This is a genomic window from Duganella caerulea (genome assembly GCF_040362985.1).
Lineage (GTDB): Bacteria > Pseudomonadota > Gammaproteobacteria > Burkholderiales > Burkholderiaceae_D > Rugamonas > Rugamonas vulcania.
Genome location: NZ_BPWJ01000007.1, coordinates 110,104 through 221,647 on the forward strand (window position 1 = coordinate 110,104; position 111,544 = coordinate 221,647).

The 111,544-nt window shown below is 65.9% G+C and carries 106 protein-coding genes, 1 tRNA gene and 1 pseudogene (1 of these 108 cut by a window edge); 51 read left to right on the plus strand and 57 right to left on the minus strand.

Annotated elements, in window-relative coordinates:
• Positions 1-23 precede the first annotated feature (23 nt).
• The 6 genes from ACUJB0_RS21165 (at position 24) to ACUJB0_RS21190 (ending at position 5,318) form a co-directional block, all read left to right on the plus strand.
• Complete coding sequence (locus ACUJB0_RS21165; RefSeq protein ID WP_444846944.1) at positions 24-1,253, plus strand: extracellular solute-binding protein; 1,230 nt, start codon at positions 24-26, stop codon at positions 1,251-1,253.
• The gene (locus ACUJB0_RS21170) at positions 1,250-2,182 is read left to right on the plus strand and encodes a carbohydrate ABC transporter permease (protein ID WP_444846945.1); all 933 of its coding nucleotides are present in this window, start codon (positions 1,250-1,252) and stop codon (positions 2,180-2,182) included. Before ACUJB0_RS21165 ends, ACUJB0_RS21170 begins: the two co-directional genes overlap by 4 nt.
• Entirely contained in the window at positions 2,179-3,003 is an 825-nt protein-coding gene (locus ACUJB0_RS21175; RefSeq protein WP_444846946.1) for a carbohydrate ABC transporter permease, read from the plus strand. Before ACUJB0_RS21170 ends, ACUJB0_RS21175 begins: the two co-directional genes overlap by 4 nt.
• A gap of 12 nt (positions 3,004-3,015) precedes the next feature.
• Positions 3,016-4,125 carry an ABC transporter ATP-binding protein gene (locus ACUJB0_RS21180; RefSeq protein ID WP_444846947.1) on the plus strand — a complete coding sequence of 370 codons (1,110 nt, stop codon included), beginning with the start codon at positions 3,016-3,018 and terminating at the stop codon, positions 4,123-4,125.
• Between the two features lie 86 nt (positions 4,126-4,211).
• On the plus strand, positions 4,212-4,601 hold the full coding sequence (locus ACUJB0_RS21185; RefSeq protein ID WP_444846948.1) for a nuclear transport factor 2 family protein: 390 nt from the start codon (positions 4,212-4,214) through the stop codon (positions 4,599-4,601).
• 63 nt (positions 4,602-4,664) lie between these two features.
• A complete protein-coding gene (locus ACUJB0_RS21190) occupies positions 4,665-5,318 on the plus strand; it encodes a TMEM175 family protein (RefSeq protein ID WP_444846949.1) in 654 nt (217 codons plus the stop codon).
• Here ACUJB0_RS21190 and ACUJB0_RS21195 read toward each other — a convergent pair.
• From ACUJB0_RS21195 to ACUJB0_RS21210, 4 genes are all read right to left on the minus strand, one after another.
• On the minus strand, positions 5,315-5,995 hold the full coding sequence (locus ACUJB0_RS21195; RefSeq protein ID WP_444846950.1) for a Fe2+-dependent dioxygenase: 681 nt from the start codon (positions 5,993-5,995) through the stop codon (positions 5,315-5,317). The two genes, ACUJB0_RS21190 and ACUJB0_RS21195, sit on opposite strands and share 4 nt — an antisense overlap.
• Before the next feature lie 70 nt (positions 5,996-6,065).
• A complete protein-coding gene (locus ACUJB0_RS21200; protein ID WP_444846951.1) occupies positions 6,066-8,438 on the minus strand; it encodes a catecholate siderophore receptor Fiu in 2,373 nt (790 codons plus the stop codon).
• Positions 8,439-8,590: 152 nt separating this feature from the next.
• A complete protein-coding gene (locus ACUJB0_RS21205; RefSeq protein WP_444846952.1) occupies positions 8,591-12,196 on the minus strand; it encodes a response regulator in 3,606 nt (1,201 codons plus the stop codon).
• Between the two features lie 91 nt (positions 12,197-12,287).
• Positions 12,288-13,034, minus strand: a complete 747-nt coding sequence (locus tag ACUJB0_RS21210) for an alpha/beta fold hydrolase (RefSeq protein WP_444846953.1) — start codon at positions 13,032-13,034, stop codon at positions 12,288-12,290.
• Between the two features lie 201 nt (positions 13,035-13,235).
• On the opposite strand from ACUJB0_RS21210, the gene ACUJB0_RS21215 reads away from it, so the two are divergent.
• The 3 genes from ACUJB0_RS21215 to fnr are packed head-to-tail and all read left to right on the plus strand — an operon-like array spanning position 13,236 to position 14,762.
• Positions 13,236-13,442, plus strand: coding sequence for a YgaP family membrane protein (locus tag ACUJB0_RS21215; RefSeq protein WP_444846954.1), 207 nt, complete (start codon positions 13,236-13,238; stop codon positions 13,440-13,442).
• On the plus strand, positions 13,439-13,957 hold the full coding sequence (locus tag ACUJB0_RS21220; protein WP_444846955.1) for an RNA polymerase sigma factor: 519 nt from the start codon (positions 13,439-13,441) through the stop codon (positions 13,955-13,957). Before ACUJB0_RS21215 ends, ACUJB0_RS21220 begins: the two co-directional genes overlap by 4 nt.
• A 46-nt stretch (positions 13,958-14,003) precedes the next feature.
• Positions 14,004-14,762, plus strand: coding sequence for a fumarate/nitrate reduction transcriptional regulator Fnr (gene fnr, locus ACUJB0_RS21225; RefSeq protein WP_444846956.1), 759 nt, complete (start codon positions 14,004-14,006; stop codon positions 14,760-14,762).
• A gap of 16 nt (positions 14,763-14,778) precedes the next feature.
• On the opposite strand, the gene ACUJB0_RS21230 is transcribed toward fnr, so the two are convergent.
• The 11 genes from ACUJB0_RS21230 to ACUJB0_RS21280 form a co-directional block, all read right to left on the minus strand.
• On the minus strand, positions 14,779-15,318 hold the full coding sequence (locus ACUJB0_RS21230; protein WP_444846957.1) for a FixH family protein: 540 nt from the start codon (positions 15,316-15,318) through the stop codon (positions 14,779-14,781).
• A gap of 10 nt (positions 15,319-15,328) precedes the next feature.
• Positions 15,329-16,714, minus strand: a complete 1,386-nt coding sequence (gene ccoG / locus ACUJB0_RS21235; protein WP_444846958.1) for a cytochrome c oxidase accessory protein CcoG — start codon at positions 16,712-16,714, stop codon at positions 15,329-15,331.
• The gene (ccoP, locus tag ACUJB0_RS21240; RefSeq protein WP_444846959.1) at positions 16,711-17,664 is read right to left on the minus strand and encodes a cytochrome-c oxidase, cbb3-type subunit III; all 954 of its coding nucleotides are present in this window, start codon (positions 17,662-17,664) and stop codon (positions 16,711-16,713) included. The genes ccoG and ccoP overlap by 4 nt, the downstream gene beginning before the upstream one ends.
• Positions 17,657-17,827: a cbb3-type cytochrome oxidase subunit 3 gene (locus ACUJB0_RS21245; RefSeq protein ID WP_117012295.1), complete on the minus strand. Its 171-nt coding sequence runs from the start codon at positions 17,825-17,827 to the stop codon at positions 17,657-17,659. The genes ccoP and ACUJB0_RS21245 overlap by 8 nt, the downstream gene beginning before the upstream one ends.
• Before the next feature lies 1 nt (position 17,828).
• Positions 17,829-18,443 (minus strand): cytochrome-c oxidase, cbb3-type subunit II, encoded by a 615-nt coding sequence (gene ccoO / locus ACUJB0_RS21250; RefSeq protein ID WP_444846960.1) that lies wholly within the window; start codon positions 18,441-18,443, stop codon positions 17,829-17,831.
• Between the two features lie 14 nt (positions 18,444-18,457).
• Positions 18,458-19,885 carry a cytochrome-c oxidase, cbb3-type subunit I gene (gene ccoN / locus ACUJB0_RS21255; RefSeq protein WP_161087440.1) on the minus strand — a complete coding sequence of 476 codons (1,428 nt, stop codon included), beginning with the start codon at positions 19,883-19,885 and terminating at the stop codon, positions 18,458-18,460.
• 97 nt (positions 19,886-19,982) lie between these two features.
• Entirely contained in the window at positions 19,983-20,138 is a 156-nt protein-coding gene (gene ccoS, locus ACUJB0_RS21260; RefSeq protein WP_117012292.1) for a cbb3-type cytochrome oxidase assembly protein CcoS, read from the minus strand.
• Entirely contained in the window at positions 20,138-22,621 is a 2,484-nt protein-coding gene (locus ACUJB0_RS21265) for a heavy metal translocating P-type ATPase (protein WP_444846961.1), read from the minus strand. The genes ccoS and ACUJB0_RS21265 overlap by 1 nt, the downstream gene beginning before the upstream one ends.
• Positions 22,600-23,361 carry a sulfite exporter TauE/SafE family protein gene (locus tag ACUJB0_RS21270; RefSeq protein WP_176362017.1) on the minus strand — a complete coding sequence of 254 codons (762 nt, stop codon included), beginning with the start codon at positions 23,359-23,361 and terminating at the stop codon, positions 22,600-22,602. The genes ACUJB0_RS21265 and ACUJB0_RS21270 overlap by 22 nt, the downstream gene beginning before the upstream one ends.
• Before the next feature lie 7 nt (positions 23,362-23,368).
• Positions 23,369-24,802, minus strand: a complete 1,434-nt coding sequence (gene hemN / locus ACUJB0_RS21275) for an oxygen-independent coproporphyrinogen III oxidase (protein WP_444846962.1) — start codon at positions 24,800-24,802, stop codon at positions 23,369-23,371.
• Between the two features lie 2 nt (positions 24,803-24,804).
• Positions 24,805-26,433: a methyl-accepting chemotaxis protein gene (locus ACUJB0_RS21280; protein ID WP_444846963.1), complete on the minus strand. Its 1,629-nt coding sequence runs from the start codon at positions 26,431-26,433 to the stop codon at positions 24,805-24,807.
• A 120-nt stretch (positions 26,434-26,553) separates the two neighbouring features.
• Here ACUJB0_RS21280 and ACUJB0_RS21285 point away from each other — a divergent pair, with 120 nt between their 5' ends.
• A complete protein-coding gene (locus tag ACUJB0_RS21285; RefSeq protein WP_444846964.1) occupies positions 26,554-27,345 on the plus strand; it encodes a glutamate racemase in 792 nt (263 codons plus the stop codon).
• 21 nt (positions 27,346-27,366) lie between these two features.
• Here ACUJB0_RS21285 and ACUJB0_RS21290 read toward each other — a convergent pair whose 3' ends face one another.
• The 3 genes from ACUJB0_RS21290 to ACUJB0_RS21300 form a co-directional block, all read right to left on the minus strand.
• A complete protein-coding gene (locus tag ACUJB0_RS21290) occupies positions 27,367-29,472 on the minus strand; it encodes an EAL domain-containing protein (RefSeq protein ID WP_444846965.1) in 2,106 nt (701 codons plus the stop codon).
• A gap of 74 nt (positions 29,473-29,546) precedes the next feature.
• A complete protein-coding gene (gene yiaA, locus ACUJB0_RS21295) occupies positions 29,547-29,972 on the minus strand; it encodes an inner membrane protein YiaA (RefSeq protein ID WP_444846966.1) in 426 nt (141 codons plus the stop codon).
• A 72-nt stretch (positions 29,973-30,044) separates the two neighbouring features.
• The gene (locus tag ACUJB0_RS21300) at positions 30,045-30,977 is read right to left on the minus strand and encodes a DUF808 domain-containing protein (protein ID WP_444846967.1); all 933 of its coding nucleotides are present in this window, start codon (positions 30,975-30,977) and stop codon (positions 30,045-30,047) included.
• Positions 30,978-31,126: 149 nt separating this feature from the next.
• Between ACUJB0_RS21300 and ACUJB0_RS21305 the strand changes: the two genes are divergently transcribed.
• Positions 31,127-31,768: a LysE family transporter gene (locus ACUJB0_RS21305; protein ID WP_444846968.1), complete on the plus strand. Its 642-nt coding sequence runs from the start codon at positions 31,127-31,129 to the stop codon at positions 31,766-31,768.
• Positions 31,769-31,856: 88 nt separating this feature from the next.
• Positions 31,857-33,758 (plus strand): DUF6600 domain-containing protein, encoded by a 1,902-nt coding sequence (locus ACUJB0_RS21310; RefSeq protein WP_444846969.1) that lies wholly within the window; start codon positions 31,857-31,859, stop codon positions 33,756-33,758.
• A 262-nt stretch (positions 33,759-34,020) separates the two neighbouring features.
• On the opposite strand, the gene ACUJB0_RS21315 is transcribed toward ACUJB0_RS21310, so the two are convergent.
• Positions 34,021-34,506, minus strand: coding sequence for a phage regulatory CII family protein (locus ACUJB0_RS21315; RefSeq protein WP_161092722.1), 486 nt, complete (start codon positions 34,504-34,506; stop codon positions 34,021-34,023).
• A gap of 86 nt (positions 34,507-34,592) precedes the next feature.
• Between ACUJB0_RS21315 and ACUJB0_RS21320 the strand changes: the two genes are divergently transcribed.
• From ACUJB0_RS21320 to ACUJB0_RS21335, 4 genes are all read left to right on the plus strand, one after another.
• The gene (locus ACUJB0_RS21320) at positions 34,593-35,384 is read left to right on the plus strand and encodes a hypothetical protein (protein ID WP_444846970.1); all 792 of its coding nucleotides are present in this window, start codon (positions 34,593-34,595) and stop codon (positions 35,382-35,384) included.
• 1 nt (position 35,385) lies between these two features.
• Positions 35,386-36,171 carry a DUF2491 family protein gene (locus ACUJB0_RS21325; RefSeq protein WP_444846971.1) on the plus strand — a complete coding sequence of 262 codons (786 nt, stop codon included), beginning with the start codon at positions 35,386-35,388 and terminating at the stop codon, positions 36,169-36,171.
• A 26-nt stretch (positions 36,172-36,197) separates the two neighbouring features.
• Entirely contained in the window at positions 36,198-37,010 is an 813-nt protein-coding gene (locus ACUJB0_RS21330) for a hypothetical protein (RefSeq protein WP_161099034.1), read from the plus strand.
• Positions 37,011-37,089: 79 nt separating this feature from the next.
• Positions 37,090-37,365: a DUF493 family protein gene (locus ACUJB0_RS21335; RefSeq protein ID WP_117012278.1), complete on the plus strand. Its 276-nt coding sequence runs from the start codon at positions 37,090-37,092 to the stop codon at positions 37,363-37,365.
• Between the two features lies 1 nt (position 37,366).
• Here the strand turns inward: ACUJB0_RS21335 and gcvA are convergent, their stop codons facing one another.
• Entirely contained in the window at positions 37,367-38,266 is a 900-nt protein-coding gene (gcvA, locus tag ACUJB0_RS21340; RefSeq protein WP_444846972.1) for a transcriptional regulator GcvA, read from the minus strand.
• Between the two features lie 122 nt (positions 38,267-38,388).
• On the opposite strand from gcvA, the gene yfcF reads away from it, so the two are divergent.
• The 6 genes from yfcF (at position 38,389) to ACUJB0_RS21370 (ending at position 46,983) form a co-directional block, all read left to right on the plus strand.
• Positions 38,389-39,018: a glutathione transferase gene (gene yfcF, locus ACUJB0_RS21345; protein ID WP_444846973.1), complete on the plus strand. Its 630-nt coding sequence runs from the start codon at positions 38,389-38,391 to the stop codon at positions 39,016-39,018.
• 14 nt (positions 39,019-39,032) lie between these two features.
• On the plus strand, positions 39,033-39,719 hold the full coding sequence (lipB, locus tag ACUJB0_RS21350; RefSeq protein WP_444846974.1) for a lipoyl(octanoyl) transferase LipB: 687 nt from the start codon (positions 39,033-39,035) through the stop codon (positions 39,717-39,719).
• Between the two features lie 31 nt (positions 39,720-39,750).
• Positions 39,751-40,737 carry a lipoyl synthase gene (gene lipA / locus ACUJB0_RS21355; protein ID WP_161092729.1) on the plus strand — a complete coding sequence of 329 codons (987 nt, stop codon included), beginning with the start codon at positions 39,751-39,753 and terminating at the stop codon, positions 40,735-40,737.
• A gap of 178 nt (positions 40,738-40,915) precedes the next feature.
• Positions 40,916-42,397 carry a tryptophan halogenase family protein gene (locus ACUJB0_RS21360; protein ID WP_444846975.1) on the plus strand — a complete coding sequence of 494 codons (1,482 nt, stop codon included), beginning with the start codon at positions 40,916-40,918 and terminating at the stop codon, positions 42,395-42,397.
• A gap of 46 nt (positions 42,398-42,443) precedes the next feature.
• Entirely contained in the window at positions 42,444-43,724 is a 1,281-nt protein-coding gene (locus ACUJB0_RS21365; protein ID WP_444846976.1) for a hypothetical protein, read from the plus strand.
• 43 nt (positions 43,725-43,767) lie between these two features.
• The gene (locus tag ACUJB0_RS21370; protein WP_444846977.1) at positions 43,768-46,983 is read left to right on the plus strand and encodes a TonB-dependent receptor; all 3,216 of its coding nucleotides are present in this window, start codon (positions 43,768-43,770) and stop codon (positions 46,981-46,983) included.
• A 58-nt stretch (positions 46,984-47,041) separates the two neighbouring features.
• Here ACUJB0_RS21370 and ACUJB0_RS21375 read toward each other — a convergent pair whose 3' ends face one another.
• From ACUJB0_RS21375 to ACUJB0_RS21390, 4 genes are read right to left on the minus strand one after another with little or no spacing between them, the layout of a single operon-like run.
• The gene (locus ACUJB0_RS21375) at positions 47,042-48,163 is read right to left on the minus strand and encodes a HupE/UreJ family protein (protein ID WP_444846978.1); all 1,122 of its coding nucleotides are present in this window, start codon (positions 48,161-48,163) and stop codon (positions 47,042-47,044) included.
• Complete coding sequence (locus ACUJB0_RS21380) at positions 48,160-49,332, minus strand: tetratricopeptide repeat protein (RefSeq protein ID WP_444846979.1); 1,173 nt, start codon at positions 49,330-49,332, stop codon at positions 48,160-48,162. The genes ACUJB0_RS21375 and ACUJB0_RS21380 overlap by 4 nt, the downstream gene beginning before the upstream one ends.
• 58 nt (positions 49,333-49,390) lie before the next feature.
• A complete protein-coding gene (locus tag ACUJB0_RS21385; RefSeq protein WP_444846980.1) occupies positions 49,391-49,630 on the minus strand; it encodes a hypothetical protein in 240 nt (79 codons plus the stop codon).
• Positions 49,627-51,153 (minus strand): DUF4331 domain-containing protein, encoded by a 1,527-nt coding sequence (locus tag ACUJB0_RS21390; protein ID WP_444846981.1) that lies wholly within the window; start codon positions 51,151-51,153, stop codon positions 49,627-49,629. The genes ACUJB0_RS21385 and ACUJB0_RS21390 overlap by 4 nt, the downstream gene beginning before the upstream one ends.
• A gap of 160 nt (positions 51,154-51,313) precedes the next feature.
• Between ACUJB0_RS21390 and ACUJB0_RS21395 the strand changes: the two genes are divergently transcribed.
• The 4 genes from ACUJB0_RS21395 (at position 51,314) to ACUJB0_RS21410 (ending at position 54,434) form a co-directional block, all read left to right on the plus strand.
• Entirely contained in the window at positions 51,314-51,901 is a 588-nt protein-coding gene (locus ACUJB0_RS21395; protein WP_444846982.1) for a sigma-70 family RNA polymerase sigma factor, read from the plus strand.
• Entirely contained in the window at positions 51,898-52,602 is a 705-nt protein-coding gene (locus ACUJB0_RS21400; RefSeq protein WP_444846983.1) for an anti-sigma factor, read from the plus strand. Before ACUJB0_RS21395 ends, ACUJB0_RS21400 begins: the two co-directional genes overlap by 4 nt.
• A gap of 58 nt (positions 52,603-52,660) precedes the next feature.
• Positions 52,661-53,083 carry a PaaI family thioesterase gene (locus ACUJB0_RS21405; protein ID WP_444846984.1) on the plus strand — a complete coding sequence of 141 codons (423 nt, stop codon included), beginning with the start codon at positions 52,661-52,663 and terminating at the stop codon, positions 53,081-53,083.
• Positions 53,084-53,165: 82 nt separating this feature from the next.
• Positions 53,166-54,434, plus strand: a complete 1,269-nt coding sequence (locus ACUJB0_RS21410; RefSeq protein ID WP_444847143.1) for a DUF3034 family protein — start codon at positions 53,166-53,168, stop codon at positions 54,432-54,434.
• Positions 54,435-54,530: 96 nt separating this feature from the next.
• On the opposite strand, the gene cynS is transcribed toward ACUJB0_RS21410, so the two are convergent.
• From cynS to ACUJB0_RS21440, 6 genes are all read right to left on the minus strand, one after another.
• The gene (cynS, locus tag ACUJB0_RS21415) at positions 54,531-54,974 is read right to left on the minus strand and encodes a cyanase (RefSeq protein ID WP_444846985.1); all 444 of its coding nucleotides are present in this window, start codon (positions 54,972-54,974) and stop codon (positions 54,531-54,533) included.
• A gap of 75 nt (positions 54,975-55,049) precedes the next feature.
• Positions 55,050-55,568 (minus strand): peroxiredoxin family protein, encoded by a 519-nt coding sequence (locus ACUJB0_RS21420; protein ID WP_444846986.1) that lies wholly within the window; start codon positions 55,566-55,568, stop codon positions 55,050-55,052.
• 50 nt (positions 55,569-55,618) lie between these two features.
• The gene (locus ACUJB0_RS21425) at positions 55,619-56,269 is read right to left on the minus strand and encodes a BON domain-containing protein (protein WP_444846987.1); all 651 of its coding nucleotides are present in this window, start codon (positions 56,267-56,269) and stop codon (positions 55,619-55,621) included.
• On the minus strand, positions 56,262-56,858 hold the full coding sequence (locus ACUJB0_RS21430) for a phosphoheptose isomerase (RefSeq protein WP_117012266.1): 597 nt from the start codon (positions 56,856-56,858) through the stop codon (positions 56,262-56,264). The genes ACUJB0_RS21425 and ACUJB0_RS21430 overlap by 8 nt, the downstream gene beginning before the upstream one ends.
• A 57-nt stretch (positions 56,859-56,915) precedes the next feature.
• Positions 56,916-57,266: a YraN family protein gene (locus tag ACUJB0_RS21435; RefSeq protein WP_444846988.1), complete on the minus strand. Its 351-nt coding sequence runs from the start codon at positions 57,264-57,266 to the stop codon at positions 56,916-56,918.
• Positions 57,267-57,273: 7 nt separating this feature from the next.
• Complete coding sequence (locus ACUJB0_RS21440) at positions 57,274-58,689, minus strand: penicillin-binding protein activator (protein ID WP_444846989.1); 1,416 nt, start codon at positions 58,687-58,689, stop codon at positions 57,274-57,276.
• Between the two features lie 12 nt (positions 58,690-58,701).
• Between ACUJB0_RS21440 and rsmI the strand changes: the two genes are divergently transcribed.
• On the plus strand, positions 58,702-59,610 hold the full coding sequence (gene rsmI / locus ACUJB0_RS21445) for a 16S rRNA (cytidine(1402)-2'-O)-methyltransferase (RefSeq protein WP_161082987.1): 909 nt from the start codon (positions 58,702-58,704) through the stop codon (positions 59,608-59,610).
• Here the strand turns inward: rsmI and ACUJB0_RS21450 are convergent, their stop codons facing one another.
• Complete coding sequence (locus ACUJB0_RS21450; RefSeq protein WP_444846990.1) at positions 59,611-60,249, minus strand: hypothetical protein; 639 nt, start codon at positions 60,247-60,249, stop codon at positions 59,611-59,613.
• A 124-nt stretch (positions 60,250-60,373) separates the two neighbouring features.
• Here ACUJB0_RS21450 and ACUJB0_RS21455 point away from each other — a divergent pair.
• The 3 genes from ACUJB0_RS21455 to ACUJB0_RS21465 all read left to right on the plus strand — a co-directional run bounded on the left by ACUJB0_RS21455 (position 60,374) and on the right by ACUJB0_RS21465 (position 65,895).
• Positions 60,374-60,450 (plus strand) — tRNA-Pro (locus ACUJB0_RS21455).
• 324 nt (positions 60,451-60,774) lie between these two features.
• The gene (locus ACUJB0_RS21460) at positions 60,775-63,540 is read left to right on the plus strand and encodes a TonB-dependent receptor (RefSeq protein WP_444846991.1); all 2,766 of its coding nucleotides are present in this window, start codon (positions 60,775-60,777) and stop codon (positions 63,538-63,540) included.
• Positions 63,541-65,895 (plus strand): beta-galactosidase, encoded by a 2,355-nt coding sequence (locus tag ACUJB0_RS21465; RefSeq protein WP_444846992.1) that lies wholly within the window; start codon positions 63,541-63,543, stop codon positions 65,893-65,895.
• A gap of 7 nt (positions 65,896-65,902) precedes the next feature.
• On the opposite strand, the gene ACUJB0_RS21470 is transcribed toward ACUJB0_RS21465, so the two are convergent.
• From ACUJB0_RS21470 to ACUJB0_RS21520, 11 genes are all read right to left on the minus strand, one after another.
• Positions 65,903-66,814, minus strand: a complete 912-nt coding sequence (locus ACUJB0_RS21470; protein WP_161082991.1) for a hydroxymethylglutaryl-CoA lyase — start codon at positions 66,812-66,814, stop codon at positions 65,903-65,905.
• Position 66,815: 1 nt separating this feature from the next.
• Positions 66,816-67,748, minus strand: a complete 933-nt coding sequence (locus ACUJB0_RS21475) for a 2-hydroxyacid dehydrogenase (RefSeq protein WP_444846993.1) — start codon at positions 67,746-67,748, stop codon at positions 66,816-66,818.
• Positions 67,749-67,759: 11 nt separating this feature from the next.
• Entirely contained in the window at positions 67,760-69,799 is a 2,040-nt protein-coding gene (locus ACUJB0_RS21480) for an acetyl/propionyl/methylcrotonyl-CoA carboxylase subunit alpha (RefSeq protein ID WP_444846994.1), read from the minus strand.
• Between the two features lie 64 nt (positions 69,800-69,863).
• Entirely contained in the window at positions 69,864-70,913 is a 1,050-nt protein-coding gene (bioB, locus tag ACUJB0_RS21485; RefSeq protein WP_444846995.1) for a biotin synthase BioB, read from the minus strand.
• A gap of 17 nt (positions 70,914-70,930) precedes the next feature.
• Positions 70,931-71,713 carry a dethiobiotin synthase gene (bioD, locus tag ACUJB0_RS21490; protein ID WP_444846996.1) on the minus strand — a complete coding sequence of 261 codons (783 nt, stop codon included), beginning with the start codon at positions 71,711-71,713 and terminating at the stop codon, positions 70,931-70,933.
• Between the two features lies 1 nt (position 71,714).
• The gene (gene bioF / locus ACUJB0_RS21495; RefSeq protein ID WP_444846997.1) at positions 71,715-72,899 is read right to left on the minus strand and encodes an 8-amino-7-oxononanoate synthase; all 1,185 of its coding nucleotides are present in this window, start codon (positions 72,897-72,899) and stop codon (positions 71,715-71,717) included.
• Positions 72,900-72,901: 2 nt separating this feature from the next.
• Positions 72,902-74,230, minus strand: coding sequence for an adenosylmethionine--8-amino-7-oxononanoate transaminase (bioA, locus tag ACUJB0_RS21500; RefSeq protein ID WP_444846998.1), 1,329 nt, complete (start codon positions 74,228-74,230; stop codon positions 72,902-72,904).
• A 51-nt stretch (positions 74,231-74,281) separates the two neighbouring features.
• Positions 74,282-75,067, minus strand: coding sequence for an enoyl-CoA hydratase/isomerase family protein (locus ACUJB0_RS21505; protein WP_444846999.1), 786 nt, complete (start codon positions 75,065-75,067; stop codon positions 74,282-74,284).
• Positions 75,068-75,069: 2 nt separating this feature from the next.
• Positions 75,070-75,945 (minus strand): dienelactone hydrolase family protein, encoded by an 876-nt coding sequence (locus ACUJB0_RS21510; protein ID WP_444847000.1) that lies wholly within the window; start codon positions 75,943-75,945, stop codon positions 75,070-75,072.
• A gap of 7 nt (positions 75,946-75,952) precedes the next feature.
• A complete protein-coding gene (locus ACUJB0_RS21515) occupies positions 75,953-77,575 on the minus strand; it encodes a carboxyl transferase domain-containing protein (RefSeq protein WP_444847001.1) in 1,623 nt (540 codons plus the stop codon).
• A 46-nt stretch (positions 77,576-77,621) separates the two neighbouring features.
• Positions 77,622-78,068 (minus strand): YchJ family protein, encoded by a 447-nt coding sequence (locus tag ACUJB0_RS21520; protein ID WP_444847002.1) that lies wholly within the window; start codon positions 78,066-78,068, stop codon positions 77,622-77,624.
• 157 nt (positions 78,069-78,225) lie between these two features.
• On the opposite strand from ACUJB0_RS21520, the gene ACUJB0_RS21525 reads away from it, so the two are divergent.
• The 7 genes from ACUJB0_RS21525 (at position 78,226) to ACUJB0_RS21555 (ending at position 85,380) form a co-directional block, all read left to right on the plus strand.
• Positions 78,226-78,966, plus strand: a complete 741-nt coding sequence (locus tag ACUJB0_RS21525; protein WP_117012246.1) for a GntR family transcriptional regulator — start codon at positions 78,226-78,228, stop codon at positions 78,964-78,966.
• 11 nt (positions 78,967-78,977) lie between these two features.
• A complete protein-coding gene (gene murQ, locus ACUJB0_RS21530; protein WP_444847003.1) occupies positions 78,978-79,856 on the plus strand; it encodes an N-acetylmuramic acid 6-phosphate etherase in 879 nt (292 codons plus the stop codon).
• A 136-nt stretch (positions 79,857-79,992) separates the two neighbouring features.
• The gene (locus ACUJB0_RS21535; protein ID WP_444847004.1) at positions 79,993-81,255 is read left to right on the plus strand and encodes an MFS transporter; all 1,263 of its coding nucleotides are present in this window, start codon (positions 79,993-79,995) and stop codon (positions 81,253-81,255) included.
• Between the two features lie 43 nt (positions 81,256-81,298).
• Positions 81,299-82,939 carry a glycoside hydrolase family 10-like protein gene (locus ACUJB0_RS21540; RefSeq protein ID WP_444847005.1) on the plus strand — a complete coding sequence of 547 codons (1,641 nt, stop codon included), beginning with the start codon at positions 81,299-81,301 and terminating at the stop codon, positions 82,937-82,939.
• 17 nt (positions 82,940-82,956) lie between these two features.
• Positions 82,957-83,856 (plus strand): N-acetylglucosamine kinase, encoded by a 900-nt coding sequence (locus tag ACUJB0_RS21545; RefSeq protein WP_444847006.1) that lies wholly within the window; start codon positions 82,957-82,959, stop codon positions 83,854-83,856.
• A 22-nt stretch (positions 83,857-83,878) separates the two neighbouring features.
• Complete coding sequence (locus ACUJB0_RS21550) at positions 83,879-84,751, plus strand: N-acetylmuramoyl-L-alanine amidase (protein WP_444847144.1); 873 nt, start codon at positions 83,879-83,881, stop codon at positions 84,749-84,751.
• Between the two features lie 17 nt (positions 84,752-84,768).
• Complete coding sequence (locus ACUJB0_RS21555; protein ID WP_444847007.1) at positions 84,769-85,380, plus strand: M15 family metallopeptidase; 612 nt, start codon at positions 84,769-84,771, stop codon at positions 85,378-85,380.
• On the opposite strand, the gene ACUJB0_RS21560 is transcribed toward ACUJB0_RS21555, so the two are convergent.
• On the minus strand, positions 85,377-86,354 hold the full coding sequence (locus ACUJB0_RS21560) for an aldo/keto reductase (RefSeq protein ID WP_444847008.1): 978 nt from the start codon (positions 86,352-86,354) through the stop codon (positions 85,377-85,379). The genes ACUJB0_RS21555 and ACUJB0_RS21560 overlap by 4 nt on opposite strands.
• 83 nt (positions 86,355-86,437) lie before the next feature.
• On the opposite strand from ACUJB0_RS21560, the gene ACUJB0_RS21565 reads away from it, so the two are divergent.
• The gene (locus ACUJB0_RS21565; RefSeq protein ID WP_444847009.1) at positions 86,438-87,364 is read left to right on the plus strand and encodes a LysR family transcriptional regulator; all 927 of its coding nucleotides are present in this window, start codon (positions 86,438-86,440) and stop codon (positions 87,362-87,364) included.
• On the opposite strand, the gene ACUJB0_RS21570 is transcribed toward ACUJB0_RS21565, so the two are convergent.
• The 5 genes and pseudogenes from ACUJB0_RS21570 to ACUJB0_RS21590 all read right to left on the minus strand — a co-directional run bounded on the left by ACUJB0_RS21570 (position 87,365) and on the right by ACUJB0_RS21590 (position 91,698).
• Entirely contained in the window at positions 87,365-88,189 is an 825-nt protein-coding gene (locus ACUJB0_RS21570; protein ID WP_444847010.1) for a DUF3037 domain-containing protein, read from the minus strand.
• Entirely contained in the window at positions 88,186-88,371 is a 186-nt protein-coding gene (locus tag ACUJB0_RS21575; protein WP_444847011.1) for a HipA family kinase, read from the minus strand. The genes ACUJB0_RS21570 and ACUJB0_RS21575 overlap by 4 nt, the downstream gene beginning before the upstream one ends.
• A pseudogene (locus ACUJB0_RS21580) lies at positions 88,302-88,646 on the minus strand (HipA family kinase); the annotation flags it as partial. The gene ACUJB0_RS21575 and the pseudogene ACUJB0_RS21580, both read right to left, overlap by 70 nt.
• 152 nt (positions 88,647-88,798) lie before the next feature.
• Positions 88,799-90,448, minus strand: coding sequence for a D-alanyl-D-alanine carboxypeptidase/D-alanyl-D-alanine endopeptidase (dacB, locus tag ACUJB0_RS21585; RefSeq protein ID WP_444847012.1), 1,650 nt, complete (start codon positions 90,446-90,448; stop codon positions 88,799-88,801).
• Positions 90,449-90,459: 11 nt separating this feature from the next.
• Entirely contained in the window at positions 90,460-91,698 is a 1,239-nt protein-coding gene (locus ACUJB0_RS21590; protein ID WP_444847013.1) for a spore maturation protein, read from the minus strand.
• Positions 91,699-91,806: 108 nt separating this feature from the next.
• On the opposite strand from ACUJB0_RS21590, the gene ACUJB0_RS21595 reads away from it, so the two are divergent.
• The 8 genes from ACUJB0_RS21595 (at position 91,807) to lepB (ending at position 99,188) form a co-directional block, all read left to right on the plus strand.
• Entirely contained in the window at positions 91,807-93,516 is a 1,710-nt protein-coding gene (locus tag ACUJB0_RS21595; RefSeq protein ID WP_444847014.1) for an ABC transporter substrate-binding protein, read from the plus strand.
• Between the two features lie 20 nt (positions 93,517-93,536).
• Entirely contained in the window at positions 93,537-94,454 is a 918-nt protein-coding gene (locus tag ACUJB0_RS21600) for a YihY/virulence factor BrkB family protein (RefSeq protein ID WP_444847015.1), read from the plus strand.
• Positions 94,455-94,826: 372 nt separating this feature from the next.
• On the plus strand, positions 94,827-95,141 hold the full coding sequence (locus ACUJB0_RS21605; RefSeq protein ID WP_444847016.1) for an ArsR/SmtB family transcription factor: 315 nt from the start codon (positions 94,827-94,829) through the stop codon (positions 95,139-95,141).
• Positions 95,138-95,611 (plus strand): arsenate reductase ArsC, encoded by a 474-nt coding sequence (locus tag ACUJB0_RS21610; RefSeq protein ID WP_161083021.1) that lies wholly within the window; start codon positions 95,138-95,140, stop codon positions 95,609-95,611. The genes ACUJB0_RS21605 and ACUJB0_RS21610 overlap by 4 nt, the downstream gene beginning before the upstream one ends.
• The gene (locus tag ACUJB0_RS21615) at positions 95,611-96,891 is read left to right on the plus strand and encodes an arsenic transporter (RefSeq protein ID WP_117012230.1); all 1,281 of its coding nucleotides are present in this window, start codon (positions 95,611-95,613) and stop codon (positions 96,889-96,891) included. Before ACUJB0_RS21610 ends, ACUJB0_RS21615 begins: the two co-directional genes overlap by 1 nt.
• Before the next feature lie 9 nt (positions 96,892-96,900).
• Positions 96,901-97,605, plus strand: a complete 705-nt coding sequence (gene arsH / locus ACUJB0_RS21620) for an arsenical resistance protein ArsH (RefSeq protein WP_444847017.1) — start codon at positions 96,901-96,903, stop codon at positions 97,603-97,605.
• Positions 97,605-98,186, plus strand: coding sequence for a flavin reductase family protein (locus ACUJB0_RS21625; RefSeq protein ID WP_444847018.1), 582 nt, complete (start codon positions 97,605-97,607; stop codon positions 98,184-98,186). The genes arsH and ACUJB0_RS21625 overlap by 1 nt, the downstream gene beginning before the upstream one ends.
• Positions 98,187-98,264: 78 nt before the next feature.
• Positions 98,265-99,188, plus strand: coding sequence for a signal peptidase I (gene lepB / locus ACUJB0_RS21630; protein ID WP_444847019.1), 924 nt, complete (start codon positions 98,265-98,267; stop codon positions 99,186-99,188).
• Positions 99,189-99,199: 11 nt separating this feature from the next.
• Here the strand turns inward: lepB and ACUJB0_RS21635 are convergent, their stop codons facing one another.
• From ACUJB0_RS21635 to ACUJB0_RS21660, 6 genes are all read right to left on the minus strand, one after another.
• Positions 99,200-100,327, minus strand: coding sequence for an acyl-CoA dehydrogenase family protein (locus tag ACUJB0_RS21635; protein WP_444847020.1), 1,128 nt, complete (start codon positions 100,325-100,327; stop codon positions 99,200-99,202).
• Between the two features lie 24 nt (positions 100,328-100,351).
• On the minus strand, positions 100,352-101,020 hold the full coding sequence (locus ACUJB0_RS21640; protein ID WP_444847021.1) for an SDR family oxidoreductase: 669 nt from the start codon (positions 101,018-101,020) through the stop codon (positions 100,352-100,354).
• A gap of 4 nt (positions 101,021-101,024) precedes the next feature.
• Positions 101,025-102,224: an acetyl-CoA C-acyltransferase gene (locus tag ACUJB0_RS21645; protein ID WP_444847022.1), complete on the minus strand. Its 1,200-nt coding sequence runs from the start codon at positions 102,222-102,224 to the stop codon at positions 101,025-101,027.
• Positions 102,217-104,040, minus strand: a complete 1,824-nt coding sequence (gene aceK / locus ACUJB0_RS21650) for a bifunctional isocitrate dehydrogenase kinase/phosphatase (RefSeq protein ID WP_444847023.1) — start codon at positions 104,038-104,040, stop codon at positions 102,217-102,219. Before aceK ends, ACUJB0_RS21645 begins: the two co-directional genes overlap by 8 nt.
• Before the next feature lie 67 nt (positions 104,041-104,107).
• Positions 104,108-105,292, minus strand: a complete 1,185-nt coding sequence (locus tag ACUJB0_RS21655) for an isovaleryl-CoA dehydrogenase (RefSeq protein ID WP_161083029.1) — start codon at positions 105,290-105,292, stop codon at positions 104,108-104,110.
• A 112-nt stretch (positions 105,293-105,404) separates the two neighbouring features.
• Entirely contained in the window at positions 105,405-105,809 is a 405-nt protein-coding gene (locus ACUJB0_RS21660; RefSeq protein WP_117012222.1) for a MerR family transcriptional regulator, read from the minus strand.
• 88 nt (positions 105,810-105,897) lie between these two features.
• Here ACUJB0_RS21660 and ACUJB0_RS21665 point away from each other — a divergent pair, with 88 nt between their 5' ends.
• The 3 genes from ACUJB0_RS21665 to ACUJB0_RS21675 all read left to right on the plus strand — a co-directional run bounded on the left by ACUJB0_RS21665 (position 105,898) and on the right by ACUJB0_RS21675 (position 108,007).
• A complete protein-coding gene (locus tag ACUJB0_RS21665) occupies positions 105,898-106,938 on the plus strand; it encodes an MBL fold metallo-hydrolase (RefSeq protein WP_444847024.1) in 1,041 nt (346 codons plus the stop codon).
• Between the two features lie 243 nt (positions 106,939-107,181).
• Positions 107,182-107,589, plus strand: a complete 408-nt coding sequence (locus tag ACUJB0_RS21670) for a hypothetical protein (protein WP_444847025.1) — start codon at positions 107,182-107,184, stop codon at positions 107,587-107,589.
• Between the two features lie 289 nt (positions 107,590-107,878).
• Positions 107,879-108,007 carry a hypothetical protein gene (locus ACUJB0_RS21675; protein WP_444847147.1) on the plus strand — a complete coding sequence of 43 codons (129 nt, stop codon included), beginning with the start codon at positions 107,879-107,881 and terminating at the stop codon, positions 108,005-108,007.
• A gap of 15 nt (positions 108,008-108,022) precedes the next feature.
• Here ACUJB0_RS21675 and ACUJB0_RS21680 read toward each other — a convergent pair whose 3' ends face one another.
• A complete protein-coding gene (locus tag ACUJB0_RS21680) occupies positions 108,023-108,619 on the minus strand; it encodes a UbiX family flavin prenyltransferase (RefSeq protein ID WP_444847026.1) in 597 nt (198 codons plus the stop codon).
• The gene (grxD, locus tag ACUJB0_RS21685) at positions 108,612-108,923 is read right to left on the minus strand and encodes a Grx4 family monothiol glutaredoxin (protein WP_028819582.1); all 312 of its coding nucleotides are present in this window, start codon (positions 108,921-108,923) and stop codon (positions 108,612-108,614) included. Before grxD ends, ACUJB0_RS21680 begins: the two co-directional genes overlap by 8 nt.
• Positions 108,924-109,072: 149 nt before the next feature.
• Here grxD and ACUJB0_RS21690 point away from each other — a divergent pair, with 149 nt between their 5' ends.
• Positions 109,073-109,396 carry a PadR family transcriptional regulator gene (locus ACUJB0_RS21690; RefSeq protein ID WP_444847027.1) on the plus strand — a complete coding sequence of 108 codons (324 nt, stop codon included), beginning with the start codon at positions 109,073-109,075 and terminating at the stop codon, positions 109,394-109,396.
• A gap of 9 nt (positions 109,397-109,405) precedes the next feature.
• Entirely contained in the window at positions 109,406-109,960 is a 555-nt protein-coding gene (locus ACUJB0_RS21695) for a DUF2812 domain-containing protein (protein WP_444847028.1), read from the plus strand.
• Here the strand turns inward: ACUJB0_RS21695 and ACUJB0_RS21700 are convergent.
• Positions 109,957-111,544, minus strand: the 3' portion of a protein-coding gene (locus ACUJB0_RS21700) for a Tex family protein (RefSeq protein ID WP_444847029.1). The gene runs 761 nt beyond the window's last position; the window shows 1,588 of its 2,349 coding nt (coding positions 762-2,349); its start codon lies beyond the right edge, outside the window — the gene reads right to left on this strand; its stop codon occupies positions 109,957-109,959. The genes ACUJB0_RS21695 and ACUJB0_RS21700 overlap by 4 nt on opposite strands.

A 111,544-nucleotide genomic window follows, 5' to 3' on the forward strand; every position in this document is an offset into this window, starting at 1 on the left:
CCGCAGTATCAGGAGACCAAGCAATGAACGATTTACCAGGCCGCCTGCGCGCGGCCGCGCTGTGCGCCGCGCTGGCGCTGGCGGCGCCGGGACGGGCCGCGGAGGCGGTCACGGTGGCCGTCTGGGGCTCGTCGCCCGCCGAGGTGGCGGCCTTCGACTTGGCCGCCGCCGCCTTCACCGGCAGCACCGGCATCGCCGTGCACAAGCAAGTCATCGAGGACAAGTACCAGGACGTGCTGAAGTCGCGCTTCGCCGCCAACAACCCGCCCGACGTGTTTTACCTGGACGCCTCCGACGCGCCGGTGCTGATCGAGAGCGGCGTGCTGGAGCCGCTGGCGCTGGACGCGGCCGACCAGGCCGATTTCTATCCGCATTTTCTGCAGGCCTTCCGCGGCCGCGACGGCAAGCTGTACGGCCTGCCCAAGGATTACTCGACGCTGGCGCTGTACCTGAACCCGCAGTTGCTCAAGCAGGCCGGCTACCGCCCGGACGACGTGCCGCGCGACTTCAACGGCCTGATGCGCTTTGCCCAGGCCTTGCAGGCGCGCCTGCCGCGCGGCGTGGCGGCCATGATCATCGAGAAGGACCTGGCCCGCCACTTGGCGGCGCTGGAAACCTCGGGCCAGCCCCTGATCGGCGCCGACGGCCGTGCCCATTTCACCGGCAACGCGGTGGCCTACGCCTACCTGAACCAGCTGGTCACGGGCCATGTGCTGAAGTACCTGTACTCGCCCAAGGACGACCTCGGTGCCGACTGGCCGGGCGCCGCCTTCGGCACGCGCCGGGCCGCGATGATGATGGAGGGGAACTGGGTGCAGCCCGCGCTCCAGCGCGACTACGACGACGTGCCCTTCATCACCCGCGAGATGCCGACCGTGAACCAGCGCAAGCAGACCATGGCCTTCGTGGTCGGCTACGCGGTGCCGCGCGGCGCCAAAAACAAGGCGGCCGGGCTGCGCTTCGCTCGCTACATGACTGGACCCGGCATGCGCGTGTGGGCCGGCGCCTCGGGCACGCTGCCGACCCGGCGCAGTGTCGAGGCGGCCATGCAGGTGCGCGCCGTGCCGGCGCTGGCGGCCCATGTGGCCGGCGCGGCCTACGCCACGGTCTGGTCGCGCGGCATTGAACTGCCGGTGCTCAACACCAACTTCGGCAATCAGTTCCTGGCCGCGTTCAACGGCAACAAGTCGCTGCAGCAGGCGCTGGAAAAAGCCGAGACCGTCTCCAACCGCGAAATCGAGCGCCAGCGATGATGACCCCCCTGCCCGATGGCGCGGCCGCACGGCGGCCGTGGCGCGCGCGCCTGCCGCGCGGCGCCGGCATCAGCGCCTATGCCTTCCTGCTGCCGGCGCTGCTGGTGGTCGGCCTGTTCACGCTGGCGCCGATCGCCTACGCGCTGTGGGTCTCGGTGCAGAAAATGGACCTGGTGTCGGGGCGCCACAGCTTTGTCGGCCTGCGCAACCTGGCCTACCTGGTCGAGGATGACAAGTTCTGGGCCGCCTGCCACAACACCATGGTGTACGTGGCGGTGGTGGTGCCGCTGCAGACCGCGCTGGCGATGGCGCTGGCGTGCGCGGTCAACAGCCGCATACGCTTCAAGCGCAGCTTCGTCACGCTGCTGTTCCTGCCGACGCTGACCTCGTCGGCGGCGATGACCATGATCTTCATGTGGCTGTTCAATAACAACGGCCTGGTGGTGCAGTTCCTGCAGCAGCACTTCGGCGTCGGCATCAATTTCCTGGGCGACCCCAAGTGGGCGCTGGGCATCATCATGCTGATGAACGTGTTCTCCACCACGCCCGGCTACATGGTGGTGTTCCTGGCCGGCCTGCAGGAGATCCCGGCGGCGCTGTACGAGGCCGCGCTGCTGGATGGCGCCGGTCCGTTCAGCCGCCACTGGGAGATCAGCGTGCCGCAGCTGACGCCGGTCACCTGCTATGTGCTGACGATGGGGCTGATCGGCTGCTTCCAGGTGTTCGACCAGGCCTTCATCCTGTCCGGCGGCGAGGGCGGGCCGGAGAACGCCACGCTGACCTTCACGCTGCTGATCTACCACTTCGCCTTCAAGAACTACAACACCATGGGCCTGGCGTGCGCGCTGGCGGTGGTGCTGACCGCGATCATCTTCTGCGCCACGCTGATCCTGAACCGCTTTGTGCGACTGAACGGAGCGAACCGATGAAGCGCCCCTCCTATTCCGCCGGCGCGTTGTACGCGGTGCTGGCCGGCTACAGCCTGCTGACGCTGGCGCCGTTCGCCTGGGCCGTGCTGACCTCGCTCAAGACCACCCGCGAGATCGCCGGCGCCGAGCACATCTGGCCGCAGGCGCCGACGCTGGCGGCCTACGAGACCATCCTGCACGGCCCGTTCTACCAGTGGCTGTGGAATTCGTTCACGGTGGCGCTGGCCGTCACGCTGCTCAACGTGCTGTTCAACACCATGGCCGGCTACGCGCTGGCGCGGCTGCGTTTCCGCGGCCGCGGCCTGCTGTTCCAGACCCTGATGCTGCTGGTGATGGTGCCCAGCCAGGTGACCATGATCCCGGCCTACATGATCGTGGCGCGCATGGGCCTGGTCGACACGCATCTGTCGGTGATCCTGACCTCGGCCGTGTCGATCGCCTACATCTTCATGATGCGCCAGTTCTTCATCAGCTTCCCGGTCGAGATCGAAGAGGCTGCCACGCTGGACGGCTCGGGGCCGTTCCACCGCTTCTTCCGCATCGTGCTGCCGATGGCCAAGCCGGCGCTGGCGACCCAGGCCATCTTTGTCTTCATGGGCATCTGGAACGAGTTCATGAAACCGCTGCTGTTCATCTCCAGCGTCGACCAGTACCTGCTGACGCAGGGCCTGAACGCGGTGGCCAAGCAGTACGCCAAGGCCTCGTCGTGGAACCTGATCATGGCCGGCTCGGTGATCTCCATCCTGCCCATCCTGATCATGTACATCGTGCTCAACCGGCACTTCCTGAACATCAACGACCAGTCCAGCGGCATCAAGTAAAACGAGAAATCCATGACGCAAGTTAGCCTCCAACATATCGCGCTGGCCTATAACGGCCAGCACGTCCTCAACGACATCAACCTGGACATCGCGGCGGGCGAGTTCTGCGTGTTCATCGGTCCCTCGGGCTGCGGCAAATCGAGCCTGCTGCGGCTGATCGCGGGGCTGGAGCCGGTCAGCGCCGGCACCGTGACCATCGACGGCCAGACCATCAACGACGTGCCGCCGGCGCAGCGCCAGATCGCCATGGTGTTCCAGAGCTACGCGCTGTACCCGCACATGACGGTGTACGACAACATGGCGTTCGGCCTGACCCGCCAGCGGCTGGACAAGGCGGAGATCGGGCGCCGCGTGGCGGAGGCGTCGCGCATCCTGCAGCTGGACGCGCTGCTGGCGCGCAAGCCGGGCGCGTTGTCCGGCGGCCAGCGCCAGCGGGTGGCGATCGGCCGCGCCATCGTCAAGAAGCCCAAGGTGTTCCTGTTCGACGAGCCGCTGTCCAACCTGGACGCCGCGCTGCGGGCCCAGACCCGGCTGGAGATCGCGCGCCTGCATCGCGACCTGAATTCAGCCAGCATGATCTACGTCACCCACGACCAGGTGGAGGCGATGACGCTGGCCGACAAGATCGTGCTGCTGAGGCCGGCCGCCGAGGCGCCGGGCCAGTCCAATGTGGCGCAGATCGGCACGCCACTGGAGTTGTATCACCATCCGGCCAACCTGTTCGCGGCCCGCTTCATCGGCACGCCGGCCATGAACTTCCTGGACGCCAGCCTGTCTGCCGCAACACCGCAGGGCATCGTCGCCACACTGCGGGGCCGCGCCTGCGACGCCGCGGTCGATGGTGTAGGTCTGGCGCCGGGCGCCGCGCTGACGCTGGGCATCCGTCCCGAGCACGTGGTGCTGGGACAGGGCGCGTGGCAGGCGCAGATCGTCCACATCGAGGCGCTGGGCGAGCACAGCTATGTGCATCTGCGCTGGGCGGACGACCAGCCGCTGCTGGTCGCCAAGACGCAGGACGAGAGCCTGCGGGCCGGTGCGACGGTGGCGTTCGCGCTGCCGGCGACCGCGCTGCACGCCTTCCGCGACGACGGCCTGGCGCTGCGCAGGCTGGTGGCCCGGTAAGCGGGCCGGCGCACCGCTCGCGCGCGCCGCGTGCTAAGCTTTTCGGCATCGGGGCCAGGCAGTGCCCTATTCCGAGAGGAGCGTCCATGCAAGCCACGCAGTCCGATACCCTCGCCGCCGAGGCGGCCCTGAGCGACTGGCACCGCGCGCTGGAGCGGCACGACTGGGGCGCGCTCGAGGCCGGCCTCACGGCGGAGTTCGTCATGATCGAGCAGGACCGCATCCTGGAGCGGGCCGCCTTGTTGGCGCTGCTGACGGGCAGCGCCGCGCTGGGCCGGCAGCGGGCCAGCCTGCACGATTTCCGCACCCGGGTGCTGGGCGATGTGGCCTGGACCACGGCGCGCAACGACGCGGTGTGGATCGCCAACAACGGTGAGCAAACCCCCTACGGTTTCCTGGAGACGGCCATTCTCAAGCGCGAGGGCGGCGCCTGGCGCATCGACCGCTACCACGCGACCCGCCTGGCCGCGCGCTGAATGTTGCAATTTTCACAGTCCGCGGCAAGAATGGCGGCTGTCTCATTCACAACAGGATCACCGATGACCGACCTGAGCCCGGATGGCCAGCCGCAGCTGAGCAAGCACCGTATCGAAGCCCTGGTGGACGGCATCTTCGCCGTCGCCATGACCTTGCTGGTGATCGAGCTGCGCCTGCCCGAGCACGCGCACCTGGCCACCGAGGCCGCGCTGCGCGAGGCGCTGGTGGAGCTGCTGCCCAAGCTGATGTCGTGGCTGGTCAGCTTTTTCGTGCTGGCCATCTTCTGGATCGCCAACCATCGCTTGTACAGCTACGTGCGGCACGCCGATCCGGGCCTGCTGTGGCTAACCATCCTCAGCCTGTCCGGCGCCTCCCTGCTGCCGTTCGCCTCGGCGGTCAACGGCCAGTTCGTTTCGACCACGGGGCAGATGGTGTATACCGGCGTGATGATCTGGCTGAGCGTGGCCACCTTGCTGGTGGCGCGCCATATCCACCGCCATCCCGGCCTGTGCGCCCATCCGATGAGCCTGGGCGCCTACCGCGCGACGATGGTGCGCAGCTTCGGCGTGATGTCGGTCGCGGCGCTGGCGCTGCTGATCGGCTACGTCGCGCCGGGCAAGGCCAACATCGTGTTTGCGCTGATGTTCACGCTGCGGCCGCTGGGCGCGCGCGTCGAGCGCCGCTACGCCCAAGCCGCCGCCCTGAGCCAGGCCTAGACCTCGCTCCACTGCCGCAGCAGGTTGTGGTAGTGGCCGGTCAGGCCGACCAGTTCCTCGCAGTCGCCCAGGCGCGCGCGCAGGCTCTGGATGTTCTGGTCCAGCTCGAGCAGCATGCAGCGGCGCATGTCGTCGCGCACCATGCTCTGGGTCCAGAAGAAGGAGCAGACCCGCGCCCCGCGCGTGACCGGCTGCACGCGGTGGATGCTGGTCGACGGGTAGACGATCAGGTCGCCGGCCGGCAGCTTGACCTCGTGCTCGCCGTAGGCGTCGGTGACGATCAGCTCGCCGCCGTCGTAGTCCTCGGGATCGCTGAGGAACAGCGTCGACGACACGTCGGTGCGCAGCCATTGCCCGCTGGCCGCCACGCGCCGCAGCGCGCCGTCGACGTGCGAGCCGTAGTGCTCGCCGCCGGCGTAGCTGTTGAACAGCGGCGGACAGGTGCGCAGCGGCAGCGCGGCGGCAAAGAACAGCGGGCTGGCCGCCAGCGCCGCCAGCACTTCCGCGCCCAGCTCCTGCGCCAGCGGCGAGCCCTCGGCCAGTTGCCGGTTCTGCTTGACCTGCGCGCCCTGGGCGCCGACCGTGGTGCGGCCGTCGACCCAGTCGCTCTGGTCCAGACGGCGCCGCATGGCGGCCACTTGTTCGCGGCTCAGTACGCCGGGGATGTGCAGCATCATCGAAACTCTCCTTGAATAAAAAAGCCCCGCCGGTGAGGGCGGGGCCAGTGCGTCACAGCATGGCTGGCGCTTAGAACTTGAAGTTGGCGGTCAGGCTGGCCGAGCGTGGCGCGCCTGGCGTGTAGCGGTAGCCCGACTTGTTGATCGCCTGCACGTACTGCTTGTCGGCCAGGTTGTAGACGTTCAGGCGCAGGTCGACGTGCTTGTTGATCGGGTACGAGGCCATGGCGTCGTACACCCAGTACGAGTCGGCGTAGGCCGGGGTGCCGACCGCGCCGTCGGTGCCGCGCGCCAGCTTGTCGCTGAAGCGGGCACCGCCGCCGAGCTGCAGGCCCATCGGCAGCGTGTACGAGGTCCACAGCGTGAACGCCTGCTTGGGCGTGTAGCTCAGCAGGTTGTCGCCGGCGGCGGTCACCACCTTGCCCGACACCACCTGGGTCGACATGCGGGTGTAGCCGGCGCTGACCAGCCAGTTGCGCAGGATCTCGCCGGTCACCCCCAGCTCGATGCCCTGCACGCGCTTCTTGCCGGTCTGGTAGAAGTTGGCGGCGTTGTTCGGGTCGGCTTCGATCTCGTTGCGCACGTCGGTGCGGTAGGCCGTGGCCGACAGCGACAGCTTCTGCTTGAGCAGATCCCACTTGGTGCCCAGCTCGTAGTTGGTGGTGATTTGCGGATCGTAGTTCGGGTTGGCCGAGCTGTTGGCTGCCGAGCTCAGCGTGAAGTTGGTGCCGCCGGGCGGCGCCTTCGAGGTCGCCACCAGGGCGTAGACGCTGCTGTCGACGGTCGGCTTGTACAGCGCCGACAGTTTGCCGTTGAGCAGGTTGTCCGAGGCCGTCAGCGAGTTCGCCAGCAGCGTGCCGACCGGGATGGTCTGCGGCGTGGCGGTGCCCTGCACGGTCACGCCGTTGTAGGTGGTGTTGTAGTGGTCCAGACGCACGCCGGCGTTGAAGATCCACTTGTCGCCCAGCTTGGCGGTGTCGAACACGTACACGCTCTCGGTGGCGGTGGTGCCGTCGCCGCGCGCGCCGTTGCGCACCAGGCTGACCTGGGCCGGCGTCACCGGCTGGCTGCTGTCCGGATGGTAGATGCTGACCAGCGGCAGGCCGGTCGCGCCCGGCGCGTTGACGTTGGTGTAGTTGGTCTGCTTCTCGTTGACCAGTTCCACGCCGGCCACCACGGTGTGCTTGAGCGCGCCGCCGTCGAAGTCGGCGGTGACGGTGGTCTGGTTGGTGACGATCTCGTTGAGCTGGTCTTTGTAGTTCAGGTTGGTGCGCGCGATCATCCAGTTGTCCGGATTGGAACCGGCCACGACGTTGCGCAGGTTGGCGCCGGTCGACATGAAGGAGGTCAGCAGGTAGTCCTGCTTGGTGCGGCCGTAGCGGGTGGTGCTTTGCAGGCGGGCGCCGCCGGCGAAGTCGTGCTCGATGCGCACGGTCAGCATGTCGGCCTTGACGCGGTCGAAGTCCAGCACCGAGCCGTAGAAGTTCTTCGGATCGACCGCCCTGGCGCCGGCCATGAAGGCGAAGCTCGGGCCCAGCACGGCAGGGGTGGTGGGCGTGGCCGCCTTCAGCACGACCGGCGCCGGCGGGGTCCAGCCCGGCAGGCCGATGGTCAGCACGCCGCCGTCGGGGATGTTGTCCTGGTCGACGTGCAGGTAGTTCAGGTAGACGCGGGTCGGGCCGTTCAGGCCGAAGGCGACCGACGGCGCGATGGCCCAGCGCTTGTTCTTGACCACGTCGCGCGCCGGGGTGCCGCTGTCCTGGTCGAGCACGTTCAGGCGGAAGGCGGTGCCGGTGTCGGCGTTGATGATCTTGTTCAGGTCGGCGGTGACGCGCTTTTGCTGGCCGCTGCCGACGGTGACGGCGCCCAGGTAGGCGTCTTCCATCAGCGGCTTCTTGCTGACCAGGTTGATCGAGCCGGTCGGCGAGCTGCGGCCGTTGTCGGTGCCGGCAGGGCCCTTGAGCACGTCGATCTGTTCGATGTTGAAGGTGTCGCGCGAGATCGAGCCGACGTCGCGCACGCCGTCCACGTAGATGCTGCCGGAGGCGTCGAAGCCGCGCATGTAGACGGCGTCGCCGGTGTTGGTGCTGCCGTTCTCGCCCAGGAAGAAGGCGCCCACGCCGGGGGTGTTGCGCAGCGCCTCGGTCAGCGTGACGGCGCCCTGCTGCTCGATCAGTTCCTTCTTGATCACCGTCAGCGTCTGGGCGGTGTCGACCAGCTTCTCGGTGTACTTGGCGGACGAGGCCTTCTCGGCCTTGAAGTCGTTGATGGCTTCGCCACGGACCTTGACTTCCTGCAGCGTCTGGTTGTTGCCGGCCACGATGACCGGGTCGGCGCCCGTGTCGGCCGCCGCGTGGGCGGCCACCGGCAGCAGCATCACGGCCAGTGCCGCGCTCATCTGTTGGTTGAAGCGCGACTGCGCGTGTTTGCGACTCTTAATCATTTGCTACTTTCTCCGAGAATGTAAGCGGCGGGCTGCGCTGCACGCGTCTGGCTGCCGGATCGTGACGGAGGATTGTAACAATGAAGTTAACTTATGTAAATGCGAATTATTATCAATAGCGTTCCGATATGTGAAAATGGCGGGCGGAGCGGTCAGGAGGATTGGCTGGCCAGCCAGTCGCGGGCCAGCGCCAGCGTCTGCTCCAGCTCGGCGCGCACGGCCTGGTAGCGCGCTTCCAGCAGCTCGTCGCGCTGGTCGTTGATGGCGGTTTCGGCTTCGACGGTGGCCTGGATCAGGCGCTTGGCGCCCAGCACGCCGACCGCGCCGCGCAGGCTGTGGAACTGGCGGGCGGCGTCGCGCAGCCGGCCTTCCTGCAGCGCCTGGCCGGCCTGGTCGGCCGGCTGCATGCCGGTGTCGACCACGTCGCGCACCATCTTGACCATCACCGCGCGGCCCTTGGCGTCCTTGCCCATCACGCGCATCAGGCTGTCCATGCTGAAGGCGGTGGCGTCGGCGGGCGATGGCTCCGCCGCCGGAGTTGGCAGGGGCGCTGGCGTTGCCGGGGGCGTCGAGGTTGCGGGGGCCACCGATGTCGCGGGGACTGCCGATGCCGCCGGGGCCGGTGCGGCTGGCGTAGCCGCAGCCGGCGCAGAAGCTGGCGCAGCTGCGGCGGCCATGGCGGCCAGCAGCTCGTCCTGCGCGGGCGCCCTGGACGGCAGGTGGCGTTGCAGCACCGCCAGCATCTCGTCCACCTCGATCGGCTTGGGAATGAAATCGGTGATGCCGGCCTCCTGGCTGCGCAGGCGCTCGGAGCCGAGCACGCCGGCCGTCATGGCGATGATGGGCAGCGTCAGGCCCAGCTGCTGGCGCAGCACGCGGGTGGCGGTGAAGCCGTCCATCACCGGCATCTGCATGTCCATCAGCACCAGGTCGTAGCGGCTGGCGCTGGTGCGCAGCAGGTCGACCGCCTGGCGGCCGTCGCCCACCACGTCCAGCGTGGCGCCGGCGTGTTCCAGGATGCCGCGCGCCACCATCTGGTTGAGCGCGTTGTCCTCCACCAGCAGGAAGTGATGCCCGCTCAGGCTGCCGGCGATGCCGGGATCGGCCACCGGCTGCGGCTGGCCGTCGCTCTTGGCCACCAGCGCCTGGTGCAGCGCGTCGAACAGGTTGGAGCTGGTGATCGGCTTGACCAGCACCACGTCGGCCTCCGGCGCGTTGGAGATTTCCTCGGCGTGGTCGCGGGCGAAGGCGTTGACCATCACCACGATCGGCTGGCTGGCGCCGGCCGCCGCCTCGCGGATGCCCTTGGCCGTGGCCAGCCCGTCCATGCCGGGCATGTGCCAGTCGGCCAGCACCACGTCGTACACCTGCTGCGCCTGCTGGCTCTGGCGGTAGCGCTGCAGCGCGGCCGCGCCGGAGTCGACCTCGTCGGCCTGCCAGCCCCACGCGCGGATCAGCTTGGCGATCACCTCGCGGCTGGTGCGGTTGTCGTCCGCCACCAGCAGCCGCAGGTTGCCCAGCGCCGGCTTGCGGCGCTCGTCCGGCAGTTCGGGCAGCACGTCAAACGGCAGGCTGAACCAGAAGCGGCTGCCCTGGCCCGGCTCGCTCTGGACGGCGATCTGCCCGCCCATCAGCTCGATCAGCCGCTTGGTGATGGCCAGCCCCAGGCCGGTGCCGCCGAAGCGCCGCGTGATGCTCTGGTCGCCTTGCGAGAAGGCCTGGAACAGCTGCGCCAGCTGGTCGGCGGTCATGCCCATGCCGGTGTCGCGCACCTCGAAGCGCAGCAGCGCGTGGCCGGCGTCGCGCGCGCTCAGCTCGACCGCCACCACCACCTCGCCGTGCTCGGTGAACTTGATGGCGTTGCCGGCCAGGTTGACCAGGATCTGCTGCAGGCGCATGGCGTCGCCGCGCAGGTGGCGCGGCACCGCCGGGTCGACGCTGATGGCCAGCTCCAGTTCCTTGTCGCCGGCGTTCATGGTCATCAGCGTGGCCAGCGAGTTCATGGTGTCGTCCAGCGTGAACTCCACCGGCGACAGCGCCATGTGGCGCGCCTCGATCTTGGAGAAATCCAGCACGTCGTTGAGGATGCCCAGCAGCGACTGGCCCGACACCCGCACCATGCTCAGGTATTTGCGCTGCTGCGGCGTCAGCGGCGTGTTGCCGAGCAGGTAGACCATGCCCAGCACCGCGTTCATCGGCGTGCGAATCTCGTGGCTCATGTTGGCCACGAACTCGCTCTTGGCGCGGTTGGCGGCCTCGGCGCGGTCGCGCTCGCGCTCCAGCTCGGCGGCGCGCGCCTCCACCTCCAGCTGCAGCCGGTGGCGCTCGGTGATGTCGGAGATCACCGCCAGCACCTTGGTGCCCTGGTCGGTGCGCACCGCGCTCAGGTTGATCTCGAGCGGGAACTCGCTGCCGTCGCGGCGCAGGCCGAACAGCACCGTGCCGCGCCCCATGCGCACCGGCTCGGCGCTCAGGCGGTCGGCGAAGAAGCGCGCGCGGTGGCCCGCGTGCTGGCTGCGCTGGCGCTCCGGCACCAGCATTTCCAATGGCTGGCCCAGCACCGCGTCGCGCGGGTAGCCGAAGCAGCGTTCGCTCTCGCGGTTGAAGGTCTCGATGCGGCCGTCGACGCCGACCACCACGATGGCGTTGGGCGCGAATTCCAGCAGGCTCTGCAGGCGGGCGTCGGCCGCCAGCCGTTCGTGCATCAGCTCGTTGAACGAGGTGGTCAGCTGGCCCACCTCGTCCTGCGCGTGGGCCGGCAGCGGCGTGTAGCGGCTGGGGTGATCGCGCAGGGCGACGATGGCGTCGCGCAGCCGCACCAGCGGCGCCAGCAGGCGCGAGGTCAGCCAGCCGATCAGCGCGGCCGCCAGCAGCGAGGCCAGGCCGCCCCACAGCATCAGCCGGTACAGCACGCCGGTGAAGGGCTCGTACGCCTCCTCGGCCGGCAGCGAGGTGGCCAGCACCCAGTTGACCGCCTTGAGCGATTTATAGCTGTTGAGGGTGCGCTCGCCGACGCCGTTGATGCTGTCGACCGTGCCCTCGAAGCCCTGCTCCAGCGCGCGCGTGGTGGCGGCGTTGGCGTTGGGCTGGCGCGGCTGCAGCAGGCGGCTCTGTTCGGGATGCAGCACGTACACCGGCGCCGGCCCGCGGGTCAGCGCGAAGTAGTAGCCGGTGCGGCCGACCTTGGCCTTGCGCAGGTGGCCCAGCAGGTTGTCCTTGTACAGCCTCAGCACGCCGACCAGCACGCAGGCCACCTCGCCCTTGGCGTCCAGCACCGGCGCCACGATCTGCACGATGGGCTGGCCGCTGCCGCGGCCGATCAGCGGTTCGGTGATCATCGGCTTGCGGGTGCGCATCACGGTCTTGAAGTATTCGCGGTCGGCGGCCTCGATGCCGACCCGGCCCGCCTGCTGCGGCAGGTCGGCGATGATGGTGCCGTGCGGGTTGAGCACCAGCAGGTCGTCGAACAGGGACAGCACCGCGCGGTCCTGGTAGTAGGCCCGCAATTGCGCGGCGGAGCCGGCCAGCGCGGGCGGCTGGTTGCGCGCCGACATGGCGATGATGTCGAGCAGCATGGTCAGCTTGTCGTCCAGCTCCTCCGCCGCGCGGTTGATCAGGGCGGTCTGCTGGGTGAACAGGACCTTGGTGTAGTCCTCCTGCATGCGGTGGGTTTGCAGCACGGTCACCAGCGCGATCATCAGGACCGAGGTGATGCTGGTGGCCAGCGCTACTTTGGCCTTGATGCCGGGTGACTTCATTTCATCCTTGTGGGCGGAGTCGGGGCTGGGATAGGAAGAATGCAAAACTGACAGCAAATTCTCCTATCAAAGCCCCGCCTTGGCAACAGGATTAACGCTGGGCGGCGGCGATGATCACTTCAGCCACCTTGGCCGGCTGCGACACCATCGGCACGTGGCTGGTTTTCAGCGTGACGGTGGTGGCGTTGATCTTCTTGGCGAAGGCTTGCTGCAGCGCCGGCGCGATCATGCGGTCGTCGGCGGAGGCGATGTAGTAGTTCGGCTTGGTTTTCCACGCGGCCACGGTGGTGGTGTCGGCGAAGGCCTTGGCGCTGATCGGGCCCTGGGTGGCGGCGATCAGGGCGGCGGTGGCCGGCGGCACGTCCGGTGCGAAGTTCCTGGCGACGGAGTCGGCGGGCAGCCACAGGTAGCCGCCGGCGTCGGCCTGCAGCGTGGCGATGCCGGGCGGCACGGCGTAGTCCTTGCCCAGGTCGGCGGTGGCCTCACACTCGGACGGCGCGAACGCGGCCACGTAGACCAGGGCTTTGACCTTGTCGCTGGTGCCGGCCTGGGTGATCACGGTGCCGCCCCACGAGTGGCCCACCAGCACCACTTTACCGCTTTGCGCATCGATCACGCGCTGGGTGGCGGCAACGTCGTCGGCCAGCGAGCTCAGCGGGTTTTGCACGGCCACGACCTTGTAACCCTTGGCGCGCAGCAGCGGAATCACCTGGTTCCAGCTGGAACCGTCGGCGAAGGCGCCGTGGACCAGCACGACGGTGGTGTCGGCGGCAGGAGTGGCGGCTTGGGCGCCCAGTGCGGAGGCCAGCAGTGCGGTAGCGATCAGAGTGCGTTTCATGATGAGGTCCTTTAGGTTGAGTGGTTGGTTATCGGTAGTTGGCGATTAAGTAGTGCGCTACCTGATGGAATGAACTATAGCGTGCAATTCAATAGCGCGCAACGTATTTTTAAAAATATTTTTCTGCAGCGCGAATCCAAACCGCCCCGCCGCGCCTCTTAGCTGCCGAGGGACTTCCTCTGCGACAATTAGGAGTGCATGATGTTTTATGTGAAAAACGTACCAAACTGGGAACGCGCGCTGCGCGTGGTGGCCGGCGTGATCGCGGCCTGGGCCGGCATCGCCGTGCTGGGCGGCGTGTGGGGCCTGGTGCTGGCGGCCTCGGCGGCCGGGATCGTGGCGTCCGGGCTGTTCGGCTTTTGCCCGATGTGCGCGCTGGTCGGCCGCCGCCTCGACAGGAAATCATGAGTCTTGCAACACAACACTTGCCGGTGCTGGACGCCGCCCACCGTGGCGATCCGGCCGCGCTGGCGCAGCTGCTGCGGCTGTGCCAGCCCGACATCCGCCGCTACGCCCAGCGCAACTGCCTGGTGGCCGACGTCGACGACGCGGTGCAGGAAGCCTTGCTGGTGCTGTCGCGGCGGCTGTCGTCGGTGCGCGCGCTGGCGGCGTTTTCCGGCTGGATGTTCCAGGTGGTCAAGCGCGCCTGCCACCGGCTGGGCCGCGCCGCGCTGGGCCACGATCCGTGGGACGACGAGCGCGCCGAGCAGTGGCTGGCCAGCCAGGACACGGCCGGCCTGCGGCTGGAACTGGTCAACGCGCTGGAGTCGTTGCCGGCCGATTATCTGCAGGTGGTGTTGTTGCGCGATTTCGCCGAAATGTCCATCGCCGAGATCGCCGCCGAGGTGGGCGACAGCACGGCCGCCGTCAAGAGCCGGCTGCACCGGGCGCGCTCGATGGCGCGCGAATACCTGATCGGCTAACTGCGGCATCAGCCCCAATTAGCGACAAATGGTCTACACTGGGGCCATGATACGAGAACTTCCCGAGTTGGTGCTGCCCGGCGCCACCCTTGACAACCTCAAGGCCAGTTGCGCGTCGTGCAGCATGCACCAGCTGTGTTTGCCGATGGGCTTGGACAACAACGATATGGACCGGCTGGACCAGATCATCGGCCGCCGCCGCAAGGTGGCGCGCGGCGCCCCGCTGTTCCGCATCGGCGATTCCTTCCAGAGCCTGTATGCGATCCGGCTCGGCCATTTCAAGACCTACCAGGTCAACCGCGAGGGCGTGGAACAGATCACCGGCTTCCAGATGGCCGGCGAGCTGCTGGGCATGGACGCCATCAGCGCCGACCAGCACCATTGCACCGGCGTGGCGCTGGAGGACAGCGAGGTGTGCGAGATTCCGTTCGGCAGCCTGCAGCAACTGCTGGCCGACATGCCGACACTGTTGCGTCATTTCCACCGCATGATGAGCCAGGAAATCACCCGCGAGCAAAGCGTGATGCTGTTGTTGGGGAATATGCAGGCGACCCAGCGGTTTGCCGCTTTCCTGGTCAACCTGTCGTCGCGCTACGAGGCGCGCGGCTATTCGCCGCACGTGTTCCAGCTGCGCATGTCGCGCGAGGAGATCGGCAACTACCTGGGGCTGACCATCGAGAGCATCAGCCGCCTGCTGTCCAAGTTCAAGAAGGAAGGTCTGCTGCGCGTGAGCAACCGCGAGATCGAGTTGCTCGAACCGATACGGCTCAAGGCCATCACGGCCGGCACGCAGACCTGCAGTTAAGGCTTGTAGTTAAGCCTTAATTGTCCGCCGGTTGCGGCAGGTCGGCATGCAGCGTCACCGAGCGTTGCGCCGGCCAGCTCCAGGTGCCGGCCAAGCGCCAGTCGCGCCGCTCGCCCTCCACCAGCACCACCCAGCGGCTGCGTTCCAGCATCGGCAGGTTGATCTGGAAGGCGCCGAATTCGTTCGGCTGCACCACCAGTTGGATATCCTTTTCCGGCTGCGTCGCGTGCGACAGGTGCACGAACAGGCGCTCGGTCTTGCCGTTGTCGCTGGCGGTGCGGCGCAGCTGCCCGGTCAGCGCGCCCTGGGTGGCGTCGTAGCCCACGTCCACCGACAAGCCCAGCGTCGCGGCCAGGCGGTCGCGCCGCAAGTCCTGGTTGATGGCCTTGCCCTGCTTGTAGTAATCGCCCACCACCAGCGCGTCCTGGCGCGAGTAGGCCAGCCAGCCGGTGTAGGTGCCGGCCACCACCACCACGGCCGGGCCCAGCATCAGCAGCCACGGCCAGCGTTGCTTCCACCACGGCGTGGCGGGCGGCGTCATCATCGATACGGTCATATGCTTCCCCTTAGCGCGGCACGAAGAATACCGCGTGTTCTTCCACATGCAGCGACGGCTGGTCGACTGCGGTCAGTTCGATCTCGATCTTGTTCGAGCCCGGCTTGCCGGCGCCGTGCGCGCTGCGCAGGCGGATCGGATAGGCCTTGGTCTCGGTGCCTTCCACCCGCACCTGGTCCGGCGTGACCTGCGTCAGCGTGTCGATGCCGCTGACGCGGATGCGGTAGGTGTGGGCCTGCTCCGAGGTGTTCATGATCTGCAGGCGGTAGACGTTCTCGATCATGCCTTCCTCGACCTCGCGTCCCATGGCGCCACGGTCGCGGATCACGTCCAGCTTGAGCGGCGTGCGCAGCGACAGCGCGGTGACCACCGCGATCACGATCAGGCCCAGGATGCCGGAGTAGATCTTGACCCGCGGGCGCAGCGTGCGTTTGCGGATCTCGGTCGGCGTGTAGTGCATCAGCATCGCGCGCTCGGTGCTGTAGCGGATCAGGCCGCGCGGCTCGCCGATCTTGTCCATCACGCCGTTGCAGGCGTCGACGCAGGCGGCGCAGCCGATGCATTCGTATTGCAGGCCCTTGCGGATGTCGATGCCGGTCGGGCAGACCTGCACGCACAGGCTGCAGTCGATGCACGAGCCGCCCTTGAGTTCCTCGCGCTTGGACAACGGCGCGCGCGGTTCGCCGCGTTCGCTGTCGTAGGTGATGATCAGGGTGTCGCGGTCGAACATCGAGCTCTGGAAGCGGGCGTACGGGCACATGTATTTGCACACCTGCTCGCGCAGCCAGCCGGCGTTGCCGTAGGTGGCGAAGCTGTAGAACAGCACCCAGAACCATTCCCACGGGCCGAAGCTCAAGGTCAGCACCTCGTTACCCAGCAGCTTGATCGGCGTGAAGTAGCCCACGAAGGTGAAGCCGGTCCACAGCGCGACCGCGCCCCAGGCCAGGTGCTTGGCGGTTTTCTTGCCAAACTTGGCGGCCGACGGCGGTTGCCGGTCGAGCGCCATGCGCGCGCTGCGCGGGCCTTCGATCTTCAGTTCTATCCACAGGAAGATTTTGGTATACACCGTTTGCGGACAGGCGAAGCCGCACCATACCCGCCCCGCCACCGCGGTGGCGAGGAACAGCAGGTAGGCGCAGATGATCAGCAGCGCGGCCAGATAGATGAAGTCCTGCGGCCACAAGACCAGGCCGAAGATGTAGAACTTGCGCGCCACCAGGTCGAACAGCAGGGCCTGGCGGCCGTTCCACTGCATCCACGGGCTGCAGTAGAAGGCCAGCTGCGTCAGCCAGACAAACAGCCAGCGCAGGCGGGCGTAGCGGCCCGTGGTTTCGCGCGGGTAGATTTGCTCGCGCTTCGCATACATCTTGATGACTTGTGGTGCAGGATCGTTCATTTTGTTGCCGGGGCGGGTTCTGTCGCCGCCGCGACCGGTGAGGTTTCAACGCGGTTGGCGTCGTTGGACAGGCTCCATACGTAGGCAGCCAGCACGTGCACCTTGGCGTCGCCGAGGAAGTCCTCGAACGCCGGCATGGTGGTGGTGCGGCCCTTGCGGATGGTTTCCATGATAGTCTCGGCGCTGCCGCCGAACAACCAGATCTTGTCGGTCAGGTTAGGCGCGCCGATGGCCTGGTTGCCGGTGCCGCCAGCGCTGTGGCAAGCCATGCAGGCGCCGAACTTGTCCTTGCCGAACGAGGCCTTGATCGGATCCGAGGTCGAACCGGACAGGCTCAGCACGTAGTGCGCGACGTTTTCCACGTCCTTGTCCGAGCCCAGCGCGGCGCCCATCGGCGGCATCATGCCGGTGCGGCCGTGCAGGATGGTTTCCTTGATGGTCTCGGGAGCGCCGCCGAACAGCCAGTCCTTGTCGGTCAGGTTGGGGAAGCCCTTGTTGCCGCGCGCATCGGAGCCGTGGCACTGCGCGCAGTAGGTCAGGAACAGGCGTTCGCCGATGGCGTGGGCCTTGGGATCGGCCGCCACCGCTTTCAGGTCCTGCTTCTGGTATTGCGCGAACAGCGGGCCGTATTCGGTCTCGGCCTGCTTGAGCTCGGCCTGGTACTGGCCCGACGATTTCCAGCCCAGCTTGCCGGCGTAGCTGCCCAGCCCTGGATACAGGAACAGATAGGCCAGGCCGAACACGATGGTGATGTAGAACAGCCACATCCACCAGCGCGGCATTGGCGTGTTCAGTTCGCTCAAGTCCTCGTCCCAGACGTGGCCGGTGGTTTCGCCGGCCTTGCCCTTGATCTGGGATTGCGAGAACAGCAGGATGCCGCAGCCGGCGATGCCGAGCAGGGTCAGCACCACGATGTACAGGTCCCAGAAGCCGTTGGTGAAATCAGCCATGGCTAGTCTCCTTGTCGTCGTCGTCGAACGGCAGCTGCGCCGCCGTGGCGAAATCGGCTTCCTTGTTGTGGATGAAAGCCCACCACAGGATGCCGGCAAAGGTGATGAAGGAAATCACCGTCATCACGCTGCTGGCGCGGTCAAACAGGTTATCGATAGCCATGCTAGTTCCTCGTCTTGATTAATGTGCCCAGGCCTTGCAGGTAGGCGATCAGGGCGTCTTCTTCGGTCTTGTCCTTGAGCTCGGCCGGCGCGGCGGCGATCTCGGCGTCGGTGTACGGATCGCCCAGGCGCTGGAGCGCCTTCATGTGCGGCACGATAGCTTCCGGCACCAGCGCGGTCTTGGCCAGCCACGGGTAGTTCGGCATGTTCGATTCCGGCACCACGTCGCGTGGATTGTTCAGGTGGGTGCGGTGCCATTCATCGCTGTAGCGGCCGCCCACGCGCGCCAGGTCGGGCCCGGTGCGCTTGGAACCCCACTGGAACGGACGGTCGTAGACGAACTCGCCGGCGACCGAGTAGTGGCCGTAGCGTTCGGTCTCGGCGCGGAACGGACGCACCATCTGCGAGTGGCAGTTGTAGCAGCCTTCACGCACATAGATGTCGCGGCCGGCCAGGCGCAGCGGCGAGTAGGGCTTGAGCCCGGCCACCGGCTCGGTGGTGGACTTCTGGAAGAACAGCGGCACGATCTCGACGGCGCCGCCGACGCTGACCACCAGCGTCACCAGCACGATCAGCAGCCAGGGGTTTCTCTCGATCCAGTCATGTGAAAATTTCATGCTTTGCTCCGATATCAGGCGTGGCCGGCGTTGAGCGCGGGAATGCGCGCCACGGCGGTCTCGCGGTTACGCAAGGTCATCCAGGTGTTGTAGCCCATCACGCACATGCCGGTCAGGTACAGCAGGCCGCCGGTGAAGCGCACCACGTAGTACGGATAGGTGGCTTTGACGCCTTCGACGAAGGTGTAGGTCAGCGTGCCGTCCGGATTGACCGCGCGCCACATCAGGCCCTGCATCACACCGGCGATCCACATCGCGGCGATGTACAGCACGATGCCGATGGTGGCGACCCAGAAGTGCAGGTCGATCAGCTTGGTGCTATACATTTTTTGCTGGCCGGCCAGGCGCGGCAGCAGATAGTAGATCGAACCCATGGTGATGAAGCCAACCCAGCCCAGTGCGCCGCCGTGGACGTGGGCGATGCCCCAGTCGGTGTAGTGCGACAGTGCGTTGACGGTCTTGATCGACATCATCGGGCCCTCGAAGGTGGCCATGCCGTAGAACGACAGCGAGACGATCATGAATTTCAGGATAGGGTCGGTGCGCAGCTTGTGCCAGGCGCCCGACAGGGTCATGATGCCGTTGATCATGCCGCCCCAGCTTGGTGCCAGCAGGATCAGCGAGAACACCATGCCGATCGATTGGGTCCAGTCCGGCAGCGCGGTGTAGTGCAGATGGTGCGGGCCGGCCCACATGTAGGTGAAGATCAGCGCCCAGAAGTGCACGATCGACAGGCGATACGAGTACACCGGACGCTCGGCCTGCTTCGGAATGAAGTAGTAGACCATGCCCAGGTAGCCGGCGGTCAGGATGAAGCCCACCGCGTTGTGGCCGTACCACCACTGGATCATCGCGTCCTGCACGCCCGAGTAGGCGGAGTAGGATTTGAACAAGGTTGCCGGCATGCTGGCGCCGTTGACCACGTGCAGGATCGTCACGGCCAGGATGTAGCCGGCGAAGAACCAGTTGGCCACATAAATGTGCTTGACCTTGCGCTTGATCAGCGTGCCGAAGAACACGATGGCGTAGGACACCCACACCACGGCGATCAGCAAGGTGATCGGCCATTCCAGCTCGGCGTATTCCTTGCCGCGGGTCAGGCCCATCGGCAGGGTGACGACGGCGCTGAGGATGACCGCTTGCCAGCCCCAGAAGGTGAAGGCGGCCAGTTTGTCCGAGAACAGGCGCACCTGGCAGGTACGCTGTACCACGTAGTAGGAAGTCGCGAAAAGTCCGCAGATGCCGAACGCAAAGATGACGGCATTGGTGTGTAAAGGCCGCAGGCGGCCGTAGGTCAACCATGGAATGTCCAGGTTCAGCGCCGGCCATGCCAGCTGGGCGGCGATAATGACGCCTACCAGCATGCCGACGATACCCCAGACCACGGTGGCGATTGCGAATTGCTTCACAATCTTGTAGTTGTAGTTCTGTGCAAGGTCCACTTGAAGTTCTCCCAAGAACGCTTTGATGATGTGAGTCAAAGGTTACTTAGGTGAGACTTAAAAAACCTTGATGTGAATCAAAATTTTCCCGATCTGGTCAATCGTCTTGCGGCTTGTCGTCATCCTGCAGGATGCGCAGGCCGGGGCCGACCAGGTCGTCGAACTGGCCGTTGTCGGAGGCGCTGAAGAAGATCCACAGCGCGACAAACACCAGCAGCACGCTGAGCGGGATGAGCAGGTACAAGGCTTCCATCATGCACTCCTTCTGAGGCGCAGCGCGTTGGCCACCACCACGGCCGAGCTGAGCGCCATGCCGACCCCGGACAGCCAGGGGTTGAGCAGGCCCATCGCCGCCGCCGGGATCGCCACCGCGTTGTAGACACTGGCCCAGCCCAGGTTCTGCCGGATCACGCGCATGGTCTTATCGGCCACGCGGGCGCTGTCGGCCACGGCGTCGAGGCGGCCGCACAGCAGCACCGCGTCGGCGTGGGCCTGCGCCAGCGCGGCGCCGGCGCCCATCGCGAAGGAGACGTCGGCCGCGCTCAGCACGGCGGCGTCGTTGATGCCGTCGCCCACCATCGCCACCACCGCCCCGGTTTCCTGCAGGCGCTTGACGAAGGCCAGCTTCTCATCGGGCAGGTAGCCGCCGATGGTGGTCCGGATGCCGAGCTGGTCGCCGACCTGGCGCGCCAGCAAGTCGTGGTCGCCGCTGAGCAGCACCACGGTCTTGCCGGCCTGGCGGAAGTAGTCCACCGTGGCCTGGGCCTCGGGCCGCAGGCCGTCGTGCAGATGGAAGCAGGCCAGCCACCGGCCGGCCACGCCCAGGTAGACCGGCGTGACGCCGCTGCCCGGATCGTGCGGCGGCGCCACACCGCTCAGCTCGGCCACGAAACTTGCGCTGCCCAGCCGGTACAGGCGGTTGTGCAGCACGCCTTCGATGCCGCGTCCGGGGATTTCCTTGGACGCCACCGGCTGCCAGTCGGCGCGCGCGCCGCCCTGCGCCTCGGCCGCCGCGCCAACCAGCGCGCGCGCCAGCGGATGGCCGCTGCCGGCGTCCAGCGCGGCCGCCACCTGCAGGCAGAAGTCGGACTGCATCAGGCCCAGCTGTTGAATTTCCTGCAGCACCGGACGGCCGTAGGTCAGCGTGCCGGTCTTGTCGAACACCACGTGGGTGGCGCGGTGCAGCGTTTCCAGCGTCTGCGGGCCGGTCACCAGCACGCCCTGGCGCAGCAGGGCATCGGTGGCGGCGGCCAGCGCGGTCGGCGTGGCCAGCGACAGCGCGCACGGGCACGACACCACCAGCACCGCGATGGCGATCGGCCAGGCGCGGCGGGCGCTGTCGCCGTCCAGCCAGAACCAGAAGGCGAAGGTGGCCAGCGCGAACAGCAGCAGCGCCAGCACGAACCAGCCGGCCACGTCGTCGGCCCACTGGGCGATGCGCGGCTTGTCGCGGCCGGCGCGGTCGATCAGCTGCACCAGGCGCGACATGGTGCTGTCCTGGGCGATGCGGGTCACGCGCGCCAGGATCACCGAGCCGGCGTTGATGGCGCCGCCCGGCAGCGTGTCGCCCACGTCCTTGGCCACCGGCGCGCTCTCGCCGCTCAGCAGCGACAGGTCCAGCACGGTGCGGCCGTCGACGATGACGCAATCGGCCGCCACCGCCTCGCCCGGCTTGATCATGATGACGTCGTCCACCGCCAGCGCGGCGGCCTTGACCAGGCTGGCCGCGTGGCTGTCCGGATAGTGTTCCAGCAGCGTGGCCGAGGCCGGCAGCGCGTGCTGCAGGCGCTCCAGCGCGGCGCCGGCCTTGCGGCGCGCGCGCAGCTCCAGGTGGCGGCTGCACAGCAGCAGGAAGATGAACATCGTGACCGAATCGAAATACACGTCGCCCTGGCCGCGCACGGTGGCCACCACGCTGGCGCCAAACGCCGCCGCGATGCCCAGCGCCACCGGCACGTCCATGCCCAGCGTGTGCGCGCGCAGGCTGGACCAGGCGCCGCGCCAGAACGGCAGCGCCGAGTAGCAGATGGCCGGCACCGTCAGCAGCAGGCTGGCCCAGCGCATCAGCGTGGCCATGCTGTCGTCCAGCGTGCCGGCGTCGGCCAGGTAGGCCGGCGCCACGTACATCATCACCTGCATCATCGACAGGCCGGCCACGAACAGCTGGCGGCCCAGCGTCCTGGCGGCCTTGCGCTGCTGCTCGCTGTGGCGCTCGACGTCGTACGGATAGGCTGCGTAGCCGATCGCGTGCAGCGCGGCCAGGATGTCGCCGGGCTGGCAGGCCTCGCTGCGCCAGCGCACGTACAGGCGCTCGGTGGCGACGTTGAGCTGGGCGCTTTCCACGCCCGGCAGCTTGGCCAGGCGCTGCTCGATCAGCCACACGCAGGCGGCGCAGCGGATGCCCTCGACGGTCAGCGTGGTTTCGCGGCTGTCCTCGTCCAGCGCGAAGCGCGGGTCGGCGTTGTCGTACAGGCGCAGCTCGGGCGGCAGCATCTGCGCGCCCTCGGCGCTGGCGGCGAAGGCCGAGCGTTCGCGGTAGTAGGATTCCTGGCCGAGGTCGACGATGGTCTGCGCCACCGCCGCGCAGCCGGGGCAGCACATGGCGTGCTCGGCGCCGGCGATGCGCACGGTCCAGGCGGGATTGACCGCGGCCGGCAGGGCCAGGCCGCAGTGGTAGCAGACGCCGGCGGCGGCGGCCGGCGGCGCGAAGGTGCTCATTGATGTGGTGTCAGGCATAGGGTATCCATCCAGTCGGGCGCGATGCCGCCGGCCGCGCGGGCCAGGCCCAGCACGCCGAAGGCCAGCACCAGCAGGCCGCAGGCGATGCGCACGCGGCGCTGTTGCAGGGCGCGTTGCAGGCGGGCGCCGGCCAGGCCGAGGCCGGTCAGCATGGGCAGCGTGCCCAGGCCGAAGGCCAGCATGACGGCGGCGCCGTCGCCGGCCGAGCCGCTCAGCATGGCGGTCAGCAGCACGCTGTAGACCATGCCGCACGGCAGCCAGCCCCACAGCGCGCCGAGCGCGAAGGCCTGGTGCGGGCGGGTGGCCGGCATCAGCGATTTCATCATTGGCGCGATCACCGGCTGGGCGCGGGTCCACAGCACGCGGCCGCCCTGCTCCAGCACGGCCAGGCCGCGCCAGGCGTCCATCAGGTACAGGCCCAGCGCCACCAGCATCAGGTTGGCCAGCCAGTAAAAGCCCAGCTGCAAGCCGGCCAGCGAGGCGATGCTGTGGGCGCCGCCGGCCAGTCCGCCGGCCAGCGCGCCGGCCGTCATGTAGCTGGCGATGCGGCCGGCGTTGTAGGACAGCACCCGCGTCAGCGCGCTGGTCTGGGGGACCGCCACGATGGGGATCACCGTGCGCGGCGGCGGCGCGGTGCCGACCGACAGCGCGCCGACGATGCCGCCGCACATGCCGACACAGTGGACGCTGCCCGCGAGGCCCACCACCATCACCGGCAAGAGCTGGAGTGCGTTCATGGCGCGCTCAGATCGTCTTCGAATAGCGCAGCGGTTGCGGGCCTTCGCTGCGCGGCAGGCTCAGGTAGCGGTCGAACACCATGCAGATGTTGCGGATCAGCAGGCGGCCCTTGGCCGTCACCGTGATCCACTGCTCGTCCACCTGCACCAGGCCGTCGTCCTCGAAGGCGCGCAGCTTGTCCAGCTCGGCGGCGAAGTACTGCCGGAAGCGGATCGGATAGGCTTGCTCGATGGACGAGATCGACAGTTCGAAATTGCACATCAGCTTTTGGATGACGATGCGGCGCAGCAGGTCGTCGGTGTCGAGCTTGATGCCGCGCGTGACCGGCAGCTTGCCGTCGTCGAGCTTTTCGTAGTACGCCTCCAGCGTTTTCTCGTTCTGGCTGTAGGTGGCGCCGACCGCGCTGATGGCCGACACGCCGCACGAGATCAGCTCGGCCTCGGCGCGCGTGGAGTAGCCCTGGAAGTTGCGCTGCAGCCGGCCCTGGCGCTGCGCCACGGCCAGCTCGTCGTCCGGTTTGGCGAAGTGGTCCATGCCGATGTAGACGTAGCCGGCCGCGCACAGGCGGCGGATGCACAGCGCCAGCAGGTCCAGCTTGACGGCCGGCGTCGGCAGGTCGGCCTCGGCGATGCGGCGCTGCGGCTTGAACAGGTGCGGCAGGTGGGCGTAGTTGTACAAGGCGATGCGGTCGGGGTTGGCGGCGATCACCTTGTCCAGCGTCTGCTCCATGCTGGCCATGGTCTGCTTGGGCAGGCCGTAGATCAGGTCGATGCTGATGGAGCGGAAGCCGGCCGCGCGCGCCGCGTCCATCACGGCGCGGGTCTCGGCTTCCGGCTGGATGCGGTTGACGGCCTTCTGCACCTCGGGGTCGAAGTCCTGCACGCCCAGGCTGATGCGGTTGAAGCCCTGCGCCCGCAGAGAATGCACGCGCTCGACGCTGACGGTGCGCGGATCGATCTCGATCGAGTACTCGCCCTGCGCGTCGGAGGCGAACTGGAAGTTCTCGTGCAGATGGGTCATCAGGTCGCCCATCTGGCGGTCGCTCAGGTAGGTCGGCGTGCCGCCGCCGAAGTGCAGCTGCTCGATCTGGCCCATGCCGGCGAACAGGCGGCCCTGCATGTCGATCTCCTGCTTCAGGTAGCCGAGGTAGGTGGCGGCCTTGCTGTGGTCCTTGGTGACGATCTTGTTGCAGCCGCAGTAGTAGCAGATGGTGTCGCAGAACGGGATGTGGATGTACAGCGACAGAGGCCGCTGGCTGCGGCGCATGCGCAGGCTGGCCACCGCCTCCAGGAACTGGCCGTAGCCGAATTCCGGTTGGAAGCGGTCGGCGGTTGGGTACGAGGTGTAGCGTGGGCCGGACTGGCTCAGCTTGCCGATGATGGCGGCGTCGAATTCGACGTCGGGGAATGCGCCGCCGGTGTGGCTTACAGTGGTGTTCATGGTCATGCCGCGAGGCGTTTCATCGGTTGAGGTTGAGAGGTGGCGCGCAGCGGACGCACCTTGCGCGTGGTGCCGAACTTGAACAGGCTGACCGCCTGCGTCAGGCCGCCCGCTTCCATCGCCAGGCTGGCGGTGGCGGCGGCCGCCTCCTCGACCAGCGCGGCGTTCTGCTGCGTGACCTTGTCCATGTGGGCGATGGCGGCGTTGACCTGGTCGACGCCGATGCTCTGCTCGTGCGAGGCCACTGAGATTTCATGCATGATGGCGGTCACCTGCTGCACCGAGGCCACCACTTCCTTCATGGTGGCGCCGGCGCGGTCGACCTGCACCATGCCGGCGCTGACCTTGCCGACCGAGACGTCGATCAGGTTCTTGATGTCCTTGGCGGCGGTGGCGCTGCGCTGGGCCAGGTTGCGCACCTCGCCGGCCACCACGGCGAAGCCGCGTCCCTGTTCGCCGGCGCGGGCCGCCTCGACGGCGGCGTTCAGCGCCAGGATGTTGGTCTGGAAGGCGATGCCCTCGATCAGGCCGATGATGTCGACGATCTTGCGCGAGGAGGTGTTGATCTCGTCCATGGTGGCGATGACGTCGGCGACGATCTCGCCGCCCTGCACCGCGACGTTGGAGGCGTTCTGCGCCAGCTCGTTGGCCTGGGCCGAGTTGTCGGCGTTCTGCTTGACGGTGGACGAGAACTGCTCGACGCTGGAGGCGGTCTCCTCCAGGCTGGCGGCCTGCGCCTCGGTGCGGCCGGACAGGTCGGCGTTGCCGGCGGCGATCTGGCGGGTGGCCACGGCCATGGTCTCGACGTTGTTGCGCACGTCGCGGATGGTGGCGATCAGGTTGCAGTTCATCTGCTGCAGCGCGCGCACCAGCTGGCCGACCTCGTCGGTGGCGTCGGTCTCGAACGAGCACGACAGGTCGCCGGCCGCGATCGAGCGCGCGCCCTGCAGCGCGCGGCCCAGCGGCTGCAGCACCGACACGCGCAGCGTGTACCACAGGAAGACGTTGATCAGCAGGCCGACAAAGGTGGCGGCGAAGATGCCGTAGCTGTTGCCGCCGCCGCCCATCAGCGCGGCCGCGCAGACGATCACCTGCAGCACGTTGACCACGCTGGTGGCCAGCCAGATGCGCATGGCCAGCGACACATGGCGCAGGCGCGACAGCAGCGAGCCGGCGCCGGTGCGGATCAGCTGGCCGTTCTTGATGCGCAGGCCGTGCTTGCCGCCGGCGCGGATGGCGCGGTAGGCCTGCTCGGCCTTTTCGATCTGGTGGCGCTCGGCCTTGACCCGCACCGACATGTAGCCGGTGGTCTTGCCGTTGTCGCGGATGGGGGTGATGTTGGCGCGCACCCAGTAGAAGTCGCCGTTCTTGCAGCGGTTCTTGACGATGCCGGTCCACGGCATGCCGCCCTGGATCGAGCTCCACAGGTCGGCGAAGGCCTCGGCCGGCATGTCCGGATGGCGCACGATGTTTTGCGGCGAACCCAGCAGCTCCGCCTCGCTGAAACCGCTGACTTGCGTGAAGTAAGGATTTACATAGACAATATTGCCATTTAGGTCAGTCTTTGACACGATGGCCTGGTCATCCAGGACTTCCACTTCGCGGTTGCTGACGGGCTGATTGTTGCGCATACGAGGCTCCGAGGGATATATATTGCTTTATCGCAATTGATATGATCAGTTTACGGAGTCCGGTCGCCAATTTTATTGATGTGGATCAAAAATCCCCAGATTGGGGTTGACAAGGAAATCATGAAACTTCAACTCCCCATCGGTATTTTCGACGCCGGCATCGGCAGCTACGCCATCGTCGAGCGCGTGCGCGCGGCCTTCCCGGCGCAGGACGTGCTGTATTTCGCCGACCGCGTTAGTTTTCCCTACGGCGCCAAATCGCCGCGGCAGTTGCTGGAAGTGGTGCAACGTGCTACCGCGTTCCTGCGGGACCAGGGCTGCGTGGCGGTGGTGCTGGCGTCCAACGCGCCCAGCGTGGTGGTGCTGGAGCCGCTGAGGGCGGCGGCCGGCGTGCCGGTGATCGGCATCTTCCCGCCGGTGGCGGAGGCGGTGCGGCGCTCGGCCAGCGGCCGGGTGGCGGTGCTGGGCGTGCGCTCGATGGTGGACAGCGCCGCCATGCAGGCCTACGCGGCGGCCCATCGCGGCGCCGGCGAGGTGCTGCTGGTGAACGCGTCGTCGCTGGTGGAGCTTGTGGAGAACTTTGATTTTGTCCACAGGCCGCAGGCGACCCAGGCCACCGTCAACGGCTTCATCGGCGAACTGCGCGCGGCCCATCCGCTGCTGGACGTGATGACGATGTCGTCCACCCACCTGCCGTGGCTCAAGCCCTTCTTCGAGGCGGCCGCGCCGGACGTGCAGTTCCTCGACCCGGCCGACAGCGTGCTGGCGGAGCTGGCGCCCCACACCAGCGCCGGCGGCGGCCTGACGCGCTGCGTGGCCACCGCCAGCGCCGAGCTGAGCTTGGAGGATTTCAACACCGCGTTGCGCGCGCTGGGCACGCCGCTGCAGGCCGAGCTGGTGGCCGTGGCCTAGCCGTCCACCTGGTCGTCCATCCTAGTCGCTCACGCTGAGCGGGCGCAGCGTGCCGACCGCGTAGCCCTGCGCGTAGTCCAGGCCCAGCTCGCGCACCACGGCCAGGGTGGGCTCGTCCTCGACGTACTCGGCCACGGTGCTGATGCCCATCACGTGGCCGACCTCGTTGATGGCCTTGACCATGGCGCGGTTGATGGCGTTGTTGGCGATGTCGCGGATGAACACGCCGTCGATCTTCAGGTAGTCCACCGGCAGCGCCTTCAGGTAGGCGAACGAGGACAGGCCGCTGCCGAAGTCGTCCAGCGAGAAGCGGCAGCCCAGCGCCTTCAGCCCGGCCATGAAATCCTGCGCCTTGATCAGGTTGGCGATCACCGCGGTCTCGGTGATCTCGAAGCAGATCTGCTCGGGCGCGACGTCGTGCTCGACGAATTGCTCGATGATGTAGTCGCGCAGGCCCTCGTCGCTCAGCGAGCTGCCCGACAGGTTGACCGAGTACTGGGCCGGCGCCGGTTGGCGCTGCGCGATGTACGCCTGCTGCGGGCCCAGGCTGTCGCGCACGCTTTGCACGTGGCGGCACACGGCCCGTATCACCCAGCGGTCGATGGCGGTCATCATGTCGTAGCGTTCGGCGGCGGGGATGAAGGCGCCGGGCAGGATCAGCTCGCCCTTGGCGGGCTGGATGCGGATCAGCACCTCGTCGTGCCCGCCGCCGTGGCCGCACAGGCCGACGATGGGCTGGGCGTACAGCCGGAAATACTGGTGCTCGAACGCCTCGTTCAGGCGCGACACCCACAGCATCTCGCCCTGGCGGCGCGCCAGCCGCAGGTCCGAATCCTGGTACAGGTGCACGCGGTTGCGGCCGCGCTCCTTGGCCAGGTAGCAGGCCTGGTCGGCGGCGATCAGCAGCTCGGTCATCGACTTGCTCAGGTGGTTGATCTCGACCAGGCCGATGCTCACGCCCAGCTCGAAGGTGTGGTCGTCCCACACGAAGCGGAAGTTCTTGATCGATTGCCGCAGCTGGTCGGCGATCAGCAGCGCCTGGTCGGGCGGGCAGTGCGGCAGCAGCACGCCCAGCTCGTCGCCGCCCAGGCGGGCCAGGATGTCGCTGTCGCGCATCTGCGTCTGCAGCATCTTGGCCAGCAGCTGCAGCAGCAGGTCGCCGGCGCTGTGGCCGCAGGTGTCGTTGACGATCTTGAACTGGTCCAGGTCCATGTACAGCAGCGCGTGCACGTGGTTGTCCTGCTTGGCGCTGTGCAGCGCGTCGGCGATCTGCACCTCGAACTCGCGCCGGTTGATCAGGCCGGTGAGCGTGTCGTGGCTGGCGTTCCACGACAGCTGCTTGCTGAGCTTGCGCTCGTGGCTGACGTCGCGGAACACCACCACCGCGCCCAGCAGCTCGCCGCGGTCGGACCAGATCGGCGCGGCCGATTCCTCCACCGCCACGTGGCGGCCGTCGCGCGTGACCAGCTGGTTGTGCGACGAGGCGCCGATGGCCTGCTTGAGCCGCAGGCATTGCAGCGCCGCGTGTTCCGGGATGGGCGCGCCGGTGTCGTCGATCAGCTTGAGCGTGGTGGAGATGTGCAGGCCGCGCGCCTGCTCCAGCGTCCAGCCGGTCAGCTGCTCGGCCACGTGGTTCAGGTAGTCGGTCTCGCCGTCCGCGTTGGTGGTGATGACGCCCTCGCCGATCGAGCGCAGCGTGACGGCGGCCAGCTCGCGCTGGCGCGCGGTGGCCTGTTCGTTTTCCTTGCGCTCGGTGATGTCCCAGACGATGCCCAGCGTGCCGACCGGCACGCCGTGCTCGTCGCAGAACACGTGGGCCTTGGCGGCCAGCCAGTGGCGGCTGCGGTCTGGCCACTGCACGCGGTACTCGACCTCGTAGCCGGTGCGCTTGTCGACCGCCTCCTGCATGGTGTCGAGCAGGTGGTCGCGGTCCTCGGGGCAGACGATTTGCAGGAAGGTCGAGAATGGCTGGGTGAGGTCCCCCGGCGGCAGGCCCAGCAGGCTGGTGCCGGCGGCGAACCATTTGACGGTGCTGTCGATGACCTTGCCGTTCGACAGGTCCGAATCCCAGATCATCATGCGCGCGGCGTCCAGGGCCATGCGCAGATGTCGCTGCGTCGATTCCATACCGGCCTCCTTTCGCTGTTTGAGCGACAGGACGGAAAAAAGTTCCGTGGCCGGCTGAAATTTTTTAAGCTGGATCAGCCCAGCTCGCCGGCGCCGCCGGTCTTGATGGCCGCGACGTCGCGCACGTTCTTCTGCACCGCCACCGCCGCGAACAGGCTGAGCGCGAAGCCCATGGCGTAGAAGCCTTTTTCGCTGGGCGCCAGCGTGGCGTTGAACAGGCCCACGCCCAGCAGGCCGATGACCAGCAGGATCGAGGTCCAGCACAGGCTGAAGTACAGGCCGCTGACCGGGATGCCCTCGCTGCGGTCGCGCACCGATTTCTGCAGCGAGACCGCGGCGAACAGGCCGTACATCAGCAGCGTGAAGTAATAGCCTTTTTCGTTCAGCGCCATGGTGGCGTTCCACAGGCCGATCAGGTAGGTCAGGGCGCCGGCGATCAGGGCGACCCAGGAGGCGGCGATAAAGGCGGTGGTCGGGCCTTGGTGGGTGGTATGGGCCATGTGTGCTCCTTGCAGTGGGGTATGGCGGCGCCGGACGGCGCCCGCTGCCGGATCATATCAAAAAGGCCAATGTTATTTTCTGATAATTCGCAACAGTTTTCCGCCCAGCATCACCACCGCCAGCGTCAGCGCGCCGGCGACCACCCCGGCCAGGGCGTCCAGCGCGACCGGCGTGGCCCAGGCCAGCAGCGGGCCGGCCGCCGGCACCGTGGCCGCCGCCTCGGTGGCGTGGTGGATCACATCGTGGGCGCCGGGCAGGCCGTGGGTCAGGATGCCGCCGCCGACCATGAACATGGCCGCCGTGCCCACCACCGACAGCAGCTTCATCAGCTTGGGCGCGGCCGCCAGCAGCACCCGGCCCAGCGCGCGCACCGCGCCGCCGCCGCGCCGGCTCAGGTAGAGGCCGGCGTCGTCCATCTTGACGATGCCGGCCACGATGCCGTACACGCCCACCGTCATCACCACGGCGATGCCGGCCACCACCGTCACCTGCTGCAGGAAGCCGGCGCCGGCCACCGTGCCCAGCGCGATCACGATGATCTCGGCAGAGAGGATGAAGTCGGTGCGGATGGCGCCCTGGATCTTGTCCTTTTCCAGCGCCACCAGGTCGACGTCGGGATCGCTGACGGCGTCGGCCAGCTCGCCCAGGTGCTGGTCCTCCTCGTCCTGGTGCAGCAGGCCGTGGGCGATCTTCTCGAAGCCCTCGAAGCACAGGTAGAGGCCGCCGGCCATCAGCAGCGGCGTGATGGCCCACGGCGCGAACGCGCTGATGGCCAGCGCGGCCGGTACCAGGATGGCCTTGTTCTTCAGCGAGCCGAGCGCCACCGCCCACACCACCGGCAGCTCGCGGTCGGCGCGCACACCGGCCACCTGCTGGGCGTTGAGGGCCAGGTCGTCGCCCAGCACGCCGGCGGTTTTCTTGGCCGCCATCTTGCTCATGAGGGCGACGTCGTCGAGGATGGAGGCGATGTCGTCGATCAGCGCCAGCAGGCTGGTGCCGGCCATTAACGTTGCTCCTGCGGGGAATGGGTCATGGGATTTCCTTGGTTGATAAGCAATATTAACCGATGACGGGGCGGGCGGTGGCACGCTAAGCCCGCTACAATGTGCTTTGCCTCGCAGCACGGTGCTGCGGCCCACCGCACGGGACCATCATGAGCTTCGCCACCTGGATCACCTTTTTCATCGCCGCCTGCATCATCGCCGTCTCGCCGGGCTCGGGCGCGGTGCTGTCGATGTCGCACGGCCTGTCGTTCGGCGTGCGCCGCACCACCGCCACCATCCTCGGCCTGCAGAGCGGCCTGATGCTGCTGTTCTTCATCGCCGGCGCTGGCGTCGGCTCGCTGCTGCTGGCGTCGGAGGTGGCGTTCAACATCGTCAAGACGGTGGGCGCGCTGTACCTGATCTACCTGGGCCTGAGCCAGTGGCGCTCCAGGGTCAGCGTCAGCGCGCAGCAGGATCGCGCCGAGGTGGTGGTGCCGACCGCGCGCAAGCGCTTCCTGACCGGCTTCCTGACCAACGCCACCAATCCCAAGGGCATCATCTTCATGGTGGCGGTGCTGCCGCAGTTCATCACCCAGGGCTCGCCGCTGCTGCCGCAATTGCTGATCATGGCGGCCACGATGTGCTGCATCGACCTGGTGGTGATGCACAGCTATGCTTTCCTGGCCTCGTCGATGCAACGCTTTTTCCGCGACGCCAGCGCCGTCAAGAAGCAGAACCGGGTGTTCGGCGGCCTGCTGATGGCGGTCGGCGCGGCCTTGTTCTTCGTCAAGCGTGGCGGCGCAAGTGCCTGATTTGCCTATGATTTGTAACCCGGTGTAATCCCGGTAGTCGAATTGCCCGGCGCGGCGTTACATTAAAAACAAACTAGGAGACGCCGCCATGAGCCGCAAAATCATCCGTTCCGCCGTGCTGGCCGCCTTGGCCGGCTTTTGTTCGTTCGCGCTGGCGGATCCGCCCGCCATGGTCGGGCGCATCTCGGCGGTGCAGGGCCAGGTCACGCTGGTTGGCGACGACGAGCCGGTCGCCGCCGGGCTGAACTGGCCGGTCACCGGTGCCAGCCATCTCACCACCGCCAGCGGCGGCCGCACCGAGTTCCGGGTCGGCTCGACGGCGGTGCGGCTCGATGGCGACTCCGACCTGGAAATCACCGAACTGGACGACGAGCTGCTGCGGCTGCGCCTGAATTACGGCAGCATCAGCATCCGCGTGCGCAGCCCGGAGCTGCTGCGCGATTTCGAACTGAACACGCCGCAGGCGCGCATCACGCTGCTGGAGCCGGGCCTGTTGCGGGTCGATGTCGAGCGCGTGGCCGACACCAGCCAGGTCAGCGTGCTGGCCGGCAGCGCGCGGGTGGACGGCGCCGGCTCGTCGGTGACGGTCAGTCCCGGCCGCCATGTCGACGTCAGCAGCGTCGACGTCAGCACGAGCGTGGCGCGGCGCGACGGCTTCGATGTCTGGTCCGACGAGCGCGACCGCGCCGCCGAGGTGGTGGTGGCCTCGCGCTTCGTCTCCACCGGCATGACCGGCTACGAGGAACTGGACCGCAACGGCAGCTGGAGCGACAGCGTCGAGTACGGCGCGCTGTGGACGCCGCGCAATGTCGCGGTCGACTGGGCGCCCTACCGCGATGGCCGCTGGGTCTGGCTGGCGCCGTGGGGCTGGACCTGGGTCGACAACGCGCCCTGGGCCTACGCGCCGTCGCATTACGGCCGCTGGGTGGTGGTCAACCGCCGCTGGTGCTGGGCGCCGGGGCGGCCCGCCGGACGGCCGGTGTGGGCGCCGGCGCTGGTGGGCTGGGTCGGCGGCAACGGCTTCGTGCGCGACCACCGGCCCGGCCTGGGCTGGTTCCCGCTGTCGCCGCGCGAGCGCTATGTGCCGCCTTACCAGGTGTCGTCCGATCATGAGCGGCGCCTGGTGTGGACCCACACCGGCCGGCAGTTCGAGCCGCGCGCGGTGGATCCCGGGCGGCACGAGGGCCTGACCGTGCTGCCGCGCGACCAGTTCGAGGGCCGCCACCGCAGCGTGCAGGTGCCGCGCGGACCGCAGGTGATCCCGACTTCCGCGCTGGCGGCGACCGCCGCGCCGGTGGTGGCGCCGCCGCAGCCGGCGGTCGCGCGCACGCTCGACACCAACCGCCGCGACTGGCAAGACCGCGACCGTGATGGCCGTCCGGATCGTCCGGGCCGGGTGCTGACCGCGCCGCCGGTGCCGCAGCCGGTGGCGCCAACGCAGCCGGGCCGTCCGCAGATCAGCACGCTGGCGCCGGGGCAGTTCGGCCGTCCCGACGCGCCGCCGCAAACCATCCAGCCCAGCGACGTGCGTATCGATATGCGTCCGTACGGCCGGCCGGGGCAGACGCCGCACATCCAGCAGGCCAACCCGCCGATCGCGGTGACGCCGAACATCCAGCAGGCCAATCCGCCCATCGTGGTGAACCCGAATATCCAGCGGGGCAATCCGCCGATCACCGCCGCGCCGGTGCCGGCGCCGGCCGTGCCGACGCCGTTCCCGGCCAACCGCGACCGTTACGACCGCGAGCGCGACGACAACCGCCGCCAGTTCCGCCAGCCGGAGGAGCGGCGCCAGGTGTCGCCGCAGCAGCCGATGCAGCAACAGTCGATGCAGCCGCAGCCGATGCCGCAGCCGGCGCAGCAGCGGCCGCAGCCGCAAATCCAGCCGCAGCCGCGCGAGAACCGCGACAGCGGCCACGACAAGCAGCAGGAGCGCCGCAAGGAAGAAGGCCGCGAGCGCGGCGACAACCGCAACCAGAACCGCCAATGACCGTTTGTTCCGGAAAATGCGGGGTCCAGGGTGCCAAATCGACAGTTCGTCACATGCGGATGGCTTTTGCTTTTTGCAAAGTGTAACGTTGCAAAATCGACAAAGCCGGCGGGAAGCGTGAGAACAAGGATGGCGACATCCGCCACGCAGGACCGTCGAGACAGTGCCTCTTTGCCCCAACTATTTTCCGGATTTTCCCAATTTCCGATCAGAGAATAGTTTTTGCCAGCCCTAGCGGCTGGCTTTTTTTTGGCGCGGCGGCCTAGCCCTGCCCGGCCTTCAGGCGCAGCCGCGCCCGCCATTCGCCCAGCGCCGACAAGGCGCCCTGGAATTCTCGCTCGATCAGGTCGGCCTCGGCCGGCGTGACCTTGCCATCCAGCAGCGCGGTCGAGACCGCCTCGGCCACCGCGCCCACCTGGCTCATCACCTTGCACACCGTCTGCGACAGGTCGTCGTCGCCGATGTTGTCCGGGGTCGGCACCACGAAGGCCGCCATGCCGTGGCGCACCAGCAGCGCGTGCAGCGGCAGGTGGGCGTCCGCCACGCCGGCCTGGTGGCACAGGTGCACCACCGTCGAAACCTCCTCGAACGACGGGTAGTGCGAGGCGATGGTCGGCGCCAGCTTGTTGCGCAGGACGTTGACCGAGATGCCCATCGCCTGCGCCAGCGCGTCGATGCCGCCGGGGTAGCTGCGCGCCACTTTGTACAGCGCGTCGTGTTGATTCATGTCCAGGTATTTGCGTGTCATGGTGAAGCTAGCCTTTTATTACCGATGCAGTCGCCGGCGCGCGGCGCTATGCTGATTTTCATTCAACTTCTTTGCGAAAAGACATCATGAAGTCCTTTTCTTCTGCGCTGCTATTGACGTTATGCCTTGCGCTCGGCACCGATGGGATGGCGGAGGCGCGAACGTCTTCACATTCTGGCACATCGTCGTCGTATAAAAGTGGATTTTCTTCACAAAAGAGCAACTCCCCGCGGAGCACGCCAGCCGCGCCGCCGGCCAGCCGCCAGAGCGGTCCCGGCGCGTTCGGCAAGGCTGCCGGTTCGCCGGCCTCGGCGACGCCGCGCAACACCTCGGCCGCCTCGCGCGACCTCGACCAGAGCGCGGCCCAGGCCAACGCCCTGAAAACGCTGGACGCCCGCCGCGCCGCGGCCGCCGCGCCGACCGCGCCGCCGCTGAACGATACGGTTTCGCGGCCGCAGCCGTCGCCGGTGTATCAGACGCCCCCGGTGTATCAGCAGGCGCCGGTCATCGTGCAGCAGCCAAGTAGCGGCCTGATGCACGGCGTGCTGGGCTTCATGCTGGGACGGGCGATGAGCCAGAGCCATCAGCCGGTGTCGTACCCGGCCACTAATGCGCCCGCCCCCGCCGGCGCCCCGGTCGACTACGGCGCCAGCCAGGCCGGCAGCGGCGCCGCCCAGGCGGGCATGGTTAACGGTATGCCGGGACTGGGTGAGCCGGTCCCGGCCGCCCCGCCGCCGTCCTTCCTGGCCCGCGTGGCGCGCTGGCTGGTGTGGCTGGGCGTGCTGGGGGTGATGGCGTGGGCGGCGGTGTACACGGTGCGCAAGCTGCGCCGCCTGCGGGCAGGTAACGCGACGAATTATTCATTTGAAAGGAATTGAGATGGGCTGGTCGGATGCATACAACTACCTGCGCAATGGCGCGGCCAGGCTGGGCGGGGCCGACGCGCCGCGCACGGACCGGGACTTGCCGCTGGGCGCGCGCATCGGCAGCGTGATCCAGCTGCAGCAGTCGCCGCTGCTGCGCGCCGCCGGCGACGGTTCGCTGATCACCCTGCCGGACGCGGGCGACACCCGCATCGTCGCGGTGTCGCAGCTCCGGCTCCAGCAGAGCGGCGGCCTGTACCGCTACTACCTGGACACCGGCGACCTGGACGCGAAGGAGAAGTTCCTGCAGGTGTACCAGGACGCCCAGGGGCAAGTGTCCGAGGTGATGTATTGCACCCAGCTGGCGCGGGTGATCCCGGAAACGGCGGAGGACCAGGAAGCCTACCTGGGCCAGGGCGGCGCCGGCCTGGGCGACCGCAGCTACACGCTATGGCGCGAACAGCTGGGCGATGTGGGCCTGGACGAGTCCGACCTGGACCTGGTGTTCGGCCAGGGCGACGGCGTCGACTACTGGCGCGACGCCGGCGATCCCAACGCCGAGTTCGTCACGCCGTTCTCCGGCACCGAGACCCGGCTGGACGACGCCAGCGGCCGCACCGGCCTGCGCCAGGAAATGGTGTTCATGCCGTACGTGCGGGAACTGCGCGGCGGCGGCAAGGAATATTTGCTGATCACGACTGAAATCATCAACAGCGTGAACGGCGATGCATCGAAACGCGGGATCCATGTCGACTTCGTCATTGGCATCCCGGTTGAGCAGCAACGCGTCGTTATCCAATGACGCGCAATTTTTTAAGGACGACTGACATGAGCAACTTGAATGGCTGGGGTTTGACCGCGCGCTTGATTTCCAAACATTTTGGCGCGCTGGGCGACCGTGTTTCCGAAGCGATCGCCAATTTTGATCCGGAAACGGCCACCGAGGCCGACCGCGACCGGCTGGCCGACAGCCTGCGCCTGACCGCGCAAAAACTGGCCGCCGCCCGCAGCTCTTTCGACAAGGAAGCGGCCGACGTGGTCCAGCTGCGCCAGCTGATCGCCACCGACGAGCAGGCGGCCGGCACGCTGGCCGAGCGCCTGGCCGCCGGCAAGATCTCGGAGGCGACCATCACCCTGTTCTGCGACGAGCTGGAGGCGAACAAGGCGCGCATGCCGCAGGAACTGCAGGAGGAAGCCGACGCCCGCCAGTACATGCAGGAGCTGCAGACCATCGTCGACGCGCTGTCCAAGCAGCTGGCGGATTTCGATTCGGCGGCCAAGAAGGCGATGCAGGCGCTGGCCTCGGCCCGCGCGCAGCAGGACCTGCAGAACCTGCGCGCCGAGCGCCAGAGCCAGCTGGCCGGGCTGTCCGGCATGAAGGGCAACTCCAGCGCGCTGAACGCGCTGACCCGCCGCGCCCAGGCCATCAGCAACGAGGCGGCCGGCATGAAGATCGTCACCGACATCGGCCAGCGTCCGTACGAGCAGGCGGCCGAGCTGGAGGCGATCCGCAAGTCGGTCAGCCAGCCGGGCATCGCTAACGAATCGGCGCTGGCGCGGCTGCAGCGGCTGTCCGGCCAGCAGCAGGCGCAGCTGGCCGCGCCGCAGGAACCGGCCACCTTGGCGCTGGGCAAAGCATAAGCCTGCGCTGAATTGGCTACAATAGAGGCCGGGGGCGCCGTGTTGGCGCCGCCGGTTTTCTTTTTTGATTGGAATGAATATGCAAGCGATCCCGCCGTCAGAGTCCCTCATCGAGTACCCGAGCGACTTCCCGATCAAGGTGATGGGCCCGACTCATATCGATTTCGCCCCGACCATCGTGCTGGTGGTGCAAAAGCATGACAAGGATTTCCATGAAGGCAAAATGGAAGTGCGTCCTTCGGCCAAGGGCAATTACACCGGCCTGACCGTGGTGGTGCGCGCCATCAGCCGCGAGCAGCTGGACGCGCTGTATTCCGAGCTGTCGGCACATCCGATGGTGAAAATCGTCATGTAATTCAGGCTTGCTGGCGCTGGAAGGCGGCAATCTCTTCCAGCAGCCAGTCGCGGAACGCCTGCACCTGCGGCCGTCCGGCCGCGCCGGGCGGCGAGACGAAGAAATACTCATCCGGACACGGCGTGGCGGTATCGAACAGCCGTTGCAACTGCCCGGAGGCGATCTCCTGCATCGCCACCACATGGCGCACCAGCGCCACCCCGTTGCCATCGGCGGCGGAGCGTATCAGCATCGACAAATCCTCGAACATCAGCCCGCCGGACGGCTCGGCCATGTCGACCCCGGCCGCGCGCAGCCACGGCGACCATGGCTCCACCGAGCGCAGCAGCGTGTGCCGGCTCAGCTCCTGCGGCGCGGCGGGCAGCTGTCCGCCGCGATAGTGGGGACTCACTACGGGATAATAGACATCGCCCATCAGCCGCTGCACCACCAGCCCCGGATAGTTGCCGCGCCCGAAGCGGATGCCGACATCGATGCCGTCGCGCGCCAAGTCCTGCAGCTGGCCGCTCGATTGCAGCACCACCTCGATATCCGGATACAGGTCGATGAAGCGGCCCAGCCGGGGCGCCAGCCAGCGCGCGGCGAACGACGGAATCGATGAAATCGTCAGCCGCTGGTTGACGGCCGAGGCCCGCATGGCGTCCGCCGCAGCGGCGATATCCCCGAAAGACTTGCCCAGAAACTGGGCAAATTTCAGCGCATCGCTAGTTATTTTCACCTGCCGCCCGTGCCGCACGAACAGCGGCCGGCCCAATTCCTCCTCCAACGCGCGCACCTGATGGCTGATCGCGCCATGCGTCAGATGCAACTCTTCCGCCGCCCGCGAGAAGTTCTCGTGGCGTGCCGCCGCCTCGAAGGCGCGCAGTGCGGAAAAATTGGGCAGGCGGCGGCTGGCGCTCATCAGGTCGGCATGCTGTGGATAACTATGTGAATAAAATTAGCTAGAATCACGAAAATATAACGTTATACAGGCGCTACGGCAAGGCTTACCATGTGAATAAATCTACTCTAGCCGGAGCCGCCATGCCTTTTGAACTGTACGTCGACAGCCTGTTCACCAGCCCTTACGCCATGTCGGCCTTTGTGGCGCTGACCGAAAAGCGCTTGCCGTTCAGCGTCAAGACGGTGGACCTGGAGGCCGGCCAGCAGAAGCTCAGCGCCTACGCGACGCGCGCGCTGACCGCCCGGGTGCCGGCGCTGGTCGAGGGGGATTTTGTGTTGACCGAGTCGACCGCCATCACCGAATACCTCGACGAGAGCTTTCCGGCGCCGGAATACATTTCGCTGTATCCGAAGGACCGCCGCCAGCGCGCCCAGGCGCGGCAGATCCAGGCCTGGCTGCGCAGCGACCTGCTGCCGGTGCGCGCCGAGCGCGACACGGAAACCGTATTTTTCGGCAAGGCCAGCGCGCCGCTGACGGAGGCCGGCCAGGCCGCCGCCGACAAGCTGATCCACGCCGCCAGCCGGTTCGTGCAGGAAGGCAGCCCCAACCTGTTCGGCGACTGGTCGCTGGCCGATGTCGACCTGGCGCTGATGCTCAACCGCCTGATCCTCAACGGCGACGAGGTGCCGCAAAAGCTCAAGGACTACGCCGCAGGCCAGTGGCAACGCCCATCGGTCCAGCAATGGCTGGAGCGTCACCAGCCGGGCTGATTTATAATGTCGGGATGACGTCCCCTACCTCCACCGAGCCGGCGCTGATCCGCCACCTCGGCCTTTCCGACTACGACAGCACGTTCGCCGCGATGCGCGCCTTCACCGACGCGCGCACGCCGGACACCCGCGACGAACTGTGGATCGTCGAGCATCCGCCCGTGTTCACGCTGGGCCTGGGTGCCGACCGTGGCCACCTGTTGGCGGGCGCGTCCGCCATCCCGGTGGTGCAGACCGACCGCGGCGGCGAGGTCACCTACCACGGCCCCGGCCAGGTGGTGATCTACATGCTGATGGACCTGCGCCGCAACAAGCCGGGCGGCAAACTGTACGCCCGGCAATTCGTCTATAAAATCGAGCAAGCGATCATCAACGTGTTAGGGGCGTATAATCTTGCCGGTGAGCGCGTTGCGGGCGCGCCGGGCATCTACATGGCCGGCGGACCCAAGCAAGGCGCCAAGATCGCCGCGCTCGGCCTGAAAGTGCGCGGCAACGGTTGCACCTATCACGGGCTGTCGCTGAATGTGGCGATGGACCTGGCCCCGTTTTCCTGGATCAACCCCTGCGGCTATGCCGGGCTGGAAACGACCGACATGCGCAGCGTCGGCGCGACCGCCGTGTTGTCCGACGTGCAACAGCAACTGGCCGAGGAGCTGATCCGCGTATTGGCGCAGGCGGCCGAACCGGCAGTACACGAATAACCAAACTTCGCCCGCGAGGGCACGCAGCCAAATGACCTCTGAAACCACCACCAGCGTTGCCCCGGCTTACAACCCGAGCGAAAAGCAAAAAGGCGCCAGCAAGACCGCGCGCATCCCGATCAAGATCGTGCCGATCGAGCAGGTTGAGCGGCTGAAAAAGCCGGAGTGGATCCGCGTCAAGGCGGCGTCGGCCTCGACCCGCTTCTACGAGATCAAGGACATCCTGCGCGAGAACAAGCTGGTGACCGTGTGCGAAGAGGCAAGCTGCCCGAACATCGGCGAATGCTTCGGCAAGGGCACGGCCACCTTCATGATCATGGGCGACAAGTGCACCCGCCGCTGCCCGTTCTGCGACGTCGGCCACGGCCGTCCGGATCCGCTGGACAAGGACGAGCCGGCCAACCTGGCCAAGACCATCGCCGAACTGCGCCTGAGCTATGTGGTGATCACCTCGGTCGACCGCGACGACCTGCGTGACGGCGGCGCCGGCCACTTTGTCGAGTGCATCCAGAACACCCGCGCGCTGTCGGCCAAGACCCAGATCGAAGTGCTGGTGCCGGACTTCCGCGGCCGCCTGCAAAAGGCGCTGGACATCTTCAAGGATGGCCTGCCGGACGTGATGAACCACAACCTGGAAACCGTGCCGCGCCTGTACAAGGAAGCGCGTCCGGGTTCGGACTACATGCACTCGCTGCAGCTGCTGAAGGAATTCAAGGAGCTGTACCCCGAGGTGAAGACCAAGTCCGGCATCATGGTCGGCCTGGGCGAGACCGACGAGGAAATCCTGCAGGTGATGCGCGACATGCGCGAGCACAACATCGACATGCTGACCATCGGCCAGTACCTGGCGCCGTCCAACAGCCACCTGCCGGTGCGCCGCTACGTGCATCCGGACGTGTTCAAGATGTTCGAGGAAGAAGCCTACAAGATGGGCTTCAAGCACGCGGCGGTCGGCGCCATGGTGCGCTCCTCGTACCACGCGGACGAACAGGCGCACAACGTTCTGGCCGCAGGCTGATAAAGAGGGCTCCGCAAGGAGCCCTTTGTGCATTTACGTAATTTCCTCTGTTGTTTTGATAGTTATTGGAATTGTCCCCCGGAGGCATCATCTCTCAAAATGATGTTTCCAATATATAAAGAACTGATGCCCTCGCCGTAGCAACGGCCTTGAGGCGCCAGTCTATGAGGGGACATGCATGGACACCGCATACAAACGTATCGTGGTCGTCGGTGGTGGCGCGGCTGGTTGGATGGCCGCGACGGCGCTGGCGACCGCCCTGCCGGCTTGCGCCGTGGAGCTGGTTGAATCCGAGGAGATCGGCATCGTCGGCGTGGGCGAAGCCACGTTTCCATCGATCCGCAATTTCCACCGGCTGGTCGGCATCGACGAGGCCGAGTTCCTGCGCGCCACCAACGGCACCTACAAGCTGGGCATCGAGTTTCGCGACTGGCGCATCCAGGGCGAGAGCTATTTCCACACCTTCGGCGACTTCGGCGAACTGACCGGCCCGGATGCGCTGTGGGGCCACTTCCGCCGGGTCGGCGACGCCACCCTCGGCACGCTGGGCGAGCAATGCCTGTCGAGCGTGATGGCCAGCCAGGGCCGCTTCCAGGGCCTGGCCTCGGAAGAGAACCAGCCATTCAACTATGCCTACCACTTCGACGCGGCGCTGTACGCCGGCTTCCTGCGCGCGCTGGCGCTGAAACGCGGCGTGCGCCGCACCGAGGGCCGCATCGTCGACGTGGCGCGGCGCGCCGACGGCGGCGTGGCCAGCCTCAAGCTGGCCGATGGCCGCGAGCTGGCCGGCGACCTGTTCATCGACTGCTCCGGCTTCGCCTCGCTGCTGCTGGGCCGCACGCTGGACGAGCCCTTCGCCGACTTCAGCCATTGGCTGCCGGTGGACCGCGCCTGGGCCGTGCCCAGCGAACCCAGCGGCCCGGCGCTGACGCCGTACACGCGCGCCACCGCGCTGGAGGCGGGCTGGGCTTGGCGCATCCCGCTGCGCAACCGGGTCGGCAACGGCCACGTGTTCGCCAGCCGCTACCTCGACGAGGAGCGCGCCCGCGAGCAATTGCTGGCGCAGCTGGACGGCCCGGCGCTGGCCGAGCCGCGCCTGCTGCGCTTCACCACCGGCCACCGGCGGCGCTGCTGGGTGCATAACGTGGTCGGGCTGGGCCTGGCTTCGGGCTTCCTGGAGCCGCTGGAGTCGACCAGCATCTTCCTGATCCAGAGCGGCCTGGGCAACCTGATCCCGCTGCTGCAGAAAGGCAGGCCCACCACGGCCGAGGTCGGCGGCTACAACGCCGGCATGGCGCGCCAGTTCGAGCGCATCCGCGATTTCATCATCCTGCACTACTGCCTCACGGCGCGCCGCGACGGCGAACTGTGGCGCCACATGGCCAGCATGGAATTGCCGGAAACGCTGGCCTACAAGATCCACGCCTGGCGCCAGGCCGGCGTGCTGCACCAGTACCAGTGGGAAGGCTTCGACGCCAACAGCTGGCTGGCGATCCACGCCGGCATGGGCCATTGGCCGGAGCGTGCCGATCCGGAGCTGGCCGAGCTGCCGCGCGACGAGGCGCTGCAGGCCCTGCGCCAGCGGCGCGAGACCATCGCCGCCCTGGTGGCGGCCATGCCCACCCACGACGCCTATCTGCGCAGGATGCTGGCGCGCTGAAGCGGCGACGAGACATTTAAAAACAAGCATACAAGAGGAGACAATAATGATGATAAAAGAAGCGACAAGATTCCAACTGTCGGCCATCGGGCTGGCCTGCGTGGCGTTGCTGGCCGGTTGTGGCGGCGGCGGAGGCGGTAGCGGCGGCAGCGGCGGCGCGGTGCAGACGATCGCGTTCGATTTCCCTGGCGGGGCGGTGGTCGGGGTTCCGCCCACCGTCGCGACCACCAAGCTGGTGGCGACGGCCAGCTCGGGCGGACCGGTCACCTTCACCTCGAATACGCCGACGGTCTGCACCGTCAGCGGCGACACCGTGTCGCTGCTGGTGGCGGGCGAGTGCTCGGTGACCGCCACCCAGTCCGGTTATCAAGGCTACGCCGCGGCCTCGCACAGCCAGATCTTCGTCATTCCCAAGCGGCCGCAGATGGTGGTCTTCCGTAATCCTGGCTGGCAAGCGCTGGATGCGCAGCCGGTGACGCTGGCCGCGGCCACCAACACGGGGCAGCCCGTGGTCTTCACGACCAGCACGCCGGCGGTGTGTTCGGTCAGCGGCACCTCGCTGTCAAAGCTCGCCAATGGACTGTGCGTCGTCACCGCCACGCAGGAAGGCAGCGACATCTTTGCGAAGGCGACGACGGTCAAGAATATTCCGATCGGCACCGAACAGGCGGCCGCCGTGCCGTTCCTGACCGGCTACAAGGACACCAGCCAAACCAAGGAGCTCGGCACTGTCAGCCCCTACTCGGGCAGCAGCGTGGACGGCTGGTATTGCGGCTCGAACTGGTGCGGCAGCTCGGTCTCCAGCGATGGCGCCAGCTTCACGTATTTCTACAACATCCAGCCCAAGGATCCAGCCGGCATCGGCGCGTATTGGGGCATCAAGCTGTTCGCCGGCACCCTGACCGATCTGGCCGCGAATGGCGACACGCTGACCGGCGTGCGCATCGATGCCCAGGCGGCGGTGAAGTTCAACATGGCGATGAACAGCGAATGGTTCAGCACCAGTAACAACGCGGTCAATGTCGACCTGGCCCTCGGCCACTTCGCGATCAAAGAAGGCAAGGCCTGCAACGTCACGCTGCGCGCCGTGGTCAAGCCCACCGCCGCCGCCGCCACGGACTACAGCGTCAGCCTGCGCGACAAGTTCACGATCAACGAATCGTGCGGCCTGACCGGGCTGGACTTGTGGAACGAGCTGCAGGACTACCCGATCTCCAAGGTCGAATTCTCGGCGGCGGGCGTGAACACCTCGGTGTCGACCCCGGGCGCGGCCGCGCTGACCTTCACCACCAAGCTCACGCTGACCGGCGCCATCACCTTCCAATGACGGCGCGGCGCGCAATCAAGGCATAGACAAGAGGACAAATAGAATGAAGAAGATTGAGACACTGGGTAGCCGGAAACCCCTGAAGATGACCGCGCTGGCGATCGCGGCGGCGCAGCTGGCGCTGATGTACAGCGGCGGCGCGCTGGCGCAGGCCGGTTCCCCGGCGGATGCCCAGGACGTGCCGGCGGAAAAAGTGGTGGTGGTGACCGGCCAGCGCAAGCAGCTGGAGACCTCGCAACGCATCAAGCAAGAGGCCGAACAGATCGTCGACTCGGTCGTGGCCGACGAGGCCGGCAAGCTGCCGGACAAGTCGATCACCGAGGTGCTGCAGCGTGTGGTGGGCGTGACCATGGACCGCAACACCTCGCGCACCCGCACCAACGCGGCCAGCAATCCGCTGTCCTACAACGTCGAAGGCTCGGGCGTGCAGATCCGCGGCCTGTCGTGGGGCTCGTCCACGCTGAACGGGCGCGAAGGCTTCTCGGCCGGCTTCCCGGGGCGCGAGCTGAGCTGGGGCGACATCCCGCCGGAACTGATGGCCGGCGTCGACGTCTACAAGAACCCGTCGTCCGAACTGATCGAAGGCGGCATCAGCGGCCAGGTCAACCTGCGCACGCGCCTGCCGTTCGACTCCAAAGGGCAGAGCGGCGCCTTCTCCGTCTCGGACAGCTACACCCCGTTCGGCAAGAAGAACACGCCGTCCTTCTCCGGCCTGTACTCCAACCGCTGGTCCACCGACATGGGCGAGATCGGCGCGCTGATCGATGTCTCCTACGGCAAGTCCGCGTTCCGCTCCGACTCCTACAGCCTCGGCGCCTACTACCCGCTGAGCAAGCCGGTCCCCGGCCAGACGGTGTGGGTGCCGAACGGCACCTCCTGGGGCACCGGCGAGGGCAAGTCTGAACGCGCGGGTGTCTACGCCGCGCTGCAATGGAAGAAGAACGACAAGGAGTCGTCGCTGACTTACTTCGATTCGGGCTTCCGTTCGGAGAGCGTCAACGGCAGCTTCTTCAGCACCGCGTCGGATGGCAATTCCGGCTTGACGCCGTATGACCTCACGCTCACCAACGCCCAGTACGACGCCCACGGCGTGCTGCAAAAAGGCACGTTGAGCTATCCGGGCGGCCTGGGCCGCAACCAGTTCGCGGCCGGCGGTTTGTCCGCGGGCACGAGCAGCTCCTATGACAATGCGCATGGACGCACGCGCGACATCTCCTGGAACGCGAAATGGCGGATGGATGAGCGCTGGACCTTCCAGAGCGATCTGCAGTGGGTGCACGCCACCAATGGCGGGGACGGCAACATGATCAACATGGGGACGTTCGTGCCCAGCATGAGCTTCGACCTCACCACGCCACGGCCCACGGTCAGCTTCGACGCGGCCGCGCGCGCCGCCCTGGCCGATCCCGGCAACTACTTCTTCAACAACCTCCAGCCTTACCTGAACAAGTCCAAGGGCGACATGTATGCGTGGAAGGGCGACGCCAAGTTCGTCTTCGACAGCAACGTGCTGCGCGACCTGCGCTTTGGCGTGCGGCTGACCAAGCGCTCGTCGTCGCATGCGATCGGCGTTGGCAGCGGCTGGTATTCCCTGTCCGAGCCGTGGTCGGTGTTCCAGAGCCCTGGAGCGGGCCGGCCACCGACGGCCGCCGAGATCGGCAATTCCTGGCAGTCCCGCGGCAACTTCGGCTACCTGAGCGATCCGCGATATGCGGCGCTCGCCCCCGTCCAGCAATACGCCTTCCCCAACTTCTTCAACGGCAGGGTGGGCTCGCCGCCAACCATCGTGGTGCCGACGATGGCCGCGGTGCGCAACTATCCGGCCCAGGACCTGGCGCTGGTGGCGGTCAAGCGCCTGCAATGCGAAGACGGCAATCGCCTCAAGAACACCAACAACGATTGTTCGACGCAGGGCGCCGACTGGCGGCCGATGATCTTCTCGGACAACCCAGCGGACATCAACCCGCAAAACCCGTTGCAGGGCGCGCTGTCGACGGCCAGCGAAAACACCCAGGCCATGTATGGCACGCTGCGCTTCGGCTTCGACGACCTGAAGTATCCGGTGGAGGGCAATGTGGGCGCGCGGGTGGTCCGGTCGAGCGCGCAGTCCCACGGCTACACTGTCTTCAATCCGCAGTATTCCGAGACCACCAATCCCGCCTTGCCGCGGTTCGGGGTGTTCAACGAGCCGCTCGATGTCAAGGGCAGCCACGTCGACGTGATCCCCAGCCTGAACCTGAAGGTGAGCCTGACTGACAAGCTGCAGTCCAGGCTTGCGCTGTCGCAGGGCATTTCCCGCCCTGGCTTCGATCAGGTGCAGGAGTACGTCAGCCTGCAGCAGAAGGTGGACAACGCCACCGTCAACGGCGTCAGCACGATCAAATCGGTCAGCTACGTCGGCACCAACTCGGGCAATGCGAACCTGAAGCCGCTGAAATCGAACAACTTCGATCTGTCGCTGGAATGGTATCCGCAGAGCGGCCAGTCGCTCACGGCGGTGGTGTTCTACAAGAAGATCAAGGACATCATCATGACCGATACCTACACCAGGAGCATCAAGGACCTGGCCGGTAATCCGCAGGAGTTTGTCATCACCGGGCCGGCCAACGCGGCCAAGCTGTGGGAGGGCGGGATTGAAATCGCCGGCCAGACCTACCTGGATAAAATTCCGGGACTGGCCGGGATACCCGACTGGGCGAAGGGCTTCGGCATCTCCGCGAACTGGACCTACCTGGACGGCAAGCAGGACCTGTACCACCCGTACACGTCGCCTTATTGCCCCAAGAGCGGCAGCAGCGACAGTCTGACCAATCTCTACGGTTGCGACACCAACGGCCTGCCCTTCAAGGACCTGCCGGTGGTCAACCTGTCCAAGCATGCCTTCAACCTGGGCCTGATGTACGACCGCGGGCCGGTTTCGGCACGGCTGGCGTATAGCTGGCGCTCGCGCACCTTGTTGGCGACCAATGCGTTCGGCGCCGGCGGCGGCGACGCCGTCAGCGCCGATCCGGCCCGCCTCGTCAACGGGGTCGCGCCGACGGACGTGGGTTGGGGACTGCCGGTCTGGCAAGAGGCTGTGGGACAGTGGGACGCCAGTCTCAACTACAACTTCACCGACAAGCTGTGGGCCAGCGCCAGCGTCAGCAACCTGACCCAGACGGTGACCAAGCAGACCAACCAGCAGTTCATCGGCAACACGGGGCGTTCGTGGTTCGATCCGGGCCGCAGCTTCAAGGTGGCGATGGGTTACCACTTCTAACACGCAGCGTCGTCATCATCGCGAGCGGGGGCTGCAGCCTTCCGCTCGCGAACCGTTTTCAGGCGCCGGTCAGTTTCAAGTCGAACGCGCGCTCGGCCAGCCACACCATCGCCACCAGCGCGATCGCCATCGAGCCGCCGGTCAACAGGCGTCGATAGAACCAGCTGTCGCGCAGCGCGAACGCCAGCGGAAGGAAGGTTGCCACGATGCATAGCTGGCCGATTTCCACACCCAGGTTGAAGCCGAATAAACTGGCCAGCAACGCGCCTTGCGGTAGCCCCAAGTCGACCAGCACGCTGGCGAAGCCGAAGCCGTGGATCAGCCCGAATCCGAACGCCGCCAGCGGCCGCCGGCCGCGGAACAGCGGATAGATGTTGTTGAGCGCCGCCAGCAGCACCGACGCGGCGATCGCCGATTCCACCCAGCGCGATGGCAGCGATATCAACGACAGGCTGGCCAGCGTCAGCGTCAGCGAATGCGCCAGCGTGAAGGCCGTCACCACTTTCAGCACGTCGATGAAGGACGCGCGCATGCTGGCCGACGGCGTGCCGCGCGCGCCCGGCATCACCGCCGGCAGCAACAGCGACAGCAGGAACAGCAGATGGTCGTAGCCGGTCCAGATATGCCACACGCCATCCTTGACGTAGGCGCCGAACTGCCGCCAGCGGTCCGGCGATGTCAGCGACAAGGCCTGGCGCGCATGCGCCGGATCGAAAATCGCGGTCGACGTGAGGCCGTCGCGCGTCAGCCGCAGCAAGCCTTTGTGCTGGGGATCGAGATCGGCGAACAGGCGGTAGTCGATGGTCAGCGCCGCCACGGGGCCGGGACAGCTGGCGTGGAAACGCAACACGCTGTAGGCGCCGTCGGTATGGTCGTCGATCAGCTGCTGGCCGGCGTCGATGGTGCACGCCCCCTTTTCGGTAGCGATGCTCAGGCGCTCCAGCGCGTATGCCGCGATCGCCGCGTGCCGCGCGCGAATCTCGTCCCACGTCAGTTTGCCGTCGCCATCCTGGTCAAGGCCGATGGCGAAATCCAGGTCGCGCAGCGCGATATCCCACTGGCCGGTGATGCGCTCGCCCTGCACCGCCAGCGACAGATAGCTGTCGCTGGGCTTGTGCGCATGGGCCGGCAGCGCGACGCCGCATAGCAGCGCAAAAAACAGTAGCAGGCGTTTCATCATGTCCCCGCTTGCAGTTGTCGGACCAGGCGCGCCGCAACCACGTCCTCGGTGCGGTGCTGCGCGACCCAGTCCAGTACCGGTTTGGCGGCGCTGGCGTCGCGCGCCTGCACGGCCGCTTCCAGATAGATACGGATATCGGCCGCTTCCTTTTGCACCGCCCAGTTCTTGCGCGCCAGCGTCAGCGCGGTGGCGGGATCGTGGCGCAGCATCAGTTCAAAGCGGGCCTGTTCGCGCTGGTGCACGGTGTCGCCGCGTTGGGCGGCGGCGTCGAAGCGGGCCGCCAGTTCCTTCACGTCGGCGGCCAACGCTTCGGCCGCGTTGCCCTGCTGCTGCAAGGCCAGCGCGCGGCGCAGCAGCAGCGCGTCGATGCGGGTCTGGTTCTTCAGCAGCGCCAGCACCACGTCTGCGCGGCGCTGCTCCAGCAGGCAATCGGCATAGGCGCCCAGCAGATAGCTGTCGCGCGGGCCCAGTGCCAGCGCGCGCTTGTAGTGCGCCTCGGCGATGGCCGCCGCGCCGCGCCGTTGCGCCATCTCCGCCAGCAGCGTCAAGGCCCATACCTGCAGTTCGGCCGGCGCATTGCCGCTGCGTTCCAGCGTCAGCTCCAGCAGCTGTTCGCTTTTCAGCGAGCGCCCGGTCGCCGCGCCGACGTTGGCGATGCAGGTGATGGTGATCAGTTCCACCGACATCGCGGACAGGCGCGCGCAGCTGGCGGTGGCGCCGGCGTAATCGCCCTGCACGGTTTGCACGGTGGCCTGCGTCAGCCACGCCTGCGCGTTGGCCGGGTCGGCCGCCAGCACGGCTTTCAGATCGTCCATCGCCGGCTTGAACTGATGGGTGCTTTGCAGCAGCGTGGCGCGCAGCAGGCGCACCTGCGGCGGTGGCGACGGCAGCCGCCACCACGGCGCCAGCGCAGCCTGCGCGTAGCCGAGGTAGCGCGGATCGGTTTCGCTGCGCGCCAGGCCGATGTAGCGCGTGGCCAGCGCGGTGGCCAGCGCCACGTCGTTGGGACGCGCACCCAGTTCGCTGCGCATGCGCCGCAACTCCTGCTGCACCGGATCGCCACGGCGCGGCAGCGTCTCGATCACCTGCTGGCCGCTGGCTGGAAGGTAAGGCGCCGCGTGGGCGGCGCCCGCCGCCGCCAGCAGCACGGCGTAAATCAGCTTTTTCATATCGACCTCAAACGGAAAAAGGGCGAAGGCAATTGCCTGCGCCCTTATGCTGCAAGGCTTACTTGTACGCGACCGGCTCCGAGTCCTCCGGCGCGGTGGCAACGATGCTGTCGGTCGCCATCGGCTCGGTGGTGGTCTCGCTGCCATCGCCTACGATGGCCAGTACCGCCGTGTAGAACGCGTCGAGCATCACCACCGGCGGCGATGTGGGCGGCGTGGCCGGTGTGGGGTCGTCATAGTGGGTGCTTCCGCCGCATGCGCTGAGCACCAGCAGCGCCATCAGGCCGAGGTACTTCATGGCTGGCTCCGGCCGGCGGTCACGCCCGAGCTTTGCGGCGAGCCCGGAATTGGCGTCTTCAGGTACGGGAAGGCGGCGGTGAAGTAGCTGTCGTCCAGGTAGGCGCCGTCGGTGAAGTGCAGGCCCCCGGCCGGTGCGTCGGCCGGTGCGCAGCCCAGGTTCAAGGTGCACAGTTTGCCCATCACCACGCGCAGCGCGATGTCGACCACGTCGTCGCCGGGACGGCGGCCGTTGGGGAAGCCGGCATTGTCGCCGCCGATCACGCCCAGACGGTTCTGCGCGCCCATGGCCACGGCCGGCGTCGAGGTGTTCAGGCGCAGCATCTCGGAGGCGGTCACGGTGGCCGGCTGGTTCAATCCCTTGACGCCGGTGAGGAAGGCCGCCACCAGGTCGTTGCGCGGGAAGTTGGTCGGCGCCTTGGCGCCGGCGCTGCCGTACAGGATTTCGATCAGCGCCGGCAGCGTTGGATTGGTGACGTAGGTGGCGAACTGCGCGTCGCCGGAAGGCTTGCTGCTGTTGAAGGTGTCCTTGTCCTTCAGGCCGATGACGACTTCGTTCACCAGCGGCATGCCCAGGCGCGATACCTGGGTCCAGGCGCCGCCCTCCTTCGATGGCGCACCGGTATTCGGCGTCGGGTTCAGCAGGCGCGCCTGGCGCACGCTGGCCGTGGTCCAGCCGCCGATCACGGGATCGCTGCCGCCGGACGCGGTCAGGCAGGAGGCGGCGACCTCCAGTTCAATCGAGGTGACGTTCTTGTCGGCCAGGTCGTCCCTGGCGGCCTTCTCGGCGTTGGCGTTGAACTCGGTGGCCGGGGCCTTGATGTTCACCAGGTCGAAGGTTTCGCCGAGGTTGACCACGAACGGATCCTTGCGCTGGCCGACAAACATGCGCGCCGGCGTGCCGCAGCCGGGGATGTTGACGTTGTAGACGTGGGCCGCCGCGTAGGCCGCGTAGTTCGGTATCGACTTGTTGCCGATGTTGTCGAGCGGCTTGTCGAAGGTGGCGGTGCCGTCGGCCGCGTTGCTGACCGAGGCCCTGGCGCCGGTGCGGCGGTCGCCGCGCACCACGCTGACGGTGTAGGTCTCGCGCACGTTGGCGCCGGCCGCGTTCGGGCCGGCGATGGCGCCGCCGTTGATCACCAGCGGTATCGACACCTGCTTGCCGCCGACGTTGAGCTTGGTGTCCTTGTTGGCGTTGTTGAAGCGGAACTGGAAGGTCAGGTCTTCCTTGGCGTCGCCGTTGTTGTCGATGTGGATCTCGTACAGCGCGTTCGGGTCCATGGCGAAGTAGTTCGGGCCGCCGTAGGCGTCCTGCAGCGGGACGTAGTTGGCGATCAGGGTGACGAAGCCGGCGCGGCCGGGCTCGTAGCTGCGGAACATGTAGAAGTCGGTGCCGTCGACTTTGGGACTTTGCGTGACGAACGGCGCCTCGCGGTGGCTGGACGCCACGGCCGCCGGTGCGAATGCGCTGGCCACGGCGCCGATGACGGCCGCGCGCATCGCGTGCTTGACGATAGTTTGCATTTCGTTTTCTCCCCAATTGGTTGATCTGCCAGATACTGCGTGTTGATATACGGCGCCGGAGGCGGATCGGATTCAAAATAAATGTCTGGCCGCGCGCGGGGGCGATATGGTACTTTCGTCACGCTTGCAAATTATTCCTCCAACCTCCCGAAGGCCCGCATTGTCCGACGCGACCACTCTCGATCCCCGGCAGCTGCGCCTGTGGCTGCAAGGTGCGGCCAACCGCGACGCCGCCGCATTCCGTGCGCTCTACGACGCCACATCGGCGAAACTGTTTGGCTTTGCGCTGCGTATATTGATCAAGCGCGAACTGGCCGAGGAGGTGCTGCAGGAAAGCTTCGTCGCGATCTGGAACAACGCCGGCACCTATCAAAGCCAACTGGCCGCACCCATGACCTGGATGACGACCATCGTCCGCAACAAGGCTTTCGATCTGCTACGCCGCAGCGATGTGACCACCGAAATCGACGGCGAACAGTTTGATAGCGAGGTGATCAATGCACTGCACGATCCCGGGGCCACGCCCATCGAGGCGCTGGAAATGAGCCGCGACGCCAAGGCGCTGGCCTATTGCATGTCGGCGCTGGAGGGGCTGCACCGGCAGGTGCTGGGCCTGGCCTTTTTCCATGACCTGTCGCACAGCGAGGTGGCGCAGCAGATGGCGCTGCCGATCGGCACCGTCAAGACCTGGATACGCCGCAGCCTCGACAAGCTGAAGACGTGCCTGGCCAAGGGAGAGCGCGCATGAACCTCCGCGACAACGCCTCGCTGCGCGAAAAGCTGGCGGCCGAATACGTGCTTGGCACGCTCAAGGGTGGCGCCCGCCGCCGCTTCGAAGGCCATCTGCACAACGACGCGGCGCTGCGCCGCATCGTCGCCGAATGGCAGGACCGGCTGGTGCCGCTGGCCGAGTTCTCCAGCGCGCAGCAGCCGCGCAAGCAGGTGTGGCAAGGCATCGAGCGCCGCCTGAACCTGCGGCGCGCGCATCCGGCGTGGCAGTTCTGGCGCAGCGAGTCGGTAACGTTCTGGCGCACGCTGGGCGTGGCGTCGACCGCCGTCGCCGCCCTGCTGGTGGTGGCGATCGGCGTGCGCACGCTGCAGGCGCCGCAGCTCGACTACGTGGCCACGCTGACCGACGAGCAGGCGCAGACCGCGCTGGTGCTGACCGGCGACCTGCGCCACCAGGCGATGACGGTGCGGGCGGTGGGCGCGGCCGCGGTGCCGGGCGACAAATCGCTGGAACTGTGGGCGGTGCCGAAGTCGGGCAATCCGCGTTCGCTGGGCTTGCTGAGCGAGCGCGGCGAGGTCCGGCTGGCGATGACCAGCAAGGCCATCGGCGACGATGTGGCGCTGCTGGCGGTCACGCTGGAACCGAAGGGCGGCTCGCCGAATCCCAACGGGCCGACCGGACCGATCCTGTACAAGGGACGCTGGGTCCGGGTGATGTAGGGGGAAAGTTGCTATCATCGCGGGTGTCGGGCCTCGGCCCCATTCGCGAAAGGCTGTCATGGACGCCAGCAAGTTCAATCCGGAATATTTCAACAGCTTCGGCAAGGGAACGCTGCCCGATCACCTGGGCATCGTCATCACCGGCGTGCGCGAAGGCGAGATCGTAGCCGAGTTCGCCGTCACGCCGCAGCACTTGGCGCCGAACGGCTTCCTGCACGCGGGCAGCGTGGTGACGCTGGCCGACACCGCCTGCGGCTACGCCTGCTTCTCGCACCTGCCCGAAGGCGCGCACAGCTTCACCACCATCGAATTGAAATCCAACCACCTGGGCACGGCGCGCGAGGGCGTGGTCGAGGCGACCGCCAAGGTGGTGCACCTGGGCCGCACCACGCAGGTCTGGGACGCCGTCGTCAGCGACCAGGCCACTGGTAAAACGATAGCGTTGTTCCGCTGCACGCAGATGGTTTTGTACCCGAAATAACTGCTAAATTCGTGGCTGGCACCGATCCCGCACGGGGAAAACCGAGATGATCAAATTCTGCAGGACGGCCATGCTTGGCCTGATGGTGGCTGCGCCGCTGGCCGCCGCGCAAACGCCCTATACCGACGACGCCACCTACGTTGGCCTCGGCGGCAAGGACGGCATCAAGCGCATCGTCGACACCTTCATCCCGCTGGTGCTGGCCGATCCGCGCATCAAGGAAACCTTCGACGACTTCGACATGGCCCAGTTGAACGCGCGGCTGCGGGAGCAGTTCTGCGAATTCGCCGGCGGCCCGTGCCGCTACACCGGCCAGCACCGCGACCGGACCATGGATGGCGTCGGCACCGTGCGCGACATGGCCACCGTGCATCAGGACTTGAAGATCACCGATGCCATGTTCAACGCGCTGACCGAGGATTTGCAGATCGCGATGGAACGCAACCAGGTGCCCAATCGCGTGGCCAACAAGCTGATCGCCAAGCTGGCGCCGATGCGGCGCGACATCGTCACCGAGCGGGCCGCGCAGGGGCGGCCGGACATGGGCAAGTTCCTCGCCACCGGCGGCGTCAGCCAGGTCGAGGGCGCGGGCGGCGGCGGCATCACGCCCTGGGCGCTGATCAGCGGCTACGGCACGCGCGACAGCTGGGGCGCCAACGCGCATTACACCCGCCTCGCCACCCAGGACTACAAGCTCGACAGCTACGGCGTGGCGGTGGGCATCGCCGACCGGCTGGAGCTGACCCTGGCCAAACAGCGCTTCCAGGGCAGCCTGGCGCCGCTGAACCTGCTCGACATCCGGCAGGACATCGTCGGAGTGAAAGTGAGGGTGGCGGGCGACGCGGTGTACGGGCAGGACAGCCCGATGCCGCAGGTGTCCATCGGCATGCTCTACAAGCGCAACCAGGGCGTGGGCGGCCTGGGCGCGCTGGGCGTGAGCAATGTGAAGCAACTGGGCGCCAAGGATGACCACGGCTACGACTACTACGTGGCAGCCACCAAGATCCTGTTCGAGCAGAGCCTGCTGTTGAACGGCACGCTGCGCGCGACCCGCGCCAATCAGATGGGCCTGTTGGGCTTCGGCGGCGACAAGGGCGACAGCCTGCGGCTGATGCCGGAAATCTCGGCCGCCTACCTGGTCAACCGCAAGCTGGCGCTGGGCGCCGAATACCGCCGCAAGCCGCACAACCTGGGTGTCGACAATGAGAAGGCGTACTACGACGTGTTCGTGGCCTGGTTCCCGAGCAAAAACTTCTCGCTAACGGCCGCGTATGCCGACCTGGGCGACATCACCATCTTCAATCCGAAGCGCCAGCACGGCCTGTACCTGTCGCTCCAGGCCGGCTTCTAAATTGGGGTCAAGTCTGACATTCGGACACGAGCTCTGCCGTAGACGCGCGTCTACGGCAGAGCTCGTGTCCGAATGTCAGACTTGACCCCAAACGGGTTAGTAGGATTTGTAGGGCAGGAATTTGCCGCTGAGGACCACTTGCACGCGGTCACCCTTGGGATCGGCTTCGCGCTGGATGTCCATCGAGAAGTCGATCGCGCTCATGATGCCGTCGCCGAATTCCTCGTGGATCAGTTCCTTGATGGTGGTGCCGTAGACGTTGACGATCTCGTACCAGCGGTAGATCAGCGGGTCGGTCGGCACCGCGGTCGGTAGCGAGCCCTTGTATGGCACGATCTGCAGCCATGCCGCTTCTTCATCGGTCAGGCCGAACAGCGCCTGCGCCTTGTCGGCTTGGGCGCGGTTGAAGGTCATTTGGCCCAGCAGCGCGGCGGTGGTCCACTCCTTGCTGCGACCGAATTCGGCGGCAAGATCAGCCCAGCGCAGCTGCTTGGCGACTTTGACGGACAGGATTTTTTGCGTGACTTGGTTGCGATCCATGATGGGCTTTCCAGTGGTTGAGGAGAGCCCTATGCGATGCAAGCGCCGTGCCAGGCGGCGCGGCGTTCCCGGCGTTTAGCCGCGCAACGATTCTTCCAGCAGCTTGTGCAGCGCCGGGAAGTCCGGCTCGCCCAGGTAGCGCTTGAGGATCTTGCCATCCTTGCCGATGACAAAGGTGGTCGGCGTCATGGCGACGTTGCCGTAGGCCTTGGCGGCCGAGCCGTCGGTGTCGAGCGCGACCTTGAATGGCAGCTGGCGCGTCTCGGCGTAGTTCAGCACGTAGTTGGGCGGGTCGTAGCTCATCGCCACGGCCACGAACTCCAGCCCCTGCCCCTTGAACTTGTTGTAGGTATCGACCATCTTCGGCATCTCGCCCACGCAGGTGGTGCACGAGGTGGCCCAGAAATTGACCATCACCACCTTGCCGCGCAGGCTCTCCGGCGAGATCTTGTCGCCCTTGATGCTCAGGAAGGTGACCTCGGGCGCGGCCTGGTGCTTGTTCAGCGACAGGTAGCCGCCAAAGCCGGCCGCGGCGATGACCACGGCGGCCAGCACCGGCTTGATCCAGCCGGGGGAAGATTTCGTCTGTTGCATGATGGGCTCGGACTAAAAAGGCGATGGGGCCATTATAGACCCCATCCGGATTACGAGTTGTCGGCCGGCTTGGCAGGCTGCAGGCTCTTCCACTCGTCTTCGGTGATGTACTCGAACACCTTGACCACCTTGTACACGCCGCTCACGCCGCGCGCCACGTCGGCGCCGATCTGGCCTTCGCGCTGGGTCACTCGGCCCTGCAGGTAGACCACGCCGCGCTCGGTCACCACCTGGTAGGAGTTGGCCGAGATGTCCTTCTTGTCGACCAGGCTGGCCTTGACCTTGGTGGTGATCAGCGCGTCGTTCGAGCGCGAGGTGTAGCTCGACGGGCCGGCGATCTCCAGCTCGTTGATCACCGACAGCACGCCCTCGATGCCGCGCAGCTCGCGCTCGGCGGCGGCCTTCATGGCCTCGTCGCGCACCTCGCCGGTCAGCAGCGCCCGGCGGTTGAAACTGTTGATGTTGATGTGACCCGCATCGCCGACGACGTTGTTGAGCTTGATGCCGCCCTTGACTTCGATCGCCCGGTCTTCCGTCTGCGCACCCAGGGTGCGGCGGTCGGTTGCGGCCAGCGTCCCGGAAATGGCGCCGCCCGCGACCAGCGCGACACAGCCCGACAGCGAGGCCAGCATGGCGCCACACAGCACGCTCATGGCCAGTGGCCGCTGTACTTTTTTCCAGATTACGCCGGGATTAGTCATTCACATCTCCTCCGAATAGCGCGACGTCGATGCCGTCGCAAATGCAATGTATGGTCACCAGATGCACTTCCTGGATGCGGGCGGTGCGGTCGGCCGGCACGCAGATGTGGACGTCGGCGTCGGTCAGCATCTTGCCGATGGCGCCGCCGCCCTTGCCGGTCATCGCCACCACGCGCATTTCGCGCTCCAGCGCGGCCTCGATCGCGGCCATCACGTTGGCCGAGTTGCCCGAGGTCGAGAACGCCAGCAGGATGTCGCCGGCCTGGCCGAACGCCTGCACCTGCTTGGAGAAGATCTCGCGGTAGCTGTAGTCGTTGGCCACCGCCGTCAGGATCGACGTGTCGGTGGTCAGCGCCATGGCCGGCAGCGGGAAGCGTTCGCGCTCGAAGCGCCCCACCAGCTCGGCCGCGAAGTGCTGGGCGTCGGCGGCCGAACCGCCGTTGCCGCACACCAGAATCTTATTGCCGTTGGACAACGCCGAGAACATCAGCTCGATCGCTTGCGCGATGTGCGGAGCGAGGACGGTGGCGGACTGGATTTTGAGTTCGGCACTTTCGTGGAAGTGCGAGAGTATGCGTTGATTATTCATAGTGTGCTGATTATAGTGCAGCCGCACAACGAGCCGGACAAGCGCTGTTAAAAATGCTTACATTTGCAGCGTATTTTGCATCCATGACAACTTTTCGCCATCGATGGCGACCAGGTCGAAGCGGCACGGCGGCAGATGCCGGTAGCGCAGCAGGTAGAACTGGGCCGCGTTGATCAGCCGCCGCTGCTTGGCCGGCGTGACGCTGGCGGCCGCCCCGCCGTAGCGGCTGCCGGCCCGCCGCCGCACCTCGACAAACACCAGGTGGGCGCCGTGCTGCATGATCAGGTCGATCTCGCCGGCCTTGCACAGGAAATTGCGCTCGACCAGCACCAGCCCGGCCGCGCTCAGGTGGGCCAGCGCCCGGTCTTCGCCGAGCCGGCCCAGGCGCTGCTGTTCGGTCTGCGGCATGGCGGCCTCACGGCGTGACCGGCCGCGCCACGCCGTTCTGGTACACGGCCGGCTGCTCGGTGCGCTCGAAGCTGGCCGCGCCCTCGCCGAAGTCCACGTTCAGCCGGCCGGTCACGCCGTCCAGCTGGAAGCGCCCCACCGGATGGCGGCCGATCTCGCGCGCCACGCGGTAGGCGTCGATGCCCAACGCGTACAGGCGCTCGATGTCGGCGCTGTTCGATTGCAGCGGATGCGGGTAGACCATCACCGCCGGATGGTCGCGCTGCAGCTGCCAAGGCAGGTCCAGCAGGTGCACGCCGTCCAGCTCCTGGGTCGGGCTGTTGCTGCCGCTGCCGGGGTTCAGCGCCGAGGTGCCGTAGATCGGCAGGCCGCGCAGCGACGGCCCCGGCGCGGACACGGGCGGCGGCGGCAGCGCGTCGGCGGTGCTGAAGATGGGATTGGTCGGCTCGGTGCTGACGCCGTCGCTGAGGGCGCCGCGCAGCTGGCGGGTCTGGTCGGCGCTCATGGCCGAGAACAGCAGGCCGGGCGGATCGTCGCGCAGGCGGGCGCGCAGCTGCACCAGTTCCGGATCGCTGAGGTAGCCGTCCGGCGCGCCCAGCTCGATCGTTTTGGAAGGCAGGCCATGGCGCTCCCATTGCGCGGCGAAGGCGGCCGCCACGCGCCGCTGCCAGGGCGTGCTGGTGCTTAAAATCAGGGCAGTGCTGCCGGGCTGGTCGGCGGCGGCCCACTGGGCGGCCTGGCGCGCTTCCTCCTCGATCGACAGGCCCATGGCCAGCATCTGCGGCGGCAGCGGCGCGGCGCCCGGCATGCCGTGGCCGTCCGGGTAGTTCAGCGCGACGGTCGGTTTTTGCACCAGCGGACTGGCCGCGATGGCCGCCACGGCCGAGCGCGCCAGCGGGCCGACGATGATGTCGTCCTGCTGCTGGGCGCGGGCGTAGCTGGCCAGCACGTCCTGCGCCACGTCGCCGGTTTCGATCACGTCCACGGTGATGTTGTCGCGGTCGCGCTCCCACGCCGCCAGGAAGCCGGCCCGCACCGACGAGGCGGCCAGGCCCAGCGTCTCGGAGCGCAGCGGCAGCAGCAGCGCCATGCGGATCGGCGCGGAAGACCCCGCTGCGGGAGCCTCGGCCATGCGTACCGGCCCTTGGTCGGGGGTGACGGTCAGGCCGGCGCCGGCACGCGGCGGCGCGGTGGGGGCCATGCCCGGCAGCGTGACGGCGAAGGTTTCGGCGGGCGGCGGGGTCGGCTCGGGCGGCGGTTTGGGCAGCGGCGCGGGAGCCGGCGGCGGCAGCGCGGCGGGCGCGACACTTGTATTTGACGAGCCGGGCGCGCACAATCCTCCGGGCGCATCGCAGAACGGCGTGCTGCAGGCGCTCACCAGCGCCGCGGCCGCACACAGCAGCGACAACTTCACACTATTCATCCTACCCCCACAATGACCGCACAAGAATCCAGCTCCATCGCCACCCTGCCCGTGATGGGCGAAACGGCGCACCAGACCTATCCTAGCGCAACCTTGTACGTCGTGGCGACCCCGATCGGCAATGTGACGGATATCAGCCTGCGGGCGTTGCACGTTTTGAGCCTGGTCAATGCCGTGGCCTGCGAGGACACCCGCAACACCGCCCAGCTGATGACCCGCTTCGGCCTGCACAAGCCGCTGATCGCGGCCCACCAGCACAACGAGCGCGAAGTGGCGGAAACCTTGATCGCCCGTCTGCAGGCCGGCGAGCGCATCGCGCTGGTGTCGGACGCGGGCACGCCGGCCGTGTCCGACCCGGGCGCGCGCATTGTGGACGCGGTGCGGGCCGCCGGCTTGCGCGTGCTGCCGCTGCCGGGCGCGTCGGCGGCGGTGACGGCCTTGTCGGCCAGCGGGCTGGTGAATGATCAGTTTTACTTTGTCGGCTTTTTGCCGGCCAAGGCCAAGCAGCGCGAGAACTTCCTCGCCACGCTGCGCGCGGTGACGGCCACAATGGTGTTTTATGAAGCGCCGCATCGCATCCTCGATTGCGCCACGGCGCTGGCGGCGGTGTTCGAGCCGGAGCGCCAGGTGGTGTTCGCGCGCGAGCTGACCAAGATGTTCGAGGAAATCCACCGCTGTCCTCTGTCCGAGGCGGAGGCCTGGATCAAGGCCGACCCGCACCGCGAGAAAGGCGAGTTCGTCGTGCTGCTGGCCGGCGCGCCGGCGGCCGAGGACGAGCAGGACGTGGAGGCCGAGCGCATCCTGAAGATTTTGCTGACCGAGTGCTCGGTCAAGCAGGCCGCCAATCTGGCGGCGCAGATCACCGGCCGCAAGAAGAACGCGCTGTATGACCGCGCGCTGCAGCTCAAGGGCGGCGACTGATCAGAACTTGCAGCCGCTGTCCTTCTTGTCCAGCATCCAGATGAGCGGCGCCAGCAGGCCGCCGCCGCCCTTCCGGCAGTCGGGCCGGGTGGCGCCCTGGATGTTGCGCCCCAGCTTGGTTTCGCGTTCTTCGGGATAAAGCGGGTGGTCGTCCAGCTGCGCCACCGGCAGGCCGGCACGGGCCGGATCCTTGGCGTTGGCTTCCTTGCGGGCGGTTTTCAGCGCCGCGTTCATGTCGAATTTTTTCGGTTGCAATTCCGGGTGCAGCGGATCGGGCGCGGTGCTGGCCGGCGCCGGCAGCGTGATCGCCTGCGCCGTGACCGGTGCGGGCGCCTCCACCTCCGCCTTGGCCGGCGCTCTGGCGCGCTCGGCCACCTGCGGCCGTTCGCGCTTGCGCGGCTGGACCGGCTCCGGCTTCGGCGGCGGCTCCACCTTGGCGACGATGGGCTTGGGCGGCTCGGCCGGCCTCAGCCACACGGTCATTGCCTTGGCTGGCTGCGGCTGCTCGGGCGCGGTGGGCGCCGCCAACCGGTAGCCGAAGATCAGCGCCGCATGCAGCACCAGCGAAACGGCGATGCCCGCAACAATCCCCGGCCGCCGCATCGGGGCGGGCTGGAATGAGGTCAGGGTCGCGCTCATGGCTTTTTAGATAATTTATCCACACCCGACATAATCTCACATTGAAAAAATTTCGCCATGGTCCATACTGATTTCATAGCGGCACTTGACGGATACTGAACCAGCTTGTATTATCTTGCTTCTTCGGAGTGTGGCGCAGCCCGGTAGCGCACCTGGTTTGGGACCAGGGGGTCCAAGGTTCGAATCCTTGTACTCCGACCAGTTTCAGAAAAAAAGACTCAAGAGTTTCGGCTCTTGGGTCTTTTTTTTATCCTCCACGGTTCATCGAGCTATACGAATTGATCATAGATTCGATTGAATACGCAATTGGTTGGCAAGCAAGCTCTTACGTAATATGAAATGAGCGCGGGCAAAACGCGCATAAGAAAATTACGGAGAGACCATGCATTCGACTAAGTTCAGCCGCCCCATCGCCTGCTAGCTCGCCGCATCGCGCGAGCGCCTGCTATCCAAAACCAGAGCTATATGCCGAAACAGGCAGGCCTTCGCACATTCATTCATTCCTAATAAGAGCACGGAGACACAATGAAAATGAATACTTCCAAGACGGTCATAGCCGCCCTGATCGCCGAGATGTTGATGATGGCGGGCGCGTCGGCGCAAACCGCCGGCGAGGCCAAGCCGCTCGACACCAGCGCCACCGTGGTCGTCAGCGGCATCCGCGCCTCGCTGTCGTCGTCGCTGACCACCAAGCGCCTGCAGGACGGCGTGGTCGACGCGGTCTCCGCCGAGGATGCCGGCAAGTTCCCGGACACGAACATCGCCGAATCGCTGCAGCGCGTCACCGGCGTGCAGATCCAGCGCAACAACGGCGAAGGCCGCTACATCTCCGTGCGCGGCCTGGGGCCTGAGTTCAACAACGTGCTGGTCAACGGCCGCACCATGACCAGCGACACCGGCGGCCGCGAGTTCTCGTTTGACCTGCTGTCCTCCGACCTGATCTCGAAAGCGCTGGTCTACAAAACGTCGCAAGCCTTCCTGCCCGAGGGCGGCATCGGCTCGACCGTGGACATCCAGACCGCGCGTCCGCTGTCGGGCAAGCTGGGCCACTCGTCGGTGGTCAACGTCTCCGACTCGTACGACACCAACTCCAAGAAGAACACGCCCAACATCGCCGGCATGTACTCGTTCGCCAACGAGAACCGCACCTTCGGCGTGACCGGTTCGCTCTCCTACACCGACCGCGCCTCCAAGCAGAACAAGGCCGTCAACGACGCCTGGAACTACCGCGACGTCTCGATGATCAACGGCGACCTCAATTCCAAGGGGTTGACCATGGCCGACGTCACCACCAAGAAGCTCTACATGCCGCAGAGTTACGGCTTCCAGCAGGAGAACGAAAGCCGCAAGCGCCTGGTGGGCAACCTGACGGTGCAATACAACCCGTCGCCGACCTGGAAACTGACGGCCGACGCCCTGTACTCGCGCCTCGACCAGAAGAACGACGTGATCGCGTTCAGCGACTGGAACAATCCGCAGCAGTTGGGCGTGAAGACCGACTCGAACAACCAGGTCACCAGCTTCCTGCGCCCAGGCTCGATCTTCTACGCGAACAATCCGGAACTGGCCGGCAGCGGCAAGCTGCTGGGCGAGGCCAATTCGAACGACATGATCGTCAAGGGCGGCGACCGGCTGTCCACTACGCAGGCGTTCGGCCTGAACTCGAAATGGGCGCTGATGCCGGAGCTGAAACTGGAAGGCGACATCTCCAGCTCGCGCACCACCTCCAAGTCGCCGAACATGTGGATCGTGGCCGGCATGGTGCCGAAGAACGGCGACGTGCTGACCTTCGGCAGCACGCCAGGCCTGGTGTTCGGCGACGGCATCGCCGACCCGACCGCGGTGCGCGCGCACGCCGTCTCGTATGGCGACATTCGCAATCTCGACGACCTGCAGGAAGGCCGCTTCAACCTGTCGTGGAACCACGAGATGGGCTACTTCAAGGGCATCGATTCCGGCGTGGCCCACTCGGAGCGCAACGTCGAGCGCACGCAGTGGAACAACGACGCATGGAACGCCTTCAGCGGCTACCACGTCTCCCTGCCGTCGTCGCTGTTCACGGTCACGCCGATGGATAACTTCCTCGGCAATGGCGCGCAGATCCCAAGCGCCTATCTCCGATTCAATCCGTATGAGTACATGAACTACCTGAACCAGCCTTCGCTGCTGGCGCAATCGAACGACCCGGCGCTGTACCTGGACAAGAGCAAGTACCCGAACGGCCCGATGGCGATCGACTACACCAAGCCTGACATGTGGGGCGTGAAGGAAAAGGTATCGAGCTTCTTCCTGGACTCCAAATGGGAAGGCGAACACTGGTCGGCCAACGCCGGCGTGCGCGTGGTGCACGTGAACTCCACGTCGACCGGCATCAGCCGCGTGCTGCTGTCGGCGACCAAGAGTCCCAACGACACGACCTATATCCTGAACTGGGGCCCGAACGCGGTTAACTCCGTCAGCAACAGCTACAACAGCTACCTGCCATCGGCCAACCTGAAGATCGACCTGACGCCGGACATGCTGCTGCGCCTTGCCGCATCGAAGACCGAGACCCGTCCGACGCTGAACCAGATGGGCGTCAGCAATTCCTACGGCGGCCGTTTCGGCGACGTGCAGACCGGCGGCGGCAATCCCTACCTGAAGCCCATGCAGTCGAAGAACTACGACCTGTCGTATGAATGGTATCTGTCGAAGACCAACTACGTCAGCGCCGCCATCTTCCGCAAGGACGTCTCCAACTTCCTGGAGACCAAAATGGTCGACATGAAGATTCCGCAGTACGATGAAATCGTCCACGACACCCGCGTGCGCAACGGACAAGAGGGCAAGATCAAGGGCGTGGAACTGGCCGGCCAGTACGCCTTCGACAACAGCGTCTCGTGGCTGAAAGGCTTCGGCGTCGCCGCCAACTACACCTACGTGGACGCCAGCGCCACCCGCGAATCCGACGCCAGCGCACCGGCCTGCGGCTACCCTGGCCTGTCGCCGCAGTCGTACAACGGCTCGATCTTCTATGAGAACGACAAGTTCATGGCACGCGTGAGCTACAACTGGCGCAACCACTTCTCCGTCGATTGCGGCGGTGGCAGCACGCTGCCACGCAACCGCGCGGCCTATGGCCAGACCGACGCCAGCCTGCGCTACAATCTGACGCCGAAGATGGCGCTGTACGCGGACTTCATCAACCTCTCCAACTCGCGGATGCACGAATATGCCAACAACGAATCGCAGTTCCTCACCCTGGAAGATGTCGGCCGCCGCGCCAACGTTGGCTTGCGAGTGGCCTTCTAAATGACGCGTACCAATCTGCCACGCCGCCGCCTGCTGCAAGGCGCCGCCGCCGCCGCTGGTGGCGCCCTGTTGCCGATCCAAGCCGGCGCGCAAGCTGCGCCGCGCTTCGCGGTCGGCGCCAGCGATTTCCTCATCGACGGCAAGCCGTTCCAGATCCGCTGCGGCGAAATGCACTTCGCCCGCGTGCCGCGCGAGTACTGGGGCCATCGCCTGAAGGCCATCAAGGCGATGGGCTTGAATACGGTGTGCGCCTACCTGTTCTGGAACTATCACGAATGGCGCGAAGGGAAGTTCGACTGGAGCGGCCAGCGCGACGCGGTGGAGTTCTGCCGTCTCGCGCAACAGGAAGGGCTGTGGGTGATCCTGCGTCCCGGTCCCTACGCATGCGCCGAGTGGGAGATGGGCGGCCTGCCGTGGTGGTTGTTGAAGAAGAATCCGGGCGACGCCTTCCTACGCACGCGCGATCCGGCGTTCATCGATCCGGCGCGGCGCTACCTGCGTGAAGTCGGCCGCGTGCTCGGGCCGATGCAGGTGACGCAGGGCGGGCCGATATTGATGGTCCAGGTGGAGAACGAATACGGCTTCTTCGGCGAAGACCTGGACTACATGCGCGTGCTGCGCCAGGCGCTGCTCGACGCCCGCTTCGACGTGCCGCTGTTCCAGTGTAATCCGACCAACGCGGTGGCCAAGACCCACCTGCCCGGCATGCTCTCCGTGGCCAACTTCGGCAGCGATCCGGCCGGAGGCTTCAAGGCGCTGGCGGCGGTGCAGCAGGCGCCGTTGATGTGCGGCGAATACTACTCCGGCTGGTTCGACACCTGGGGCAATCCACACCGCCGTGGCGACAACACCAGCGCCGTCGTCGACATCCAGGCCATGCTGAAGGCGAACGGCTCGTTCAGCCTTTACATGGCGCACGGCGGCACCACCTTCGGCCTGTGGGGCGGTTGCGACCGTCCCTTCCGGCCGGACACCACCAGCTACGACTACGACGCGCCGATCAGCGAAGCGGGATGGATGGGCGCCAAGTTCAACGCCTACCGCGAGGGTATGCGTCCCTTCCTGGCTGCGGGCGAAGTGCTGCCCGAAGCGCCGGCGCGCAATCCCGTTATGAGCATCGATGCGTTCGCGCTGAGCGAATCGGCGCCGGTGCTGGCGAACCTGCCGCCGCGCGCGATCAAGGCCGTGTCGCCGGAGCCGATCGAGCAGTACGACATCAGCCGAGGGCTGGTCGCCTACCGCGTGCAGCTGCCGGCCGGACCTGCGGGCCTGCTGGCCGCCGCCAAGGTGCGTGACCTGGCCTGGGTCTACATCGACGGCAAGCTGGCGGGAACGATGGACACGCGCCATCGCCGCTTCTCGGTCGCCGTGCCGGCGCGCAGCAAGGCGGTGACGGTGGAGATCCTGTTGTACACCATCGCGCGGGTCAACTTCGGTCTGGAAGTCCACGACCGCAAAGGCCTGCATGGTCCGGTGACGTTCACCGCCAAGGGCGGCGCGGCGCAGGCTGTGGAGAACTGGGAAATCCGCGCCATCGATTTCGACGCCGATGGCGTGCTGCCGCCGCTGTCGTTCAAGCGCGGACGCGCCAAGGGGCCGGCCTTCTGGCGTGGCGGTTTCGAAGCCAGCCGGCAGGCCGACACCTTCCTCGACATGTCGAGCTGGGGGCAAGGCATCGTGTGGATCAACGGCCGCTGCCTGGGCCGCTACTGGAGCATCGGACCGACGCAGACCATGTACCTGCCCGGCCCGTGGATCAGGAAGGGCCGCAACGAGATCGTGGTATTGGACCTGACCGGCCCGCGCAGCGCGCGCATCGCCGGCCTGACGGAGCCGATACTCGACCAGCTCAATCCGGAGCTGGACCTGGCGCGTCCACCGAGCACGGTCAAGCCGGCGCTGGAAGGCGTTACGCCGGCGCAGGCGGGCGAGTTCGCGGCTGGTGGTGCGACGCAGGATGTGATGTTCGCCGCGCCGGTCAAGGGCCGCCAGTTCTGCCTTGAATCGCTGAGCGCCTTCGACGGCAAGCAGTATGCGGCGGTGGCCGAGATTTCACTGCTGGGCAAGGATGGCAAGACCATCAACCAGCAATCGTGGACGATCGCCTACGCCAGCAGCGAGGAGTTGAAGAAGGAAGACGGCTCGGCGCTCAACGCCATTAACGGGCAGGCGTCGGACCACTGGCACACGGCGTTTGCCGGCGGCACCGGCCACCCGCACCAGCTGATCATCGATTTGGGTCAGCAGGTGGAGGTGGCGGGCGTGCGCTACACGCCGCGCCAGGGGACCGACACCGTCACCGGGCGTATCAAGCAGTACCGCATGTACGTCGCGGACAAGCTGGTACGCGAGTGACGTTGGTCTAGCCGGCGCGCTTGGCGGCGATGGCGTTGCCGGCGCGGCTGGCGCCTTTGCGGCCCAGGAACTGCGAGATGAACTGGCCGGCGTCGACCACGATATCGAGGTCGATGCCGGTTTCAATTCCCAGTCCCTGCATCATGTACAGCACGTCCTCGGTGGCGACGTTGCCGGTGGCGCCCTTCGCATACGGACAGCCGCCCAGGCCCGACACCGACGAGTGGTAAATCGAGATGCCCAGTTCCAGGCTGGCGTAGATGTTGGCCAGCGCCTGTCCATACGTATCGTGGAAGTGGCCGGACAAACCGTCCAGCCGGAAGGCGCGGATCGCCGTCTCCATCACCGCCTGCGTCTTGCGCGGCGTGGCCACGCCGATGGTGTCGGCGATGTCGATCTCGTCGCAACCCAGGTCGCGCATGCGGCCCACCACGTCGGCCACCGCGTCCAGCGGCACCTCGCCTTGGTACGGGCAGCCGAACGAGCAGCTGATGCTGCCGCGCAGGCGCAGGCCGTTGTCCTTGGCCGCTTTCGCCACGCCTTCAAAGCGCGCGATCGATTCGGCGATCGAGCAGTTGATGTTCTTTTGCGAGAACGCCTCCGAGGCCGAACCGAAGATCACCACCTCGTCCGCCTTGGCCGCCAGCGCCGCCTCGAAGCCCTGCATGTTCGGCGTCAGCGCCGAGTAGATCACGCCCGGCTTGCGCGCGATCGCGGCCATCACCTCTTTGCTGGTGGCCATCTGCGGCACCCACTTCGGCGACACGAACGACGCCGCCTCGATGTTCTGGAAACCGGCGCTGGTCAGGCGGTTCACCAGCTCGATCTTCACTTCGGCGGGCACGCTCTCTTTTTCGTTTTGCAGGCCATCGCGCGGGCCGACTTCGACGATCTTTACCTGTTTCGGCATACTGCTCATATCAATATCCTCGTTTGCGGTCGACCACGCCGGCGACGGTTTCGCCCTGCGCGGTCTTGCGGATTTTTTCGGCGATTTGCTGCACGCTCTCACGGCGCAAGGTCAGCGCCGAGATGTGCGGCGTGATCGTGATGCGCGGCTCCTGCCAGAACGGATGCTGCGCCGGCAAGGGCTCGTTGCGGAACACGTCCAGCGTGGCGGCGGCAATGTGGCCGGACTTGATCAGCGTGAGCAGGTCCGGCTCGGCCAGGTGCGCGCCGCGCGCCACGTTGATCAGGTACGAGCCTTGCGGCAGCTTGCACATATTGGTGCGGTTGACCAGGTTGTTGGTTTCCGCCGTCAGCGGCAGCATGCAGACCAGTACCCGGCTGCCGCGCAGGAAGGTGTCCAGCCCATCGGCGCCATGGAAGCACTGCACACCTGGCATGCTCTTCTCGCTGCGGCTCCAGCCGCGCAGCGGGAAGCCGAACGGCGCCAGCGCCTGCAGCACGCGCGTGCCCAGCACGCCCATGCCCAACACGCCGACCGAGAAGTCTTCCTTTGGATACTGGGGCAGCGGCAGCCACTGGCCGGCGCGCGCCTGGGTCTCGTATTCATCGAAACGGCGGAAGTAGCGCAGCACAGAGTAGGTCACGTACTCCGCCATCTGTAGCGCCATGCCGGCGTCTTCCAGGCGGATGATGGGAATGTGCGGCGGCAGCGCGTCGCTGAACTTGAGCAGCGCGTCCACGCCGGCACCGGTGACGAAGATCGCCTTTACCTGCGCCAGGTCCGGCAGCATCGCCTCCGGCGGCGACCACACCACCGCATAGTCGCAAGCCTCGCACTTTTCGCCGGCATGCCAGATTTCGACTTCCGCTTCCGGCAGGTATTTCGCAAAATCCTTGATCCACGGCTCGGTCTTGCCGTCCGCGCGATGTAAAAGAATACGCATGATGTCCTCCCTTACGCCGTCTTGAACGCCAGCAGTGGGGCGCCATCGGCCACTTGGTCTCCCACGCCGTACAGAACCTCGTCGACCACGCCATCGTGCGGCGCGGCGATGGTGTGCTCCATTTTCATGGCTTCCATGATGACCAGGGCGTCGCCCTTCTTCACTTCCTGGCCTTTGGCGGCCAGCACAGCGACCACCTTGCCCGGCATTGGCGCGGTCAGGCGGCCGCCTTCGGCCTCGGTTTCGCCGGCGTGCGCCATCGGGTCATTGTAGGCCAATGGATAGTGCGCACCGTTGGTGAACACGTGCAGCATGTCGCCGTCGCGGCGCACCGTGCCGTGCACGGCCTGCTCGCCCAGCTTGATGCTGAAATCATGGCCGTCCTGCGACATCAGGCTGAGTATCTGCGGCTGAGCCGTGCCGACGCTGAACAGCCAGTCGGCGGCGCGGTAGCTGACGTTGACGCTGTACGGCTGGGCCGCCGCGGTGAATTCATCGCCGAAGGACAGCGCGCGCACGTACGGATGGTTCATGCGCCAGCCCAGCGCCTGGCCCCACGGGTCGGCGGCGTTGGCGCCGGACTGCGCGGCTGAGCGGTCCTTCTCGGATTCGATCAGCGACACGGCGGCCAGCGCCAGCGCGGCGTCCGGCGCCGCGTGCGCGGCCGGGAACAGCGCGTCGTGATTGCGCTCGATCAGGCCCGTGTCCAGGTCGGCCGTCGAGAAGGCATGGCCTTCGACCAGGCGTTTCAGGAAGGCGATGTTGGTGGCCAGGCCGACGATCTGGTACTGCGACAGCGCCTGCGCCATGCGGGCCAGCGCCTGCTTGCGGTCCGCGCCCCAGACGATCAACTTGGCGATCATCGGATCGTAGAACGGCGAGATCGCATCGCCGGCGCGCACGCCGGAATCGATACGCACGCCGGCCGGCAGGTTGACGGCGCCGCCCAGTTCAAAGGCGACCGCGCCCGGCGTCTCCATGTGGCGCAGGGTGCCGATCGACGGCAGGAAGCCCTTCTCCGGATTCTCGGCGTAGATGCGCGCCTCGATGGAATGGCCGTTGATGGCCAGTTCGTGCTGCTGCTTCGGCAGCGGCTCGCCGGCGGCCACGCGCAGCTGCCATTCCACCAGGTCGGTCCCGGTGATCATTTCGGTGACCGGGTGTTCGACCTGCAGGCGGGTGTTCATCTCCATGAAGTAGAACGAGCCGTCCTGGTTGGCGATGAACTCCACCGTGCCCGCGCCCACGTAGCCCACGGCCTTGGCGGCGGCGACTGCGGCCTCGCCCATCGCCGCGCGGCGTTCGGCCGGCATGTTCGGCGCCGGCGCTTCCTCCAGCACCTTCTGGTGGCGGCGCTGCACCGAGCAATCGCGCTCGAACAGGTAGATGCAGTTGCCGAGGGTGTCGGCGAAAACCTGGATTTCAATGTGGCGCGGGCGCTGGAGGTATTTCTCCGCCAGCACCTTGTCGTCGCCGAAGGAACTGATCGCCTCGCGCTTGCACGACGCCAGCGCGTCCTTGAACTGCGCCGAGTTCTCGATCACGCGCATGCCCTTGCCGCCGCCGCCGGCCGAAGCCTTCAGCAGCACCGGGTAGCCGATCTTGTCGGCCTGCGCGTGCAGGAAGTCGGCGTCCTGCTGTTCGCCGTGATAGCCGGGCACCAGCGGCACGTTGGCCTTCTCCATCAGCTGCTTGGCGGCGGACTTGGAGCCCATCGCGCGCATCGCCGACGCAGGCGGACCAATGAATACAAGGCCCGCTTCGGCGCAGGCGTCGGCGAATTCGGCGTTCTCGGACAGGAAGCCATAGCCGGGATGGATCGCTTGCGCGCCGGTGGCCTTGGCGACGGCGATGATTTTCTCGCCGCGCAGATAGCTTTCCTTGGCGGCTGCGGGGCCGATCAGCACCGCCTCATCGCACACCGCCACGTGCTTGGCGTTGGCGTCCGCCTCCGAGTACACGGCGACGGTCTTGATGCCCATGCGGCGCGCGGTGGCGGCCACACGGCAGGCGATTTCACCACGGTTGGCGATCAGTATTTTTGTGAACATGGTCTCTCTCTTTGCAGCTTATGGCTGGAAGTTTTTTTATAGTGTGGCGAATCGACGGGCTGGATCAGCAGCCGCACTTCTCCTTCGGTGCCGAGTCCAGCACGGCGCCGCGGGTTTTCAGGCCCAGTTTATTCAACAGCGCGCGGTCGTCTTCCGCTTCCGGGTTGTCGGTTGTGAGCAGCTTGTCGCCGTAGAAGATCGAATTGGCGCCGGCCAGGAAGCACATCGATTGCACCGCCTCGCCCATCTGGCGGCGGCCCGCCGACAAGCGCACGCGCGCCTTCGGCATGGTGATGCGGGCGACGGCGATGGTGCGCACGAATTCGAACGGGTCCAGCGGGTCCATGCCGTACAGCGGCGTGCCTTCCACCTGCACCAGGTGGTTGACCGGCACCGATTCAGGATACGGATTCAGGTTGGCCAGCTGCGCGATCAGGCCAGCGCGTTGCAGGCGCGATTCGCCCATGCCGACGATGCCGCCGCAGCAGACCTTCAAACCCGCTTCGCGGATGCGGCCCAGCGTGTCCAGGCGGTCCTGGTATTCGCGGGTCGAGATGACGTTGTCGTAGAACTCCGGCGCGGTGTCCAGGTTGTGGTTGTAGTAATCGAGGCCGGCGGCCTTCAGGCGCTCGGCCTGTTTTTCTTCCAGCATGCCCAGCGTGGCGCAAGTCTCCAGGCCCAGCGCCTTCACTTCGCGCACCATCTCCTCGACCTTGTCCATGTCGCGGTCTTTAGGGCTGCGCCATGCGGCGCCCATGCAGAAACGGGTGGCGCCGTTGTCCTTGGCCTGCTTGGCCGCATCCAGCACGGTGTCGATGTCGAGGATCTTCTTGGCTTCGACGCCGGTGTCGTAGCGCGCAGCTTGCGGGCAGTAGCCGCAGTCTTCCTCGCAGCCGCCGGTCTTGATCGACAACAGCGTGGCCAGTTCGACGTCGCCGTCCGGGAAATTGGCGCGGTGCGTTTGCTGGGCGCGGAACATCAAGTCGTTGAACGGCAGGTCGAACAAGGCCATCACGTCTTCCAGCGGCCAGGTCGCGGCGGGTGGCAAGGTGATGGCGGCCACAGGACGGTGCAGCTCAACGGTTTTCGGTTCCTGGAGGGTGTTTTGGGACATCGTGTTTCCTTCTTCGTTCAAAGTTTGTTCTGAGCTGGCCAGTTGGGCAGCTGCGTAAAATCGAGATATTCGGCGGCGGCTTGCGCGCTCGGTTCGGCCAGGCGCGGGATGCGGCCCAGCAGCGGTGCGCTGATGCGCTGCTCCAGCGCGGCGACGTTTTCGTCGGCGAAGTCCATGTCGTCCTGCGTTTCGTTGGCGACCCAGCCTGCCAACCGCAGGCCGCGCGCTTCGATCGCTTCCACCGTCAGCAGCGCGTGGCTGATGCAGCCCAGCCGCAGGCCGACCACCAGCACCACCGGCAGGTCGAGCTGCTCGGCCAGGTCGGCCGTGTCGAAATCATCGTTGAGCGGCACGCGGAAGCCGCCCACGCCCTCCACCACCGAGGCGTCGGAGGCGGCGTTGATTTCGATGTAGGCGGCCAGGATGGGCACCGGCGAAATCGTCACCCCTTCCAGCGCGGCGGCGATGTGCGGCGCGGCCGGCTCCTTCAGCAGGAACGGCGTGGTGATCGATTGCAGCAGGTGGACATTGCCGGCGGCGGCCAGCTGGTCGCAGTCGTCGTTGTGCCAGGCGCCGTCGCGCAGTTCGGCGCCGGCAGCCACCGGCTTCATGCCGCAGGCGCGCTGGCCGGCCTGCACCAGCGCGTGCAGCATCGCCGACGAGACCAGCGTCTTGCCGATTTCGGTGTCGGTGCCGGTGACGAAACAGCTGAACCGGGGCGGAATGCCGGTGGCGGCTGGCGCGGGCTGCACCTGCGTTAGCGGTGTGACCACGGCTATGACGGGATCGTCGAGACTCATATCAAGTCCTTTCCAATGCGTTGATCGCGGCTATCAGCTTGGCGACTTCCATGCTGCTATGGCCTGCCGACAGCGTCACGCGCAGGCGCGAGGTGCCCGGCGCCACAGTCGGCGGACGGATGGTGCCGACCCACAGGCCCTGTTCGTACAAGGCCGCGCCGGCGCGCATGGTCTCGGCATTATCGCCGATCAGGATGGGCTGGATCGCAGTCATCGAGGGCATGCGCTGCCAGCGCTTCAAGCGCAGGCCGTCGTCCAATTGTGCCACCAAAGCCTGCAAGTGTGCGCGACGGCTGCGGCCCTCGTCGCCTTCCAGCAGTTCGAGGCTGGTCAGCAGCGCGTGCGCCAGCGCCGGCGGGGTGGCGGTGGTGAAGATGTAGGGGCGGGCTTTCTGGATCAGCGTTTCGATCACCGTCTCGTGCGCGGCCACGAAGGCGCCACTGACGCCGGCCGCCTTGCCCAGCGTGCCCATATAAACCAGGTTGGGCGAGCGCAGGTTGAAGTGCTCCAGCGCGCCGTGGCCGTTGGCGCCCAGCGTGCCGAAGCCGTGGGCGTCGTCCACCACCAGCCAGGCGCCGTGTTGTTCGCACAGGGCCAGCAGCTGCGGCAGCGGCGCCAGGTCGCCGTCCATGCTGAAGACACTGTCCGTCACTACCAGTTTGGTAGCGGCGTTGGAGGCGGCCAGCAGCTGCGCCAGCGCTTCCAGGTCGGCGTGCGGGTAGACCTTGACGTTGGCGCGCGACAGGCGGGCGCCATCGATCAGCGAGGCGTGGTTCAGCGATTCGGAGAAGATGTCGGCGTCGCGGTCGGTGGCGGTCAGGCCGGTGACGATGGCGAGGTTGGCCATGTAGCCGGTGCAGAAGGTGAGTGCGCGCGGCGATTCCAGATGGGCGCCGACGAATTCCACCAGCCGCTCTTCCAGCATGGCGTGGGCGCGGCCATGGCCGCTGATGAGGTGCGAGGCGCCGCTGCCGACGCCATACATCGCCGCGCCTTCCTGTAGCGCGAGCTTGATGCTGCGGTGGTTGGCCAGGCCGAGGTAGTCGTTGGTGCAGAAGGCCAGCAGTTCGCGGCCGCCGACCGACACGCGTGGGCCGCAGGGCGTGTCGACCGTGCGGCGGGTGCGGATCAGGTCCTGTTCTTCCAGCGCTTGCAGCTGGCGCTTGAGTTGATTCAGCATTTCCATGGTCAGCCCGCCATTACTTGGTTGAATACGGCCAGCGTGTTGGCGGCGAGGCCGTCGATTTCCTCGTCGTTGAGGATATACGGCGGCATCATGTAGACGGTGGATCCGATGGGGCGCATCAGCAGTTCGTGCTCCACCGCCGTGGCGAAGAAGCGGCGCGAGAAGTCCGGCGTGGCGTCGATGGCGTCGAAGGCCCAGATCATGCCGCGCTGGCGGAAGTTGCGCACCTGCTGATGCTGCGCCAGCGGTTGCAGTGCGGCGGTCAGACGCGCGGCCTTCACGCGGTTGGTTGCCAGCACATCGTCTTCCTCGAAGATTTGCAGCGTCGCCAGCGCGGCGCGGCAGGCCAGCGGGTTGCCGGTGTACGAGTGCGAGTGCAGGAAGCCGCGCGTGACGTCGTTGCTGTAGAAGGATTGGTAGATGGCGTCGCGCGTCATCACCAGCGACAGCGGCAGGTAGCCGCCGCTGATGCCCTTCGACAGGCACAGGAAGTCCGGCCACACGCCGGCCTGCTCGCACGCGAAGAAGGTGCCGGTGCGGCCGCAGCCGACGGCGATTTCGTCGAGGATCAGGTGGACCGAGTGGCGGTCGCACAGTTCGCGCACCAGCTTCAGGTAGAGCGGATCGTGCATCGCCATGCCGGTGGCGCATTGCACCAGCGGCTCGATGATGATGGCGGCGATCTTGTCGGCGCGTTCGATGAACAGGCGTTCGACGTCGGCGGCGGCTTTGCGGGCCATGTCTTCGGCGGTTTCGCCGGTGGCTGCGTTGCGGGTGTCGGGGGACATCACCGTCTGCGAGGCGCGCAGCAGCGGGCCGTAGGCGTCCTTGAACAGGGCGACGTCGGTCACGGCCAGCGCGCCGATGGTCTCGCCGTGGTAGCTGCCCTTGAGGCAGACGAATTCCTGCTTGCCGCCCTTGCCGTTGTTGCGCCAGGAGTGGAAGCTCATTTTCAGCGCGATCTCCACCGCCGAGGCGCCGTCGCTGGCGTAGAAGGTGTGGCCGAGCACATGGCCGGTCAGCGCCGACAGTTTTTCCGACAGCTCGATCACCGGTTCGTGCGTGAAGCCGGCCAGCATCGCGTGTTCCAGCGTGTCCAGCTGGTCCTTCAGCGCGGCGTTGATGCGCGGGTTGGCGTGGCCGAACAGGTTCACCCACCAGGAGCTGATCGCATCGAGGTAGCGGCGGCCTTCATGGTCGACCAGCCACGCGCCCTTGCCGCTCTTCACGGGGATGAGCGGGACGGTTTCGTGGTGCTGCATCTGGGTGCACGGATGCCATACGCTGCGCAGGCTGCGTGCGACCCAGTCGCTTTGTTTATTCTGTTCCAAAGAAGCTCCAGACTATTCTTTCGTTCTCGCCGCTGCGCGGGGAGAACGGTATTAACTTAGCCATGACGGCTTGCGCTTCTCAAGGAACGAGGCCACGCCTTCGCGGCCCTGTTCCGAGGCGCGGATATGGGCGATGCGCTCGGCGGTATCGGCCAGCAGCGCATCGTTGACGGTCTGCCCGACCACTTCGCGCACCAGCACTTTGGCTTGCTGCACGGCGTTCGGACTGTTGTTGACCAAGGCCTTGACGATCTCCGCCACCTTGGCGTCGAGCGCGTCGGCGGCCACCACTTCGTGCGCGAAGCCGATGCGCAGTGCTTCCTGCGCGCCGAATCGTTCGGCGGTCAGGAAGTAGCGGCGCGACGCGTTCTCGCCCATGGCCTTGATCACGTAGGGCGAAATGGTGGCGGGGATCAGTCCCAGTTTCACTTCGCTCAGGCAGAAGTTGGCCTGGTCCACCGCGACGATGATGTCGCACGCGGAGACCAGGCCCATGCCGCCGGCGTAGCAATCGCCCTGCACCTTGGCCACCACGGGCTTGGGACACAGGTAGATCGTGCGCAGCATCTCCGCCAGTTGCAGAGCGTCGGCATGGTTTTCGGCGTGCGTGTAGCCCGCCATTTTTTTCATCCAGTTCAAATCGGCGCCGGCGCAGAAGGCCGGGCCGTTCGCGGCCAGCACAATGGCGCGCAGGTCTTCTTCCGCACCGAGTTCGCCGAAGGCTTGCGTGATCTCGGCGATGGTGGTTTCGTTGAAGGCGTTGCGCACGTCCGGGCGGTTCAGCGTGACGGTGGCGACTTTTCCTTCGCGGCTGATGGTCAGCGTGGTAAAGCTCATCTCTAGTCCTTGATCGTGTATTTGATTTCGGTCGGCATGCCGACGCTTTGCAGGAAGCGCGTGGTCTCCGGCAGCCAGATGGCCACGCCGTCCGGGCTGGAGCTCATGCCGTGCGCGTCGCGCTTGAAAGGTCCGTAAGCCACCAGCTGCGCCTTGCCGCCGGCGCCGGTGTAGGCGGCGTACACGTCGGCGGCCAGCTTGGGGCCGAAATGATGGTCGTTGGCGCCATAGAACCAGATGGTGGGAGTGGTGCTGACCGCGCCATAGGCCTTGAAGGCGTCGACCAGCGCGGCCTGCCAGTCGCAGTGCGAGCGGCTGTTGACGCCACCGGCGAAGTTGATCACGCCGCGCACGCCGCTGATGTTATGGCTGCCGGCGGCGATGGCCGTCAGGCCGCCGTGCGACTGGCCGGCCAGGATCACGTGCTGCTGGTCGGCCCACGGCTGCTTCATCACGTACGCCATCGCGGAGTACAGCGACGACGCCTGGGCCTCGCCGTTTTCCCTGGCGTGGCAGTGCGAGTTGACGTAGGTGCCGCCCGAGCCGGCAAAGCCCAGCCGCATCGGGATGACGACAGCGTAGCCGCGCTTGACGAATTCGCGGCTGATGACCGGGTAGCGCGCCCGCTCCTGCTGGTGCGCGTCGCCGCCGGCTTTACCGTGGTTCATGAACAGCACCGGGAACGGGCCATCGCCCGGCGGTTTGTAGATCGTGGTTTGCAGATCGATGTCGGCGCCGCCTATCCTGGCGGGGATGGCGACGACCTGCTCGCCCATGCCCGCATCGACCACCGGCAGCGAACCCGCGTGCGCCAAAGCGCAAGCCGTCGCCAGCAGCGGCGCGGCCAGTCCTTGACGGTATCGGGTCTGCACGGTCATCTTCCGCTTACATCCTGAAGACGCCGAACTTGGTGTCCGGGATTTCGGCGTTGAGCGCGGCCGACAGGCCCAGGCCCAGCACCATGCGGGTGTCGGCCGGATCGATCACGCCATCGTCCCACAGGCGCGCGGTGGCGTAGTACGGGTGGCCCTGGTGCTCGTACTGTTCCTTGATCGGCTGCTTGAACGCGGCTTCTTCCTCCGCCGTCCACGAGTCGCCCTTGCCTTCGATGCCGTCGCGCTTGACGGTGGCCAGCACCGACGCGGCCTGGTCGCCGCCCATGACGGAGATGCGGGCGTTGGGCCACATCCACATGAAGCGCGGCGAGAACGCGCGGCCGCACATGCCGTAGTTACCGGCGCCGAAGCTGCCGCCGATGATGACGGTGAACTTGGGCACGGCTGCGGTGGCGACAGCCGTCACCATCTTGGCGCCGTTGCGGGCGATGCCTTCGTTTTCGTATTTGCGGCCGACCATGAAGCCGGTGATATTTTGCAGGAACACCAGCGGGATCTTGCGCTGCGCGCACAGCTCGATGAAGTGCGCGCCCTTCAGCGCGGACTCGGAGAACAGGATGCCGTTGTTGGCGATGATGCCGACCTTCATGCCGAAGATGTGGGCGAAGCCGCAGATCAGGGTGGTGCCGTAGCGCGCCTTGAATTCATCGAACTCGCTGCCGTCGACGATGCGGGCGATCACTTCGCGCACGTCGAAGGGCTTGCGGGTATCGACCGGGATCACGCCGTACAGTTCCTCGGTGGGGTACTTCGGTTCCGCCGCCTCGCGCAACGCGCCCTGCTGGGGCTTGGTACGGTTCAGATTGGAGACGATGGTGCGCGCCAGCGACAGCGCGTGCAGATCGTTCTGCGCCAGGTGGTCGGCCACGCCGGACAGGCGCGTGTGGACGTCGCCGCCACCCAGGTCTTCGGCGGTGACCACCTCGCCGGTGGCGGCCTTCACCAGCGGCGGGCCGCCGAGGAAGATGGTGCCCTGCTCCTTGACGATGATCGATTCGTCGCTCATCGCCGGCACGTAGGCGCCGCCGGCGGTGCAGGAGCCCATCACCACGGCGATCTGAGGGATGCCCTTGGCCGACAGGTTGGCCTGGTTGTAGAAGATGCGGCCGAAGTGGTCGCGGTCGGGGAAGACGTCGTCCTGGTTGGGCAGGTTGGCGCCGCCCGAGTCGACCAGATAGATGCACGGCAGGTTGTTCTGGTCGGCGATTTCCTGCGCGCGCAGGTGCTTCTTGACCGTGATCGGATAGTAGGTGCCGCCCTTGACGGTGGCGTCGTTACAGACGATCACGCACTCCTGGCCGGCCACGCGGCCGATGCCGGTGATGATGCCGGCGGCCGGCGCGGCGTCGACGCCGTTGGCGTCCTGGTACATGCCGTAGGCGGCCATCTGCGACAGTTCGAGGAAGGGCGTGCCGGGATCGAGCAGCATCTGCACGCGGTCGCGCGGCAGCAGCTTGCCGCGGGCGACGTGCTTGGCCGATGCCGCCTCGCCGCCGCCGAGGGCGATCTTGGCGACCTTGTCGCGCAGGTCGTCGACGACGGCCTGCATGGCGGCCGCGTTGGCCTTGAAATCCTCGCTGCGGGGATTGAGTTTGCTTTCGATCTGCGGCATTGCTTTTCCTTTTTTCTGCGCGGTGTCTCCGCCGCGTCCTGATGATTTATTCTGGAAAACTACCGTCAACGTAAAACCAGCGCAGCCCGCCCTCGGCCGGCTCGCGCACAAAGTTGCTGATCTCGTGCAGGCGCTGCGCCCGACCATTGGTCTTGAACCGGGCGACAAACTCCACCGTATCCTTGGTCGGGTCGGCCTCATTGTTGGCAACTTCGACTTTACGTTGACGTAAACGTAAAGCAGATTTTACCTCAAGTCCCAGCCACTGCAATTTTTCTTCCTTGCTCATGATGGGCTCGGCCGGACGGGTGCTGGCGTGCCAGGTGGCCATCAGGTAGGGCTCGTTGCGCTGCACATAGGCGGTATAGCGCGAACGCATCAGCGCTTCGGCGGTGGGCGGGATGGCGGCGCCGGCGATGTACGGGCCGCAGCAGCTCGCCAGGGAGGGGCCGCCGCAGGGGCAGGCCGCGGGCGCGGTGGACTTCTTGGACATGTGTTCGGATGGTGGGGCTGGTGTAACGATCCAGCATTATCCGCCAAAAGGCCGCATTCCGCCGGGCTTGCCGTTCTGCTATGTGAACAAATATTGTTATTTTCAACCCCACATGTTTTCTGTAACGCTATTACACTAGAGGCGTGAGGAGATATGAATGAGCCAGAGCAGTTTTGAATTCAAGGCGGACGCCAACGACAGTACGCCGCTGTACATGCAGATAGCCCGCAAATTGAGCGACGATGTGCACAACGGCCGCTATCAGGTGGACCAGGCGCTGCCGTCGGAGCGGACCTTGTCGGAGTTGCTGAATGTGTCGCGGGTGACCGCGCGCAAGGCCATCGACCAGCTGGTGGACCAGGGATTGGTGGTGCGCCGTCGCGGATCGGGCAATTACATTGCGCCGCGCATCGAGCAGCCGCTGTCCAACCTGACCAGTTTTTCCGAGCAATTGCAGCAGCGCGGCCACATCCCCGGCTCGCGCTGGCTCAAGCGCGCGGTGGTGACGCCGACGCCGGAAGAACAGCTGAGCCTGGGCCTGTCGCCGTATTCCAAGGTGGCGCGGCTGGAGCGCCTGCGCCTTGCCGACGACGTGGTGATGGCGTACGAGGTGTCGGTGCTGCCGCAGACCGTGCTCAACGATCCGAACGCGGTCGGCGCCTCGCTGTACCAGTACCTGGAGAGCATCGGCCAGGCGCCGGCGCGCGCGCTGCAGCACATCCGCGCGATGAACGCTTCGGCCGAGCTGGCCAAGCAACTGGGTGTTCCCGAGGGGCAGGCGGTGCTGTACATTACCCGTATTGCTTATCTGGAATCGGGCGAGGCGATGGAGCTGACGCATTCCTATTGCCACAGCGATCACTATGATTTCGTCGCGGAGATGCGTCGGGCTACGTAACATAATTACCTATGCTAAAAACCGAAACGCCGAGTACGCAGCACGCGCAGCTGGACCAATATTCGGTTGAGGCATTGGTGGCGGCGCTGGTTGACGACCAGACGCAAGCGCTGCGCGCGGTGCAGGCAGCCGAGCCCAGCATCGGCGCCGCCGTGCACGCGATGGCGCCGCGCATTGCCGCCGGCGGGCGCCTGATCTATGTCGGCGCCGGCACGTCGGGGCGGCTGGGCATCCTCGACAGCGTGGAGCTGTTCCCCACTTTCTCCTGGCCGCATGAGCGCGCCGTCGCCTTGCTGGCCGGCGGGCTGGGCGCGATGTTCGAGGCGGTGGAAGGGGCCGAGGACGACCGCGCCAAGGGCGCTTCCGATTTGCGGCTGCTGTATCCGGTGTATAACGACGTCGTGTTGCTGGTGGCGGCGTCGGGCACCACGCCGTATGTGCTGGGCGCGTTGCAGGCCGCGCGCACGGTGGGCGCCCTGACGGTGGGCATCGCCAACAATATCGGCACGCCGCTGACGGCCGACGCGGATGTCGGCATCACGCTCGACACCGGGCCGGAAGTGATCTCCGGCAGCACGCGGCTGAAGGCGGGCACGGCGCAGAAGATCGTGCTCAACACCTTGTCGAGCGCGTTGATGGTGCGGATGAACAAAGTCTACGGCAACCTGATGGTGGACATGCACGCCACCAACGTCAAGCTTGTCGAACGGGCGGTGCGGCTGACCATGCACGCCACCGGCGTCGACGCGGACATCGCGCGGGGCGTGCTGGAGCGGTGCCACTTCCACGTCAAGGTCGCGATCGTCGCGCTGCTGAAAAACACCTCCATTGAAGACGCGCAAAACCTGCTCGACGCCTCGGACGGCAACGTCCGCAAGGCCATCAAATAAAATTCGGGTCAAGTCTGACATTCGGACACAAAATTGGGGTCAAGTCTGACATTCGGACACGACCCCTGCCGTAGCGCGACCTATACGGCAGAGCTCGTGTCCGAATGTCAGACTTGACCCCAAGTTGAAAGGCAGTATGAAGCAACAACGCAATGCCTGGGCCTGGGTGCCTAGTATTTCATTTAGCCAGGCTGTGCCTTACGTCGCGGTGATGATGCTGTCGACCGTGATGTACAAGAACCTCGGCGTGTCCAATACCGACCTGGCGTTTTATACCGCGTGGCTTTACCTGCCTTGGGTGATCAAGCCGCTGTGGTCGCCCATCGTGGAGCTGTTCGGCACCAAGCGGCGCTGGATCGTCCTGCTGCAACTGCTGACCGGCGCGGCGCTCGCTTCCGTGGCGCTGACCTTGCACCTGCCCGATTTCTTCCGCATCAGCCTGGCCGTGCTGTGGCTGATGGCCTTCAGCTCGGCCACTCACGATATCGCCTCAGACGGCTACTACATGCTCGGCTTGCCGACCCAGCACCAGCAGGCAGCTTTCGTCGGCGTGCGCAGCGCGTTCTACAAGCTGGCGATGATCTCCGGACAAGGCGGCCTGGTCTACCTGGCCGGCCGGCTGGCCACATCCAGCGGCGATCCCGCCTGGGCCTGGTCCATGGTGTTCGGCCTGATGGCGGCCCTGATGCTGGCCTTGAGCGCATATCACCAGCTGATCCTGCCCCGTCCCGACACCGACCGCAGCCACACCGCCGGCGGCGCGCTGTGGCAGGATTTCCTGCGCACCTTCCATAGCTTCTTCCAGAAGCCGGGCATCAAGGCCACGCTGGGCTTCCTGCTGCTGTACCGCCTCGGCGAGGCGCAGTTGCTGAAGATGGCGGCGCCCTTCCTGCTGGATCCGCGCGCGCAAGGCGGCCTGGGCCTGAGCACCGAGACCTTCGGCGTGGTCTACGGCACCGTCGGCGTGTGCGCGCTGGTGCTGGGCGGGCTGGCCGGCGGCGTGGTCATCTCCCGCTTCGGCCTCAAGCGCAGCCTGTTGCCGATGGTGTTCATCATGCACGTGCCGGACCTGGTGTTCGTCTACCTGGCCACCGCGCTGCCCACCGACACCACGCTGATCTCCGCCTGCCTGGCGGTGGAACAGTTCGGCTACGGCTTCGGCTTCTCGGCCTTTCTGCTGTACATGGTGCTGGTGGCGGACGGCGAGCACAAGACCGCGCACTACGCCATCTGCACCGGTTTCATGGCCCTCGGCATGATGTTGCCGGGGATGGTCAGCGGCTGGATACAGCAGCACCTGGGTTATCAACATTTCTTCATCTGGGCCTGCATTTCGACGCTGCCCGCGTTCGCGATGACGGCGCTGGTACGGATCGATCCCGAATTCGGCAGGAAATAAACGGCAAGCGCATTACAATACGGGTGCTCAATAGATTCGGGGAATGGTTTTGGTTTTTAATGCAAAAAAGCGGCTGACGCTGTCGGCCGGCGTGGCCGGCGCCCTGGCCGTGTTGCTGGACGGTTGTTCCAGCACACCGATAGCACCCGCCCCGGAGGCCGGCTCCGCGCCGCGCCCGCCGGCGCCCGGCAACACCGCGCCCCCGGCGCCGGTCGACCTGAACATGCCGCCGCCGGCGCCGCGCGAGTTCCGCGCCGCCTGGGTGTCGACCGTGGCCAACATCGATTGGCCCAGCCGCAATAACCTGACCATGGCCAAGCAGCAGGCCGAGGCGCTCGCCATTCTCGACCGCGCGCAGGCGCTGCACCTGAACGCCATCGTGCTGCAGGTGCGGCCGAGCGCGGATGCGATCTACCCGTCCGAGCTGGAGCCGTGGTCCGAGTTCCTGACCGGCCAGCAGGGCCGCGCGCCCGCCACCGCCTGGGATCCGCTGCAATTCTGGATCGAGCAGGCGCACGCGCGCGGGCTGGAGCTGCATGCCTGGTTCAACCCCTACCGCGCGCGCCACGCGACCGCCAAGTCGCCGCTGGCGCGCAGCCACATCGGCAGCACCAATCCCGAGGTGGTCAAGTCCTACGGCCGCTACCTGTGGATGGATCCGGGCGAGGCGGCCGCCTCGCAGCACACGCTGGACGTGGTGCTGGACGTGGTGCGCCGCTACGATATCGACGGCGTCCACATCGACGATTATTTCTATCCCTACCCGATCGACACGGCCGGGGCGGACGGCGTGGTGCTGGACGCCGGCGCCAGCCCCAAGCAGGAGCTGGAATTCCCGGACCAGCCGTCGTGGCAGCGCTACCTGCTGGGCGGCGGCACGCTGGACCGCGCCGGCTGGCGCCGCCAGAACGTCAACTCGCTGATCGAGGCGCTCTACCTCGGCATCCACAAGGAAAAGAGCTGGGTGCGCTTCGGCATCAGTCCGTTCGGCATCGGCCGTCCGGACCGGCGTCCGGCCGGCATTGTCGGTTTCAGCCAGTACGACAAGCTGTACGCGGACGCCGAGCTGTGGCTGGCCAACGGCTGGCTCGATTACCTGGCGCCGCAGCTGTACTGGCCTGTGGCGCAGGCGCCGCAGGCGTTCGACGTGCTGCTCGACTACTGGCTGGCGCAGAACACGCGCGCGCGCCACGTCTGGCCGGGCCTGTACACCAGCCGCATCGACAACAGCGCCAAGGCCTTCGCGCCGGAAGAGATCGTCAAGCAGATCGGCGTCACGCGCAGCCGCGCCGGCGTGCAGGGCCACCTGCACTTCAGCATCGCCGCGCTGATGGAGAACCGCAAGGGCATCGCCGACCAGCTGCGCACGCAGACCTACCAGACCGCCGCGCTGGCCCCGGCCAGTCCGTGGCTGGGCGCGGAGTTGCCGCTGGCGCCGGCCGTCGCCGTGCGGCGCGAAGGCAATGGTGTGGGACTGAAGCTGTCGGCGAGCGCCGGCAAGCCGGTCGCGCATTACGCGATCTGGTCGCGCTACGGTTCGGAATGGCGCTTCGCGGTGGCGCCGGCCTCGCGTCCGGTGCTGCTGTTGCCGGATGATGCGGCGGCAGGCGCGGCGCAGGCGGTCGTGGTCAGCGCAATCGACCGCCTGGGCAATGAAAGCGAACGCGTCAGCGTGATGCGCTGACCATCAGGGAGCGGGCCATGGGCGAGCTGGGACTGGGCATCGACGCGGGCGGCACGCAGACCCGCTGGGCGCTGGCCGACGCGGCGGGCGCGATCGTGGCCGAGGGCGCGGTGGCCGGCCTGTCCGCCACGCAGATGGGCAACACCGCCGGCCGCGACGCGGTGCGCGGGATCTTCTCGCTGCTGGCGGCGCAGGTGCTGGCGGTGGGTAAGCCGCAAGCCGTGTGCGCTGGCCTGACCGGCTTCGACGGCCTCGCCACGCTGCCCGCGCAATGGCTGGCCGAGTTGCTGCAAGTGGCGCCGCCGTCGGTCGCGCTGCGCAACGATGTGGAAATCGCCTACCTCGACAGTTTCGCGCCGGGCGAGGGCTACCTGGTCTACGCCGGCACCGGCTCCATCGCCGCGTGGATCGACGAGGACGGCACCTTCCACCGCGCCGGCGGACGCGGCGTGACGCTGGACGATGGCGGCGGCGGCTTCTGGATCGCGCGCGAAGCGATGCGCCACATCTGGCGGCTGGAGGACGAGCAACCCGGCATCTGGCAGCAATCGCCGATGGCGCGCGCGGTGTTCGAGCAGGTCGGCGGCAGCGACTGGGCCTTGTCGCGCCAGTTCATCTACGGCCAGGACCGGGGCGCCATCGGCCGCCTGGCCCTGGCCGTGGCCGCCAGCGCGGACGCCGATCCGGTGGCGCGCGCCATCCTCGAACAGGCCGGCCGCGAGCTGGCGCGCATCGGGCTGGCGCTGGTGGGCCGCTACGGTCCGCGCCCTCTGGTGCTGAGCGGCCGGGCCGCCACGCTGCATCCGCTGATCGCGCAGGCGATGCGCGCTGCGCTGCCGCCGGAACTTCCGCTGCGGCAAAAAGAAGCGCAGGCGCACCACGCGGCGGCCCGCATTGCACTACACTCACGGTATTGAAACGTTGCCGAGACCGCTAATGATGAAGCTCCTGCCGCTTGCCGCCCTGTCCACCGCCGTCGCCCTGCTGGCGGGCTGCGCCACCGTGCCGCCGCCCGTGCCGCGCCTCGACACCACGCTGACGGCGCGCAGCCAGAGCGACCGCATCAAGTACATCATCCTGCACTACACGGTCAGCGACCTGCCGCGCTCGATCAAGATCCTGACCCAGCAGGAAGTCAGCGCCCACTACCTGCTGACCGACACGGACCAGCCCTTCTTCTACACGCTGGTGGACGAGTCGCGCCAGGCCAACCATGCCGGCCTGAGCAGCTGGAAGATCTACAACCAGCTCAACTCGGCGTCGATCGGCATCGAGATCGTCAATCCCGGCTTTGTCGACACGCCGCAGGGCCGGGTGTACGCGCCGTTCAAGCAGGCGCAGATCGACCAGCTGATCCTGTTGCTGAAGCAGATCGTCGCGCGCCACGACATCAAGCCGGAGAACATCCTCGGCCACAGCGACATCGCGCCGCAGCGCAAGCAGGACCCCGGCCCGATGTTCCCATGGAAGCAGCTGGCCGACGCCGGCCTGGTCGCGTGGCCGGAGCCGAGCCGCGTTGCCGCGCGCCTGCAATTGTTCCAGCAGCAGGTGCCGGACGTGGCGTGGTTCCAGCGCAAGCTGGCCCAGCATGGCTACGCGGTGCCGCAGACGGGCGAGCTGGACCAGGCCACCCGCAACGTGATGGTGGTGTTCCAGTCCAAGTATCGGCAGTCGCTGTACGACGGCGAGCCGGATGCGGAAACGGCGGCCATCCTCGATGTGCTGACCAGCCCGCTGCCGGTGCAGATGGCGGTCCCGCCCACCGTGATGCCGCCGCCGCAACCGGCGCCGGGCACCGTGCCGACCGAATAATCCGCTGGGAGCGCAACATGGCTGTCACCGTTCGCTGTGAAGAAATCGCCGGCCACCCGGATTTCCGGCGGCTCGACAGCATCGCCGGCATCGCCGTCGACCTGCGCTATGCCACGCCGGACAACTTTGTCGGCCGCGACCTGTACTCGCCGCTCGACTGCGCCTGGCTGCACCAGCATGCGGCGGAGGCGCTGGAGCGCGTGGTGGCGTGGCTGGGCAGGCGCCGGCCCGACTGCAAGTTGCTGGTGCTGGATGCGTTGCGTCCGCAGCGCGTGCAGGAGCAGCTGTGGCTGGCGCTGCAAGGCACCGAGCTGCTGGGTTACATCGCCGATCCGGCGCGCGGCTCGATCCACTCCTTCGGCATGGCGCTGGACCTGACCCTGCTCGACGCGCAAGGCCGCGAGCTGGACATGGGCACCGGCTTCGATGATTTATCCGAACGCTCACATCCCGCGCTGGAGGCCGAACTATTGGCGCGCGGCGAACTGAGCGCACAGCACGTCGCCAACCGCCGCCTGCTGCGCGAGGCCATGTTCCAAGCCGGTTGGGTCGGCATCAACAGCGAATGGTGGCACTTCGATTGCGGCGACCGCCAGCTGGTGCGCCGCGACTACATCCGCGTACTTTAACGATCCACCATCGCCATGCGCTCCTTGCTGTAGCGCGGGCCGGACACCTGCTTGAGCGCGTTATCCAGCACCGCCATCTCGGTCGCATCCAAGGCGATCTCCGCCGCGGCCACGTTCTGCTCCAGGAAAGTACGGCGGCGCGTGCCGGGGATGGTGACGATATCGTCGCCCTTGTGCATGGCCCAGGCCAGCGCGATCTGCCCCGGCGTGACCAGGCGATGATCGGCCAGCTCGCGCACGATGGCGGCCGCTTCCATGTTGCGGTCGAAGTTCTCGCCCTGCAGGCGCGGATCCAGATGGCGGAAATCGCTGGGCGGATACTCTTCCGCGCGCTTGGCGGTGCCGGCCAGGAAGCCCCGTCCCAGCGGACTGAACGCCACCAGGCCGATGCCCAGTTCGCGCAGCGCCGGCAACACGTCGGCCTCCAGGTTGCGCTCCCACAGCGAATACTCGCTTTGCAGCACGCTGATCGGGTGCACCGCATGGGCGCGGCGGATGTTGGCCACGCCCGCCTCGGACAGCCCCAGGTAGCGCACCTTGCCCTCGCGGACCAGCTCGGCCATGACGCCCACCACCTCCTCGATCGGCACCAGCGGGTCGATGCGGTGCTGGTACAGCAGGTCGATGTGGTCGGTGTTCAGACGGCGCAGCGAGCCTTCCACTTTTTCGCGGATATGTTTCGGATCGCTGGTCACGCCGACGGTCTTGCCGTCGCGGATGTCGAAGCCGAACTTGGTGGCGAGGATCACCTCGCTGCGGCGGCCGGCGAAGGCGCGGCCCAGCAGCGCCTCGTTGTCGTAGGGGCCGTATTGCTCGGCCGTGTCGAAGAAGTTGACGCCCAGTTCCAGCGCGCGGTGCAGCGTGGCGACCGCCTCGGTCTGGTCGGCCGGCCCGTAGGTATTGCTCATGCCCATGCAGCCCAGACCCTGCGCCGATACCGTCAGACCCTGGCTGCCTAAAGTGCGTTGTTTCATGATGACTCCTGCTTGATGTGGTGCTTTTAGTATGGCGACCGCACAAAAAATACACAATCCACTTACAATGCAAAGCATTGTTGATGCAGCTGCAACGGTGGAGCGAGGCGATGGAAATGTTGAAGGAGATGGCCATCTTTGCACAGGTGGTCGATAGCGGCGGTTTCTCCGCGGCGGCGCGGCAGCTGGAGCTGACCACGTCGGCGGTCAGCCGCCACGTGTCGCGGCTGGAGGCGCACATGGGCGGACGGCTGCTGCAGCGGACCACGCGTTCGCTGTCGCTGACCGAGCTGGGCCAGCAGGTGCACGCGGCCTGCGCGCGCATGGTGAGCACGGCGCGCGAGGTGCATGCGCTGGCCGGCAGCTACAGCGCGCGGCCGAACGGCACGATCCGCGTCAGCGCGCCCATCGTGCTGGGGCAGGTGTGGCTGGCGCCCAAGCTGCCGGGTTTCCTGGCGCGCTATCCCGAGGTCGATGTCGAACTTCAGCTGATGGACCGCAAGATCGACCTGATCGAGGAAGGCATGGACCTGGCGATCCGCATCGCCACCGAACTGGCGCCGGGACTGGCCGCGCGCACGCTGGGGCCGGTGAGCTATGTGCTGGTGGCCTCGCAGCAGTACCTGGACGCGCATGGCGAGCCGCAATCGCCGCACGAGCTGCCGGCGCACCAGTGCAGCTACCTGGGCTATGCCCGCTTCGGCGACGCGTGGAGCATGCGGCGCGGCGGCGAGACCGCCAGCATCCGCGTGCCGTCGCGGCTGACGATCAACAACAGCGGGGCCTTGCTGTCGGTGGTGGAGGCGGGCGGCGGCATCGGCCTGGTGCCGGATTTCACGGCCCGTCCGGCGCTGGCGCAGGGGCGGGTGCGGCAGGTGCTGCCGGAGTGGGTTTTCGACCAGCCCTACGCCGGCACCGTGCACGCGGTCTATATGCCCGGCCCGCACCTGGCGCTGAAGGTGCGGGCGTTCATCGACTATCTGGTGGAGGAAGGATTGCCGGGGATGTGATTACCGGGAGCGAGCAAATGCGAGGATCGGCGCAACGTTGTCGTGACTAACCACGATGACGTTCTTTGCTTTCAACTCAGCGACAATCTCGCCTTGGGCGCGGCCGCGCGGCGTAGGCTCATTGGCCTCGGGCCCTTTGACGGCAAAGAGGACTTGAGGGGGCAACAGATCGCGCTTTTTAAGCGAATCAATACGGTAGAGCCATTGGCCGCCGTGGTCTATGATTTTCGCGGCGTCGGTGTAATTGAGGTTGAGTGGCTTGATGATTTTTTCGGGATGCTCTTCCGTGCCTGCCACGAAAGGAAAATGCGCGTGATATTCCTCGTTGCCGATGCGCGCCGCATGGAATTTGTTTTGGAGCCCGGCATCGCGCAGCCATCCGCTGACATCGCGTTCCAGCAGCTTTTCCTGATACTCCTTGTTCGCAAAATTGTGCCCGACATAGTAGTCATAGAGCTCGTGCAATTTCGACGTGCAGTCCTCGGCCAACACCAGACGTGGTTCGCTAAAGCGCAACATGGTTTCGCGAGGCTTAACCAGCTCTGTCCAAATGCGCAGCAGAGCTTCTTTATCGTAACTGCCAGTCTGGTTGAATATCAAATCGAGCCGTTTCATCTCCTCGTTCAGATCGCCGATAGCGGCTTTGAAAACCTTGGGATCGAGTCCTTCAAAGAAATTGGTAACGCGAGCGTATCGGTTGACCAAAAGCTTAAAGCCGAAATAGCGTATGCCAGGCGCAAGCATCACCACGCCGACATTGGCGAACTCCCCCGTCTCGATGAACGGGGTAAAGCGAACAATGGCGTAATGACAGGCGATATTCATGTTGGTGGCAACTGCCAGAATGCATCTGTTAGAGCGCGCTCCAGAAGCCGCTTGATTTCATCAAACGGGAACTTGGCCGGCATAGTCATTTCGGCGTCGATAAAGTGCCAAGCTAAGGGAAGCGTATCACATTGGGATTGCCGCCGATATCCGTTAAGTTGCGATCCGCATTCCGTACCCACCAGTCAAACAAGACGATGTCGCGACGCAGACTTCGCTGCACTCGTTTGATATGGCTGCGCATCAGGTTCTTCGCGTTCACTCGGCGCGAGGCGAAGACCGGCCCGGAACCCAAGTCTTGGTAGGCGCCAGTTAAGTCGGCTTCCACTATTTCGACGGGTACCGTCGCCAATGCATAGTGCGCAATTGGCAACTCCAATGCTGAGCATAACTGAGCGCATATCCACTCGGCGATCAATTGATATCGAGTGGTGGATTTGCCCTTGACGAAGTAGACGTCACCGTCATCTCACCGGCAGATGTAAGGACGAGTTTGTCCTTCCTGGGAGCGGCCTAGTATTTCGGTGACGGTTAAGGACATCTTGCAATGTTCCCCGCGACGTTGTGTTCAACTCATTCTACGCGAATTTCAGTTTGGAAAATTACGGCTCATTTGCTGCGCGCCACCCAGTCGATCACGCCGTCCAGCACGGTGCGGCCGGCGCCGTTGGCGACGTGTTCGTCGTTCAGGATGGCGACCACGATGCAGGGCTGGTTGTTGGCGTCGGTGACGTAGCCGGCGATGGCGATCACGCTTTTCAGGCTGCCGGTCTTGATGCGGGCGCGCAGCGCGGCCGGGCTGTCCTTGAGGCGCTTGCGCATGGTGCCGTCGGTGGCGGCGATTGGCAGGCTGGACAGGAACTCGGGCATCCACAGGCTCTTCAGGCCGGCTTGCAGCACGCCGGCCAGTTGCGCCGGTGTGGCGCGCTCGGTGCGCGACAGGCCGGAGCCGTTGTCGAAGACCAGGCCGTTGGCGTCGATGCGCTGGGTTTGCAGCCAGGCGCGGATCGCGGTTTCGGCGCGCATCGGCGTGCTGGCGGCGCTGCCGTCGGGGGCGATCGGGCGGCTGCCCAGCACGGGGTCGGCTTGCAGGCTGCCCAGCATCAGGAACACCGTGCGGGCCAGGGTGTTGTCGGAGAATTTGTTGATGTCGCGTAGCATTTCCGGCAGCGGGCGGGAGACGTGTTCGGCCAGCAGGCGGGTGGCCGGGGTCGGCGTCGCGGCGCCAGGGGCGGGTGTCGCTGCCGCTGCGGCGGCCGTTGTAGCCGACGGGGCCGGTGTCGCAACAGCTGCGGAGAGCGGCGCGGCCGGAGCGTCGGCGTTCGCGGCCGGGCTGGCGTCTGCGTCCGGGTTGGCGGGCACGGCGCTGGCGGCGGGCGAGGTGGTCACGGTGGCGGTCGGCGCGGTGGCAGTTGCATCGGCTTCGCGTACGTCGCCGCTGATGCTGCCGCCCAGCTTGCGCCACGTCGCGCGCAGCAGGCGCTCCAGGTAGTCGTGGTGGTCCATCACGTCGACGCTGGTCGACTTGATGCAGTTCTTCGGGAAGCTGCCATGCAACACCACCTCGATCTTGTCGCCGCTGCGCGTCACGCCCGGCGAGCGCCAGCCGGCCTCCCACGAGCCGCACGGCGCATCGATGAGCTTCATCTCCGAACGGATGCCGACTTTTTCCATCTCCGGCATCATCACCAGCCCCAGCTTGTTGCCGGTCGAGCGCATTTCCACTTTCAGCAGATTGGTGTTGGTCAGCAGCGCATCGGGAATCACGTTGTAGTAGGCCCACGGATACTCGTCGAATGGCGGCTGGCCCACGTCCGGCCGCGCCGGCTGGAACAGCTGCCGGTCCAGCAAGACGTCGCCCTTGATCTTGCGGATGCCCTGGTTGCGCAGCGCCTGCAGCATGTGCAGCAGCACGTCCTCGTTCAGGTCGACATCGCCGCCGCCGCGCAGGATCAGGTCACCTTGCAGCACGCCGTTGACCACCTCGGCGCTGCTGCGGAACTCGGTGCGGCCGCGGAAGGCCGGGCCCAGTTGTTCCAGCGCCGTCATCGTGGTGAACAGCTTCATGGTGGACGCCGGCTGCATGCTCTGCTGCGCGTTGTGCGAGACCAGCGCGGTGTCGCCGCGCAGCACGACGATGCCGGCGCCCTCCGGCGGAATATGCGCGGCCTGCAGCAGCGCGCTGATCGGCTCCGGCAGGTCGGCGGCGTGGGCGGTGCCGGCGGCGATCAGCGCGGCGAGGATGAGGCGACGGAACATGGTGACCTTGTTCAATGGAAGAAGAGATAGGAGACGAAGATGGCGGCGATGACGCCGGCCAGGTCGGCGATCAGGCCGCAGGAAATCGCGTAGCGCGTCTTGCGTATGCCTACCGAGCCGAAGTACAGCGCGACGATGTAGAAGGTGGTGTCGGCCGAGCCGTTGAACACGCAGGCCAGGCGGCCGACAAACGAGTCCACGCCGTAGGTGCGCATGGTGTCGATCATCATGGCCTTGGCGGCGCTGCCGCTGAGCGGCTTCATCAGCGCGGTCGGCAGCGACGGCACGAAATCGGTGTTGACGCCGAGGTGGCCGAACAGCCAGCCGAAGCAGTCCATCACGTAGGCGAACACGCCGGCGTTGCGGATCACGCTGATCGCCACCAGCATGCCGACCAGGTAGGGGATCACGGTGATCGAGGTCTGGATGCCGCCCTTGGCGCCTTCGATAAACGCCTCGTAGACGTTGACCTTGCGCCGCAGCGCGCCGATGATGAAGCCGGCGATCACCACGATCAGCACCAGGTTGCTGAAGACCTTGGAGAACTGTTCGATCTCGAGCTTGGTCATGTAGTGCGTGAAGTACCAGACCATGCCGCCAATGGCGGCGGCCATGCCGCCCAGCCAGCCCAGCACCACGCCGTTGAACAGGTTGATGCGCTGGCGGATGGCGACGGCGATGATGCCGGTGACGGTCGCCACGTAGGTCGCGATCATGCAGGGGATGAAGATGTCCGACGGATCGGCCGCGCCCAGGATCGAGCGCTGCGCCATGATGGCCAGCGGGATCAGCGTCAGGCCCGAGGTGTGCAGCACCAGGAACATGATCTGCGCGTCGGTCGGCTCGTCCTTGCTGGGGTTGAGGGTTTGCAGGCTTTCCATGGCTTTCAGGCCGAACGGCGTGGCGGCGTTGTCCAGGCCCAGCAGGTTGGCCGAGAAGTTCATCACCATGTGGCCGGTGGCCGGGTGGTTCTTCGGCACGCCGGGGAAGATGCGCGAGAAGAACGGCGCGATCAGCCGCGCCAGCAGGTCGATGGCGCCGGCCTTTTCGCCGATGTTCATGATGCCCAGCCACAGCGTCATCACGCCGGCCAGCGGCAGCGCGATGTCCATCACGGCGGCCTTGGCGGAGTCGAAGGTGCCGTCGATGATGCGTTTGAAAATCTCGGTGTCGCCCGTCAGGAGGAACTGCGCCAGCGCTGCCACAAAGCCGACCAGGAAGAAGCCGGACCAGATGTAATTGAGCGACATATCGAGAAATTTTCCTGAAAGCAGTGGGCGATGCGCAAAGTATAGCGGGTAAGCCTGCCAAAAAAGTTATAAGCTGCCGCTTTACGTATGCGAGGTGGAATGGACCTGATGCCCAAAAGTTATGCCGCAGCCCTGCTGGCGCTGGTGTTATCGGCCGGCGCCGCCGCTGCCGCCGAGCCGAAAGTCCTGCACGCCTTCCTCAGCACCGGCGAGACCGGACTTGATCCGGCGGTGGCGTCCGATATCGCCAGCCTGAGCCTGCTGGAGAACCTGTTCGATCCGCTGCTGCGCTACGATTACCTGGCCCGCCCGGTCAAATTGCAGGCCAACACGCTGAGCGCCATGCCGACAGTCGAGGACAACGGCCTGAGCTACACCTTCCACCTGCGCCAGGACATCTACTTCACGCCCGATCCGGCGTTCAAGGGCGCGCACCGGCAGGTGACCGCGCAGGATTACGTCTACAGCCTCAAGCGCCTGTACGACCCGACGCTGAAATCGCCATGGCTGTTCCTGTTGGAAGGCAAGATCGCCGGCGACGAGGCGCTGAAAACAAAATTCAGCTACGACAGCAACATCGCCGGCCTGCAAGCGGTGGACAAGTTCACCTTGCGCATCAAGCTCAACGCAGCCGATCCCAACTTCCTGTTCTACCTGGCCACGCCGTCCACCGGCGTGGTGGCGCGCGAGGTGATGGAGGCCTACGGCGCGCAGGCCGGCAACCATCCGGTCGGCACCGGTCCCTTCCTGATGGGCCGCTGGAAGCACAGCGACCAGATCACGCTGCTGGCCAACCGCGATTTCCGCCCGACGATGTTCCAGGGCCGCCGCCTGCCGCTGCTGGACCAGGTCGACATCAAGATCGTCGAGGAATACCAGTCGCGCGTGCTGGGCTTCCTGAACGGGGAATTCGATTTCCTCGAACAGCTGCCGGAATCGATGAAGGACATGGTGCTGACCGCCGACGCCAAGCCGACCCTGAAGCCGGCACTGGCCAGGCAGGGCATGGTGCTGTCGCCCTTCCCCGTGCTGCAGACGTACTACATGTGGATGAACATGGAAGACCCGCTGATCGGTGGCTACAGCAAGGAGAAGCTGGCCCTGCGGCGCGCCATCGCGCTCGGCTACAACAGCGGCGAGGACGTGGCGCTGATGAAGAAGGGCCTGGCGCTGCCGGCCGCCACGCCGCTGCCGCCGAACGTGCTGGGCTACGATCCCGCCTATCGCAGCCCGGTCGCCTACGATCCCGCGCTGGCCAACGCGCTGCTGGAGCGCTACGGCTACCGCAAGGGCGCCGACGGCTTCCGCACCCAGCCCGACGGCAAGCCGCTGACGCTGGTGATGCACAGCGAATCGTCCACCGTCGGCCGCCTGCGCGACGAGCTGTGGCGCAAGAACCTGAACGCCATCGGCCTGAAAGTCACGTTCAAGAGCGACAAGAAAACCGAGATCATCAAAGCCTCGCGCCTGGGCTCGGTGATGATGTTCGAGACCAACTGGGTGGCCGACTTCCCTGACGGCGAGAACTTCTATCAGCTGCTGTACGGCCCCAACAGCGGCCGCGCCAACTACGCGCGTTTCAACCTGCCGGCCTACAACCAGCGCTACGAGCAGAGCCGCAAAATGGGCGACTCGCCGCAGCGCACCGCGCTGTACGACGAGATGGCGCAGCTCATCCACGCCTACACGCCGTGGGTGCTGCTGACCCATCCGATTTCCGCCGACCTGCAGCAGCCGTGGCTGAAGAACTACCAGCGCCATCCGGTCGAATTCACCAACTGGCGCTATCTGGACGTAGCCGCACATACGCCGCGCTGAGTCATGCGTACAATGGCCGCATGAGACTATTCAATCGCAGGGCGTTGCTGCACGTCAGCGCGCACCCGATGGCTTTCCTGGTGCAATGCGTGAAGGGCTTCCGCGCCAATCAAGGCTTGCTGCTGGCGGGCGCGGTCGCCTATTACTCGCTGCTGTCCATCGTGCCGCTGGTGATGCTGGTGGTGGTCGCGCTGTCGCACGTGATCGCGCAGGATGAACTGCTGGCCACGCTGGGCCGCTACCTGAACTGGCTGGTGCCGGGCCAGGCCAAGGCCATCGTGACCGAGGTCGGCCATTTCCTCGACCACCGCGACCTGATCGGTGGCGTGCTGGTGGTCAGCATGATTTTCTTCAGCTCGCTGGCGTTCACTGTGCTGGAGAACGCCATGTGCGTGATCTTCAAGCACCGGGTGGAGATACGGCGCCGGCATTTCCTGATCTCGGCGATCATGCCCTACTGCTACATCCTGTCGCTGGGCGTGGGCATGCTGCTGGTGACGCTGGTGGCGGGCAGCCTGCAGGTGCTGGGCGAGGAAAGCGTGCAATTCCTGGGCTACAGCTGGTCGCTGCACGGCGTGTCCGGCGTGCTGCTGTACCTGCTGGGCCTGGGCGGCGAGGTGCTGGTGCTGACCTCGATCTACCTGGTGATGCCGGTGGGACGCCTGTCGCTGTCGCACGCGCTGATTGGCGGCGTGACGGCGGCGCTGCTGTGGGAACTGGCGCGCCACATCCTGGTTTGGTATTTTTCAACCTTGTCGCAGGTGAACGTGGTGTACGGCTCGATGACCACCGCCATTGTCGTCATGTTCAGCCTGGAGATCGGCGCCACCTTGCTGCTGTTCGGCGCCCAAGTCATCTCCGAGTTCGAACGGGTCGGCCGCCACCGCCAGCCGCACGCCCCGGTGCCGATGACTACCCAAGCTACAGAAGTAAAATAATTTGTGCGTCGCACAAAAAACTGTGTTACACTACGTTCGTGGTTGAGGTTGAAAGGGAGGAATCCCGGAAAACAGTCCCACGTCCAAGTGGAGCGCCGCGATTCGATATGTGTAAGACCGAACCGCAGTTGACGCGAAGCCTGGAGTTGTAATTCCGGATACGATGGTCGATTTACACGTTGGAGGCACCACGCAGATAGCATGGGCGTCCGAGACTCTGGAATCACTTTGCAGATAGCACTGGATTCCGGCATACGATTAAAGCATTGGTAATACATTGGAACGAAGCCCGCTGAGATGCGGGCTTTTTTTTATGGCCGATTCATTTCGATATTATTTGAAATGTCGAATCGATTGCGCTACTATCGCCGCATGGATACTAAACAAGCTTTGGCGGCTTTATCGTCGCTGGCCCAGGAAAGCCGCTTGGCCGTGTTCCGGCTGCTCGTGCAGGCTGGGCCGGACGGCATGGCGGCCAGTAAAATCGCGGAACGGCTCGCTATTTCGCCGTCGTCGCTATCGTTTCACCTGAAGGAGCTGAGCCATGCCGGCATGGTCAGCTCGTGCCAGGATGGCCGCTTCGTCATCTACGCGGCCGATGTGGGCGCGATGAACGGCCTGATCGGCTTCCTTACCGAAAACTGCTGCAGCGGCCTGCCCTGCGGCGTCAATGACTGCACACCATGAACGTTCTCTTTCTTTGTACCGGTAATTCCTGCCGCTCCGTGTTGAGCGAAGGCGTCTTCAACCACCTGGCGCCGGCGGGCTGGCGCGCCATCAGCGCCGGCAGCCAGCCGATGGGCGCGCTGCATCCGCGCGCGGTGGCGCTGCTGGCGCGCAAGGGCATTTCCACCGAGGGCTATTACAGCAAATCGTGGAATGACTTGCCGGTCACGCCGGACATCGTCATCACGGTCTGCGGCAGCGCCGCCGGCGAGACTTGCCCCGCCTACCTGGGCCAGGTGCTGCGCGCGCATTGGGGCGTGGACGATCCCAGCCATGTGGTCGGCACCGAGGAAGAGATCGAGGCGGCGTTCGAGCACGCCTACCGCATCATCCGCGCTCGCATCGAGGCCTTTCTGGCCTTGCCGCAGGGCCTGGACAAGCACCAACTCAAACAGGAACTGGACCGCATCGGCGGCCTGAGCGTGTCCTGATGGTGGCCGCTTCCCTGATCTTCCTGGCGACGCTGACCCTCGTCATCTGGCAACCGCGCGGCCTGGGCATAGGCTGGAGCGCGGTGGCCGGCGCCTGCGTCGCGCTGCTGGCCGGCGTGATCCACGTCGGCGACATCCCCGTGGTGTGGCACATCGTATGGAACGCCACCGGCACCTTCGTGGCCATCATCGTCATCAGCCTGTTGCTGGACAAGGCCGGCTTCTTCGAATGGGCCGCGCTGCACGTGGCGCGCTGGGGACGCGGCAGCGGCAAGCTGCTGTTCGCGATGTTCGTGCTGCTGGGCGCGGCGGTATCGGCGCTGTTCGCCAACGACGGCGCCGCTCTGATCCTCACGCCCATCGTCATCGCCATGCTGCGCGAGCTGAAATTTTCCGGCAAGGCCACGCTGGCCTTCGTGATGGCGGCCGGCTTTGTCGCCGACACGGCCAGCTTGCCGCTGGTGGTGTCCAACCTGGTCAACATCGTCTCGGCGGACTACTTCAACGTCAGTTTCGCGCGTTACGCGGCGGTGATGGTGCCGGTGAACTTTGTCGCCGTGGCCGCCACGCTGGCGGTGCTGTTGTGGTTCTTCCATCGCGACATCCCGGCCGACTACGACCTGGCGCAGGTCAAGCGTCCCGAAGACGCGATCCACGACCGCGCCACCTTCGTCACCGGCTGGTGGGTGCTGGGCTTGCTGTTGATCGGCTTCTTCTGGCTGGAGGACTTGGGCGTGCCGATCAGCGCCACCTCCGCCGTCGGCGCGGCCATGTTGTTGCTGGTGGCGGCGCGCGGGCACCGCATCTCGACGCGCGAGGTGATCGGCAACGCGCCGTGGCAGATCGTGGTCTTCTCGCTGGGCATGTACCTGGTGGTGTACGGCCTGCGCAACGCCGGGCTGACCGACTATCTGACCTCTGCGCTCAACGCCTGCGCGCAGCACGGCGTGTGGGGGGCGGCGATGGGCACCGGCGTCATCACCGCCATCCTGTCGTCGATCATGAACAACCTGCCGACCGTGCTGATCGGCGCGCTGTCGATCGACGCCAGCACGGCGCAGGGCGCGGCACGCGAGGCCATGGTCTACGCCAACGTGATCGGCAGCGACCTCGGGCCGAAGATCACGCCGATCGGCAGCCTGGCCACGCTGCTGTGGCTGCATGTGCTGGAAAACAAAGGCATCAAGATTTCGTGGGGCTACTACTTCCGCGTCGGCATCTGCCTGACCTTGCCTGTGTTGCTGGTGACGCTGGCGGCGCTGGCCCTGCGCCTTAACTGAGGAGTCTGCATGGACCTGCCCAACATCAACCCAGCCCTGCTGGATACGCCGACCTTGGACAAGCTGGCGCCGGTCGGCGACCTCGATCATCCGCCGCGCATCCTGATGCTGTATGGATCGCTGCGCGAGCGTTCGTTCAGCCGTTTTCTGACGGAGGAGGCCGCGCGCATCCTGGAGCACTTTGGCGCAGAGGTAAAAATCTTCGACCCGACCGAGTTGCCGATGGTAGGCAGCGTATCGGAAGACCATCCCAAGGTGCAGGAGCTGCGCGCGCTGTCGCTGTGGTCCGAGGGCCAGGTGTGGTGCAGCCCTGAGCGCCATGGCGCGATCACCGCCGTGATGAAGAACCAGATCGACTGGATACCGCTGGAGCAAGGCGCGCTGCGCCCGAGCCAGGGCCGCACGCTGGCCGTGATGCAGGTGTGCGGCGGATCGCAATCGTTCAACGTGGTCAACACGCTGCGGCTGCTGGGACGCTGGATGCGCATGTTCACGATTCCCAACCAGTCGTCGGTGCCGATGGCGTACAAGGAATTCGACGACGCCGGCCGCATGCGCCCCTCGGGCTACTACGAGCGGGTGGTGGACGTGATGGAAGAACTGTTCAAGATGACCCTGCTGCTGCGCGGCAGGACCGACTACCTGACCGACCGCTACAGCGAGCGCAACGAGCGTTCGGTGAAGGCGATCAACCGGCAACTGGGGAAGATTTGATGGACCCGCACATCCTGCCAGTCGAACTGGAAAAAGCATATCGCTTGTTGAATCACGGCCCGACGGTGCTGGTCTCGGCCACGCATGGCGGCACCGTCGACGTGATGGCGGCGGCGTGGTCGTGCGCGCTGGACTTCATGCCGCCGAAGATCACGGTGGTGCTGGACAAATCGACCAGCACGCGCGGGCTAGTCGAGCAGAGCGGCTATTTCGCGCTCCAGGTGCCGAACATGGCGCAGATCGACCTGACGCACGCGGTTGGCAGCATGAGCCTGGCCGATGTGCCGGACAAGCTGGCGCGCTGCGGCGTCGAGCTGTTTCATGTGGAAGGCCACGAGACGCCGCTGGTGGCGGGCTGCTCGGGCTGGCTGATCTGCAAAGTGGTGCCGGAGCCGCACAACCAGCAGACCTACGACCTGTTCATCGGCGAAGTGGTCTCGGCCTGGGCCGACAGCCGCGTGTTCCGCAACGGTCACTGGGAGTTCGAATCCGCCGGCCCCGAATGGCGCAGCCTGCACTACATCGCCGGCGGCACCTTCTACGCCATCGGCGACAAGTCGGTGGTGGGCAAGGACACCTGAGGCCTCATTTGAAGCGGTTGTTGTGTTGATAATCTTTTCGTGCAAAGATGCGGTATTGATTTGCCTTGAGGAATTATTTTGAACACCAAACCGAAAAAATGGGTCGCGGCCGTGCTGGGCTTCGTAGTGCCGCCGCTGGCCTTTTTGTATGTACGTGCACCCCGCTGGGCGGCGGCCAGCCTGGTAGTGAGCATTGTGGTCGGGACCGCCGGTTTCATGGTGCCCGGCAAGGATGCAAGCTTGCTGTTTTCGATCATCTCGATCGTTATTGGCGTGGCCTGGGCCGTTTCCGCGTACAAGCTGGCCGCGCGCCAGAGCGGCGAGGGCGTCCGACCTTGGCACGCACGGTGGTATGGCCTGACCGGCCTGTTGATCGCATTGATGACGGTGACGGCCCTCTTCAGGGCCTTCTGCTACGAACCGTTCCGCGCACCCTCGTTGTCGATGACGCCGGCCGTGCCGCTGGGGTCCAATCTGATCGTCAAGAAATGGGGCTACGGTCACTACACCACGTTCGGGATGCGTTTCGCCGGTGGGCAGATTTCCGCGCCAATTGAACGCGGCGATATCATCGCTTTCGATTATCCGCGCGACCCGAGCCAGACCTTCATCAAGCGCCTGATAGGCCTGCCGGGCGATAAAATCGTCTACCGCGACAAGCACCTGCAGCTGAACGGTGTGGACGTGACCGGCGCCAAATCGGGCGATTACCTGTCGCCCGAATGGATGACCTACCTGACCCTCGTCCATGAAAAAATCGGTAACGCGAGTTATGACATTCTGTTGAACCCGAGTGCGCCGGCACGGGCCAACGATGCCTCCTACCAGTTGCCCAAGGAATGCGCCGTCGAGCAGGAAACGGTGCGCTGCGAGGTTCCCGCCGGAAGCTATTTTGTCCTCGGCGATAACCGCGACAACAGCCTGGATAGCCGGTATTGGGGCTTCGTGCCGGCCGCGCTGGTGGTAGGCAAGGTGGTTGCCGTGATTTCACCGCGCGGCTAGCGGCTGTTACATCACAGCGCGCGGGCGATCAGCAGTTTCTGGATGTCGCTGGTGCCTTCGTAGATCTGGCAGACGCGCACGTCGCGGTAGATGCGTTCCACCGGGAAGTCGGACACGTAGCCGTAGCCGCCGTGTACCTGGATGGCGTCGGAGCATACCTTCTCCGCCATCTCGGACGCGAACAGCTTGGCCATCGCCGCTTCCTTCAGGCACGGCAGCCCGGCATCCTTCATCGAGGCCGCGTGGCGGATCAGCTGGCGCGCCGCTTCGATCTGCGTCGCCATGTCCGACAAGCGGAACTGCACCGCCTGGTGCTCGAAGATCGGCTTGCCGAAGCTTTCGCGATCGCGCGCGTAGGCCAGCGCCGCTTCGTACGCCGCGCGCGCCATGCCCACCGCCTGCGAGGCGATGCCGATGCGTCCGCCCTCCAGCCCGGACAGGGCGATCTTGTAACCCTGGCCTTCCTCGCCGATCAAATTCTCCGCCGGAATGCGGCAGTTCTCGAACAGGATCTGCGCCGTGTCCGACGAGTGCTGGCCCATTTTCTGCTCCAGCCCCGCCACGATGTAGCCCGGCGTCGAGGTCGGCACCCAGAACGCGCTGATGCCCTTCTTGCCGGCCGCCTTGTCGGTGACCGCCATGACGATGGCCACGTCCGCATACTTGCCGCTGGTGATGAACTGCTTCACGCCGTTGATCACGTACTCGTCGCCATCGCGCGTGGCGGTGGTGCGCAGCGCGGCGGCGTCGCTGCCGGTGTGCGGTTCGGTCAGGCAGAACGCGCCCAGCATCTCGCCCTGTGCCAGCGGACGCAGCCACTGCTGCTTCTGCTTGTCGTTGGCGTACATCATGGCGATGCTGCACACCGGGCAGTTGTTGACCGAGATGACGGTGGACGTGCCGCCATCCCCCGCCGCGATCTCCTCCAATACCAGCGCGAGCGACACGTAATCCATGCCGGCGCCGCCCAGCGCTTCCGGCACCGCGACGCCGAACGCGCCCAGCGCGGCCAGCTCCTTCAGCTCCTCTTTCGGGAAGTGATGTTCCTTGTCCCAGCGGGCTGCGTTGGGCGCCAAGCGCTCCTGTGCAAACGTGCGCAGGGCGTCGCGTATCATTTCGTGTTCTTCGCTCAGTATCATGTTGTCTCGTTTATCGTTATTGAATCACCAGCCGATGCTTGTGCCATCGTAGTTGCGATACACCGCCCGGTCGGACGCGGGTAGCGCCGCCAGCGTTGCGCGTATGCCTGCCGCGCTTTCCTCCACCGAGAGGTCGGCCTCGCCGCCGCCCATGTCGGTACGCACCCAGCCCGGATGCAGGGCCACGCAGGTGGCGCCCTGCTTGCCGAAGCTGAGCGCGGTATCGATCAGCACCGAGTTCAGCGCCGCCTTGCTGGCGCGGTACAGCGAGCCGCTCGGATTGCCGCGCTCGCTGAGCGAACCCATCTTCGACGACACCACCGCCAGCTTGCCGCGCACCGCGCACACCATCGGCGCGATGATGGGCAGCAGCCGCATGGCCGCCAGCACGTTGGTGTGCATCACCGTGTCGAAGTCCGACTGCAGCGGGAAGCCGTCGTGACGCGGGCCGTACACGCCAGCGTTGAGGATGGCCACGTTGAGCTCCTCGCCGTCCAGCTTCCAGCCCAAACCAGCAACGGCCTCGACGTTGGTCACGTCCAGCCCGTGGGCCTCGGCGCCCAGCTCGGCCAAGGCGTCCACGTCCTCCGGCTTGCGCGCGGTGGCGATCACGCGCCAGCCGTCGGCCAGGTACTGGCGTGCCAGTTCCAGGCCGATGCCGCGCGAGGCGCCGATGATCAGTGCTGTCGCCATCCGCTTACACCAGCTCGATGGCCATCGCGGTCGCTTCGCCGCCGCCGATGCACAGCGCCGCCACGCCCTTCTTGCCGCCGGTGCGCTTCAGCGCGCCGATCAGGGTGACGATGATGCGCGCGCCGGATGCGCCGATCGGGTGGCCCAGCGCGCAGGCGCCGCCGTGGATGTTGACCTTGTCGTGCGGGATGTCGAGGTCGCGCATGGCGGCCATCGGCACGGCGGCGAACGCTTCGTTGATCTCGAACAGGTCGACGTCCTTGGTGCCCCAGCCGATTTTCTTGTACAGCTTCTCGACCGCGCCGATCGGTGCGGTGGTGAACAGGTTGGGTTCCTGCGCGAAGGTGGCGTGGCCGTGGATCTTGGCGATGACGGTGGCGCCCAGTTTCTTGGCGGTCGATTCGCGCATCATCACCAGCGCGGCGGCGCCGTCGTTGATCGACGACGACGAGGCGGCGGTGATGGTGCCGTCTTTCTTGAACGCGGCGCGCAGCGTCGGGATCTTGTCGACCTTGGCCTTGAGCGGGCCCTCGTCCTTGTCGATGACGGTGTCGCCGGCGCGGCTGGTGACGGTGACGGGCGCGATTTCCCACTTGAAGTAGCCCTCGCTGGTGGCGACCTGCGCGCGCTTGACCGATTCGATGGCGAAGTTGTCCTGCGCCTCGCGGGTGAACTCGTACTTGGCCGAGCACTCTTCGGCGAAGGTGCCCATCGAGCGGCCTTCGCCGGTTTTCTCGTTGCGCGAGTAGGCGTCTTCCAGGCCGTCGTACATCATGTGGTCGAACAGCATGCCGTGGCCGATGCGGTAGCCGCCGCGCGCCTTCGGCACCAGGTAGGGCGCGTTGGTCATCGATTCCATGCCGCCGGCGACCACCACTTCGGCGCTGCCCGCGACCAGCTGGTCGTGCGCGAAGATCGCGGCCTGCATGGCCGAGCCGCACATTTTCGACAGCGTGACCGCGCCGGTCGAGGTCGGCAGGCCGGCCTTCAACAGCGCCTGGCGCGCTGGCGCCTGGCCCTGGCCCGCCATCAGGCAGTTGCCGAAGTAGACGTGCTCAACCAGGTTGGCGGCTATGCCGGAGCGTTCGACGGCGGCCTGGATCGCGACGGCGCCCAGGTCGTGCGCGGCCTTGCCGGAGAAGTCGCCCTGGAAGGCGCCCATGGGGGTGCGGGCTGCACCAACGATTACGATAGGATCATTCATTTTCTAGAGTCTCCATAAATGGCGGCTGGATGGCCGCCGGTGGGGTGGTGTGTTGATTGCAAAAACGGATGTGCTGCGGATACGGGAACACGTCTTCCACATAGCCGTCGAGGATGCGCTGCTTGCGCGCCTGCCACCAGGCTTGCGTCAGCAGCTCGCTGTGGTGCTTCATGAAATACTTGCGGATCTTGGCGTTCCCCAGCAGGAAGCGGCCGAACTGTTCGGGGAAAACGTCGTACTTGCCGATCGGGTACCACGGCTCGGAGGCCATTTCCTCCTCCTCTGTCCGCGCTTCCGGGATCACGCGGAAATTGCAGTCGGTGATGTATTCGATTTCGTCGTAATCGTAGAATACTACGCGCTGGTGGCGCGTGACGCCGAAGTTCTTGTACAGCATATCGCCGGGGAAGATGTTGGCGGCCACCAGTTCCTTGATGGCGTTGCCGTACTCCAGCACGCCGTGCTCGATCTGCACGTCGTCGTTGTCGTTGTCGGCGTTGGTCAGCCACATGTTGAGCGGCACCATGCGGCGCTCGATGTACAGGTGCTTGATGACGAGCTGGTCGCCCTCTTCCTCCAGCAGCGACGGCACGAAATGCTTGAGCTCGGCGATCAGCTCTTCGCTGAAGCGGTGGCGCGGGAAGGCGACGTTGGAATATTCCAGCGTGTCGGCCATGCGGCCGACGCGGTCGTGGTGTTTGACCAGCAGGTATTTTTCCTTGATCAGCGCGCGCGAGGTTTCCTTGGGCGCCGGGAAGAAATCCTTGATGACCTTGAACACGTACGGGAACGACGGCAGCGCGAACACCAGCATCACCAGGCCGCGGATGCCGGGCGCGATGTCGAACAGGTCGGACGAATGCTTCAGGTGCTGCAGGTAGTCGCGGTAGAACAGCGTCTTGCCCTGCTTTTGCAGGCCGAGGATGGTGTAGATCTCGCTGCGCGGCTTGCGCGGCAGCAGCGTGCGCAGGAACTGCACGTAGGCCGACGGCACTTCCATGTCGACCAGGAAGTAGGCGCGCGTGAACGAGAACAAGATCGTGATCTGCTCGTGGTCGAACAGCACGGTGTCGAGTATCAGCTCGCCGTGCTTGTTGTGCAGGATGGGCACGACAAACGGATATTCCTTGTTGCCGTTGATGCCCTTGCCGACGATGTAGGCGCCCTTGTTGCGGAAGAACAGGCTCGACAGCACATGGATCTGGTGGTTCGGCTCCAGCTTGATGCCGCCGAACAGCGTGCGCAGCCGGCCTTCGACCTGGGCCACGTCGCGCGACAGGTTGGCGAATTTGGTGGCCAGCTGGAAGTTGGTGATGATGCGCTTGAGCGTGTAGTGCAGGCCGTCGGTGCCGGGGTAGTAGACACGGTAGGTCGGCGCCACTTCCTCGGTTTCGATGTACTCGGTGGAGACCACAGGGCGCACGAAGATGAACTCGTTGTGGAAGTAGCGGCGGTGCAGGATGTTGCAGCAGACCGAGTTGAAGAAGGTCTCGGCCAGCTCGGGCTGCTTGTGATCGGACAGCATGCCGATGTAGTGCAGCTTGAGTTCGCGCCACACCTCGTCGGTCAGCTCGGCCGGGTCGTACTCGTCTTCCAGCATCTGCACGCATTCCTGCACGCGGCGGTCGTAGAAGCCGATGCGTTCGCGCGCGGCTTGCTGCGCCACGCGCCAGGCGCCCTGCTCGAAATGCTGCTTGGCCTGCTGGCTGGTGAGCCGGAACAGGCGGTAGTGCTTGTCGAAGCCGTCGCGGATGGTGCGCGCGATGTCGAACGCGATCTGCGAGCGCAGCAGTTTGGGGAAAGCAGCCTGGATCATGGGTCAGCCCTGGTGTGCGTTGGCGGTGGGTTAATACTGCCGCCGGTCCAGCCAACGCACACGATGCTTACTTGGTTTCCGCGAACAGTTCGCGGCCGATCAGCATGCGGCGGATTTCGCTGGTGCCGGCGCCAATCTCGTACAACTTGGCGTCGCGCCACAGGCGGCCGACCGGATACTCGTTGATGTAGCCGTTGCCGCCCAGCGTCTGGATCGCCTCGCCGGCCATCCAGGTCGCTTTTTCTGCGCTATACAAAATGGCTCCCGCTGCATCCTTGCGCAACTGGCGGACCGCTTCCGGGGTTTTGGCCCGGTCGCAGGCCTGACCGACGGCGTACACATATGCCTTGCACGCCATCATGGTCGAGTACATATCCGCAATCTTACCCTGCATCAGCTGGAATTCGCCGATCGGCTGGCCGAATTGCTTGCGGTCGTGAATATAGGGCACGACCGCGTCCATGCAGGCCTGCATGATGCCCAGCGGGCCGCCGGACAGCACGGTGCGCTCGAAGTCCAGGCCGGACATCAGCACGTTGACGCCCTTGCCCAGGCCGCCCAGCACGTTCTCGGCCGGCACTTCGCAGTTGTCGAACACCAGCTCGCCGGTGTGCGAGCCGCGCATGCCCAGCTTGTCGAGCTTCTGGGCCACGGAGAAGCCCTTGAAACCTTTTTCGATCAGGAAGGCGGTCATGCCTTTCGGGCCGGCTTCCAGGTCGTTCTTGGCGTAAACCACCAGCACGTCGGCGTCGGGGCCGTTGGTGATCCACATCTTGGTGCCGTTCAGCACCCAGCGGTCGCCCTTGAAGTCGGCGCGCAGTTTCATGCTGACCACGTCGGAACCGGCGTTCGGCTCGGACATCGCCAAGGCGCCCACGTGTTCGCCGGAGATCAGCTTGGGCAGGTATTTTTGTTTTTGCTCTTCGGTGCCGTTGCGCTTGATCTGGTTGACGCACAGGTTCGAGTGGGCGCCGTACGACAGGCCGACCGAGGCCGAGGCGCGCGAGATTTCCTCCATCGCCACGATGTGGGCCAGGTAGCCCATGTTGGCGCCGCCGTATTCCTCGCCGACGGTGATGCCGAGCACGCCCAGCTCGCCCATCTTGCGCCACAGGTCCATCGGGAACTGGTCGTTGCGGTCGATTTCGGCGGCGCGCGGCGCGATTTCGGCGGCGGCGAACTGTTGCACGGCTTCGCGCAGGGCGGCGATGTCTTCGCCGTGGTCAAAGGTCAGGCCTGGGAGATGGAGCATGTCGTCCTCATTCTTGTGTTTTGGTGGAAGCGTCAATAATACGCCGGTGTGACGTTAACGTAAACGTAAAGCAGCGGTGACGGTGGGCCGTCACGCAATCTTGTTATTTTTGTCAGATGGTGGCCGGCCGGGGTTCGCCGATGGCGGCCAGCAGGCGCTTGCATTCGTCCTCGTGGGCGGTGATTTCCGCCAGCGACATCTCGATGTCCTCGCGCTGCTGTTCCAGCGTTTCGCGGTGCTGCGCCAGCACGCCCAGGAAGCGGTTCATCTGGGCGCTGGTATCCTTGGGCGATTCGTACATGTCGACCAGGCTCTTGATTTCCGACAGCGACAGGCCCAGGCGCTTGCCGCGCAGGGTCAGCTTGAGGCGGGTGCGGTCGCGCGGCGTGTAGACGCGGTTGCGGCCGCCGGCGCCTTCGCGGGACGGGCTCAGCAGGCCCTGGTCTTCGTAAAAGCGGATCGCGCGCGCCGTGATGTCGAATTCACGGGCCAGTTCGGTGATGGTGTAGGTGGGCATCTCTAGGTTTGCGGTAAAGTCGTACAATTTCCGTTTACGTCAACGTCAAGCACATTGTAGCGCGCCTGACTTTCCGAAAGAAGAAAATATGAACCCGCTCGAATCGCAACTGGACTACCCGCTGGGCGACACCATCCCGGCCATCGGCGCCGTGCACGAGATCGCGCCCGGCCTGCGCTGGCTGCGCATGCCGCTGCCGTTCGCGCTGGATCATATCAACCTCTGGCTGCTGCGTGACGGCGAGGGCTGGAGCGTGGTCGACAGCGGCGTGGCGGTGGATGCCACCCGCGCCGCCTGGGAATCCATCTTCGAAAGCGGCCTGGACGGCCTGCCGGTGCGGCGCGTGTTCGCCACGCATTGCCATCCCGACCACATCGGCCTGGCCGACTGGCTGTGCCGCCGCTGGGACGCGCCGCTGTGGACCACCACCGGCGAGTACGGCTTCGCGCGCATGATGTCGGCCGCGCTGCCGGGCGTGGACGGCCTGGCGGCGCTGCCGCACTTCCAGCGCCACGGCCTGCGCGATCCCGAGATGCTGGAAAAGATGGGCAGCCGGAAAAACTACTATCCGACGCTGGTGCCGTCGGTGCCGGCCGCCTACAACCGCATCCAGGACGGACAGTTGATCGTTGTCGGTGAGCAACAGTGGCGGGTGATCACCGGTTTCGGCCATTCCCCCGAGCACGCGGCGCTGTATTGCGCGGAACTGAACGTGCTGATTTCCGGCGACATGGTGCTGCCGCGCATTTCCACCAATGTATCGGTTTTCGCCGTCGAGCCGGAAGCCAACTCGCTGACGCTGTATTTGGAATCATTAAGCAAGTTTGTTGACTTGCCGAACGATGTATTGGTGTTGCCGTCACACGGCAAACCATTCCGCGGCCTGCACACCCGCATCGCCCAATTGCGCCAGCACCACGTCGAGCGGCTGGCCGAAGTGGTCGACGCCTGCCGCGATTGGCAATCGGCGGCCGACATCGTGCCGCTGATGTTCAAACGGCCGTTGGACGCCCACCAGCTGAGCTTTGCGCTGGGCGAGGCGCTGGCCCATCTGCACAATTTGTGGCACGACGGTATCGTGCGCCGTCAAACAGGGGCGGACGGCATCATACGCTTCCGCGTGGCGTAGCGTCGAAAGTCTGGCCGTAAACTAGCAGTAGTGTTATTGTAATAACTTCACTATTTCCGCTGGAAACGGCTCCGAGGCCCCGGCCCGTTTCGCAGCGGGAAACCGAATAAAGTTCGGCGCCTGTTATTGCGGGCGCTTGCACTTACAGAGGATAAAGTGTTAATTATAAAATCCCATCACGTCACAATCAGATCTTAAAAACAAGAGACTGACTTTCATGACGCAACGTGAAATAGTGCAATTATGAATTCTTCCAATGAACGCGAAAGCTTTAGCCAGCGCTTGCAACAGGCTCTCAAAAACGCCCACTACTCGCCCGACAGTCCAACCCGGTTGGCGCGGGAATTCAACATCCGCTTCGATGGCCGGCCCATCACCGTCCACGCCGCCCGTAAATGGCTGGTAGGCGAGGCGATTCCGACCCAGGAAAAGCTGCGCATGATCGCGCAATGGCTGGGCGTGCCGGCCGAATGGCTGCGCTTTGGCGGCGCCGAAGCGGACGCGCCAACTGGCGACGGCGGCAACGGCCTGTCGCGCTTCGAGTCGGCCGACGTCAAGTTGATCGCGGATTTGCAACGCCTGGACGAGCATCATCGCCAGATCGCACGCGAATTTATACGCATGCTGGTGCGTGTCAACTACCAAAAGTAGTCATTTTATGTACTACTACGGAGTTATTTTTACCGTTTGTGGCTGAAGACTGGACTGTTTCCGTGTGAAACTAGTTTCACGGGAAATCAAGTTTTTGTTCGGAATGGGCGTCCCCAAGGGGGCGCCTTTTTTATTTTAGGGGGCTTTATGAATTGTCATAGTTTCGACACGGTTTTGAGGCACAATAGGTAATCAGCGCCGCTGAGCCGCAGCATTTACTTCGGGAGCCTAGCTTTTGAGCCGTCTTATGAAAAGTAACTACAGCAACGTCGCGCAGCTAAAAGATTTGATGACCGCCCCCCCGATGACCGCCGCCCAGCACGCGGAGGTGATGCGCAAGCGTATCGCCCACCGTCGCATGGTCGAGGAAGCACGGGATCTGAAGAAGGCCAGCGGTTCGCAGTTCGATAAACGCTAGCGCGGTACAGGCGGGTTAGTTCGGTTCGCTGGCCGGCTTCATGCCGTTCCAGCGCGGGGCCAGCGTGTGCTCGATGCTGAACAAATCCAGCACCCGGCCGACCGTGTGGTCGACCATCTCCGCAATGCTTTGCGGGTTGTGGTAAAAGCTGGGCAGCGGCGGGAAGATAATCCCGCCCATTTCCGTCACCGCCGTCATATTGCGCAGATGCGCCAGGTTGAACGGCGTCTCCCTCACCATCAGCACCAGCCGGCGGCGCTCCTTGAGCACCACGTCGGCCGCGCGCGCGACCAGGTTGTCCGACAGGCCGTGCGCCACCGACGCCAGCGTCTTCATCGAGCATGGCGCGATGATCATCCCATCCGACTGGAAGGAACCGCTGGCGATGGCCGCGCCGACGTCGCGCACCTTGTGCACTACGTGGGCCAGCGCCTCGACCTCGCGCCGCTGCAAGCCGGTTTCCTGGTGCAGCGTGAGGACCGCCGCGTCCGAGACGATCAGATGCGTCTCCATGCCTGCGGTGTGTTGCAACTGTTGCAGCAGACGCACGCCATACACCGCGCCGGTGGCGCCGGTGATGGCGATAATGATCCGCTGCGGTCGATCAGGCATCCAGCAGGGCCTTCAGCTCACCCGACTCGAACATTTCATTCATGATGTCCGAACCGCCGATGAATTCGCCCTTGATGTACAGCTGGGGAATGGTTGGCCAGTTCGAGTAATCCTTGATGCCCTGGCGAACTTCAGGATCTTCCAGCACGTTCACGGTTGCAATGTTCTCAACGCCGCAGGCTTTCAGGATCTGGATGGCGCGGCCGGAAAAGCCGCATTGCGGGAACTGGGCGGTGCCCTTCATGAACAGCACCACAGGGGTGGCGGTCACGGTTTCTTTGATCCAGGTTTGTACGTCGCTCATAGCTGCCTCAGTGAAAAGATGTAATTAGATGCCGTCATTTTATAAGAAATGCGGCCGCCGCGTGGTTGACACGGCGAAAATCATTGGTAGTATAGCGTCTATCGATATATCGACTACCGATATACCGTTTAACGATACAGAGGAACGCGATGGGCGATATCCATTACTCGAAGTATCTGCCGCTGTCCGAGGCCACGTTTTACGTGATGCTGGCGCTGAACGAACCGCTGCACGGCTACGCCATCATGCAGAAGGTGGAAACGATGAGCGGCGGCAGCGTCACCCTGGGGCCGGGCACCTTGTACGGCGTGTTCGGCACGCTGGAAAAGCAGGCCTTGATCGTCAAGGTGGCGGAAGAGGAACGGCGCAAGGTCTACGCGCTGACGGAGTTGGGACGGAAGGTGCTGGCCGAGCAGGTGCGCCGGCTGGAAATCATGGTCGGCAACGCGCATGCGCTGCTGCGAGCCGCTTGAGGAGGCAGTGTGGAAAACGGTACCGTAGTGCGGAAGTACAAATGGTGGTTTGTCTGGCAGGATGAGAAACACGAGCAGTGGCTGCAGCGGATGGCGGCGGAAGGATTGCATTTGCGTGACACCAACTGCATCGGCATGCATACCTTTGTGCGCGGCATGCCGGCGGATGTGGTGTATCGCTGGGACGTGGGCAAGCAGCGGCGGCGCGACCCGGAATACATGCAGCTGTTCCAGGATGCAGGCTGGGAATACGTAGCATCCACGCTGGGCTGGCATTGCTGGCGCAAGACCCGCAAGGCCGGCACGGCGATGGAAATCTTTACCGACAGCGCAGGTCGGATCCGCAAGTATCGGGCAGTGCTCGGCGTGCTGACTTTGGTCATGGTGGCGCAGGTGCCGTCGATATGGATCAACTTCCGGAACTGGCGCGAACTGCTGGCAAGGAAGGCGGACATTGCCGTCTACCCTGCCATCACGGCGTCGCTGAACCTTGCCGTGCTATTGCTGCTGCTCTACGGCATCGCCAGGATCAGCCGCCGCATCCGCGACTTGAAACAGGTTTAACCGCGCAGCTTGGCGAAGGCGGCCGCCATGCTGCCGCCGATCGGCTCGGACTTGGCGGCCTGCTTCTGGTGCTGGCCCATGCTCTTGCGGTCGTTGCGGTCGCCGCGCTGCTGCGGCTGCGAACCGGCTTGCGGCGCGCTGTCCGTCAGGCGCATGGTCAGCGCGATGCGCTTGCGCTTCTCGTCCACCTCCAGCACTTTGACCTTGACCACCTGGCCGGCCTTGACCACCGTGTGCGGATCCTTGACGAAGGTGTTCGACAAGGCCGAGATGTGCACCAGCCCGTCCTGGTGCACGCCGATGTCGACAAACGCGCCGAACGCGGCCACGTTGGTGACCACGCCTTCCAGGATCATGTCCGGGCGCAGGTCGCGGATCTCTTCCACGCCTTCCTTGAAGGTGGCGGTGGTGAACTCGGGACGCGGATCGCGGCCCGGCTTCTCCAGCTCCTTCAGGATATCGGAGATGGTCGGCACGCCGAACTTGTCGTCGGCGTACTTGGCCGGGTTGAGCGTCTTGATCAGCGCGGTTTCGCCGATCACGGCCTTGATGTCCTTCTTGATGTCGCCGAGGATTTTCTCCACCAGCGGATACGATTCCGGGTGCACCGCCGAGGCGTCCAGCGGGTTCTCGCCGCCCATCACGCGCAGGAAGCCGGCCGCCTGTTCGAAGGTCTTGTCGCCCAGGCGCGGCACCGATTTGAGCGCCGCGCGCGAGGTGAACGCGCCCTTGACGTCGCGGTAGGAAACGATGGCCTGCGCCACCGAGGCCGACAGGCCCGACACCCGCGCCAGCAGCGGCGCCGAGGCGGTGTTGACGTCCACGCCGACCGCGTTCACGCAATCCTCGACCACCGCGTCCAGCGAGCGGGCCAGCTGGGTCTGCGAGACGTCGTGCTGGTACTGGCCGACACCGATCGATTTCGGATCGATCTTGACCAGCTCGGCCAGCGGATCCTGCAGGCGGCGGGCGATCGACACCGCGCCGCGCAGCGACACGTCCATGTCCGGCAGTTCGCGCGAGGCGAATTCCGACGCCGAATACACCGACGCGCCCGCCTCCGACACGACGATCTTGCTCATCTTTTGCTCAGGGAAGCGCTTGATCAGGTCCTGCGCCAGCTTGTCGGTCTCGCGCGAGGCGGTGCCGTTGCCGATCGAAATCAGCGAAACATTGTGCTTGGCCGCCAGCTTGCCCAGCGTATGCAGCGAGCCGTCCCAGTCGTTCTTCGGCTGGTGCGGGTAGATCACGGCGGTGTCGACCACCTTGCCAGTGGCGTCCACCACCGCCACCTTGACGCCGGTGCGCAGGCCCGGGTCCAGGCCCATGGTGGCGCGCTGGCCGGCCGGCGCGGCCAGCAGCAGCGCCTTCAGGTTGGTGGCGAAGACGTTGATCGCGTCCTGCTCGGAACGCTCGCGCAGCGCGCCCATCAGCTCGGTTTCCAGGTGCATGAAGCTCTTCACGCGCCAGGTCCAGCGGGCCGTGTCGCCCAGCCACTTGTCGGCCGGACGGCCCTGGTTCTTGATGCCGAAACGGGCGGCGATGCGGCCTTCGCACGGATTGTGCGGCGCATCCCACTTTGGT

Bases quoted from the DNA above. Each gene is read 5' to 3' on its own strand.
- bioF (WP_444846997.1), bottom strand. From the start codon at position 72,899: ATGGAAATGCTGAATCAACTCAAGCGCCAGCTGCAAGCGCTGGAAGAA.
- ACUJB0_RS21220 (WP_444846955.1), top strand. From the start codon at position 13,439: ATGAGTCTTGCAACACAACACTTGCCGGTGCTGGACGCCGCCCACCGT.
- ACUJB0_RS21665 (WP_444847024.1), top strand. From the start codon at position 105,898: ATGAACCCGCTCGAATCGCAACTGGACTACCCGCTGGGCGACACCATC.
- bioB (WP_444846995.1), bottom strand. From the start codon at position 70,913: ATGTCCCAAAACACCCTCCAGGAACCGAAAACCGTTGAGCTGCACCGT.
- ACUJB0_RS21660 (WP_117012222.1), bottom strand. From the start codon at position 105,809: ATGCCCACCTACACCATCACCGAACTGGCCCGTGAATTCGACATCACG.
- ccoO (WP_444846960.1), bottom strand. From the start codon at position 18,443: ATGAAATTTTCACATGACTGGATCGAGAGAAACCCCTGGCTGCTGATC.
- ACUJB0_RS21405 (WP_444846984.1), top strand. From the start codon at position 52,661: ATGGACGCCAGCAAGTTCAATCCGGAATATTTCAACAGCTTCGGCAAG.
- ACUJB0_RS21670 (WP_444847025.1), top strand. From the start codon at position 107,182: ATGAATTCTTCCAATGAACGCGAAAGCTTTAGCCAGCGCTTGCAACAG.
- ACUJB0_RS21515 (WP_444847001.1), bottom strand. From the start codon at position 77,575: ATGCCGCAGATCGAAAGCAAACTCAATCCCCGCAGCGAGGATTTCAAG.
- ACUJB0_RS21565 (WP_444847009.1), top strand. From the start codon at position 86,438: ATGCAGCTGCAACGGTGGAGCGAGGCGATGGAAATGTTGAAGGAGATG.
- ACUJB0_RS21505 (WP_444846999.1), bottom strand. From the start codon at position 75,067: ATGAGCTTTACCACGCTGACCATCAGCCGCGAAGGAAAAGTCGCCACC.
- ACUJB0_RS21210 (WP_444846953.1), bottom strand. From the start codon at position 13,034: ATGAAACGCACTCTGATCGCTACCGCACTGCTGGCCTCCGCACTGGGC.
- ACUJB0_RS21165 (WP_444846944.1), top strand. From the start codon at position 24: ATGAACGATTTACCAGGCCGCCTGCGCGCGGCCGCGCTGTGCGCCGCG.
- ACUJB0_RS21190 (WP_444846949.1), top strand. From the start codon at position 4,665: ATGACCGACCTGAGCCCGGATGGCCAGCCGCAGCTGAGCAAGCACCGT.
- cynS (WP_444846985.1), bottom strand. From the start codon at position 54,974: ATGGATCGCAACCAAGTCACGCAAAAAATCCTGTCCGTCAAAGTCGCC.
- ACUJB0_RS21370 (WP_444846977.1), top strand. From the start codon at position 43,768: ATGAAGAAGATTGAGACACTGGGTAGCCGGAAACCCCTGAAGATGACC.
- ACUJB0_RS21285 (WP_444846964.1), top strand. From the start codon at position 26,554: ATGAAACTTCAACTCCCCATCGGTATTTTCGACGCCGGCATCGGCAGC.
- fnr (WP_444846956.1), top strand. From the start codon at position 14,004: ATGATACGAGAACTTCCCGAGTTGGTGCTGCCCGGCGCCACCCTTGAC.
- aceK (WP_444847023.1), bottom strand. From the start codon at position 104,040: ATGATCCAGGCTGCTTTCCCCAAACTGCTGCGCTCGCAGATCGCGTTC.
- ACUJB0_RS21605 (WP_444847016.1), top strand. From the start codon at position 94,827: ATGGATACTAAACAAGCTTTGGCGGCTTTATCGTCGCTGGCCCAGGAA.
- ACUJB0_RS21360 (WP_444846975.1), top strand. From the start codon at position 40,916: ATGGACACCGCATACAAACGTATCGTGGTCGTCGGTGGTGGCGCGGCT.
- ACUJB0_RS21535 (WP_444847004.1), top strand. From the start codon at position 79,993: ATGAAGCAACAACGCAATGCCTGGGCCTGGGTGCCTAGTATTTCATTT.
- ACUJB0_RS21465 (WP_444846992.1), top strand. From the start codon at position 63,541: ATGACGCGTACCAATCTGCCACGCCGCCGCCTGCTGCAAGGCGCCGCC.
- ACUJB0_RS21635 (WP_444847020.1), bottom strand. From the start codon at position 100,327: ATGATACTGAGCGAAGAACACGAAATGATACGCGACGCCCTGCGCACG.
- ACUJB0_RS21365 (WP_444846976.1), top strand. From the start codon at position 42,444: ATGATGATAAAAGAAGCGACAAGATTCCAACTGTCGGCCATCGGGCTG.
- ccoG (WP_444846958.1), bottom strand. From the start codon at position 16,714: ATGAACGATCCTGCACCACAAGTCATCAAGATGTATGCGAAGCGCGAG.
- ACUJB0_RS21180 (WP_444846947.1), top strand. From the start codon at position 3,016: ATGACGCAAGTTAGCCTCCAACATATCGCGCTGGCCTATAACGGCCAG.
- ACUJB0_RS21510 (WP_444847000.1), bottom strand. From the start codon at position 75,945: ATGACCGTGCAGACCCGATACCGTCAAGGACTGGCCGCGCCGCTGCTG.
- ACUJB0_RS21540 (WP_444847005.1), top strand. From the start codon at position 81,299: ATGGTTTTGGTTTTTAATGCAAAAAAGCGGCTGACGCTGTCGGCCGGC.
- murQ (WP_444847003.1), top strand. From the start codon at position 78,978: ATGCTAAAAACCGAAACGCCGAGTACGCAGCACGCGCAGCTGGACCAA.
- ccoS (WP_117012292.1), bottom strand. From the start codon at position 20,138: ATGGAAGCCTTGTACCTGCTCATCCCGCTCAGCGTGCTGCTGGTGTTT.
- ACUJB0_RS21475 (WP_444846993.1), bottom strand. From the start codon at position 67,748: ATGCGTATTCTTTTACATCGCGCGGACGGCAAGACCGAGCCGTGGATC.
- ACUJB0_RS21305 (WP_444846968.1), top strand. From the start codon at position 31,127: ATGAGCTTCGCCACCTGGATCACCTTTTTCATCGCCGCCTGCATCATC.
- lipB (WP_444846974.1), top strand. From the start codon at position 39,033: ATGACGTCCCCTACCTCCACCGAGCCGGCGCTGATCCGCCACCTCGGC.
- hemN (WP_444846962.1), bottom strand. From the start codon at position 24,802: ATGAACACCACTGTAAGCCACACCGGCGGCGCATTCCCCGACGTCGAA.
- ACUJB0_RS21610 (WP_161083021.1), top strand. From the start codon at position 95,138: ATGAACGTTCTCTTTCTTTGTACCGGTAATTCCTGCCGCTCCGTGTTG.
- ACUJB0_RS21215 (WP_444846954.1), top strand. From the start codon at position 13,236: ATGTTTTATGTGAAAAACGTACCAAACTGGGAACGCGCGCTGCGCGTG.
- ACUJB0_RS21375 (WP_444846978.1), bottom strand. From the start codon at position 48,163: ATGATGAAACGCCTGCTACTGTTTTTTGCGCTGCTATGCGGCGTCGCG.
- yiaA (WP_444846966.1), bottom strand. From the start codon at position 29,972: ATGGCCCATACCACCCACCAAGGCCCGACCACCGCCTTTATCGCCGCC.
- rsmI (WP_161082987.1), top strand. From the start codon at position 58,702: ATGACCGCACAAGAATCCAGCTCCATCGCCACCCTGCCCGTGATGGGC.
- ACUJB0_RS21320 (WP_444846970.1), top strand. From the start codon at position 34,593: ATGAAGTCCTTTTCTTCTGCGCTGCTATTGACGTTATGCCTTGCGCTC.
- yfcF (WP_444846973.1), top strand. From the start codon at position 38,389: ATGCCTTTTGAACTGTACGTCGACAGCCTGTTCACCAGCCCTTACGCC.
- ACUJB0_RS21470 (WP_161082991.1), bottom strand. From the start codon at position 66,814: ATGAGCAGTATGCCGAAACAGGTAAAGATCGTCGAAGTCGGCCCGCGC.
- ACUJB0_RS21170 (WP_444846945.1), top strand. From the start codon at position 1,250: ATGATGACCCCCCTGCCCGATGGCGCGGCCGCACGGCGGCCGTGGCGC.
- ACUJB0_RS21600 (WP_444847015.1), top strand. From the start codon at position 93,537: ATGAGACTATTCAATCGCAGGGCGTTGCTGCACGTCAGCGCGCACCCG.
- ACUJB0_RS21315 (WP_161092722.1), bottom strand. From the start codon at position 34,506: ATGACACGCAAATACCTGGACATGAATCAACACGACGCGCTGTACAAA.
- ACUJB0_RS21270 (WP_176362017.1), bottom strand. From the start codon at position 23,361: ATGAACGCACTCCAGCTCTTGCCGGTGATGGTGGTGGGCCTCGCGGGC.
- ACUJB0_RS21400 (WP_444846983.1), top strand. From the start codon at position 51,898: ATGAACCTCCGCGACAACGCCTCGCTGCGCGAAAAGCTGGCGGCCGAA.
- ACUJB0_RS21555 (WP_444847007.1), top strand. From the start codon at position 84,769: ATGGCTGTCACCGTTCGCTGTGAAGAAATCGCCGGCCACCCGGATTTC.
- ACUJB0_RS21230 (WP_444846957.1), bottom strand. From the start codon at position 15,318: ATGACCGTATCGATGATGACGCCGCCCGCCACGCCGTGGTGGAAGCAA.
- ACUJB0_RS21430 (WP_117012266.1), bottom strand. From the start codon at position 56,858: ATGAATAATCAACGCATACTCTCGCACTTCCACGAAAGTGCCGAACTC.
- ACUJB0_RS21195 (WP_444846950.1), bottom strand. From the start codon at position 5,995: ATGATGCTGCACATCCCCGGCGTACTGAGCCGCGAACAAGTGGCCGCC.
- ACUJB0_RS21550 (WP_444847144.1), top strand. From the start codon at position 83,879: ATGAAGCTCCTGCCGCTTGCCGCCCTGTCCACCGCCGTCGCCCTGCTG.
- ACUJB0_RS21570 (WP_444847010.1), bottom strand. From the start codon at position 88,189: ATGAATATCGCCTGTCATTACGCCATTGTTCGCTTTACCCCGTTCATC.
- lipA (WP_161092729.1), top strand. From the start codon at position 39,751: ATGACCTCTGAAACCACCACCAGCGTTGCCCCGGCTTACAACCCGAGC.
- ACUJB0_RS21425 (WP_444846987.1), bottom strand. From the start codon at position 56,269: ATGACTAATCCCGGCGTAATCTGGAAAAAAGTACAGCGGCCACTGGCC.
- ACUJB0_RS21560 (WP_444847008.1), bottom strand. From the start codon at position 86,354: ATGAAACAACGCACTTTAGGCAGCCAGGGTCTGACGGTATCGGCGCAG.
- ACUJB0_RS21185 (WP_444846948.1), top strand. From the start codon at position 4,212: ATGCAAGCCACGCAGTCCGATACCCTCGCCGCCGAGGCGGCCCTGAGC.
- ACUJB0_RS21480 (WP_444846994.1), bottom strand. From the start codon at position 69,799: ATGTTCACAAAAATACTGATCGCCAACCGTGGTGAAATCGCCTGCCGT.
- ACUJB0_RS21265 (WP_444846961.1), bottom strand. From the start codon at position 22,621: ATGCCTGACACCACATCAATGAGCACCTTCGCGCCGCCGGCCGCCGCC.
- ACUJB0_RS21390 (WP_444846981.1), bottom strand. From the start codon at position 51,153: ATGCAAACTATCGTCAAGCACGCGATGCGCGCGGCCGTCATCGGCGCC.
- ACUJB0_RS21410 (WP_444847143.1), top strand. From the start codon at position 53,166: ATGGTGGCTGCGCCGCTGGCCGCCGCGCAAACGCCCTATACCGACGAC.
- arsH (WP_444847017.1), top strand. From the start codon at position 96,901: ATGGACCTGCCCAACATCAACCCAGCCCTGCTGGATACGCCGACCTTG.
- bioD (WP_444846996.1), bottom strand. From the start codon at position 71,713: ATGAGTCTCGACGATCCCGTCATAGCCGTGGTCACACCGCTAACGCAG.
- ACUJB0_RS21655 (WP_161083029.1), bottom strand. From the start codon at position 105,292: ATGCTCCATCTCCCAGGCCTGACCTTTGACCACGGCGAAGACATCGCC.
- ACUJB0_RS21520 (WP_444847002.1), bottom strand. From the start codon at position 78,068: ATGTCCAAGAAGTCCACCGCGCCCGCGGCCTGCCCCTGCGGCGGCCCC.
- ACUJB0_RS21675 (WP_444847147.1), top strand. From the start codon at position 107,879: ATGACCGCCCCCCCGATGACCGCCGCCCAGCACGCGGAGGTGATGCGC.
- ACUJB0_RS21690 (WP_444847027.1), top strand. From the start codon at position 109,073: ATGGGCGATATCCATTACTCGAAGTATCTGCCGCTGTCCGAGGCCACG.
- ACUJB0_RS21330 (WP_161099034.1), top strand. From the start codon at position 36,198: ATGAGCAACTTGAATGGCTGGGGTTTGACCGCGCGCTTGATTTCCAAA.
- ACUJB0_RS21460 (WP_444846991.1), top strand. From the start codon at position 60,775: ATGAAAATGAATACTTCCAAGACGGTCATAGCCGCCCTGATCGCCGAG.
- ACUJB0_RS21440 (WP_444846989.1), bottom strand. From the start codon at position 58,689: ATGAATAGTGTGAAGTTGTCGCTGCTGTGTGCGGCCGCGGCGCTGGTG.
- ACUJB0_RS21640 (WP_444847021.1), bottom strand. From the start codon at position 101,020: ATGGCGACAGCACTGATCATCGGCGCCTCGCGCGGCATCGGCCTGGAA.
- ACUJB0_RS21525 (WP_117012246.1), top strand. From the start codon at position 78,226: ATGAGCCAGAGCAGTTTTGAATTCAAGGCGGACGCCAACGACAGTACG.
- dacB (WP_444847012.1), bottom strand. From the start codon at position 90,448: ATGTTCCGTCGCCTCATCCTCGCCGCGCTGATCGCCGCCGGCACCGCC.
- ACUJB0_RS21380 (WP_444846979.1), bottom strand. From the start codon at position 49,332: ATGAAAAAGCTGATTTACGCCGTGCTGCTGGCGGCGGCGGGCGCCGCC.
- ACUJB0_RS21590 (WP_444847013.1), bottom strand. From the start codon at position 91,698: ATGTCGCTCAATTACATCTGGTCCGGCTTCTTCCTGGTCGGCTTTGTG.
- ACUJB0_RS21335 (WP_117012278.1), top strand. From the start codon at position 37,090: ATGCAAGCGATCCCGCCGTCAGAGTCCCTCATCGAGTACCCGAGCGAC.
- ACUJB0_RS21205 (WP_444846952.1), bottom strand. From the start codon at position 12,196: ATGAAGTCACCCGGCATCAAGGCCAAAGTAGCGCTGGCCACCAGCATC.
- ACUJB0_RS21420 (WP_444846986.1), bottom strand. From the start codon at position 55,568: ATGCAACAGACGAAATCTTCCCCCGGCTGGATCAAGCCGGTGCTGGCC.
- ACUJB0_RS21200 (WP_444846951.1), bottom strand. From the start codon at position 8,438: ATGATTAAGAGTCGCAAACACGCGCAGTCGCGCTTCAACCAACAGATG.
- ACUJB0_RS21450 (WP_444846990.1), bottom strand. From the start codon at position 60,249: ATGAGCGCGACCCTGACCTCATTCCAGCCCGCCCCGATGCGGCGGCCG.
- ACUJB0_RS21545 (WP_444847006.1), top strand. From the start codon at position 82,957: ATGGGCGAGCTGGGACTGGGCATCGACGCGGGCGGCACGCAGACCCGC.
- ACUJB0_RS21595 (WP_444847014.1), top strand. From the start codon at position 91,807: ATGCCCAAAAGTTATGCCGCAGCCCTGCTGGCGCTGGTGTTATCGGCC.
- ACUJB0_RS21435 (WP_444846988.1), bottom strand. From the start codon at position 57,266: ATGCCGCAGACCGAACAGCAGCGCCTGGGCCGGCTCGGCGAAGACCGG.
- ccoP (WP_444846959.1), bottom strand. From the start codon at position 17,664: ATGGCTGATTTCACCAACGGCTTCTGGGACCTGTACATCGTGGTGCTG.
- ACUJB0_RS21625 (WP_444847018.1), top strand. From the start codon at position 97,605: ATGGACCCGCACATCCTGCCAGTCGAACTGGAAAAAGCATATCGCTTG.
- ACUJB0_RS21290 (WP_444846965.1), bottom strand. From the start codon at position 29,472: ATGGAATCGACGCAGCGACATCTGCGCATGGCCCTGGACGCCGCGCGC.
- ACUJB0_RS21680 (WP_444847026.1), bottom strand. From the start codon at position 108,619: ATGCCTGATCGACCGCAGCGGATCATTATCGCCATCACCGGCGCCACC.
- ACUJB0_RS21310 (WP_444846969.1), top strand. From the start codon at position 31,857: ATGAGCCGCAAAATCATCCGTTCCGCCGTGCTGGCCGCCTTGGCCGGC.
- ACUJB0_RS21245 (WP_117012295.1), bottom strand. From the start codon at position 17,827: ATGGCTATCGATAACCTGTTTGACCGCGCCAGCAGCGTGATGACGGTG.
- ACUJB0_RS21175 (WP_444846946.1), top strand. From the start codon at position 2,179: ATGAAGCGCCCCTCCTATTCCGCCGGCGCGTTGTACGCGGTGCTGGCC.
- ACUJB0_RS21615 (WP_117012230.1), top strand. From the start codon at position 95,611: ATGGTGGCCGCTTCCCTGATCTTCCTGGCGACGCTGACCCTCGTCATC.
- ACUJB0_RS21385 (WP_444846980.1), bottom strand. From the start codon at position 49,630: ATGAAGTACCTCGGCCTGATGGCGCTGCTGGTGCTCAGCGCATGCGGC.
- grxD (WP_028819582.1), bottom strand. From the start codon at position 108,923: ATGAGCGACGTACAAACCTGGATCAAAGAAACCGTGACCGCCACCCCT.
- ACUJB0_RS21325 (WP_444846971.1), top strand. From the start codon at position 35,386: ATGGGCTGGTCGGATGCATACAACTACCTGCGCAATGGCGCGGCCAGG.
- ACUJB0_RS21645 (WP_444847022.1), bottom strand. From the start codon at position 102,224: ATGAATGATCCTATCGTAATCGTTGGTGCAGCCCGCACCCCCATGGGC.
- ACUJB0_RS21280 (WP_444846963.1), bottom strand. From the start codon at position 26,433: ATGCGCAACAATCAGCCCGTCAGCAACCGCGAAGTGGAAGTCCTGGAT.
- ACUJB0_RS21300 (WP_444846967.1), bottom strand. From the start codon at position 30,977: ATGGCCGGCACCAGCCTGCTGGCGCTGATCGACGACATCGCCTCCATC.
- gcvA (WP_444846972.1), bottom strand. From the start codon at position 38,266: ATGAGCGCCAGCCGCCGCCTGCCCAATTTTTCCGCACTGCGCGCCTTC.